Source organism: Arthrobacter sp. 9MFCol3.1 (assembly GCF_000620385.1).
Taxonomy (GTDB): Bacteria; Actinomycetota; Actinomycetes; order Actinomycetales; family Micrococcaceae; genus Arthrobacter.
In genome coordinates this window covers 113,186-225,558 of record NZ_JIBJ01000004.1, presented here as the reverse complement: position 1 = coordinate 225,558, position 112,373 = coordinate 113,186, and the positions used below count along the sequence as shown (strand labels likewise).

108 protein-coding genes, 2 tRNA genes and 2 riboswitches (2 of these 112 running past the window's edge) are annotated in these 112,373 nt (G+C 66.9%); of the genes, 42 read left to right on the top strand and 68 right to left on the bottom strand.

Going from position 1 to position 112,373, the window contains the following annotated elements:
- Positions 1 to 1,292, top strand: partial view of an efflux RND transporter permease subunit gene (locus tag C560_RS0103840; RefSeq protein ID WP_026537194.1) — the 3' portion only. It extends 1,849 nt beyond the left edge of the window; only the last 1,292 of its 3,141 coding nucleotides appear in the window; its start codon lies off the left edge, out of view; the stop codon is at positions 1,290 to 1,292.
- Between the two features lie 12 nt (positions 1,293 to 1,304).
- On the opposite strand, the gene C560_RS0103835 is transcribed toward C560_RS0103840, so the two are convergent.
- The gene (locus tag C560_RS0103835; RefSeq protein WP_231494255.1) at positions 1,305 to 2,408 is read right to left on the bottom strand and encodes a serine hydrolase; all 1,104 of its coding nucleotides are present in this window, start codon (positions 2,406 to 2,408) and stop codon (positions 1,305 to 1,307) included.
- Between the two features lie 153 nt (positions 2,409 to 2,561).
- Here C560_RS0103835 and C560_RS0103830 point away from each other — a divergent pair, with 153 nt between their 5' ends.
- The 5 genes from C560_RS0103830 (at position 2,562) to C560_RS0103810 (ending at position 6,479) form a co-directional block, all read left to right on the top strand.
- Positions 2,562 to 3,119 carry a dihydrofolate reductase family protein gene (locus C560_RS0103830; protein ID WP_026537192.1) on the top strand — a complete coding sequence of 186 codons (558 nt, stop codon included), beginning with the start codon at positions 2,562 to 2,564 and terminating at the stop codon, positions 3,117 to 3,119.
- A 121-nt stretch (positions 3,120 to 3,240) separates the two neighbouring features.
- Positions 3,241 to 4,050, top strand: coding sequence for a phosphatase PAP2 family protein (locus C560_RS0103825; protein WP_231494254.1), 810 nt, complete (start codon positions 3,241 to 3,243; stop codon positions 4,048 to 4,050).
- A gap of 2 nt (positions 4,051 to 4,052) precedes the next feature.
- Positions 4,053 to 4,796 carry a DedA family protein gene (locus C560_RS0103820; protein ID WP_026537190.1) on the top strand — a complete coding sequence of 248 codons (744 nt, stop codon included), beginning with the start codon at positions 4,053 to 4,055 and terminating at the stop codon, positions 4,794 to 4,796.
- Between the two features lie 5 nt (positions 4,797 to 4,801).
- Entirely contained in the window at positions 4,802 to 5,479 is a 678-nt protein-coding gene (locus C560_RS0103815; RefSeq protein WP_026537189.1) for a response regulator transcription factor, read from the top strand.
- Positions 5,472 to 6,479 (top strand): sensor histidine kinase, encoded by a 1,008-nt coding sequence (locus C560_RS0103810; RefSeq protein WP_026537188.1) that lies wholly within the window; start codon positions 5,472 to 5,474, stop codon positions 6,477 to 6,479. The genes C560_RS0103815 and C560_RS0103810 overlap by 8 nt, the downstream gene beginning before the upstream one ends.
- A gap of 146 nt (positions 6,480 to 6,625) precedes the next feature.
- Here C560_RS0103810 and C560_RS0103805 read toward each other — a convergent pair whose 3' ends face one another.
- Complete coding sequence (locus C560_RS0103805; RefSeq protein ID WP_026537187.1) at positions 6,626 to 7,315, bottom strand: hypothetical protein; 690 nt, start codon at positions 7,313 to 7,315, stop codon at positions 6,626 to 6,628.
- Between the two features lie 4 nt (positions 7,316 to 7,319).
- A riboswitch (cyclic di-AMP (ydaO/yuaA leader) is annotated at positions 7,320 to 7,522 on the bottom strand.
- Between the two features lie 201 nt (positions 7,523 to 7,723).
- Here C560_RS0103805 and C560_RS0103800 point away from each other — a divergent pair.
- The gene (locus C560_RS0103800; RefSeq protein ID WP_231386249.1) at positions 7,724 to 7,972 is read left to right on the top strand and encodes a hypothetical protein; all 249 of its coding nucleotides are present in this window, start codon (positions 7,724 to 7,726) and stop codon (positions 7,970 to 7,972) included.
- Positions 7,969 to 9,174, top strand: a complete 1,206-nt coding sequence (locus C560_RS0103795; RefSeq protein ID WP_026537186.1) for a cation:proton antiporter — start codon at positions 7,969 to 7,971, stop codon at positions 9,172 to 9,174. The genes C560_RS0103800 and C560_RS0103795 overlap by 4 nt, the downstream gene beginning before the upstream one ends.
- Before the next feature lie 97 nt (positions 9,175 to 9,271).
- On the opposite strand, the gene C560_RS0103790 is transcribed toward C560_RS0103795, so the two are convergent.
- Positions 9,272 to 9,991 carry a DNA alkylation repair protein gene (locus C560_RS0103790; protein ID WP_026537185.1) on the bottom strand — a complete coding sequence of 240 codons (720 nt, stop codon included), beginning with the start codon at positions 9,989 to 9,991 and terminating at the stop codon, positions 9,272 to 9,274.
- 345 nt (positions 9,992 to 10,336) lie between these two features.
- Between C560_RS0103790 and C560_RS21190 the strand changes: the two genes are divergently transcribed.
- The gene (locus C560_RS21190; protein WP_231494252.1) at positions 10,337 to 11,485 is read left to right on the top strand and encodes a glycoside hydrolase family 16 protein; all 1,149 of its coding nucleotides are present in this window, start codon (positions 10,337 to 10,339) and stop codon (positions 11,483 to 11,485) included.
- An 86-nt stretch (positions 11,486 to 11,571) separates the two neighbouring features.
- On the opposite strand, the gene C560_RS0103780 is transcribed toward C560_RS21190, so the two are convergent.
- On the bottom strand, positions 11,572 to 12,225 hold the full coding sequence (locus C560_RS0103780; RefSeq protein WP_026537184.1) for an aspartate/glutamate racemase family protein: 654 nt from the start codon (positions 12,223 to 12,225) through the stop codon (positions 11,572 to 11,574).
- A gap of 322 nt (positions 12,226 to 12,547) precedes the next feature.
- On the opposite strand from C560_RS0103780, the gene C560_RS21185 reads away from it, so the two are divergent.
- On the top strand, positions 12,548 to 12,868 hold the full coding sequence (locus C560_RS21185; RefSeq protein ID WP_043422474.1) for a hypothetical protein: 321 nt from the start codon (positions 12,548 to 12,550) through the stop codon (positions 12,866 to 12,868).
- 9 nt (positions 12,869 to 12,877) lie between these two features.
- Here the strand turns inward: C560_RS21185 and C560_RS0103770 are convergent, their stop codons facing one another.
- The 3 genes from C560_RS0103770 to C560_RS21175 form a co-directional block, all read right to left on the bottom strand.
- Positions 12,878 to 13,651 (bottom strand): glycoside hydrolase family 16 protein, encoded by a 774-nt coding sequence (locus C560_RS0103770; protein WP_231494251.1) that lies wholly within the window; start codon positions 13,649 to 13,651, stop codon positions 12,878 to 12,880.
- Positions 13,652 to 13,693: 42 nt separating this feature from the next.
- Positions 13,694 to 14,665, bottom strand: a complete 972-nt coding sequence (locus C560_RS0103765) for a dienelactone hydrolase family protein (protein ID WP_018773247.1) — start codon at positions 14,663 to 14,665, stop codon at positions 13,694 to 13,696.
- A gap of 121 nt (positions 14,666 to 14,786) precedes the next feature.
- Positions 14,787 to 18,350 carry a choice-of-anchor D domain-containing protein gene (locus C560_RS21175; protein ID WP_051532991.1) on the bottom strand — a complete coding sequence of 1,188 codons (3,564 nt, stop codon included), beginning with the start codon at positions 18,348 to 18,350 and terminating at the stop codon, positions 14,787 to 14,789.
- Positions 18,351 to 18,663: 313 nt separating this feature from the next.
- Here C560_RS21175 and C560_RS0103750 point away from each other — a divergent pair, with 313 nt between their 5' ends.
- The 3 genes from C560_RS0103750 to C560_RS23775 are packed head-to-tail and all read left to right on the top strand — an operon-like array spanning position 18,664 to position 19,762.
- Positions 18,664 to 19,359 (top strand): maleylpyruvate isomerase family mycothiol-dependent enzyme, encoded by a 696-nt coding sequence (locus tag C560_RS0103750; RefSeq protein ID WP_026537182.1) that lies wholly within the window; start codon positions 18,664 to 18,666, stop codon positions 19,357 to 19,359.
- The gene (locus C560_RS23780; protein WP_231494250.1) at positions 19,356 to 19,553 is read left to right on the top strand and encodes a Gfo/Idh/MocA family oxidoreductase; all 198 of its coding nucleotides are present in this window, start codon (positions 19,356 to 19,358) and stop codon (positions 19,551 to 19,553) included. The genes C560_RS0103750 and C560_RS23780 overlap by 4 nt, the downstream gene beginning before the upstream one ends.
- Complete coding sequence (locus C560_RS23775) at positions 19,550 to 19,762, top strand: hypothetical protein (RefSeq protein WP_026537181.1); 213 nt, start codon at positions 19,550 to 19,552, stop codon at positions 19,760 to 19,762. Before C560_RS23780 ends, C560_RS23775 begins: the two co-directional genes overlap by 4 nt.
- 52 nt (positions 19,763 to 19,814) lie before the next feature.
- Here the strand turns inward: C560_RS23775 and C560_RS23770 are convergent, their stop codons facing one another.
- The 3 genes from C560_RS23770 to C560_RS0103735 form a co-directional block, all read right to left on the bottom strand.
- Complete coding sequence (locus tag C560_RS23770; protein ID WP_231494249.1) at positions 19,815 to 20,183, bottom strand: hypothetical protein; 369 nt, start codon at positions 20,181 to 20,183, stop codon at positions 19,815 to 19,817.
- Between the two features lie 70 nt (positions 20,184 to 20,253).
- Positions 20,254 to 20,934 (bottom strand): aminotransferase class V-fold PLP-dependent enzyme, encoded by a 681-nt coding sequence (locus C560_RS23765; protein ID WP_231494248.1) that lies wholly within the window; start codon positions 20,932 to 20,934, stop codon positions 20,254 to 20,256.
- Between the two features lie 13 nt (positions 20,935 to 20,947).
- Positions 20,948 to 21,463, bottom strand: a complete 516-nt coding sequence (locus C560_RS0103735) for a mycothiol transferase (RefSeq protein ID WP_026537180.1) — start codon at positions 21,461 to 21,463, stop codon at positions 20,948 to 20,950.
- Between the two features lie 223 nt (positions 21,464 to 21,686).
- On the opposite strand from C560_RS0103735, the gene C560_RS0103730 reads away from it, so the two are divergent.
- Entirely contained in the window at positions 21,687 to 22,796 is a 1,110-nt protein-coding gene (locus tag C560_RS0103730) for a HoxN/HupN/NixA family nickel/cobalt transporter (RefSeq protein WP_051532990.1), read from the top strand.
- Positions 22,797 to 22,818: 22 nt separating this feature from the next.
- On the opposite strand, the gene C560_RS0103725 is transcribed toward C560_RS0103730, so the two are convergent.
- Complete coding sequence (locus C560_RS0103725; RefSeq protein WP_026537178.1) at positions 22,819 to 24,141, bottom strand: hypothetical protein; 1,323 nt, start codon at positions 24,139 to 24,141, stop codon at positions 22,819 to 22,821.
- 238 nt (positions 24,142 to 24,379) lie between these two features.
- Between C560_RS0103725 and C560_RS0103720 the strand changes: the two genes are divergently transcribed.
- The 5 genes from C560_RS0103720 to C560_RS0103700 all read left to right on the top strand — a co-directional run bounded on the left by C560_RS0103720 (position 24,380) and on the right by C560_RS0103700 (position 29,931).
- A complete protein-coding gene (locus C560_RS0103720) occupies positions 24,380 to 24,886 on the top strand; it encodes an LURP-one-related/scramblase family protein (protein ID WP_026537177.1) in 507 nt (168 codons plus the stop codon).
- Positions 24,887 to 24,900: 14 nt separating this feature from the next.
- Entirely contained in the window at positions 24,901 to 27,123 is a 2,223-nt protein-coding gene (locus tag C560_RS0103715) for a transglycosylase domain-containing protein (RefSeq protein ID WP_051532989.1), read from the top strand.
- 130 nt (positions 27,124 to 27,253) lie between these two features.
- Positions 27,254 to 27,811 (top strand): hypothetical protein, encoded by a 558-nt coding sequence (locus C560_RS0103710; protein ID WP_026537175.1) that lies wholly within the window; start codon positions 27,254 to 27,256, stop codon positions 27,809 to 27,811.
- Between the two features lie 2 nt (positions 27,812 to 27,813).
- The gene (locus tag C560_RS0103705) at positions 27,814 to 28,362 is read left to right on the top strand and encodes a hypothetical protein (protein ID WP_026537174.1); all 549 of its coding nucleotides are present in this window, start codon (positions 27,814 to 27,816) and stop codon (positions 28,360 to 28,362) included.
- Positions 28,363 to 28,605: 243 nt separating this feature from the next.
- Positions 28,606 to 29,931, top strand: coding sequence for a wax ester/triacylglycerol synthase domain-containing protein (locus C560_RS0103700; protein ID WP_026537173.1), 1,326 nt, complete (start codon positions 28,606 to 28,608; stop codon positions 29,929 to 29,931).
- A gap of 85 nt (positions 29,932 to 30,016) precedes the next feature.
- On the opposite strand, the gene C560_RS0103695 is transcribed toward C560_RS0103700, so the two are convergent.
- From C560_RS0103695 to C560_RS0103680, 4 genes are all read right to left on the bottom strand, one after another.
- Positions 30,017 to 30,541 carry a hypothetical protein gene (locus C560_RS0103695; RefSeq protein WP_026537172.1) on the bottom strand — a complete coding sequence of 175 codons (525 nt, stop codon included), beginning with the start codon at positions 30,539 to 30,541 and terminating at the stop codon, positions 30,017 to 30,019.
- Positions 30,542 to 30,614: 73 nt separating this feature from the next.
- Positions 30,615 to 31,202, bottom strand: a complete 588-nt coding sequence (locus C560_RS0103690; protein WP_026537171.1) for an AAA family ATPase — start codon at positions 31,200 to 31,202, stop codon at positions 30,615 to 30,617.
- Between the two features lie 87 nt (positions 31,203 to 31,289).
- On the bottom strand, positions 31,290 to 32,585 hold the full coding sequence (locus tag C560_RS0103685) for an MFS transporter (protein WP_026537170.1): 1,296 nt from the start codon (positions 32,583 to 32,585) through the stop codon (positions 31,290 to 31,292).
- A gap of 61 nt (positions 32,586 to 32,646) precedes the next feature.
- The gene (locus tag C560_RS0103680) at positions 32,647 to 33,294 is read right to left on the bottom strand and encodes a bifunctional 4-hydroxy-2-oxoglutarate aldolase/2-dehydro-3-deoxy-phosphogluconate aldolase (RefSeq protein ID WP_026537169.1); all 648 of its coding nucleotides are present in this window, start codon (positions 33,292 to 33,294) and stop codon (positions 32,647 to 32,649) included.
- A 94-nt stretch (positions 33,295 to 33,388) separates the two neighbouring features.
- Here C560_RS0103680 and C560_RS0103675 point away from each other — a divergent pair, with 94 nt between their 5' ends.
- Positions 33,389 to 34,201 carry a DeoR/GlpR family DNA-binding transcription regulator gene (locus C560_RS0103675; protein ID WP_026537168.1) on the top strand — a complete coding sequence of 271 codons (813 nt, stop codon included), beginning with the start codon at positions 33,389 to 33,391 and terminating at the stop codon, positions 34,199 to 34,201.
- An 83-nt stretch (positions 34,202 to 34,284) separates the two neighbouring features.
- Here C560_RS0103675 and C560_RS0103670 read toward each other — a convergent pair whose 3' ends face one another.
- The 4 genes from C560_RS0103670 to C560_RS0103655 form a co-directional block, all read right to left on the bottom strand.
- Entirely contained in the window at positions 34,285 to 34,605 is a 321-nt protein-coding gene (locus tag C560_RS0103670; protein WP_026537167.1) for a carboxymuconolactone decarboxylase family protein, read from the bottom strand.
- Between the two features lie 54 nt (positions 34,606 to 34,659).
- Positions 34,660 to 35,388: a flavodoxin gene (locus C560_RS21165; RefSeq protein ID WP_026537166.1), complete on the bottom strand. Its 729-nt coding sequence runs from the start codon at positions 35,386 to 35,388 to the stop codon at positions 34,660 to 34,662.
- Positions 35,389 to 35,495: 107 nt separating this feature from the next.
- The gene (locus C560_RS0103660) at positions 35,496 to 36,353 is read right to left on the bottom strand and encodes an aldo/keto reductase (protein ID WP_026537165.1); all 858 of its coding nucleotides are present in this window, start codon (positions 36,351 to 36,353) and stop codon (positions 35,496 to 35,498) included.
- Between the two features lie 65 nt (positions 36,354 to 36,418).
- Positions 36,419 to 37,798: an MFS transporter gene (locus tag C560_RS0103655; RefSeq protein ID WP_026537164.1), complete on the bottom strand. Its 1,380-nt coding sequence runs from the start codon at positions 37,796 to 37,798 to the stop codon at positions 36,419 to 36,421.
- Positions 37,799 to 37,929: 131 nt separating this feature from the next.
- Here C560_RS0103655 and C560_RS0103650 point away from each other — a divergent pair, with 131 nt between their 5' ends.
- Positions 37,930 to 38,844 (top strand): helix-turn-helix transcriptional regulator, encoded by a 915-nt coding sequence (locus C560_RS0103650; RefSeq protein ID WP_026537163.1) that lies wholly within the window; start codon positions 37,930 to 37,932, stop codon positions 38,842 to 38,844.
- A 271-nt stretch (positions 38,845 to 39,115) separates the two neighbouring features.
- Here C560_RS0103650 and C560_RS23295 read toward each other — a convergent pair whose 3' ends face one another.
- Entirely contained in the window at positions 39,116 to 39,304 is a 189-nt protein-coding gene (locus tag C560_RS23295; RefSeq protein ID WP_018773281.1) for a hypothetical protein, read from the bottom strand.
- 75 nt (positions 39,305 to 39,379) lie between these two features.
- Positions 39,380 to 39,850, bottom strand: coding sequence for a MarR family winged helix-turn-helix transcriptional regulator (locus C560_RS21160; protein WP_043422470.1), 471 nt, complete (start codon positions 39,848 to 39,850; stop codon positions 39,380 to 39,382).
- An 81-nt stretch (positions 39,851 to 39,931) separates the two neighbouring features.
- Here C560_RS21160 and C560_RS0103635 point away from each other — a divergent pair, with 81 nt between their 5' ends.
- Complete coding sequence (locus C560_RS0103635; RefSeq protein ID WP_026537162.1) at positions 39,932 to 40,642, top strand: hypothetical protein; 711 nt, start codon at positions 39,932 to 39,934, stop codon at positions 40,640 to 40,642.
- A 24-nt stretch (positions 40,643 to 40,666) separates the two neighbouring features.
- On the opposite strand, the gene C560_RS0103630 is transcribed toward C560_RS0103635, so the two are convergent.
- Entirely contained in the window at positions 40,667 to 41,131 is a 465-nt protein-coding gene (locus C560_RS0103630; RefSeq protein WP_026537161.1) for a hypothetical protein, read from the bottom strand.
- 178 nt (positions 41,132 to 41,309) lie between these two features.
- Complete coding sequence (locus tag C560_RS21155; protein WP_051532987.1) at positions 41,310 to 41,690, bottom strand: DUF7793 family protein; 381 nt, start codon at positions 41,688 to 41,690, stop codon at positions 41,310 to 41,312.
- 164 nt (positions 41,691 to 41,854) lie between these two features.
- Between C560_RS21155 and C560_RS0103620 the strand changes: the two genes are divergently transcribed.
- The gene (locus C560_RS0103620; RefSeq protein ID WP_018773286.1) at positions 41,855 to 42,157 is read left to right on the top strand and encodes a DUF4193 domain-containing protein; all 303 of its coding nucleotides are present in this window, start codon (positions 41,855 to 41,857) and stop codon (positions 42,155 to 42,157) included.
- 185 nt (positions 42,158 to 42,342) lie between these two features.
- Positions 42,343 to 43,893: a M1 family metallopeptidase gene (locus C560_RS0103615; RefSeq protein ID WP_026537160.1), complete on the top strand. Its 1,551-nt coding sequence runs from the start codon at positions 42,343 to 42,345 to the stop codon at positions 43,891 to 43,893.
- 75 nt (positions 43,894 to 43,968) lie between these two features.
- On the opposite strand, the gene C560_RS0103610 is transcribed toward C560_RS0103615, so the two are convergent.
- Positions 43,969 to 44,703 carry an NUDIX hydrolase gene (locus C560_RS0103610; RefSeq protein WP_026537159.1) on the bottom strand — a complete coding sequence of 245 codons (735 nt, stop codon included), beginning with the start codon at positions 44,701 to 44,703 and terminating at the stop codon, positions 43,969 to 43,971.
- 107 nt (positions 44,704 to 44,810) lie between these two features.
- Between C560_RS0103610 and C560_RS0103605 the strand changes: the two genes are divergently transcribed.
- A complete protein-coding gene (locus C560_RS0103605) occupies positions 44,811 to 45,872 on the top strand; it encodes an SPFH domain-containing protein (RefSeq protein WP_026537158.1) in 1,062 nt (353 codons plus the stop codon).
- Between the two features lie 9 nt (positions 45,873 to 45,881).
- Entirely contained in the window at positions 45,882 to 46,781 is a 900-nt protein-coding gene (locus C560_RS0103600; RefSeq protein ID WP_026537157.1) for an inorganic polyphosphate kinase, read from the top strand.
- 45 nt (positions 46,782 to 46,826) lie between these two features.
- Here the strand turns inward: C560_RS0103600 and ggt are convergent, their stop codons facing one another.
- A complete protein-coding gene (ggt, locus tag C560_RS0103595) occupies positions 46,827 to 48,653 on the bottom strand; it encodes a gamma-glutamyltransferase (RefSeq protein ID WP_026537156.1) in 1,827 nt (608 codons plus the stop codon).
- A gap of 344 nt (positions 48,654 to 48,997) precedes the next feature.
- On the opposite strand from ggt, the gene C560_RS0103590 reads away from it, so the two are divergent.
- The gene (locus C560_RS0103590; protein WP_231494247.1) at positions 48,998 to 50,782 is read left to right on the top strand and encodes a DUF222 domain-containing protein; all 1,785 of its coding nucleotides are present in this window, start codon (positions 48,998 to 49,000) and stop codon (positions 50,780 to 50,782) included.
- Positions 50,783 to 50,925: 143 nt separating this feature from the next.
- Positions 50,926 to 51,450, top strand: a complete 525-nt coding sequence (locus C560_RS0103585; protein ID WP_026537154.1) for a DUF2087 domain-containing protein — start codon at positions 50,926 to 50,928, stop codon at positions 51,448 to 51,450.
- A gap of 227 nt (positions 51,451 to 51,677) precedes the next feature.
- Here the strand turns inward: C560_RS0103585 and C560_RS0103580 are convergent, their stop codons facing one another.
- Positions 51,678 to 52,820, bottom strand: a complete 1,143-nt coding sequence (locus C560_RS0103580) for a phosphotransferase (protein WP_231494246.1) — start codon at positions 52,818 to 52,820, stop codon at positions 51,678 to 51,680.
- Between the two features lie 156 nt (positions 52,821 to 52,976).
- On the opposite strand from C560_RS0103580, the gene C560_RS23290 reads away from it, so the two are divergent.
- A complete protein-coding gene (locus C560_RS23290; RefSeq protein ID WP_155855737.1) occupies positions 52,977 to 53,138 on the top strand; it encodes a hypothetical protein in 162 nt (53 codons plus the stop codon).
- A 23-nt stretch (positions 53,139 to 53,161) separates the two neighbouring features.
- Here C560_RS23290 and C560_RS0103570 read toward each other — a convergent pair whose 3' ends face one another.
- A complete protein-coding gene (locus tag C560_RS0103570) occupies positions 53,162 to 53,467 on the bottom strand; it encodes a hypothetical protein (RefSeq protein WP_026537151.1) in 306 nt (101 codons plus the stop codon).
- Between the two features lie 168 nt (positions 53,468 to 53,635).
- Between C560_RS0103570 and C560_RS0103565 the strand changes: the two genes are divergently transcribed.
- On the top strand, positions 53,636 to 55,249 hold the full coding sequence (locus C560_RS0103565; RefSeq protein WP_026537150.1) for a phospholipase D family protein: 1,614 nt from the start codon (positions 53,636 to 53,638) through the stop codon (positions 55,247 to 55,249).
- Between the two features lie 179 nt (positions 55,250 to 55,428).
- Positions 55,429 to 55,884, top strand: coding sequence for a hypothetical protein (locus C560_RS0103560; RefSeq protein WP_155855736.1), 456 nt, complete (start codon positions 55,429 to 55,431; stop codon positions 55,882 to 55,884).
- Between the two features lie 175 nt (positions 55,885 to 56,059).
- Here C560_RS0103560 and nrdF read toward each other — a convergent pair whose 3' ends face one another.
- The 7 genes from nrdF to C560_RS0103525 all read right to left on the bottom strand — a co-directional run bounded on the left by nrdF (position 56,060) and on the right by C560_RS0103525 (position 64,115).
- Positions 56,060 to 57,034 carry a class 1b ribonucleoside-diphosphate reductase subunit beta gene (gene nrdF, locus C560_RS0103555; protein WP_018773326.1) on the bottom strand — a complete coding sequence of 325 codons (975 nt, stop codon included), beginning with the start codon at positions 57,032 to 57,034 and terminating at the stop codon, positions 56,060 to 56,062.
- A 90-nt stretch (positions 57,035 to 57,124) separates the two neighbouring features.
- Positions 57,125 to 59,245: a class 1b ribonucleoside-diphosphate reductase subunit alpha gene (nrdE, locus tag C560_RS0103550; RefSeq protein WP_026537148.1), complete on the bottom strand. Its 2,121-nt coding sequence runs from the start codon at positions 59,243 to 59,245 to the stop codon at positions 57,125 to 57,127.
- Between the two features lie 74 nt (positions 59,246 to 59,319).
- Complete coding sequence (nrdI, locus tag C560_RS0103545; protein ID WP_231494270.1) at positions 59,320 to 59,724, bottom strand: class Ib ribonucleoside-diphosphate reductase assembly flavoprotein NrdI; 405 nt, start codon at positions 59,722 to 59,724, stop codon at positions 59,320 to 59,322.
- Positions 59,725 to 59,891: 167 nt separating this feature from the next.
- Entirely contained in the window at positions 59,892 to 60,137 is a 246-nt protein-coding gene (gene nrdH, locus C560_RS0103540; protein WP_018773329.1) for a glutaredoxin-like protein NrdH, read from the bottom strand.
- Between the two features lie 395 nt (positions 60,138 to 60,532).
- The gene (locus tag C560_RS0103535; protein ID WP_442853141.1) at positions 60,533 to 61,942 is read right to left on the bottom strand and encodes a class I SAM-dependent methyltransferase; all 1,410 of its coding nucleotides are present in this window, start codon (positions 61,940 to 61,942) and stop codon (positions 60,533 to 60,535) included.
- Positions 61,939 to 62,700 (bottom strand): DUF1365 domain-containing protein, encoded by a 762-nt coding sequence (locus C560_RS0103530; protein WP_043422468.1) that lies wholly within the window; start codon positions 62,698 to 62,700, stop codon positions 61,939 to 61,941. Before C560_RS0103530 ends, C560_RS0103535 begins: the two co-directional genes overlap by 4 nt.
- On the bottom strand, positions 62,697 to 64,115 hold the full coding sequence (locus C560_RS0103525; protein WP_026537144.1) for an NAD(P)/FAD-dependent oxidoreductase: 1,419 nt from the start codon (positions 64,113 to 64,115) through the stop codon (positions 62,697 to 62,699). Before C560_RS0103525 ends, C560_RS0103530 begins: the two co-directional genes overlap by 4 nt.
- A 329-nt stretch (positions 64,116 to 64,444) precedes the next feature.
- Between C560_RS0103525 and C560_RS0103520 the strand changes: the two genes are divergently transcribed.
- A complete protein-coding gene (locus tag C560_RS0103520; RefSeq protein ID WP_018773333.1) occupies positions 64,445 to 65,365 on the top strand; it encodes a LysR family transcriptional regulator in 921 nt (306 codons plus the stop codon).
- 124 nt (positions 65,366 to 65,489) lie between these two features.
- Here the strand turns inward: C560_RS0103520 and C560_RS0103515 are convergent, their stop codons facing one another.
- A complete protein-coding gene (locus C560_RS0103515) occupies positions 65,490 to 66,887 on the bottom strand; it encodes an aldehyde dehydrogenase family protein (RefSeq protein ID WP_026537143.1) in 1,398 nt (465 codons plus the stop codon).
- Positions 66,888 to 66,985: 98 nt separating this feature from the next.
- On the opposite strand from C560_RS0103515, the gene C560_RS0103510 reads away from it, so the two are divergent.
- Complete coding sequence (locus C560_RS0103510; RefSeq protein WP_026537142.1) at positions 66,986 to 67,492, top strand: DUF2004 domain-containing protein; 507 nt, start codon at positions 66,986 to 66,988, stop codon at positions 67,490 to 67,492.
- A gap of 164 nt (positions 67,493 to 67,656) precedes the next feature.
- Here C560_RS0103510 and metE read toward each other — a convergent pair whose 3' ends face one another.
- Both metE and C560_RS0103500 read right to left on the bottom strand, forming a co-directional pair.
- Entirely contained in the window at positions 67,657 to 69,990 is a 2,334-nt protein-coding gene (metE, locus tag C560_RS0103505; RefSeq protein WP_026537141.1) for a 5-methyltetrahydropteroyltriglutamate--homocysteine S-methyltransferase, read from the bottom strand.
- A 48-nt stretch (positions 69,991 to 70,038) separates the two neighbouring features.
- On the bottom strand, positions 70,039 to 71,040 hold the full coding sequence (locus C560_RS0103500) for a methylenetetrahydrofolate reductase (RefSeq protein WP_026537140.1): 1,002 nt from the start codon (positions 71,038 to 71,040) through the stop codon (positions 70,039 to 70,041).
- A gap of 431 nt (positions 71,041 to 71,471) precedes the next feature.
- Here C560_RS0103500 and C560_RS0103495 point away from each other — a divergent pair, with 431 nt between their 5' ends.
- A complete protein-coding gene (locus tag C560_RS0103495; RefSeq protein ID WP_018773338.1) occupies positions 71,472 to 71,669 on the top strand; it encodes a hypothetical protein in 198 nt (65 codons plus the stop codon).
- Positions 71,670 to 71,687: 18 nt separating this feature from the next.
- On the opposite strand, the gene C560_RS0103490 is transcribed toward C560_RS0103495, so the two are convergent.
- The 20 genes from C560_RS0103490 to C560_RS0103395 form a co-directional block, all read right to left on the bottom strand.
- Positions 71,688 to 72,890, bottom strand: coding sequence for an ROK family transcriptional regulator (locus C560_RS0103490; protein ID WP_043422466.1), 1,203 nt, complete (start codon positions 72,888 to 72,890; stop codon positions 71,688 to 71,690).
- Between the two features lie 155 nt (positions 72,891 to 73,045).
- A complete protein-coding gene (locus tag C560_RS0103485; protein WP_026537138.1) occupies positions 73,046 to 74,191 on the bottom strand; it encodes a class I SAM-dependent methyltransferase in 1,146 nt (381 codons plus the stop codon).
- Between the two features lie 135 nt (positions 74,192 to 74,326).
- Positions 74,327 to 75,487: an NAD(P)-binding domain-containing protein gene (locus C560_RS0103480; protein WP_026537137.1), complete on the bottom strand. Its 1,161-nt coding sequence runs from the start codon at positions 75,485 to 75,487 to the stop codon at positions 74,327 to 74,329.
- 14 nt (positions 75,488 to 75,501) lie between these two features.
- Positions 75,502 to 75,861, bottom strand: a complete 360-nt coding sequence (locus tag C560_RS0103475) for a zinc ribbon domain-containing protein YjdM (RefSeq protein WP_026537136.1) — start codon at positions 75,859 to 75,861, stop codon at positions 75,502 to 75,504.
- Positions 75,862 to 75,930: 69 nt separating this feature from the next.
- A complete protein-coding gene (locus C560_RS0103470) occupies positions 75,931 to 76,728 on the bottom strand; it encodes an amino acid ABC transporter ATP-binding protein (RefSeq protein WP_018773343.1) in 798 nt (265 codons plus the stop codon).
- Positions 76,715 to 77,380, bottom strand: a complete 666-nt coding sequence (locus C560_RS0103465) for an amino acid ABC transporter permease (protein WP_018773344.1) — start codon at positions 77,378 to 77,380, stop codon at positions 76,715 to 76,717. The genes C560_RS0103470 and C560_RS0103465 overlap by 14 nt, the downstream gene beginning before the upstream one ends.
- Before the next feature lie 36 nt (positions 77,381 to 77,416).
- On the bottom strand, positions 77,417 to 78,238 hold the full coding sequence (locus tag C560_RS0103460; RefSeq protein ID WP_026537135.1) for an amino acid ABC transporter substrate-binding protein: 822 nt from the start codon (positions 78,236 to 78,238) through the stop codon (positions 77,417 to 77,419).
- A gap of 217 nt (positions 78,239 to 78,455) precedes the next feature.
- A tRNA-Ala gene (locus C560_RS0103455) sits at positions 78,456 to 78,531 on the bottom strand.
- 177 nt (positions 78,532 to 78,708) lie between these two features.
- Positions 78,709 to 78,781, bottom strand: a tRNA-Ala gene (locus tag C560_RS0103450).
- 157 nt (positions 78,782 to 78,938) lie between these two features.
- Positions 78,939 to 79,340: a ribosome silencing factor gene (gene rsfS, locus C560_RS0103445; RefSeq protein WP_018773346.1), complete on the bottom strand. Its 402-nt coding sequence runs from the start codon at positions 79,338 to 79,340 to the stop codon at positions 78,939 to 78,941.
- A gap of 65 nt (positions 79,341 to 79,405) precedes the next feature.
- Positions 79,406 to 80,689 carry a hypothetical protein gene (locus C560_RS0103440; RefSeq protein WP_026537134.1) on the bottom strand — a complete coding sequence of 428 codons (1,284 nt, stop codon included), beginning with the start codon at positions 80,687 to 80,689 and terminating at the stop codon, positions 79,406 to 79,408.
- Positions 80,690 to 80,696: 7 nt separating this feature from the next.
- Entirely contained in the window at positions 80,697 to 81,380 is a 684-nt protein-coding gene (gene nadD / locus C560_RS21150) for a nicotinate-nucleotide adenylyltransferase (protein ID WP_231386255.1), read from the bottom strand.
- Between the two features lie 55 nt (positions 81,381 to 81,435).
- Positions 81,436 to 81,675: a hypothetical protein gene (locus C560_RS0103430; RefSeq protein ID WP_026537133.1), complete on the bottom strand. Its 240-nt coding sequence runs from the start codon at positions 81,673 to 81,675 to the stop codon at positions 81,436 to 81,438.
- 80 nt (positions 81,676 to 81,755) lie between these two features.
- On the bottom strand, positions 81,756 to 83,141 hold the full coding sequence (locus tag C560_RS0103425; RefSeq protein WP_026537132.1) for a glutamate-5-semialdehyde dehydrogenase: 1,386 nt from the start codon (positions 83,139 to 83,141) through the stop codon (positions 81,756 to 81,758).
- Positions 83,142 to 83,167: 26 nt separating this feature from the next.
- Positions 83,168 to 84,340 (bottom strand): glutamate 5-kinase, encoded by a 1,173-nt coding sequence (proB, locus tag C560_RS0103420; RefSeq protein ID WP_026537131.1) that lies wholly within the window; start codon positions 84,338 to 84,340, stop codon positions 83,168 to 83,170.
- A complete protein-coding gene (gene obgE / locus C560_RS0103415) occupies positions 84,330 to 85,919 on the bottom strand; it encodes a GTPase ObgE (protein WP_026537130.1) in 1,590 nt (529 codons plus the stop codon). The genes proB and obgE overlap by 11 nt, the downstream gene beginning before the upstream one ends.
- 117 nt (positions 85,920 to 86,036) lie before the next feature.
- Positions 86,037 to 86,300, bottom strand: coding sequence for a 50S ribosomal protein L27 (gene rpmA / locus C560_RS0103410; protein WP_009372867.1), 264 nt, complete (start codon positions 86,298 to 86,300; stop codon positions 86,037 to 86,039).
- 61 nt (positions 86,301 to 86,361) lie between these two features.
- Entirely contained in the window at positions 86,362 to 86,670 is a 309-nt protein-coding gene (gene rplU / locus C560_RS0103405) for a 50S ribosomal protein L21 (RefSeq protein WP_018773353.1), read from the bottom strand.
- Between the two features lie 400 nt (positions 86,671 to 87,070).
- Complete coding sequence (locus tag C560_RS0103400) at positions 87,071 to 88,744, bottom strand: bifunctional hydroxymethylpyrimidine kinase/phosphomethylpyrimidine kinase (protein ID WP_051532986.1); 1,674 nt, start codon at positions 88,742 to 88,744, stop codon at positions 87,071 to 87,073.
- Positions 88,727 to 88,824, bottom strand: a riboswitch (TPP riboswitch). (Overlaps the previous gene by 18 nt.)
- 148 nt (positions 88,825 to 88,972) lie before the next feature.
- On the bottom strand, positions 88,973 to 92,200 hold the full coding sequence (locus C560_RS0103395) for an Rne/Rng family ribonuclease (protein WP_026537128.1): 3,228 nt from the start codon (positions 92,198 to 92,200) through the stop codon (positions 88,973 to 88,975).
- Between the two features lie 482 nt (positions 92,201 to 92,682).
- Between C560_RS0103395 and C560_RS0103390 the strand changes: the two genes are divergently transcribed.
- The 4 genes from C560_RS0103390 to C560_RS21145 all read left to right on the top strand — a co-directional run bounded on the left by C560_RS0103390 (position 92,683) and on the right by C560_RS21145 (position 95,518).
- On the top strand, positions 92,683 to 93,354 hold the full coding sequence (locus tag C560_RS0103390; protein WP_026537127.1) for a vitamin K epoxide reductase family protein: 672 nt from the start codon (positions 92,683 to 92,685) through the stop codon (positions 93,352 to 93,354).
- A 166-nt stretch (positions 93,355 to 93,520) separates the two neighbouring features.
- Positions 93,521 to 94,066 (top strand): flavodoxin domain-containing protein, encoded by a 546-nt coding sequence (locus C560_RS0103385; RefSeq protein ID WP_043422464.1) that lies wholly within the window; start codon positions 93,521 to 93,523, stop codon positions 94,064 to 94,066.
- A 64-nt stretch (positions 94,067 to 94,130) separates the two neighbouring features.
- Positions 94,131 to 94,856, top strand: coding sequence for a dienelactone hydrolase family protein (locus C560_RS0103380; protein ID WP_043422462.1), 726 nt, complete (start codon positions 94,131 to 94,133; stop codon positions 94,854 to 94,856).
- A 173-nt stretch (positions 94,857 to 95,029) separates the two neighbouring features.
- Positions 95,030 to 95,518 (top strand): hypothetical protein, encoded by a 489-nt coding sequence (locus tag C560_RS21145; protein WP_081801626.1) that lies wholly within the window; start codon positions 95,030 to 95,032, stop codon positions 95,516 to 95,518.
- Between the two features lie 148 nt (positions 95,519 to 95,666).
- On the opposite strand, the gene ndk is transcribed toward C560_RS21145, so the two are convergent.
- The 4 genes from ndk to ileS all read right to left on the bottom strand — a co-directional run bounded on the left by ndk (position 95,667) and on the right by ileS (position 101,325).
- Positions 95,667 to 96,080 (bottom strand): nucleoside-diphosphate kinase, encoded by a 414-nt coding sequence (ndk, locus tag C560_RS0103370; RefSeq protein ID WP_018773361.1) that lies wholly within the window; start codon positions 96,078 to 96,080, stop codon positions 95,667 to 95,669.
- 73 nt (positions 96,081 to 96,153) lie between these two features.
- Entirely contained in the window at positions 96,154 to 96,609 is a 456-nt protein-coding gene (locus tag C560_RS0103365) for a DUF4233 domain-containing protein (RefSeq protein ID WP_026537124.1), read from the bottom strand.
- 3 nt (positions 96,610 to 96,612) lie between these two features.
- Positions 96,613 to 97,971 carry a bifunctional folylpolyglutamate synthase/dihydrofolate synthase gene (locus C560_RS0103360; RefSeq protein ID WP_026537123.1) on the bottom strand — a complete coding sequence of 453 codons (1,359 nt, stop codon included), beginning with the start codon at positions 97,969 to 97,971 and terminating at the stop codon, positions 96,613 to 96,615.
- A gap of 3 nt (positions 97,972 to 97,974) precedes the next feature.
- Positions 97,975 to 101,325, bottom strand: coding sequence for an isoleucine--tRNA ligase (gene ileS / locus C560_RS0103355; RefSeq protein WP_026537122.1), 3,351 nt, complete (start codon positions 101,323 to 101,325; stop codon positions 97,975 to 97,977).
- Positions 101,326 to 101,806: 481 nt separating this feature from the next.
- Here ileS and C560_RS0103350 point away from each other — a divergent pair, with 481 nt between their 5' ends.
- Positions 101,807 to 102,829: an endonuclease/exonuclease/phosphatase family protein gene (locus C560_RS0103350; protein ID WP_026537121.1), complete on the top strand. Its 1,023-nt coding sequence runs from the start codon at positions 101,807 to 101,809 to the stop codon at positions 102,827 to 102,829.
- Here the strand turns inward: C560_RS0103350 and C560_RS0103345 are convergent.
- The 3 genes from C560_RS0103345 to C560_RS0103335 form a co-directional block, all read right to left on the bottom strand.
- The gene (locus C560_RS0103345; protein WP_155855733.1) at positions 102,826 to 103,911 is read right to left on the bottom strand and encodes a glycerophosphodiester phosphodiesterase; all 1,086 of its coding nucleotides are present in this window, start codon (positions 103,909 to 103,911) and stop codon (positions 102,826 to 102,828) included. The two genes, C560_RS0103350 and C560_RS0103345, sit on opposite strands and share 4 nt — an antisense overlap.
- A 133-nt stretch (positions 103,912 to 104,044) precedes the next feature.
- Complete coding sequence (locus C560_RS0103340; RefSeq protein ID WP_231494245.1) at positions 104,045 to 104,851, bottom strand: SDR family oxidoreductase; 807 nt, start codon at positions 104,849 to 104,851, stop codon at positions 104,045 to 104,047.
- Positions 104,852 to 104,878: 27 nt separating this feature from the next.
- The gene (locus C560_RS0103335) at positions 104,879 to 105,268 is read right to left on the bottom strand and encodes a DUF488 domain-containing protein (protein ID WP_051532984.1); all 390 of its coding nucleotides are present in this window, start codon (positions 105,266 to 105,268) and stop codon (positions 104,879 to 104,881) included.
- A 106-nt stretch (positions 105,269 to 105,374) separates the two neighbouring features.
- Between C560_RS0103335 and valS the strand changes: the two genes are divergently transcribed.
- From valS to C560_RS23285, 3 genes are all read left to right on the top strand, one after another.
- Positions 105,375 to 107,993: a valine--tRNA ligase gene (gene valS, locus C560_RS0103330; RefSeq protein ID WP_026537117.1), complete on the top strand. Its 2,619-nt coding sequence runs from the start codon at positions 105,375 to 105,377 to the stop codon at positions 107,991 to 107,993.
- A 334-nt stretch (positions 107,994 to 108,327) separates the two neighbouring features.
- Complete coding sequence (locus tag C560_RS0103325) at positions 108,328 to 108,807, top strand: DUF6325 family protein (protein ID WP_026537116.1); 480 nt, start codon at positions 108,328 to 108,330, stop codon at positions 108,805 to 108,807.
- A 1-nt stretch (position 108,808) separates the two neighbouring features.
- Positions 108,809 to 108,955: a hypothetical protein gene (locus tag C560_RS23285; protein ID WP_155855732.1), complete on the top strand. Its 147-nt coding sequence runs from the start codon at positions 108,809 to 108,811 to the stop codon at positions 108,953 to 108,955.
- Between the two features lie 438 nt (positions 108,956 to 109,393).
- On the opposite strand, the gene C560_RS0103315 is transcribed toward C560_RS23285, so the two are convergent.
- The 4 genes from C560_RS0103315 to C560_RS0103300 form a co-directional block, all read right to left on the bottom strand.
- Positions 109,394 to 109,999 (bottom strand): mycothiol-dependent nitroreductase Rv2466c family protein, encoded by a 606-nt coding sequence (locus tag C560_RS0103315; RefSeq protein WP_051533012.1) that lies wholly within the window; start codon positions 109,997 to 109,999, stop codon positions 109,394 to 109,396.
- Positions 110,000 to 110,112: 113 nt separating this feature from the next.
- Positions 110,113 to 111,396, bottom strand: coding sequence for an ATP-dependent Clp protease ATP-binding subunit ClpX (gene clpX, locus C560_RS0103310; RefSeq protein ID WP_018773373.1), 1,284 nt, complete (start codon positions 111,394 to 111,396; stop codon positions 110,113 to 110,115).
- A 131-nt stretch (positions 111,397 to 111,527) separates the two neighbouring features.
- Positions 111,528 to 112,187, bottom strand: a complete 660-nt coding sequence (locus tag C560_RS0103305; protein WP_026266422.1) for an ATP-dependent Clp protease proteolytic subunit — start codon at positions 112,185 to 112,187, stop codon at positions 111,528 to 111,530.
- Positions 112,188 to 112,225: 38 nt separating this feature from the next.
- Positions 112,226 to 112,373, bottom strand: partial view of an ATP-dependent Clp protease proteolytic subunit gene (locus C560_RS0103300; RefSeq protein WP_018773375.1) — the 3' portion only. The gene runs 491 nt beyond the window's last position; only the last 148 of its 639 coding nucleotides appear in the window; its start codon lies off the right edge, out of view; the stop codon is at positions 112,226 to 112,228.

The following is a 112,373-nucleotide window of genomic DNA, read 5'->3' as shown; positions in this document are numbered from 1 at the left end:
CGGACGAGATCGTCGGTGTCAATGCCGGCGAACACTGGATCAGCATCGACCGCCACGCTGACTACGACAAGACGGTGGCCGCTGTGGAGGAAGTGGTCAACGGCTACCCGGGGCTGCACCGTGACGTCCAGACCTATCTGAAGGAGCGGATTGAAGAGGTCATCACCGGCGCCAGCGAACCCATCCTCGTCCGCGTCTACGGTGACGACCTCAACGTGCTCCGGGAACAGGCGCAACGGGTCAAGACCCTCATGGACTCGATCGAGGGCACCGAGGACCCGCATGTCTCCCTGGAGGTGGAAGTCCCCCAGATCGCCGTCACGGTTAACCTGGCCGCGGCGCAGAAGTACGGCCTCAAACCGGGCGACGTCCGGCGCGCGGCCGCGACACTCGTGGCAGGCGAGGAAGTCGGCGACGTCTTCCGGGACGGCCGGGCCTACGACGTCCAGGTCTGGAGTACGCCGGCCACCCGTTCCTCCGTCACCAGCATCGAGGATCTGCCCATCGACACGCCCAGCGGAACGCGGGTTCGCCTCGCCGACGTCGCGGACGTGAGCCTACAGGCGACGCCGAACCAGATCGACCGCACCAACGGTTCCCGCCGTGTCGAGGTGGGATCCTTCCTGGCCAACGGAGCGGACCTGGGAACCGTGGTCGGTGAGTTGAAATCGCGGCTGGAGAGCCTGGAGCTCCCCACCGGCTACAGCGTGCAGCTGCTCGGCGAATACACCGAACGCGAGGCGGCAACGAACCGTCTGATGATCTACTCCGCGGCGGCACTTGTGCTGATTCTCCTGCTGCTGCAGGCGTCCTTCCGCAGCTGGCGGCTGGCAGTCCTGTCGCTGCTGACGCTGCCCGTAGCCCTGGTGGGCGGGGTCATAGCCGCCTACATGACCGGCGGCGTCCTGTCCCTCGGGTCCCTCGTCGGCTTCCTCACGGTGATGGGGATCGCTGCGCGCAACGGCATCCTGCTGATCAACCACTGCCAGCATCTGGAAACCTATGAAGGCCAAACCTTCGGCCGCGCCCTGGTGATGCGCGGGGCGGCGGAGCGGCTCTCGCCCATCCTCATGACTACCCTGGCCACCGGGCTGGCCCTGGTGCCCCTAGTGGTCATGGGCAACATCCCGGGCCATGAAATTGAACACCCCATGGCCGTCGTCATCCTGGGCGGGCTGGTCACCTCCACCCTGCTCAATCTGTTCATCGTGCCCTCCCTCTATCTCCGGTTCGCCAAGTCCAGGAAGACCATCGAGAGGGAACGCGCTGCCGCCGGGCCGGCGACCGTCTGACGGCAGCCAGACTCAGAACAACGCGGCGGTCACAGTCCGGGTGAGCTGCTGAATGATCTGGGTGCGGGGGCCCATATCGGAGTAATTCTTGCCCCGGGTGTACACGACGAACACGAAGGCCCGGCCGTCCTTGTCCAGGACGGCCGCGTCATGCAGGTTTCCGAACAGCAGTCCGTACTTATGGTGAACCCCTACCCCGGGCGGAACCGCAGGCGGGATCAGTGTCTCAAAGTTGGTGTTCTGCATATAGGACAGGAGCTGGGCGGTGTTACGGGCATTGAGCAGCTGTCCCGTGTAGAGCAGCTGGAGGGTCCTGGCCATTTCTGCGGGCGTCAGCAAGTTGACCGTGCGGTCGTAGGTGATCCCGATCGACGCGGCGTATTCCGTGATGCCCCGCTGGCCGACCGCCCGCAGGATCAGCGCCCACGAATCGTTGTTGCTCTGCTGGACCATCTGGCGGATCTGGGCGCCGGCCGTCGAGGCGCCCATCCGGGCGGTCAGCGAGGCGCGGCCGGTTTCCACGAGGTGGTAATACGCCGACGCGGCCAGGATCTTCGCCGTGCTGGCGGCCACAAACTTGCCCTGGGCCCCATAGCCGTGGACCACGCCGTCGGAGACATCGATCAAGGACACCCCCAGCGCATAGGCGCTGTTGGCCGCGATGATCCCGTTGATCTGGCTGTCCAGTTCAGGGTCAATGGCCGGGACCGCGACGGCAGGCACGGCGGGGACCTCAGCCGGTTTCCCGGCGGCCGCCGAGACGGTGCCCGCCACGGGCGAAGCAGTTGCGGGCAGGTCAGATGCCGGCGGAACGTTCCGGCCGGCATCGGCGACCGGCGCCGTCGCCGCAGCGGCCGGCGGGTCAGAAGGCAGCCCTGCCTGAACGCCCGCATAGACGCCGCCGGCGGCTACAAGGGCAAGTGCGACGGCGGCCGCCATCAGATACTGCCGCCGGCTCCTCCCCTGCTGCCGGATCCTCACCTCACGCCGGGCAAGGGACCGCGGGCCGGGCTGGGACCCGTCGCTTGCCCGGTGCCCGCCGGAGCGGTAGTGGCGCGGCGTCGGCTCAGGCATCCGGACCGGCCCCGTGCTGTTGTTCGAATCGTTCGCAGGCATCGTACTTCCCCGAAGGTGACTGACCGCGGTGGGGCCATAGACTTCCAGCATTCTTCCCGCTTGCGGCATCCCGCGCAAGGGCACGTATCCGGGAACAAGCGGTTCTGCCATCCAAAGCCGCGGCGTACTGTGGAGAAAACGTGAGGAGCGGAGATGCGAAAAATCGTCCTGGCCATGCAGGTGTCCCTCGACGGATTCTTCGAGGGCCCGGACCGCGACATCAGCTGGCACATGGTCGACGACGAGCTGCACCGCCACTTCAACCAACAGTTGAGCACCATGGGCGCCTTCCTTGACGGCCGCGTCACGTACGAGCTGATGGAAGGGTTCTGGCCCACCGCGGACAAGGACCCAGCCGCCGGCCCAGTGATCGCCGAGTTCGCCCGGATCTGGCGGGACATGCCCAAGATCGTCTACTCCCGGACGCTGACATCAGCCGACTGGAACACCACCGTAGTCCGGGATGTGGTGGCGGAAGAAGTGCTGGCCCTGAAGGCGCAGCCGGGCGGGGACCTGGCCCTCGGCGGGGCAGAACTGGCCGATACCTTCCGGCGGCTCAGGCTGATCGACGAATACTGGCTATACGTCCATCCGGTACTGATTGGCCGGGGCAGGCCACTGTTCAAGGCTGCGGACAGCAGAGCCCAGCTCCGGCTGCTGGAGACACGGGCTTTCAGCAACGGAGTGGCGCTGCTGCGCTATGCCGCGTAGCCGGCGCGGCGGCCCCCTGCGGCCATCTCTGCTCCACTTTCTTAAGCATTTCTTAAACGGCTGACGGAAGAGTGGAAGTTGTCGCCTGTCCGGGCGCCCTTGTCCCGAGCCGGAGGATCCCATGACTGGACCTGCCCCTGTTAAGCGCGATACGCCGCCGGGCGGTGATGGAGCACTGAGCCGCAGTGGAGTACTGCGCCGTCCCGACGCCTTGCCTCCCACCGCGGGGCCCCGGCTGTGGGCCCTCCCCCAGATCCGCCACTGGCTGGTGCTGGGCATTCTGCTGTCCGCCGCCGTCGTGGCGCTGGGCGTGGCGGCGCAGCTGACCCCCGGCTTTAGCGCCGCCGAGCTCGGGATCGATCAGGACCTAAGCCATCACCACGCCGCCGCCCTGACCGCCGTCGCGATGGCCCTGAACGTTGTGTTTGGCCCGGTGGCGGGCCTCGCGCTGATCGGCGCCACGGCGCTGTCCATCTGGCTGTTCCGCGGCGGCCTGCCCAAGGCGGTTGCTTTCGGCCTCGTGGCATCATCCGGCTGGGTGGCGAGTGAAATCTTCAAGCTCATCGTGGCCCGCCAGCGGCCCAACCCTGCCCTGCTGTTCGATCCCCTGGCGCCGGAAACGGGTTCCAACAGCTTCCCAAGCGGCCACGTGTCCTTTGCGGTGGCACTGGGATTCGCAGTGTACTTCCTGGCCCGCGGAACCCGCTGGGCCAAGGTCACGGCCGCCGGGGCGGCGGCGGTGGCCCTGATCGTAGCCTGGTCACGGCTGTATATCGGCGTCCATTACCCCACCGACGTCGCGGCGTCATTCCTGGCTGCGAGCGCAGCCGTGGTCTTGCTCGCGGGACTGTGGAACCGTGGTGCGCCGCGGATGGCGGATTGGCGTCGGGTGACGTCCGGCGGCCGGCCGCTGGGCGCTGAGGGGAAATGATAATGCCCGCCCTCAACGTTCTTGCCGTCCTTCCGGCCGCCCCCGCCGCCGGAACACCGTCCCTGCTGGACCCGGCAAGCCTGCTCGCCGGGTTGGGCCCAGCCGCCTTGGGTGTGATCGCCCTCATGGTCTTCATCGAATCGGGCGTGCTCTTTCCCTTCCTGCCCGGCGACTCCCTGCTGTTCACCGCAGGCCTTCTGCACCAGCAGCTGCAACTGACGTTGCCCGTGCTGATCGGCGTCGTCACCGCGGCCGCGGTCGCCGGGGACCAGGTCGGCTACATGCTCGGACGGAAATTTGGCCGGCGCTGGTTCAAGGACGACGCCCGGATCCTGAAGACAGCGCACCTGACCACCACGGAGGACTTCTTCCGCCGCCACGGCGGGGCCGCCGTCGTGCTGGCCCGCTTCGTCCCCATGGTCCGGACGTTTGCTCCCCTGACCGCCGGGATCGCGCGCTATGACTACAAATCCTTCACCCTGTGGAATATCACCGGCGCCGCGGCATGGGCGGCCTCCGTGACGATGCTTGGCACCTGGCTGGGGCACTTTGACATCATCGCCAGGAACATCGACGCCATCGCCGTGGCCATGGTGCTCGTCTCCGTCGTGCCGGGGGTGGTGCAGCTCCTCAAACGCCGCCGCAACTCCCGCGGCGCATCCGCATCCGCAGCCAACGCCGCCGGCGACACGGCGGAGGAACCCGGGGGCGGACGGCGGACTGAGGAAATGGCCGCGGAAGAATAGCTGACATGACTTCCGCTGAGCTTCCCTCCCTGCTGCTCGTCGAGGACGACGCCGTCCTGGGACCGCTCATCGCCGAGCTCCTGGACCCCGACTACCGGGTCCAGTTGGTCACCAACGGCCGCGATGGCCTCCACCAGGGGCTGACCGGGAGCTGGGACGTCATGGTCGTCGACCGCGGGTTGCCCGCCATGGACGGCATCGCCCTCATCACGGCTTTGCGGTCGAAAGGCATTGCCACGCCCATCCTGATCCTGACCGCACTGGGCGATCCCGACGAAAAGGTCAGGGGACTGGACGCCGGCGCCAACGATTACGTGACCAAGCCGTTCGACGCCGGCGAGCTGGCAGCACGCCTGCGCGCACTGACGCGCTCCTTCCCTCCCCCGGCCCCGGCACCGGTGGCGATCGGGGACTGGGAACTGGACCCGACGCAGCGCTCCGTCCGTTCCATCTACGGGCAAACGGTGCCGCTGACCGCGAAGGAAGGCCAACTGCTGGCAGCCCTTGCCGCGGAACCGGACCGCGTCTTCACCCGGGACGAGCTCCTCGCGGCGTGCTTCCACGCCTCGGAGCAGCCCGGCGTGATCGATACCTATGTCCATCACCTGCGCCGGAAGATCTCCAAAGCCGTGGTCCGCACGGTGCACGGCCTCGGATACCAGATCGGCGATGCTCATGAGTGACGGCCGGCCGGCCGGCGGAAATCCGGACCACTCCGTCCTGCGCAAGGCCTCCCTCAAGGTCGCGCTGCGGATCAGCGCCGCGTGCGCGGTCATGGTTCTCGGGCTGCTCGCCGCCACTGCGCTGTACCTCACGAACCAACTGGCCCATCCTGAAGTGCCGCGTTCGGCGGCGGCCGGGGCGGCCTACACATACCTGGATTCCAAGGATGTCCTCGAAGCCATGATCATCGCCGGAGTGGCGGGAATCCTGCTGGCCGGCATCGTCGGGTGGCTCAGCGCGCGCAGCGCCATCCGACCCCTTAGTGAGGCCCTGGCCAGGGAGCGGCGTTTCGTCCAGGACGCGAGCCACGAATTGCGCACCCCGTTGACCATCTTGGACACCAGGATCCAGCTGGCCCAGCGCAACACTGTGCCCGGCTCCAAGCAAAGCCAGGACCTGGCCCGGATCCGGGAGGACGCCGCGACGCTGACCGGGATTGTCAACGAACTGCTCCTCGCGGCTACCGCGGAGGCCCCGGCCCACTCCGCACCCCCTGCCGACCTGGCCGATGCTGCCGCCGGCGTCGCCGTCAGTCTCCAGCCGGTGGCAGAGCAGCGGAAGGTGCGCCTGGAATTCTCTGCCGATGCCCGGCCGCTGGCCCGGATCGAGAAGAACGCGCTGCGCCGTGCCGTGCTGGCCCTGGCGGACAACGCCCTGGCCCACACGCCTCCGGGCGGCCGCGTGTCCATCATGACCTCAATCGAGCAGAAGCGCGCCGTGATCACCGTGGCGGACTCGGGGACCGGAATTACCGGCGTCGATCAGGCCCGGATCTTTGACCGGTTCGTGCGGACGGCCGGCACCGGCACCTCACAGGGACAGCGGAGCTTTGGCATCGGGCTGGCCTTGGTCCGGGAGATTGCCGTCGCTGCCGGGGGCACTGTCGAGGTGGCCGCGACCGGGGACGAGGGAACGGTCATGAAGTTGACGCTTCCGCTCAGTGCGAGCGGGAATCCCTGAGGATCCTGTGCCGGAGAAAGGCGGTGCCGCCGGGAGCCCGGACCCCCAACATGCAGAGACAGGAAAGACCGGCGATCGATTTGCCCCCAAGGGAAATCGACCGCCGGTCTTTCCGGACTGTCTGGCCCCGGTCGGGGCCATACGGCTTAGGCGCGGACGAAGGTCACGCCGCCGGTCGCGGTGAGCCACGACAGCGGGTGCACCATGGTCTGGTTCTTGCCGTTCATGCCGCCGCTGACCACCTGGCCGTTGCCGGCGTAGATGCCGACGTGGCCGGACTGGACCACCATGTCACCGGGCTGAGGCGTGGCCACTACGGCTCCAAGGCCAAGGAACGCGCGGGGGCCGATGTCGCCAACGGGCTTGCCCGCGGCGCCAAGGGCCTTCTCCACCATGGCGGTGCAGTCCTGGGTGATGCCCACCTGGCTGTAGGCGGCCGAGAGCATGATGGCGTTGCGTCCGCCGGCAGCGGGCGCCGCGGCCGGCGCTGCTGCCGGAGCGGCCTGCACCTGGACGGTCGCCTTGGGCGCTGCCACCGGGGCTGCAGCGGGCGCTGCCGCCGGGGCTGCAGCGGGAGCCGGAGCCGGAGCAACGGGCTTCTCGATGACCGGCGCGGCAACAGAATCCACTGCGGGGCGCTCGAAGCTGATCTTGACGCTTGAATCGGCGCTGACGGGGGCGCTGACCTGTCCGGTGACGTCGATGTTCGACGCCGGAGCGGAGTCACGCTGCACGGGGGCGGTGGCGGCGTTGGCGGCCATTCCGCTGGTCAGGACCAGGCCGGATGCGGCGGCGAGGACGGCGGCATGGCGCGCAAAAGTATTGACTGAAGTCATGATTGTAGCCTCTCCCAATGCCTGCGAGGTGAGCTGTCGGATTCGGATGGGAGGCACCCGGCCGCACTCCCGGGCCCGTCGTGGCGGGCACTGTGCGGCTTCACCCCAAGACCTGCATATCAGCAGGTCAAAAGTGGTTTCCCCGTCTCTGCCGGACGTTGATGCGAGTTACCCCCGGGCCGCGGCAGAGTTAGGCAATCGGCTGGGGAGCGCCCGTATCGGAGACAACAGGCACTCATCAACCGTAGCGCGAACCGCACCCGAAAGTCACATTCAGGTAACGGAGGCGGTGATGCCGAGCCGCAATTTGCCCATAGGGCGGCGCCGTTTCCGAACATAGGATGATGCCATCAGCACCACCGGAAGCGGAGGCCCGAAATGAACAGCCATTGTGTCGCCATCTGCCAGTTGAGCACTCAGCCCCAAGAGGATTTCGACGTCAACACCGAGCTGCTGATCCTGGACGGCGGGGACGTCCATGTGAGCACATGGGACGCGGAACCGCGCGACGGGGGCTTCGACGAGCACGTCCTGAATGACCGGGTGGACGCGCTCGGGTACATGGTTGTCAACGACTGGGCCTTCCTGGACGGGAAGGCCTACGCAGTAGTGGAACGGCGGTCGGGAACGGTGCCGGCGGGCCGCGGCGAACCGTGACCTTCCTGTCCCTGGCGCTGATCGCCGTCATCGCCCTGGCTGGCCCCCTGCTGGCCCTGCCCGTGCGCTGGCACTTGCCTGTCATGCTGGGTGAGCTGCTGGCCGGCATCGCGATCGGGCGCTCAGGCCTGGCCCTTGTGGACCCCGCGGATCCGACATTCACCCTGCTGGCCAATATCGGCTTTGCGCTGATGATGTTCGTGGCAGGCACGCACGTTCCCGTGCGGGATCCGCACATCCGTGGCGCCCTCGGGAAGGGCTCGCGCCGGGCGATTGTGGCCGCAGCGGCAGCGGTGGTGGTCGGAACCGGCATCGGGCTGCTGTTCGGGACTGGACATGCTCCCCTCTATGTCGTGCTGCTGGCGTCTTCGTCGGCCGCCCTGGTGCTTCCAATCGTCGATTCCCTGCGCCTCGGCGGGCCAGATGTCGTGGACATGACAGCGCAGGTGGCAATAGCCGACACAGCCTGCATTGTGGCGTTGCCGCTCCTGGTGGATCCGCCCCACGCAGTCCAGGCGGCGCTGGGCGTCCTCGTAGTGACCGGGTGCGCGGTGGGGCTCTTTGTCGGCCTGAGCTGGCTGGAGCGCCGGGGAATCCGCCGGCGCGTGCACCGGCTCTCGGAAAGCCGCAAGTTTGCCCTGGAGCTGCGGATCCAGCTGGCCGTACTGTTCACCCTGGCCGGTGTCGCAACGTGGAGCAATGTTTCTGTGATGATGGCAGGCTTTTCCTTCGGCCTGGTGATGGCTGCCGTCGGCGAACCGCGGCGGCTGGCCCGGCAACTGTTCGCGCTCAGCGACGGCTTCCTGGGTCCGCTCTTCTTCGTCTGGCTGGGTGCCTCGCTGACGCTCAGGGACCTGGCCGGCCACCCTGACATGATTGCCCTCGGCCTGGCACTGGGGGGCGGGGCCGTGCTGGCGCACGCCGGCCTGGCTTTCCTGGGACTCCCGCTGCCTCTCGGGGTGTTGTCGGCGGCCCAGCTTGGCGTACCGGTGGCCGCGGCGAGCATCGGCACGCAGCTTCAGGTCCTGCTCCCGGGCGAGGCCGCGGCCCTGCTGGTGGGAGCGCTGGTCACCATAGCCGCGGGCGCCGTCGCCGGGTCACGGGCGGCGAGGACGTTCGCGCTGCCGGCAGGTGCCGGCGGCAAGTCCGGGGATCCCGGCAGCACCGTCGGGCAGGGCGATCCTGGAGATCCGAAGGCCTGACAGTCCGGATGTCTGCATGTCCGACGTGCCTGAGTGCCTAAGTGCCTGAGTGCCTGAGTGCCTGAACCAGCCGATCCGGCGGCGAAGGTCCGGTTCGTCATGCCCCGACGGACGTGAATTGCAGTTCCGGCCTCCGCTTTGCCATCTCCGCCAGGACCCGGGAGACCGCGTCCCGGACAGCCAGTCCGTCGGCGTCGAACTTCCCGCCAGGCTCGCCGAGCACCGCGTTGGCGTGCCGGACAAACCTGTCCCAGTCCCCCGCGCCCGCGCGCAGCGCCAGCAACGGCGAGAGCAGCGCGGCCCGGCGCAGCCAGACATCCGGCTCGCGCACCCATCGGTCCAGCACGCTGTCGGCCCGTACCCTGGCCAGAACATTGAGTCCGTCCACCAGGGGCCCGACGACGTCGACGGCGAGCGGATCCACAAGGTCCGGCACCCGCGCCTGCCGGATGAACCCCTCCAGCCGGGTGAGGTCGGCGTTGGTCAGCAGCTTCACGTTGTTCTGCAGCAGGACCACGGCGGCCAGCCGGCGCTCGAAAACCGGCGCTGCCCGCAGTTCCGAGCCGTCCAGGTCGGAGCCCTCCAGTTCCGGGCCCCACAGTTCGGAACTCAGCGCAGCGACCTCATCACGGGAGAGTCCGGGATAGCGGCGGCCGGCATCGCGGACCGTGCCGCGCACGGCACCCACGGAGGTGCCGTAGAACCGAAGGCCACTGCCCGCTGGCTCCGTTTCCAGCCGCGCCTGCAGCTGCTCAGCGCGGCGCCAGGATGCTTCCCGCTGCAGGGAGCGGTCGATGAATTCGCCGGGTTCACTCACGGGTCCATTCTTTCCCCTCCCAGCTCACAGCCGAAACGCGGTGCCAAGCCGTCCTGAACGGCGGGCGTGGACCGTCCAGATCCCCCGCCGGCCCTGCCTGGCAGGTCACCACTATCTGCGCGGGAGGTTTGCGGGCTGAGGTAACGGTCCGGTAACGTTGGCCGCTGGCCGTGAGGCCCGGCCCGAATGCAGGGCCCCGGACCGCCCCTTCGCAGGGCCCCGTTGCGCCGTTCGGCGTCTGCTCGCCCGTGCCTTGCGGCCGGGGCCGGATGAAACTTTCCGCACTATCCGCCGCCCTGGCAGCGTCGGTTGTGTGTGCCAGCCACGAAAGCCCGGAGGGGTCCGTTGTTCAAGAAACCGCTGTTCAATAAATCAAGGCTCAATAAGTCAACGCTCAATACATCAACGTTCAAAGATGCACGGCCGAAGGCACGCCTGTCGGCACCACAGCTGAACAAGGTAGCGATTGCGCTGAGCCTGGGAGCGCTGTCCCTGACCGGCTGCAGCGCTGGCCCCACGTCCGGCGCCGCAGCCGTTTCCCCGGCCACCGAGGCCGCTCATTCTGCTGCGGACTCCACGTCCTCGGCGGCAACCCAGGCCTCGCATCCTGCCGTGAAAGCCACGGCCTCGGCGGCCGCAACGCCGAAGCCGGCGGCCCCCTCGGCCCCCAAACCTGTTTCCGGCACGGCCGCTGCACCTGTGGCCCCCGGAGCCGGTGCGGCACCTGCACCGGCCGCCACGGCAGTCGCCCCGGCAACTGACGCACAGGCGGCAGCCGCTCCGGCACCGGTAACGGCGGCCGCCGCGCCCGTCGCGGCCCAGGCCGCCGTCGCCGCGACGGGCGACGGGTCCCAGGCCGCCACGGCCCGGGGCTGGGGTGCGGTTGTTGCGGGTGACGAGTTCTCCAAGGCGGGCGCCCCCGACTCCACCAAGTGGAGCGTCTTCAAGGGGTCCGGACATGCCGGCAAGGGTGTCAGGAGCCCGCAGGCGTGGTCAGTCGCCAATGGCGTGGCAACCGTCAGCGGTGACTCGGCCGGCACCACGGGCGGCATGTCGGCCAAATTTGCGCAGCAGAAATACGGCAAATGGGAGACGCGCATGCGGACCAACGCCCGCGACCCCGAGTACCACCCCGTGCTGATCCTGTGGCCCAACAACAACACCTCGCCCAACTGCGCCGAGATTGACTACGCCGAGGGCAGCACCAACACCACGCAGATCAAGTTCTTCCTTCACTACGCCTGCGGCGGCTCGAACTTCCAGACCACGGCGGCCAAGACGATCGACACCACCCAGTGGCACAACTACGCAGTGGAGTGGACTCCTGCCGGCATCACCGGCTACATCGACGGCGTGAAGACCTTCTCCGACACGAACCCCGCGCACCTGCCCTCCGTGGGCATGCATCAGACGTTGCAGCTGGACTGGTTCCCCGACGGATCGGCCACGAAGCCTTCACAGATGCAGGTTGACTGGGTCCGCGTCTACAAATAGGACCGACACCAGGCAGCCCCGCGCCCTGTTGCGGCGCGGGGCTGCCCTGGCGTTGGCCGCTGGTACGCCGCCACAGATGGCAGGACTCAAACTTCCTGAAGTTCCCTGGCGAGAACCGCTGAGACGAGCATCGAACCGGCCGCCGTCACGGCGTCGATCACCGGAACCCCGAGCCGGCGGCGGAGCACGTCCGCCATGCCGATGCTGCTCAGGCCCGTGCTGGCCTGGACGATCACGTCGGCACCGGCGTCGACCAGCATGTGGGCCGCAGCGAGGGCGTCGAAGATCCCGGCAGGCATGAGGAACGCGTCGGGTGTTTCGACCCGCCCCTGCCCGTCAATGAGCAGCATGCGGTCGCCCAGCGCATCCGAGATCGGGCCCGGTACGTGTGCGCCGAGTCCCAAAACTCCAATCCGGCCGCCGAAGGTCAGAGCCGCGGCCGCCGCCGCGGAGCCCGCCCCGATGACCGGGATATCCACGGCTGCCCGTGCGGCGGCCAGCCCGGGGTCGGACGCACAGCTGATAATCAGGGCGTCGGCGTCCCCCGCCATGTCCCGCGCCAACTGGGCAACCTTGGGTGCCGCAGACTCGAGCGACGCCTGGTCGTAGACGCCGGACGGCTGGTCCGGAATACAGCGCGAGGTGACGGTAAATCCGAATGCTTCCCGGAGGAGTTTCCCGTGGGCGTGAAGCAGGCGTCGGTCCGACGTCGTCATCACCCGGATCAGTCCAACACGCATGGCGTACTACCTTTCGAACGGAATGCTTGGTGCGAAGCTACCCGGCGAGTATTTCCGCGTCTTTTCGGGCAGATGACCAACACAAGCGCTGCAGCGGATACGCCCCGTGGCGCCAGCGGCCGTTAGCATTCCGCGGGCAGCGGCGACGTGACGTGTGCATGAAACTTGGCGAAAACTTCGCTCCCGTGTGGTGTTGGTGGCCCGGCGTCGTTGTAGGTTTGTCACGGTGGCCCGTCTTAGGACCCGGGTGCAGTACCCGGGATTGGGGGAAGGCGGCAGGCCGGTTCCGGACTCAGCCGGAACGTTGACCAAAGGAATAGCCATGTCGGTGGAGCCGTCGTCCACTCCAGGACGCCTCGAAGAACAGAATCCCGAGAACCTGGTATCCGGTGCGGAACATGCCGCATCTGCCGCCGGAATCCGACATCAGGCCGCCAGGATCATTGACGCCGTCCTGGACGACACTGCCCCGGAACAAACCCGCGCACGGGAACTGCTGCGCCAGCAGTTGGCTGCGCATCCCGGACATCCGGAACGGGCCCTGTTGGAGCACCTTGCGGCGTTGAAGGCTTTTGACGGGCCCCGCGAAGGGACGTCGGAGGCTGGCGGCCCGTTCCGGCCGGAATTTGCCTCCGGCGAGTAAGCGCAACGCTCACTTGTAAACGCGGATCCAGTCGACCTGCATCTGGCTGGGTTTGGTGGGCGTGCCGTTGGGAAACCAGTCCAGTTGCACTGTTTGGTGCATACCCACCGTGGGCTGATGCGCCGGGTTCGTGTCCGCAAACCACAATGACCCATCGAGGTATCCGGTAATTCCGGCGGGGGTCCACTCGACTGCATAGTTGTGCCATTGCGTCGTGTCGAGCGTCCGGGCTGCCCGGGTCTGGAAGCCCGGTCCGCTGCAGGCGTGGTGCAGGTTGAACCTGATCAGAGTGGTGTTCGCAGTGCCTTCCGCATAGTCGACCTCGGCACACGTGGGTGAACTGTTGTTGTTCGGCCACAGGATCAGGACCGGATGGTATTGCAAATCCCGCGCACTCGTTTTCATCCTGGCCTCCCAGCGGCCGTACCGCTGATTGGCAAACTTGGCGGACATTCCTCCCGTGGTGCCTGCCCCGTCGCCGCTGAGGGTCACGACGCCGCCGCCCACTGCAAGGGCATTCGGACTTCGGATCCCCTTGCCCGCGTGCCCCGGGCCCTTGTAGACCTTCCATTTCGCCGGGTCAGGCGGCCCTGCATAACTAAACTCATCCCCGGCCACCACCGGTCCCCAGCCGCGGACGACGGCGGCCTGGGTCCCGTCGGAGGCGAGCGTCACGGCCGTGGCGACTTCGGCGGGCCGGTCCATGCCCGGCGCGGCGCCGTAGCAGCCGAGAGTCAACGCGCCCGCCGCGGCCAGGGCCGCCGTCGTTCGTCCTACGGTCATCGTGCCTCTATCCGGTCGGGAGGCATCTCCGGGCCCTGTCGCTCATACGTACTTGCCGAACCAGGCGAGCGTGTCGTTCCATGCGGCCGTGGCCTGCTCCTGGTTGTAGCGCGGCCCGGTGTCATTGTGGAAGGCGTGGTCCACGCCGGGATAGATCTTGAGCTCGTTCCGGACGTCGGTTTTGGCCAAGGCATCCCGGAGCGCCGGCATGGCGCCGGTGATCCGCTGGTCCAGTTCGGCGTAGACGCCGAAGACAGCCGCCTTGATGGCGGTGACCTTGTCCAGGTCAGGCGCGGGTCCATAGAATGCTGAGGTCGCTTTCAGTCCCGGGATCGCGGTCGCCGACTGCCACGTGATGCCGCCACCGAAGCAGAAGCCGTTCATGGCGATCCGGCCCTGATCAACGAAGTCCTGGGCGTTCAGGTAGTCAAAGCCGGCTGTGAAGTCGGAAACGTGACGCTGCGCCCCGGCCTGGGTCAGCGCGCCCGGGACAGCGTCCGGGTCCATACCCGCGGTTCCGCCCTCCCGGCTGAGCAGGTCCAGGGCCAGTGCGGCGTATCCGGCTTTGGCGAAGCGGCGTGCCACATCCTGGATATGGGGTGTCAGCCCGCGGTTCTCGTGGCAGATCAGCACGGCCGGCCCGGCGGCCCCCTGTGCAGGCCGTGCGAGATAGCCACTGATATCGGTGCCGCCCGAGGCGAATTGCACGGTCGCCGTTGTTAGTCCGGCCGCTCCCTCCGGGACCGACAGCGGGCTCTTGGCCCCCGGCACCGCACCCGCGGACGCGGCACCGGACCCCGGAGCGGACAGTGTCGGCGTCGGCATGGGATCGGTACTGCGGGGAACCTCGTCGGGCGTGCAGCCCACCAGGAGCATCGCCGCCGAGGCCGCTGCCATGCTGCCCATGATGAACGCCACACGGCGCGTGAACGTGTGCTGGCTCATGGCGCCGGCGCGGTAGTCGTCGAAGAATTCCTCGATCAGATACTTCTCAAACTTGCCGAGCTGGGTCATGACGGGCCTCCTCCAGTGTGCCGATCATCCTCCTCCGAAGTCAGAATTCCGGCAAGGGTCCTGGACGGGGGCCGCCCCACGAGGCCGACGCGCCAAGCGTCGGGGTTGGTCCGCGCGCTGCCTATCCGGTGACCTTCTTCAGTGATGCGTTCCATGTCAGCCGGCCATATTGGAAATCCGTCGCCCGACCGACGGATACCGTATACGAGTCGCTCGTGGGATATCCCAGCCGGCTCGTCTCCCAGCCCAGTGACGCCCACTTAGACCGGATCGCACCGGTCACCGGGTGCGCCAGGGTCCTCGGCGTCCAGTAGATCGACGCCGAACCGGAGAAGTGATTGTAGCGCCCCACTTTATCCGGGGTGCCTTTCTCGTCCGTGATCGGGTAACGCAGCGGGCCGGTCTCCCAGCCAAGTGCCGCCCATTTGGACCGGATGGCGCCTAAGACAAAGTGCGCCCCAGTCGTCGGCGACCAGAAGATCGAGTTTCCACTTCCACCTGAGAAGTGGTTGTACCGTCCCACCCCGTCCGCCGACGCCGTAGTGTCGGACGTCGGATAGCCAAGTCCGGTCTCCCAGCCCAGCGACGCCCACTTGGCGCGGACGGCCCCTGTCACCGAGTGGGCCTTGGTTGTCGGTGTCCAGTAGATCGACGCCCCACCCGCACCGGAGAAGTGGTTGTACCGTCCCACCCCGTCCGGGGTCCGTTTCTCGTCGGTGATTGGATAGCCCAGCGGTCCTGTCTCCGCGCCGAGTGCCCTCCATTTGGACCGGATCGCACCGGTCACTGAGTGTGCTCCGGTGGCCAGTGAATAGTAGATCGAGGTCCCGCCCGCACCAGAGAAGTCGCTGTACCGCCCCACCGTGTCTGGCGACACCTGCTCGTCCGAGGTGGGGAAGCCGAAGCGGCCTCCGGCGCCGCCTTCGGCCTTGTAGCGCTTGTAGATTTCATTGAGGACTGCATGGGCCCCGGTCTTGGGCGACCAGCAGATCACCCCTCTGGTGTAGTCCTGGCATTTGCCCACGCCCACGGCGTACTCCGCGGTCAGTGACCGGCCGAGGCTCGACCCGGGGCGGCCGGCATTAATCTTCCATGCGTAGGCAGCGATGGGGTCATCGGTACCGTTCCCGGTGAGCATGACCTTCTGGGCAGCCTGGCCGTCGTCCGCCGTGATCAGGTAGTAAGTTTCGGAAGTTCCGGCCTGCCCGACGGCCGTGGGTGCGAAGGTTACGGTCTGGTACGCGGTTTCACCGGCGGGAATTTTCAAACCCTCGGAGATGGGATTCGTAGTGGAGAAGACGCCCTGCGGCGCCTTCGCCTTCGTGATGGTCATTGGGATGTTTCCGGTGTTCTTGATCTCGAAAGCCCGCGTAACCGACGTCCCGGCGGGGACGTCACCGAAGTCCAAAGAGCGCGGCAACTCCAGGTGCGCTGCGCCTGAAACTGCGGTCGCGGCCACCTTGACGGTCACCTTCCCACGGTCACTGGCGACCACGAGCGTATCGGTCACCGGACTCGCCAAGGTGGGACTGAACGTCATGGACACCGCCACCGACGCGAGGGGCTGGATGCTCTGCCCGACGGCCGGCACCGTGGCGGCGTCAACGCGGAGCTCTGCGTTGACCGGTAGAGTGACGCCGGTGATCTTGGCGACGGTGGTGCCCGTGTTGATGATGTTGACGGTCTGCCGGCTGACAGTGTTTGTCGGGACGTCGGTGAACTGGACCGTGGCCGGAGTCGCGCCCAGACCCTCCTTCGTGCCGACGCCGTGGACGCCGAGGAGGACGGTCTCGCCGTCGGCTGTCTTGACCCTCAGGGTGCCATCCGCCTGACCCGGAACGGCCGGCGAGAAGGCCACAGGTACCGTCATGCTTCCGCCCTTGGCCAAGGTCCGGGGCAGGGTGAGCGTGGTTCCGATCCTGAACGGGGTGCTTGTTGTGATGGAGCTCACCGTTACCGCCCGCGACGCAGTGATCGTCACGTTGCCGGTCACCGTCTTCCCCACCGCGACGGTACCGAGGTCGGTGTTCTTTGCCCCTACCGCTGATGTTGTCGGGGCGCCGAAACCCAGGACGTGCCCGTCCCGGGTGCCCACGTAGACCCGGCCTTTGTCCGTGGCCACCGAGGAGAACTTGGCCCCTATACCCAGTGGTGCGCTAAACACTTCCTTGAGGTTCCCGGTACTGTCCGGAATTGCACGGTAGGCGCGCAGTTCGGCCCCGGCCCCGGTGCCTCCGCTGACATAGACCACCCAGACCAGGGCGGAGGACCCGTCCGTGCCGGAGGACGTCACCACCGGCGAACCGGAGCTGAACCCGAACGTGCCCGCAGAGGTCCCGACGGCGGCGAGGCTGACCCCGCCATTGGCGCCAGGCACGAGCTTGAAGGCGCGAAGGTACCCGTTGCTTTCGACGACGTACAGGTAACCACCGTTGCTGGTCCCGAGAAACGCGGGCTTTCCCCACACTCCGCTGTACGGACCGGCCTTGTCCAGGACGGCGTCGGTGCCGCCGGCCCCCTGCGCCATGCCCCCCAGGTTGTCCCGGTCCAGGAGGTACATGGTGCCGTCTTTACCGATTTGGGCCAACAGGTGGGGGTGTGCAGCAGTGCCATAGCCGTCCGGGATCGCGACGGGAGCGCCGGAGCCCAGATCGGCGTCGTTCCGGTTAAGTTTTGCGTTGTCGGCCGGGCTGAAGAAGTCGGTGGCTTTCAGATTGCCGTCACTGCCGACCCGGAGCCGGACCACCGCCTCCGCCAGTGTGGTTGGGGGATTCGATCCCGGGCCGGGCTTCGGGGAAATGCCGTTCCCTGTGGTGAGCAGGATGTTGGCGGGACCGTCGGACACCAGTCCTCCGCCGGATTGCCAGATTCCGCCCTCCGCGTTGGCGTTGCCTGATTCGGTGGCCCACATCGTCGTCTGCCGGCCGGCGGTGGACACGCCGACGACGTAGCCGACGAAGGGGGTGTAGTCGCAGTGGCTGGCAAATCCTGCATATACGACCCCGTTCAGGAGCAGCAGCCCTGGGCGCTGCATCGCCGTCATCGGGTTGAACGGGCGGGCCGGGTCATTGGTCGGGGCGCCTTGGATCTTGACGGGGAACCCGGGTTTCTCCGCGCCGGTCGCCACATCCAGGGCGTGCATGTACCAGTGCGGGAACAGCTTACTTGCCCCGTCATTCGTCTTGGCCAGCAGGTAGACGCTTTTCGTCGCCGGGTCGTAGACCGGAGTGGACGTGATTCCGATGTTGGGAGTGAGGTCACCGCAGCTCACCGTCGACGCCGGCCACGCCGGCCCGAGTTTGCGCGTCCACTTTGCCGCGCCCGTGGCGCTGTCCAGCCCGTAGACGGCATTGTTTTCCGTCGCGGCAATCACGGTGGTGCCGACTACGAGCGGCTGGGCGTAGACCTGCCCGTCCACGGTTGCGGAGAACAGTTTGCCGAAGTTTGATGATGCGACCGCCGACGGCGAGAGCCCGGGCTCGTCGCGGTCCCATCCGGTCCGCAGGGAATCGTGGGCGATGGTCCCCACGTCGGCGACGGCGGTCCCACCGACCGACAGTCCGGCCAGGGCGAGCGTGGCCGACAGCAGCGACGCCCACGCGCCTCGGGACCACCCGCGGTATCGGGGCGACGTTGCGTGGATTGCGGCCGTCCGGTGCTTCCGGAGATGCGGTGGCCCACCCATCCGTTTACTGCGCGGACGGCCCTGAAAATGGCGGGACGACACCCGCGATTCTGTTTGATCATGCATGGCTGAGACCCGATCCTGACCATTACATTGACTTTATTAACCCAGTACTTTGGAGCCTAGAAGCGGGGGTTGGTGAGCGCGCGAGTGGAGGGTACCCGACTTTTCGCTTGCGATTCCCGTATTCGTCCGGCTGCTACTGGCCTTGTACTTGGGCGGACACGATTGCCTACTTGTCGGGCGCGCGGAAACGCCTCAGTGCTCCGCGCCCGGGCCGCGGACTGCCCCGGCGTCGCGTTAGGCTCCTCTCATGTCGCCCGATCGATTCCTGGCCGAGCTGGCCAGCTCCCTGGACCACCTCGGCACGCTCGCCCGGCAGCCGCGGGACACGCTTGCCCGCGCAGTTCCCGCGTGCCCCGGCTGGACGCTCGAGCAATTCTTCGGGCATCTCGGCTCAATCGAGCGGTGGGCAGCAGCTGTGGTTCGGACGGGCACCTTTGTCCAGGAACCTGCACCGCCGGCCGAGGGCGCCGCGGCCTGGTTCCTGGCGGGCACCGCACCCTTCCTCGAGACAATGACGGGCCTTGATCCCGAGAAAGAATGCTGGAACTTTGGCCCGCGGCCGCGCACCGCCCGGTTCTGGCTTCGGCGACAGGCCCACGAACACGCCATCCACCTCGTCGACGCCTGCCAGGCACTCGGCCTGGAGATCCCCGCTCTGGCGGATGACTTCATGCTCGACGGTGTCGACGAGGTCCTGGCAATGTTCACGCCGCGGCAGCTGCGCCTGGACCGGATGCCGCACCCGGACAAAGCCGTGGCCTTCCAGGTGCCGGGGGCCACCAGCTGGACGCTGGGCCCTGGTCCCGCCGTGGCATCGATTTCCGCCCCGTTGCCGATGATGTATCTGGGTCTTTGGGGTCGATCCAACCTGGCACACAGCGCCCGCATTGAAGGTGACGCCGCCGCGGCCCTGCGCGTGCTTCGGGGTCCGCTCACACCGTGAGTCCCGGTTTTCGGGCTGAGGATACGAACACGTCCCGGGAAGCCGAGTTCGCCGCCCGGTTTCAGATCCCCACGTCCCATGGAAGCCACGAGGACCTCGTGGCCGACCCGGACGTCGATGTTGTCTACGTTTCGACGCCGCACCCGTTCCACCACGAGAATGCGCTGTTGGTCCCGGACGGCAGACCGCGATGATCTCCGAATACGGTGACGGGCAGCAGGCCGTGCTGCAATGCGCGCTGGACACGGCAGGACCAAACCAGGCCGCGATCATCGGAACCGGAGGCCGGATCGAGATCCCGTCAGTCTGGTACACGCCGTCGGCCTTCACCAGGTACGACGCCGACGGAAACGTCGGCGAGCGCTTCGATGAACCAGTCGCCGGCCGCGGCGGGCGCGCCTAGTTCCGGTGCTCCGGCAGCCCCGGTGTCCAGGAGAGGCACGGCCCGCCGCCGCTCAGCCGCGCCCGATCAGCCCGGCCACGCGATCGAGTTCTTCTTCCAGATTGTAGAAATGTACCGCCAGCCGGATCCTGCCCTCGCGGACGGACGCCACGACGTTGGCCTGGCGGAACCGCGCCAGGACCGCCTCGGCGTCTGTCGCGGGCACGGAGAAGATCGTGGAACGGTGCTGCCCGGCGAACGGCCGGAACGCGGAGCCCTGCGCCACCAGCGCCTCCTCCAGGCGAAGGGCGAGCCGGGCGTTGCGATCGAGCAGGGCCGTGATGCCGAACCGGCGGAAGATGCCAAGCGCCGCCTGCTCGGCCAGGGCGGGAAACCACGCCAGGGAGGCATCGAGCTTCGAGGCCGTGGGTGAGAGGTCCATAGCCGGTCCGTAGAAGCTCTCGGCCGGGTGGCGAGCGGCCTTCCAGCCGGGACCGACGGGCTGGATCCGGTCAAGCAACCCGCTGCGGACATAGAGGTAGCCCATGCCCCTGGAGCCGAGCAGGAACTTGTGGCTCGCGGCGGGCCAGGAAATCCACGCCGTCGCGCACCACATCCAGCGGCACCGCGCCCGCGGCCTGGCAGGCGTCGACGAAGAACCAGGCGCCGGAGCGGGCCGCGACCCGGCTGAGCGCGGCCAGGTCGGCCCGGTAGCCGTTGGCCGAATGAACCGCGCTCACGGCGATCAGGCGGGTGCCGCCGTCGGCCGCCTGGCCAAAGGCCTCGGCCGTCACGCCGTCGCCGCCCGGTGCCACGGCCCGGACCTCGTAACCGCGGTTCCGGAGCAGGAGCCAGGAGTAATAGTTCGAGGCGAATTCGTTCCCGGCGACCACGACGTTCTCCCCGCGCTTCGCGGGCGGCAGGTTGGCGGCCACTATACCGGCGGCGGAGCTCACGGCCGGGACGATCGCGATCTCCCCCGCCGTCGCCCCGACGATCTCCGCGAACATGCTGCGGGCCTCCTCCCCTGCCCGCTCGGCATCCATCCAGTCGAACGTGCCGGCGGACCAGCGCTCGACGGCCAGCTCGTAGGCCTCGCGGGCGGGGGCGCAGCCGACGTTCATGGAGGCGGTGTTGAGGTAGATGGTGTCCTGAAGCCCCGGGAAGAGCCCGCGAATTTCGGCCGCCAGCATGGCCGGGACCGCCCTAGCCGTGCCCGTGCACGGAGTTCAGGCCCTTGGCGTAGGCCGCCTGCCCCACATGCTGGAGGCAATCGGCAATCGTGCTCACCAGCCGCACCCCGAGGGTGACGGGCGGGTCCCAGCGGGTATCGACGATGCGGTCGAAGTCGTCGTCGCCGAGGTTCGCCAGGAAATTCGCGGTCTGCCGGTGGACGGCGTCGTAGTATTCGAGCAACAGTTCCGGCGGTGCCTGCACCGCGTCCACCTGGGCGCTCGTATGGCCGTAGCCGGTGTCCCGCTTGGAGAGCGGCAGGCCGAAGCGGGCGGCAAACCCCTCCGAGGTCCAGACCTGGTCCAGGCCCGCGGCGGAGGCGACTTGGGCGTCCTCGACCCTGCTGAGGTGCCAGATGAGCCAGGCCATTGAGTTCCCGTTGCCTCCGGGGCGTCGGAGCAGGGCGGCCTCATCGACCCCGGCCAGGGCCGCGGCCACCGTCTCACGGATCCGGCCGAAGGCATCCAGCAGCAGTTCATTGGATTTCATCGAGTCCCCTCGCTGTGCATGATCGAAGTGCTGTGCGTGATCGAAGTGCTGTGCATGATCGGTGATCCCCATGCTTGCATGGAGGCCGCACCGGCGGATAGGGCCGCGCGTCTCCGTGCCAAGGGCGCAAGCGAGACCCTCCCGGCGTCAACACTGCCGCACGCAGTTCCGCAGTCCGCGAGGTCTTGGCAGCGGCGACCCCCCGCGCCTACCCTTACGGATTATGAGCAACTTGTTGCCTGTAGCGCAGCCGGTGCGGGCGACGTCCAGTCGCTGGGAACGCCGGGACAAGTTCCATCTCGCCGGCATCACCGGCTTCGTCCTCCTGCTCAACGTCGTCGGCTGGAGTGTGTTGACCCTGGCCGTGGCTCCACAGAACTTCGCGCTGGGCCGCTCCGGTGTGTACGGGGTAGGGCTGGGCGTCACCGCCTTTCTGCTGGGAGTGCGGCACGCGTTCGACGCCGACCACATCGCCGTCATCGACAACACCACCCGCAAGCTGGTCGGCGAGGGAAAGGCCGCGCTGGGGGTGGGCTTCTGGTTCTCGCTGGGCCACTCGACCGTGGTGTTCGGCGCGGCGCTGCTCCTGGCCCTCGGCGCGAGGGCCATGGCCGGCACCGTGCAGGACGGGGACTCGGCCCTGATGCAGACGCTGGGACTGGTGGGAAGCGTCGTGGCTGGAACGTTCCTGATCCTGATAGGTCTGATGAACCTCGCCTCGGTGATCGGCATCGCCCGGGTGTTCCGCGGGATGCGGACCGGGGAACTGGACGAGGCCGAGCTTGAGCACCAGCTCAACAACCGGGGCTTCCTGGCGCGGCTCCTCGGCGGAACCATCCGGCGGGTCACCAAGCCATGGCACATCTATCCCGTCGGCCTGCTGATGGGCCTGGGATTCGACACCGCGTCCCAGGTGGCCCTGCTCGTGCTCGCGGCCGGTTCCGCGGCCTTCTCCCTGCCCTGGTACGCCATCCTGGTCCTGCCGGTGCTGTTCGCCGCCGGAATGAGCATTTTCGACACCGCCGACGGCGTGTTCATGTCCCGGGCTTACGGGTGGGCGTTCCTGAAGCCGGTCCGCAAGGTCTTTTACAACCTCACAGTCACGGTGCTCTCGGTGATTGTGGCCCTGGTGGTCGGGGTTACCGTGCTGCTCGGGGTCGTGGCGGACAAGCTGGGACTCGAATCCGGGCCGGCTGCCGCCATCGGTTCGCTGGACCTCGGAAACGTCGGGTACATCATTGTCGGACTGTTCGTCATCATCTGGCTGATCGCGCTCGCCGTCTGGAAAATTGGCCGGATCGAGCAACGCTGGAGCCAAGCCGGCACCAGCTGAGCCGCTTCCGGCGCAAAATGGGTCAGCAGTTGGGCGAGTCGAACTCGTAGGCCCCCGAATCGGCAGCGGCCGTTCCGTTGCAATCCCCGTCCTGGGGCACCGCACTTCCGGCAAGGTCGACGGCGGACAGGCTCGTTCCAGCGCGGTCGATGGCCGGGCTGGTGCCGGTGAGGTGGAGATCGGCCGGTGCGTTCACGAAGCGGGCAGACGCGGTGGTGGACGTGCTGTTCGGGACAAAGTTGACCGGGCCGTTGAGGACGTTCTGCTTCTCGGTCCAGCCCGAGCCGTTGATCCACAAGGAATTCTTGACACCCGTCAGGATGTTGCCACGGATCACGGTCGATGCCGGGCAGCCCGCATGGCAGACGACGGCCTGGGATTGCGGCCCGTTCAGATACACGGTGTTGAACTCGAACACGGTGCCGTTCGTCGGCCCGAAGGACGTCCCTGCACCGCGGGCGATCAAGCCCTTGGCCTGGGCACAGTTGGCACCACAGGTCGACCGGACCAGGTTGTAGCGGTAGATGTTCCCGTCCGCAGTTCCGGAGGACCGGCCGATCTCCGAGAAGTTGTTGTTGTCCAGGGACACGTTGTGATGGATGTAGTTCCGGCTGCCGTTGTAGATTTCGAAAGAACCGCCGTCGCGCGTGTAATCGTAGGAAAACGCGGTGGAGCCGCTGACCGTGTTGCCGGAGAGTTCGTTGTCATTGCCGTTGACCAGCACACCGGAAGCGCCAGAATCGTCACTGCAGTTCACCGCCTGGGGTGTCCCGCAATTCGTGCCCTGTGTCAGGACGTTCATGATGTTGTTGTTGGTCAGCACATTGCCGGTGTATTTCCCGAAGTCAGACCCGCTCCCTGCTTTGATGCCAACGGCATTGTTGGAGGCACTGGCATTGCGGACCGTATTGCGGTCGCCGGTGACGCTGATGCCCGCGTAGCCGCAGGAGACGCCCCGAAGCCCGTCAACGGTGGTGAAGTTGCCGTTAATCCTGATGCAGTTTCCTGACTTGCCGCCGGTAATGGTCGGAGCGTTGCCGGTCCCGTAGCCGATCAAGGTGATGGGCGCTGCCTCGGTCCCGCTCTGGGTGGTCACGACACCTCCGGTCCAGGTGTCGCCCCTGCGGAAACTGACGGTGTCGCCGGGCTTGAGGACGATCGAGTTGACCTTCGACAGTGACTTCCAAGGTGCAGCGCTTGACGTTCCCGAATTCGTATCGCTCCCGGCCGCACTGACGAAGTACGTGGTGCCCGCGGCCTGGGCCGGCGCCGGGAGGCCCGCCGTCAACCAGCCGGCCGTCAGGAGTAGGGTGGTCAAGGCTGTGAAGGCGGAATTGATTCTCATGGCCATCCTCGCGGGTTTGTGGGTGAACGGAGGAGAGCTCCGCGACCCTGAGTGTGTCCGCTCCGGCGCTTCGACCATAAGTCGAGACAGGTCATCCGCCGAACCTAGTGGGCCGGGGTTGTAAAAAGCTGGGGACGGGTCCGGGCACAGCCTCATTCCAGGCAGTTCTTCCGAGTGGCCCGCGGACCATCCGGTTCGGGTGAGGCGGCGGCCGGAGGAGCGGTCCTATGGTCAGGGAATGGGACTACTGCGGCACCGGCCTGACGAACCCGTGGGCGAGCGGTTTCAGATGCGCGAGAAGCTGCTGTCGATCGGGGATGACTTCTGGATCGAAGACAGCCAGGGCAGACGCGCCTACAAGGTCAATGGCAAGGCGTTGCGGATGCGGGACACTTTTGTTCTGGAGGACGACTCCGGCAACGAGGTGGCGCGCATCCAGGAGCGCAAGCTCTCGATCCGGGACAAGGTCGCCGTCGAGCGCGGCGAAGACACCGCCGCAACGGTCCACAAGGCGCTGATAGGGCTCCGTGACCGCTTCTCGATCGACGTAAAAGGCGGCCCCGATATGACGGCACACGGCAACATCGTCGACCACGAGTACGAGATCGAACGCGACGGCCATACGGTCGCCACGATCTCCAAGAAATGGTTCCGCGTACGCGAGTCCTACGGCGTCGAAATCGCGGCGGGCGAGGACGTTCCGCTCCTCCTGGCGATCACCGTCGCCATCGACTCGTTGACCTAGCCTGGCCAGGCACCATGGCGCCCAGGAAACGCACCCGATCCCGGCTAGCCGTGACCCTGTGGGGGCTTTTCGGCTTCTTCACAGCGAGCGCGGTCTGCGGCGTCCTGGCCGCCAGCCTCCTGGTCCCGACCGTGGCCGCCGCCGGCGTCGCCGTCAAAGAATCGATCGTCCTGTTCAACAGCCTTCCCTCGGAACTGACCGTTGATCCGCCGTCGGAGTCGACCAGGGTGCTCAGCGCCGACGGGAAACCGATCGCCACCTTCTACGCGGAAAACCGCGTGAAGGTCCGCCTCGACCAGATGTCCCGGTACATCAAGGACGCGATCGTCGCGATCGAGGACCGCCGCTTTTACGAACATGCCGGCATCGACCCCCAGGGGATTCTCCGGGCCCTGGTGTCCAACCTGACCAGCGGCGGCAGGCAGGGCGCCTCCACCCTGACCCAGCAGTACGTCACCAACGTGCTCAACGAATCCCTCGTGTCGGCGGACCGGGGCGATCAAATTGTCCTCAACGGGCAAAAGAGCATGGCCGACAAGATTCGCGAGATGAGGCTCGCCGTCGAACTGGAGAAGAAGTACACCAAGGACCAAATCCTCGAGGGGTACCTGAACATCGTGTTCTTCGCCCGGGACGCCTACGGCATCGAAGCCGCGTCCCGCTATTTCTTCAACACCACGGCCAAGGACCTCACCCTGCCGCAAGCTGCCCTGCTGGCCGGCCTCGTGAACAGCCCCAGCTTCTACAATCCTGACGTCCATCCGGAGAACGCCGTCCAGCGCCGCAACCAGGTTCTCGCCAGGATGCTCAGCTACGGCGCCATCACGCAAGTGCAACACGATGCGGCCGTCGCCGCCCCGGTGGATCTCAAGATCACCCCCGGCAGGCAGGGGTGCGCGGGCGCGGAAATGGCACCGTACTTCTGCGACTACGTGTCCCACCTCATCCTCAACAATCCGGCCTTTGGCGCGGATATGGCCGAGCGGGAGCGGAAGCTGTTCCGCGGCGGCCTGACTATCACCACCACCCTGGACAGCCGGCTCCAACTGGCCGCCCAGGCGCAGGTCGATGCCACGGCCGGGGCCAACCCGGACAAATGGGGCGCGGCGATGGTCTCCATCGCACCAGGTACCGGCAAGATCCTGGCGATGGCGCAAAACACCGTCTTCCTCCCGGCGCCCGGGAAATTCGATACGCAACTGAACTTCAACGTCGATTCCAAGGATGCCAACGGCAACGACCTCAACGGCGCCGGCGGGTTCCAGCCCGGCTCCACCATGAAGCCGTTCACGTTCGCGGAATGGCTCAACGAGGGCAAGTCCCTGGCCGCAATAGTCGACGCGTCCCGGCGCTCCTATCCGCTCGGATTCCGCTGGAGATCAAGCTGCGGCAGGGTGCTCGGGGCCTACAGCACCAGCCAGAAGAGCCTCGGCGCGGCGGACGACCTCCAGAACAACGACGCCGGGTACTACCGCCGCATGCGCGTGGACTACGGGCTGTATAACTCCATCAACACCGCCACCTTCGCCGAGGCCGCGCAACTCGACTTCTGCGGCATCCAGAAGATGGTCGATGCCGCCGGGCTCCACAGCGGCGTGGACAACGCCCAAATCAACATGCACCAGCTGGGCAATCTGCTGGGCGCCATCGGGGTGGCGCCGCTCCATCTGGCCAACGCGTTTGCCACGTTCGCCAACGACGGCAAGTACTGCGCACCGATCGCCATAGTGTCCGTCACTGATGCGGGGGGACGTAAGCTTCCGGCCGAGACCAGCGCCTGCCGTGATGCGTTCAAGCCCGAGGTCGCCCGGGGCGTGAACGCCGTGCTGCAGGACGTGTTGAAACGCGGGTCCGGCGTTTACATCAAGCCCAAGGTCCAGGAGCGGTTCCCGGTTGCGGCCAAGACCGGCACGTCCAATACCAACGGCGCCACTTGGGTGGTGGGCTACACGAGCGGCCTCGCGACGGCTTCCTTCTTCGGCGACGCCCTGGAGGGCCAGAAGCGGCCAGGACAAAACATCACCGTCAACGGCAAGTTCTATAAGGCCATTGACGGGTACATGCTCGCCGGCCCGCAGTGGGCGAACTACATGCTTCAGGTCGCCCGGTACTACCCCACCGCCCCCTTCCCGGCGCCGCCTGAGTCCATGACCCGGTCGCCCTTCGCGAGCCGGACTCCCCCTACGACCCGAACGCCGTGCTTCCCCGGTGTTAATGGTGCGTTGTTGTGTCGCTGACACGGGCCCGAAATCCTCTGGATCCAAAAGAGCACTCTATGCCTTCGGGCTTGGAGCCTCTATCCTCTTGCCATGGGAGACGGGATCAATTTCCGGCGAGGGGAATCGCGCCACCGCGCGCGAGTGGCTCGTGAATCCCGATAGCGCCCAGCCCCACGACAATTACGACGCCTTCCTGTCGAGGCTGGACGCCGCCACAACCAGCCTGAGCACCCGGGCCGCGTCGCTGGACAAAGCACTGGCAGCTGTTTCCCTCCTCTTGGGACCATCTGAGTCCGCCGTCCGGAAATGGGAACGACGGCGCCATTACGTCAGTGAGCAGCTCGCCGTGCACTCCGGGTCCCCGCAGTCCTACACCGCGCTGTGCGAGCTCCACGTCGTGGCAGGAAAAATGGAATCGATGCTCCGCGGCCGTGTCCAGCGTGTCACCGAGAAGCTGGCAGTCATGCACGGGCGTCGAGAGGCCATCGACAAGTCACTGCTGGAGCTTGAGCTGAGCAGAATTAAGCTGACTTCGTCCCGGATGCTGTCACAAGACCGCGAAAAGTTGAGCAGCATCTTTTCCGAAATCGCCGGCTCCACCGTGGCCACAGGAGCCATTCCCGATATGGGGTTGCTGAGCGATCTCAAGGAAGCACGCGAGGCAATCATCCTGGCCGAAGCGCTCATGGAAGTGAAGGGGTACTAATCATGGATATTTCACGGCGCGATCAGCCCCGAAAGGACATCGTCGCCCTTGTTCGCTGGTCAAAGAAACCGGGCGAAAACCCCGTTTTCAAGTTCATCATGTCGAGTATTTTGGGATTGATCCTCTGCCTGTTCCTGATGATCTTTCTGCCCTTCCTCAGAAGCTTCGGTGCCCTGGTGCTGTTCACCCTCTTCTTCGCCGCGCTTCTGACGGTGCGCACCGTCATGGCCCAGCAGCGCTTCATGCGGGGGCTGACCAAGAGGATCAATGACACCCTCGCCGAGGTCACGAGCAGCCCGGGCGACCAACTGTCGGTCAGGCAATTCCGGCACATGACCAAGACCGGCGAGCAGCTTCCGCTCCTTGTCAGCGGCGTACCGGGGCTGAACCTGCACGTGGCCCGGGCGTCAACGCTGGAGAGGCATGCCCCCGAGAAGTGGGTTGCGGTCTTCACAGTTGTGCCTCCGGAGAACGGGACCGCCAGCTTCGACCGCCTGGTGGCGGCGGCCATCAACGCCGGCCCCGGTCCCACCAGCGCGAAGGCCTCCTAGCGGCGGGAGCTGGCCGCCGTCGTCACTCCACATTTTTCAGCGCCGCTGGCGGCTGGCTCCTCGGCTATGCAGAGCGGGCAAGTGGGACGTTCTGCCCTAGCGTCTAAACCATATAGGCCCAACAGTGAGGACATGACGACCAAGTCGGGTCGCAGGCTGTCTCTGCTCCGCAACTTGTGGGTTGCTGTTTTCTTCCCTCCAAGGAGTACAGAGAATTCAGAGATCTGGTTCCGGGGACCGAAAATGACGCCAAGACAACATGTTGACCGGGTGAGTGCCGAGGACATGATGTCCCTGGACGCCGATATCGGCTCAGCACCAATGCAAGTCGGGGCCATCCTCATGCTCAGCGAGGAAGGCGGCGAAGGTCCGGCACCCCTCCTGGATGCACTGGCGCATCGGCTCGGCGCTGTCCCCCGGCTGCGTCAACGGCTGGTCTCTGTCCCCTTCGGCTGCGGGCGGTCCATTTGGGCGGAAGATTCCGGCTTTGATCCGGCACAGCACCTGGGCGTGATCGCCTGTCCGGCCGGCGGCGAGGAAGCCGTGCTCAACATTGCAGCCGAAATGCTCGCCACGCCGCTGTCCCACGACCGTCCTCTCTGGTCAGCCAAGCTCATTACCGGCGTGAGCCAGGACCTGTCAGCGCTTGTCGTCGTTTTTCATCATGTCCTCACGGATGGAATTGGAGGTCTTGCCGTCCTGGAGGCCCTGGCCGCCGCGGAAGAGGGATGGGATGGCCGCCGGGAGTCCGAAATTCCATACTCGGCGCTGCAGCTGGCCATTGATGCTGCGAGGAGCCGATTCAACGCGCTGGCCCGGCTGCCGGCCGCACTGCGGACCGCAGCCGCCGGAGCCTCCGAGTTGCGACAGACGGGCAAGCCCCGGGCTGCCCGCACCTCACTCAACCGCCCGACGGGTCCGCAACGGACGCTTACTGTCCTCCGCTGCGACGTGGAGGCCGTCAGAACCGCCGCACACGTGCACGGAGCGACGATCAACGATCTCATCCTCACCGCCGTCGCGACGGCCTTGCACCGCGTGCTGCTGGCGCGGGGCGAATATGTCGAAGAGTTCGTCATCTCCGTGCTGTTTTCGGCACGCCGCCACACAACAGTCACCTACTTGGGGAACCGGAGCGGCATCATCCCGGTGACCGTTCCCGCGGTCGGTCCGACCAACAGACGGCTGGCAAAAGTGGCCGCAACAATGATGAGTGTCAAGCAGCGGCCTCCCGGGGCCTCCACTGCAATCATCGGCCCCGTATCCCGGATCGCAGCGCACCTTGGCGCCTACCGCTTCGTCATAGACCACCAACACCTTGTCCATACATTCGTCACGAACCTGCGGGGGCCCGAACGTGCCCTGGAGATCGCGGGCAGGCCGGTAACCGGGATCATTCCGCTCGGAGCGATCAGCGGTAACGTAACGGTTGCATTTGCTGTCCTCTCCTACGCCGGCACGCTGACCATCACCGCAATCGCCGATCCCGAGACATGCCCGGACCTGACCCGACTGCGTGACGAACTTTCCAGCGCACTCGAAGCTCTGATGGAGACTGGGCCCGCATAAGCTTCGACCCGGGAATGTCCGGTCATGGAGAGCAGACGGCCGGGCGCATTATGCGCGGGTGGGAACCTAGCTGACCTGGCGCTGGCTAACGCCGTTTATCCAAGCGCTTACGGACCTTTGTCCAGAAGCCCGGACCGGCGCCGTCGTGTTTCATCTGCTCGGTCCAGTGGCTCTTCGAGGTGTCCCTCCGGTAGACATGACTGTGAACGGTTGGGTCCGTACTTAGCAGCCAGTCCACGACGCCCCAGAATTGGGCCAGCAAGTCCTGCTGGAGCGCTTCCTCGCGTGAGAGTTTGTGGCCCCAAACGGGTGAGTCAGGATATGGCTGGGCTGCGTCCACCACAGTCGCCGCCGGTTCTGCGGCTCCCTCTACGGGACCGACTCTGCAGCCGAAGCTCACTCGCCCGCCGGTGGAGTCGTCCCCGAATGGACCGAATATGACATCGATCCACGCCTCATGTTCGTCGCCATGGTGATGAAGTGCTGACTTCGCAATGGCATGGGTGCGGCCATCCATCAGGATGAAGTGATCCACAACGACAAAGGTCGCCCCGCAACAGGAGCATTCATGCTCACGAATGTCCGGCGCGCCGTCCAAGCTCAAGGTCATGCCCCGACCCTAAGCGATGGACGGGGTATCCTGCCGGCAACCGGGGCATAGTCTGTGGACGCCAGGGCAAAGTTTAGGTCTGGGTGGAACAGAGTTCAGCTTCAAAAGCGGTCATGTCAGCAGGCGCTGCGCTGTTGTCAAAATCGATGTGCATCGCGCCGTGCCAGCGGCAGGAGTTTGCTTGGGCTCCCGCCCAGAAGGTTTCCCAGTTGGACAGTTTCCATTCATCACGCGGGTAGCCGCGGGTGATGAGGCGTTGCCGGAGGGCCTCTCCGGCAAGTTTGACGTGGACCACTACGAGTTCCGCGTCTGGCCACTGGTGGTGGGCACGGATCTTGGTCAGGTATTCGCTGTCGGAAAAGAACTTTCCGAAGGGTGCGTCCAGGACCACGGAGTTGCCTGCCATGAGGTTGTCCCTGGTGAGGTCCAGGATGGACGCATATTCCAGGGGCATGATTGTCGTTTGGTAGAACTCGTTGTTGTCTCGTTCGTTGGGATCCGAGTTGTTCAGCTTGAGCAGCAGCTCGGTGAAGCGGATGGTGGCGGTGTCCTTGTCGATGTAGGCGGCGCCGAACCGCGCGGCGATCAGCCGGCTGACGCTGGACTTTCCAGAGCCGGCAGGGCCGATCACAAAAAAGACTTTGGGAGTGGTGGTAGTCAACTGCCTGTTCTTCCTTGAACCTGTGTTGTGCTGTGGCGGGTGCTAATCCGCGCCCGCCACAGCACGCCTAGTGCGTGGGGATATTCCTTAGACCTTGATGGCCGCTCGGCGGTCCTTGACGAAGACGCCGTAGGACAGGGCGCCGACGATCAGCAGCATGCCACCGATCAGGAACACCAGTGTGTAATTGCCGCCGGTTTCATTCAGGATGTAGCCGGTGACGATCGGGGCCACCGCGGCGCCGAGGAACCCGCCGAAGTTCTGGATTGCACCCAGGGATGCCACCTGGTTGGAGTCAGCGATGTCCGAGGCCAGGGTCCACAGCACGCCGATCGGCACCTGGGCCGCAAAGTAGCCGACGGAGAGCAGCACGATCGCCAGGGCCGTGTTCTCGACGTAGGCGACCGGCAGTACAGCGGCGGCGGCGAGCAGGGCGCCGCCCACGATCGGGATCTTGCGGGCCGTGATGGTGGGGACGCCGCGTTTGATCAGCTTGCCGGAGAGGATGCCGCCGGCGAGGACTCCAACGATGCCGCAAAGGAACGGCAGCCCGGCAAGCCAGCCGATCTGGCTCAGGCTGAAGCCGCGGGCCGTCTGCAGGTAGCTCGGAAGCCAGGTCAGGTACACCCAGACGGTGTAGAAGATGCCGAACGCGCCGAGGACCATGAACCAGGTGTTCTTCTTCTTGAGCAGTTCGCCCCAGCCGGCCTGCTTCTCCTTGGGCTGCTGCTGTTCCTCGAACTCCGCGCCCTTGATGATGAACTGTTCCTTCATCGTGGGGTCCCGGTAGATCCGGAGCCAGACGAGGGCGATCACAATGCCCAGGGCGCCGATCACGATGAACATGCCCCGCCAGCTCATGGTGAGCATCAGGAACGTCAGCAGCGGCGGGGCGATAGCGTTGGCAAGCTGTGAGCCGGTGTTAATAATTGATACGGGAAGTGCCCGCTCGGACTTGTTGAACCACTTGTCGGCCACTTTCAGCCCCGAGGTGAAGAACGGGGACTCGGCGATGCCGAGGGCCACGCGGGCGGCGTAGAGGAAGCCGAAGGAGTTGGCGAACGCCGAGAGCATCGAGATGATGGACCACAGCCCCGCGGCCCAGGCGAACATGCGCTTGGGGCCGAATTTGTCCACGAGGTAGCCGGCAGGCAGGTTCGCGATGGCATACGGCCAGGAGAATGCGGACAGGAGCACGCCCATCTGCAGGGTGTTGAGGCCGAACTCTTTGGCGATCGTGGTGTTCGCGATGCTCAGGTTGTTGCGGTCCAGGTAGTTGATGATGCCGCCGATCACGAGCAGCGCGATCAGGTACCACCTGATCCGCACGCCCTTCGCGGGCTTCACCTCGGATGTTGCGATTTCTGCGGAAGCTTGGCTCATGCAGCTCACTCCTTTGTGTTCTGTCGACATTTTCTGTCGGATGTCGTTGTGGTGCCAGACCCTACGGCCGGGCGTTGTCTATCGCTTCGAGGAACGTCCGGGCAGCGCGGGCAACCAGCCCGTAGTCGCCGTCGTTCTGGGCGGCCTTGGTGACGAAGCTGCCGACGCCGACTGCGGTCACGCCAGCGGCGAACCACGCACCGACGTTCTCCGGCGTCACTCCCCCGGACGGCATGATCGGTGCCTGCGGCAGCGGCGCCAGGATCGTCTTGACGTAGGCGGGGCCGCCGAGTTCAGCCGGGAAGAGCTTCACTATGTCGGCACCGGCTTCCAGCGTGTTGAGGACCTCGGTGGGGGTGAAGGCGCCGCTGGCAGTGACCGCCTGGTAGCGGTTGGCCGCGGCGATCATGTTCGGGTTGAGCTGCGGGCTGACGAGCAGCCGCGCCCCGGCCGCCACCGAGGCGTAGGCGGCTTCGGCGTCTAGCACGGTGCCCGCTCCCACGACGATCCCCTGATCGCCGTATTTGTCGGCCAGCCGCTCGATGACACCGAGAGCGCCAGGAACGGTCAACGGGACCTCGACGGCCCGGATGCCTCCGTCGATGGCTGCCTCGGCAACCCGGTAGGCCTCGTCTGCCGAACCCAGCCGTGCGATAAGCAGGGCACCGGTGCGGACAATGGTTTCGAGTACTTCAAACTTGGTTAACATGATTTAAGAGATTAGCCCAAATTTTCACACATGGGAACATGTGCGTGAAAGTTTGTTAAAGTAGTGATGTGTCCGCGTACCGAAGGAGTTTTACGTGAATCCGACAGTGAGACCGCTCATTCCTGAGCAGCGCCACCAGGAGATCTTGCGCCTGCTGCGGCGCGAAGGAGTGCTGAGCATCCGCAGCCTCACGGACTACATGAGTGTGTCCCACATGACCGTCCGGCGGGATATCACAGCGCTGGAGGATCTAGGTCAGGTCGTCTCAGTGCAGGGCGGGGTCCGCCTGGCGGAATGGACCGGTCAGGCCCCGCCGCGGGAGCGGGAATTCCGGGCCCAGCTCGAGCTGCCACGCAAGCAGGCCATCGCGGAACTCGCGGCCCGGTTCGTGGAAGATGACATGGTGGTGTTCCTGGACGCGGGGACCACCTGTCAGTCCGTGGTGCCCTACCTGAGCGAGCGTAAGAACCTCACGGTCGTCACCAACGACTTCTACGTGGTGACCAGCCTTTTCGCTCACCCCCACATCGAGGCCATCCACACCGGCGGCGCCGTGGACCCCTCCAGCGCATCCAGCTCGGGGCGGATTGCGGCGGAAGCCATCAAGGGCATCAACATCGACCTCTTCTTCCTCAGCACCGGCACCTGGAACATGTCGCGCGGTGTCACGACCCCGTCGATGGACAAGGTGGAGATGAAGCTCGCCGCCCTCGAGGCCTCGACCTCGTGCTTCCTCTTGGCGGACAGCACCAAGTTCGGAACCGTCTCAAGGTTCCGTGTTGCCCCGATCGACAAACTGGATGCGGTCATCACCGATGAGCAGCTGCCCCAGGAAATGCAGGAGAGCATCCGCGAGCTGGGCGTCACAGTTCATGTCGCAGGACTTCGGAAGCCGGGCCTGACGTAGCCGCCTCCGGAGCCCTGCTTCAGATCCGTGCTGAAATGGTCGGAGTGCGATCGACCCGTTAAATGCCGGGTTCGTGGACACCCTCAGGCGGTGAAGATTTCCCTGGTGACCGTGATGGCGGACATCGCTTTGGGCCAGCCGGCGTAGAAGGCCAGGTGGATGATGGCTTCCTTGAGTTCGGTCTCGGTCAGGCCGTTGGCCTTTGCGCGTACGAGGTGTCCGCGGAGCTGGTCGGTGCTGCCGCTGGTGACGAGGCTGGCGACCGTGATGAGGCTGCGGTCCCGTGGGGAGAGTTCGCTCCGTTCCCAGACGTCGCCGAAGAGCACGTTGTCGGTGAGGTCGACGAGCTTGGGGGCGAAGTCGCCGATGAGTTGCTGGGCCCGGGTCTGGTGTGAATTGCTCATGCTGGAGTCCTGTCGGGAAGTGTGTGCAGTGGATGGGGATTGGGTGAGGGCAGCTCACCCCGCCGGGCTTGAACGGTCCTGGAGCAGTCCGGTGCGGCGTAGCCAGGCCTCGGCAGCCGGCCCGGCGTCCCGGACGTCCTCGCCCCGCACCGCGAGCCCTTCGCCGATGGTCGCCCCCGGGCAGGAGCGGGCGTAGTCCTGCTCGGTGGTGCCGAGACCGCTCATGGCGTGGGTGGTGACGGCGTGGATGGTTTTGCCGGTGAAGTCGTAGCTTTCGGCGAATGTCGTCATGATCATCGGCGCCCGGACGTTCCAGATCCCGCTGGCCAGCAGCACGGTGTCGTACTCCTCGATCGAGGCAAGCGGCGAGGCCATGGCCGGGCGTGCGTTGCCGTCCTGCTCGCGGACGTTGCGCGCGACGGTCGCGTCGTAGCCGTCCGGGTAGGGGTCCGCGGCCTCGATGCGGTGGACGTCGCAGGCGATGAGATTGCCGATCGTGCCGGCCAGTACTTCGGTGTTGCCGACGTCGAGGTTGGTGCGCCCGCCGTAGTAGTAGTTTTCCCCGGCGCGGGAGAAGTAGGCGAGCAGGACCCGGCGGCGTTCCCGCGCTCCCGGGGTGATTTGTGCGGAGGGCGGCGTGGCTGGTTCTTGTGGGGGCATGGGGGCGTCCTGTTCTCCCGGGCCGCAACCCGAGATTCCGGCCGTGATCATGGCGGCGCCCAGACCGCTGACGGCCGAACGCAGGACTGCGCGCCGGGCAATGGGCTCCAGGCTGGTGTTCATCACGGGTCTCTCTGGTCGTGTTTGCCGGCCCGGGCCCGGCGGTGGCCCGCGGCAATGGGGTCCGTCCGGGTGCCGGGTCGGGTCACCCGGACGGAAGGCGGGCGTGATCAGCCGATCCGGCGTCCGCCGAGCCAGCTGACCATGGCGGGGTCGCGGTGGTCGAAGAAGAGGCTCGCACCGGTGTCCAGGGTGGCGATCCGGCTCATCTGTTCGTCGGTGAGCTCGAAGTCGAAAACATCGAGGTTCTGGGCCATCCGCTCGGGCCGGACTGATTTGGGGATGACGACCACTTCGCGCTGGATGAGCCAGCGGAGGACGACCTGGGCCACGGACTTGCCGTGCGCCTCGGCGATGGCGCTGAGGAGCGGATCGGTGAACAGGTTGTTCTTTCCCTCGGCGAAGGGTCCCCAGGACTCAATCTGGACGCCGCGTTCGCGCATCAGTTCCTGGTCGGTGGCGCGCTGGTGGAAGGGGTGGGTCTCGATCTGGTTGACGGCCGGGACGATCTCGTTGTGGTCGATGAGGTCGACCAGGCGGTCGGGGTGGAAGTTGGATACGCCGATGGCGCGGGCCAGGCCTTCCTTGTTGATTTCCTGCATGGCCCGCCACTCGCTGTAATAGTCCCCGAGCGGCTGGTGGATCAGGTACAGGTCAATGTAGTCCAGTCCGAGCCGGTCCAGGGATTTTCCGAAGGCGCGCCTGGTGTCGTCCTGGACGTTGCCGGCGGGTGCGTGCTGGATCCAGAGCTTGGTGGTGATGAAGAGTTCGTCGCGGGCGATTCCGCTGGCTTTGATCGCGGCGCCGACGGCCGCTTCGTTGCCGTAGGAGGCGGCCGTGTCCAGGTGGCGGTAACCGGCCGCGAGAGCGGCTTCGACGGCGGCCTGGGTTTCGTCGTCGGGGATCTGGAAGACGCCGAAGCCGAGGATCGGCATCTGGACGCCGTTGTTGAGGGTCACGTTATTCATGGGATTTCCTTTGTGCGGGGTATCGGTTGGTTGCGGACGGGGCCGTGGCGGGGCCTGTGGCTCTGTCACGTTTGGGGCCGGGGTGCTTCCGCATGCCGTAGTCGCAGCGACGCGGCGATGAGGATGAGGAGGACGACGGCGGTGGTGCCGAGGCCCAGGCGGAGGCCGTCCATGAAGTCGTGCCCGGCGAGCAGGGCGCCATAGATGGCGACGCCGAGGGAGCCGCCAACCTGCCGGGCGGTGTTGATGACTCCGCTGGCGGTCCCGGCGTTCTGTGCCGGCACGTGGTCCATGACGAGGGCGATGATCGGGGGAACAGTGAAGGATCCGCCGACGCCGACGGGGACCATGACGAGCGCCACGAGCAGGGCCGGCGCGTCGGCGGGGAGCATCCACAGCCCGGCCAGGCCCAGCGCCATGAGCAGTTGGCCGGCGGCGATCATGGCCACGTTGCCGAACCGGACCATCAGCCGGGCCGCGAGGGGGTTGAGGACGGCGACGAGGCCGGTCATGGGCAGGAACAGCAGTCCGGTCTCCAGCGCGGTGGCGCCGCGTTGCTGTTGGAAGTACAGGCTCTGGAGGAAGACGACGCCGTAGAACGCCGCCATCGTGACGACGGCTATGGCCAGGGCAGTGGAGACTGTGCGTGACCGGAACAGGTCCAGCGGGACCATGGGATGCCGTCCCCGGGCCTGCGCCAGCACGAATGCGGCCGCAGACGCCGCGCACACAGCGAACAGGGTGAGGATTTCGGGGCTCCCATAGCCAACCTCCGCGCCTTCGATGATTCCGTAGGTGAGGCTGGCCAGGGCCAGCACGGCCGTGATCTGCCCGAGCCAGTCATAGGGCGCCGGCCGCCGTGGCGACGGGGCGACACGGGAGAGCACCACGAGTGCTGCCGCACCGACCGGCAGGTTGACGAAGAAGATCAGCCGCCAGTCGATCTCGGTGAGGACGCCGCCGAGCACCGGACCTGCCGCCGCGGCGACGGAGCCGCCCAGACCCCAGTACACGATGGCCCGGCCGCGACTGGCTGCGTCCTGGTAGGCCTCCCGGATGAGCGCCAGGGAGCTGGGGGTGATCATCGCCGCGCCGATGCCCTGCAGGATGCGACCGGCAATGAGGACCGGCAGGCTCGGGCTGAACCCGCACGCCAGGGACGCAACGGTGAACACGATCATGCCGAGGCCATAGGCGCGGCGGGCCCCTGCCCGGTCGGAGAAGGTCCCCGAGAATAGCTGCAGGGCGGAAAACATCAGGGTGTAGCCGGTGACGATCCACTGCAGTCCGGACAGGCCGCCTCCGAGGTCGTTGCGGATCTCTGGCAGGGCAACGTTGACGATCTGGGCATCCAGGGCAACGACGAAGAACCCGAGCATGGCTACCGCCAGCGATGCGCGCGGCCGGGCCACCGTTCTCGAGGGGCTGAGCGTGGATAAAGACATGGTGTCCTTGCAGGATGGGGAGACTGGACTCATTCAAGAAAACCAGTCGTTTCCTGCGCGCGGGAGTACCTGCCGTGCGGTGTACTGCCAGTTCCTGTTAGGCCGGACCGGGAGGTCGTAGCGTAGGGGCCATGGAGAACAGTCAAGACGTCCGCGAGTTCCTCATGAGCCGGCGCTCGCGCATCACTCCCGCCCAGGCCGGGCTGCCCGCCTACGGCGGGACGAGGCGGGTGGCCGGCCTCAAACGCGAGGAGGTGGCCATGCTGACCGGCGTCAGCACCGAATACTATGCCCGGCTCGAGCGTGGAAACCTGCGGGGAGTATCCGAGAGCGTCCTCGAATCCCTCGCCGCGGCCCTCCAGCTCGACGAGGCCGAACGGGCACATCTGCTCGACCTGGCCAGGGCCGCCGCGCCATCGCGGGAACCGGGGAAGCGACGGGTCCGGGCCGAAGTCCGGCCCAGCATAGAGCGGATACTGGCCGGAATGACCGGCACGCCCGCCTATGTCCGCACTACCCGCATGGACATCGTGGCTGCCAACAGCCTCTGCTTCGCCCTCTACGGCGGCATCCTCAGCCCCGAGACCCTGCCGCTGAACCTCGCACGGTTCATGTTCTTGGACCCGCGTTCCCGGGACTTCTTTCTCGAATGGAACACCCTGGCAGATGACCTCGCCGCCGCGCTCCGCACCGAAGCAGGCCGCAGCCCCCACGACAGAGCCTTGAACAACCTCATTGGTGACCTTGCCACCGGAAGCACGGAATTCTCGACACGCTGGGCACGGCACAACGTGCGCTTCCACCGCTCGGCCCGCAAGACACTGCACAACCCGCTCATCGGAGACATCGAACTCACCGGCGATTCACTCGAAATCCCCGGAGAGGGCCTGACCCTCATCGCCTACACCGCCGAACCCGGAAGCCATGCCCAGGAACAACTCGACTTCCTCACCAGCTGGAGTGCCGCCGGAAAACGACCGGCCGAACCGACTGCAGCCACCGCAGCGACCATGCCACCCGAAAGCGACTCGCAGGACCGACCTTGAGCATCAAATAGCGCCGCGAAAAACTGACCCTACCCGGACAGCAGCACGTTCGAGACCTAGGGGATTCCCGGAGCCCAACCCTCAGGACTTTCAGAATGCGGCCGTGGCTACGCTTCCGCGCTCAAGAGAACGGGCCGGACCCGCACAGGGGGACCCGCTACGGCTGCGCCCGAGGAGTCGTCGCCGTTAGCAGTGGCCGCCAAATAGACGGACGCAGAAAGGAAAGGCAGGCACTAGAAGGGCGCCTGCCTTTCCGTCGCCCACGCCGCGCTCAGTGGCTCTTGCGTGCGTCCTGCAGGTGCCGGTCGAGCTTTTCTTCGGCTTCGCGGCGCCGCTGACCGATGATGCGCAGCTGCTGCGTGATCGGATTTCCGTAGCCATCAACGTCGCGGTGATGCGTGCCCTTCAGGCGCTCGGGGCCGGAGGGCAGGGTCAACCGCGGTTCAGTATTTTCGCCCATACCGGGATGATCCCACACCGCCCGCCGGCTGAAAAGGGACTGTTTTAGCCTCGAAAATTGGCCGGCACGCCTGGTTCACTCCCGGCTCGTGTCCCGATGCAGGTCCGTGTCGAGGGCATGGCCGCTGGCCAGCCTGGCCAGCAGGAGCCCCAGCTGCGCAGACTGTTCGTTGGTGAGCGGGGCCAGGAGTTCGGCCTCGTGCCGTTCGGCGATTCCGCGCAGTGCTCCGAGCACCTTCGTGCCCTCGGCTGTCAGCCGGAGCTCGTAGTTCCGCCGGTCGGCGCTGCTGCGCACGCGCGCCACGAGGCCCCGCGTTTCCAGCGAGTCGATGAGGGGAACAATGCGGCTCGGCACCGCTCCCAGGCGGTCGGCCAGGGACCGCTGGCTCAGCCCGGGGGTGCGGCCGAGCAGGCGGAGGACGCCCGCGTCGCTTGGGGTCAGGCCGAGCTCGCGGGTGCGTTCGGCGAAGCGTGCCGATGCCAGCGCCCCGAGCTGGGACAGCAGGAAAGCGGTTCGCTTCGGCCGCGGAGGATCCGGTGAGTCCATGCTCCAATATTACGCCATTGACAGAATCATTCAACAGATGAATCATTTTAGTTGTGACGTAATTATCGGAAAGAAGCGATCATGACCGACCTGTCCTCCCACCACACCGTTCCCTCGACGCGGTCCGGCGGTCCCAACCCGGGCATCCTGGCGGCCGTGAGTCTGGGACTCACAATCGGAGCCCTGCTCAGCAGCACGATGCTCACCAACGGGCAGACCTACGTCTCGCCCTTCTCCCCCGCCGGCCAAGTCGCGGCATATTTCCATGGAAACCCCGACGCCGTGCGGCTCGCCAGCCTGTTCCAATTCGGTTCAGCGGTACCGCTCGGCATCTTTGCGGCCACCGTTTACGCCCGGCAGCTACGGCTTGGCGTGCGCGTTCCCGGGCCCGCAATCGGCTTCTTTGGCGGCATCACCGCCTCGGTGTTCCTCATGGCCTCGGCCGCCGTGGGGTGGGTCCTGAGCCGCCCGGAAATCACCACCGACGTGACGCTGACCCACGCACTGTCGTTTCTCGCGTTCATCACCGGCGGCGTCGCCTATGTCGTCGGCCTGGGTCTCCTCGTCGCCGGAATCGCCGTCCCCGCCCTCATCCTGCGCTTCGTGCCGCGCTGGCTGGCCTGGGCTGGTCTGGTGATCGCCGCCCTGTCCGAGCTGAGCTTCCTCTCCATGGTGATCGAGCCGCTCCAGTTCCTGCTGCCCGTCGGGCGGTTCGGCGGACTCCTCTGGCTCATTGCGGTCGGATTCCTGTTGCCGCGGAGCCGGGCTGCCGCGAATCGACGGGAACCCTGAGCCGTCCGAACTGGCTTGCCCGGCCTAGGCACCCTCCCCGGAGACGCCGCCGAGCACGCCTCCGTCCGTGCGGCCATAGCGCACGCGCTCAGTGGGACGATGATGCAGGAGGGGTTGGCGGGCGGCCGAACGGCGACCTGGCGACCGTCCGGCGCCTGGCCTCGATGGCTGCGCGGGCGTTTCCGCCGCCGCTTCATCCGTGACGAGTGTCAGGTCGGTTCGCCGGCCCTGGGCAGCTTCTTCCCGGAGCGCGATCAGGTGTTCCGCCAGCGCAACTTCAGGCCGGCCCGGGTAGGCCTGCAACAAACGGCACAGCTGATCCCGGGCACGGGCCTGCCCCGGCGACGAATCAGACAGCACTTCGGCGATGATCCCGGCGGCCTGCAGGCGTATCCCCCGCGCCCGGCTGTCCTCCGACTCGTTGACCAACGCGTCCGTGGGTGTGTGTCCGTGTGAGGGTTCCGCACGGGACGACAACTCAGTGGACATTGGCATTCCTTTGTTCCCGTTCCGGCAGAGCCCGGAACCGGCCACGATCCCGAGAGCCCTGCGTACATTCCTGGAGCCGGCGGGGCGGAAGACCGTGAAGACACATTACAACGGGAAAGACCGGTCTGTCTCGGGTCGGGGGCGGATTTGATGCCGGCGCCGTGCCCTGTGGCAGTGCTTAATCGCGGTCCTGGATGACTTCCCGCAGCCATGCGATTGCGTCGGTCCTGGAGGTAAAGAACTCGTGCGGGTACTTGGTCTCCCGGCTCGTGGCGGAAGCGATGACCCTGTCGACTGTGCTGGACCCGAGGACGGCGATGGCCACCACGCCCCTGCTCTGTGCGAACTGGTATCTGGCCGCCGCGCTGAACACCACGTCGGTCATCTCGGAGAGCATTGGCATCGGCGTCCCGCCACTGATCCGGTCCACGGCAAGCATGGCGTCCCGGGCGTCGGCGGCGTCCACAAAGGAACCCGGGCGCCAGAGGCTCCTGAGTATTCCTGCATCGACGCTGAGCGAGTTCTTCCCGTCAGCGGCGTCGATTGGTCCCTGCATCATTCCGTTGATCCTAGGCCCGAACTGCGGCGGCGCCCCGCACCGCGCCCATGGGATGGCCGGCGAACGCCGCACGGCGTGGATTCTGCCCCCGACTGTGGAACAACCGCGGGGTGCCGTACGTTGCACTTAGCCTAGTTAAGACTCGAGAAATGAGAACAGGCCAAGTGGCAACCGATTACGACGAAGTCCGCTCGGACGTCAAGGAAACCCAGGAAAACTCCCTGGAAGCACTGCAGTCCGCCAACGCGCCGGACGCCCGCAGCGTCGTCCAGGAACTCGACGAGGCCGACGGGCTGGATGGGGCCGGAGTCCCCGGCGGCGAGTTCATCGCAGAAGAGCTGATTGTCCAGGTCATCCCGCAGGCTAACGACGAGTTCACCTGCAGTTCCTGCTTCCTGGTCCGGCACCGTTCCCAGATCGCCCGGCAGTCTGGCAACGATATCTACTGCACGGACTGCGAGGGATAAAAGCAGGCTGCCCTGGCCGAGGCCGCCGGCGCGGGAGCGTGGTCCCCGCCTGACGCGTTGTTCCGGACAGACCATCCGCAGGCTTTGGCCGGCCTCCTGCCATTCCCCCGGACAGGTACCAAGGTTTTCCAAAGTTGCTGTGGGGATCATGGGCGACATTCCACAACGGCATTGGGGGCGCGGTCATGGGGCAGCACTTCAGAAGGCTCCTGCGTCGTGCTGCGGTCACCGTCGTGCTGGCCGTGGCCAGCGTCGGCGCAATCAGCGGGACTGCGCAGGCCGCCCCCAGCCACGACAGCCCCCATTACACTGCGGGCGCTCCCGGCAGCGGCGACGAGTACTTCCCGTTCGCCGGCAACGGCGGCTACGACGTCCTGAACTACGACCTCGCCCTCCGCTATGCGCCTCCGGCCAATCCCGCGGTGCTCGCGGGCCGCCTCAGCGGGGTCGCGACTGTCACCGTCCGTGCGAAGCAGAACCTGGAGTCGCTCAACTTCGACCTGCGCGGCCTCGGCGTCACCTCGGTCCACGTCGATGGCAAGGCCGCCAAGTGGTCCCAAGTGCAAGACGACGCGAACCGGATCTGGGAACTCACCATCGGGCTGCGGCCGAAGCTGAAGGCCGGACAGACGACGTCGATCGTGATCGAGTACGGCGGAATCACCGGCCGGCCGCTCGACACCACCGGGGCGCTCTACGGTTGGGTCACCACCGCTGACGGCGCCATGGTGGTCAACGAGCCCGAGGGTGCGGCGACCTGGTACCCCGTGAATGACGACCCTGAAGACAAGGCGACCTACACGTTCCGCATCACGGTGCCGGCGGGGAAGACGGCCGTGGCCAACGGCCTGCCCGTCGGCAGGCCGGCGACGAAGGCCGGATGGACCACATGGACGTGGAAGGCCTCGGACCCGATGGCCAGCTACCTGTCGACGGCGAACGTCGGCGACTTTGCCCTGTCCTACGACGTCGGTCCGCACGGGCTGCCCATCATCAACGCGATCGACGCGGACGTGACGGGCGCGGCACTGGCCGAGACGAAGGCGTCGCTTGCGTTGCAGCCCAAGATGATCGCATTCCTTGAAGGCCAGTTCGGTCGGTACCCGTTCGAGGCCTTCGGCGCGATCGTCGACGACGACACGGTCGACTATGCGCTGGAGACGCAGACGCGGCCGGTCTACTCGGAGGTCGCGGACGAATACACGGTGGTGCACGAACTCGGGCACCAGTGGTTCGGAAACGCGGTGAGCCCGTCCGACTGGCAGGACATCTGGCTGAACGAGGGCTGGGCGACGTACATCGAGTGGCTGTGGGCCGAGCACCAAGGCACGGCCACGATGCCGGAACAGTTCGGGGACGCGGTGACATACCTCGACGCGAACAACCGCTGGGCGCTCAACATCGCAGACCCGGGCCGCGACAACTTGTTCGCGGGCCAGGTCTACCTCCGCGGGGCGGCTGCCCTCTACGCGCTGCGCGCTGAGATCGGCGACGCGGCATTCCTCCGCGGCACCCGGATGTGGTTGAGCCGCTACAACGACTCGACGGCGACGACGGAAGACTTCGAAGCCGTGATGGAAAAGGCCTCGGGCCAGCAGCTCGACGCGTTCTTTGACGACTGGCTGCGCCAAGGCGACCGCCCGGCGATGCCACAGCAAGCGGTAGCGAAAACTCGCGTGATTCCAGGACCGGCCCCGACGCATTCCCACAACACGCCAAGGAGCACACTCCGGTAGCGGAGGGCTCCTGGACGGCCGTGGACACCAGGTGTACCAACCTGAACCCTCGACACCTTGCTGGCTGGTGGGGCGTCAGGCACGCGGGCGCATGAGCGGTGGGTTGAGCACGGCCCGTGCTGGCTGGCCTGCTGCCTGGCGGGCTGCTTCAGCGAGCCGGAAGAGCGCGGCAGGGCGGCCGGCGTCCCCTGTCGTCATCCGCCCGGTGTCTTCCAGGAAACCAGGCGTTCCCGTGGCCTTCCGGTGGAAGTTCCGGGGGTCCAGCCGCGTGCCCCAGACGGCCTCGTACACGGCCCGGAGCTGGGCAATGGTGAACTCGTCGCCGCAGAAGGCCGCCCCCAACGGCGAATATTCGAGCTTTGATTTCGCCCGCTCCAAGGCGTCGACGAGGATCCGCTCGTGGTCGAACGCGAGCTGTAATTCGCCGTCCAGCACCTGGCTGACCGGGTACCAGGCAGCGTGCTCGGCGTCGCTCCCGGCGGACAGGACGGGGAAGTTGGGCGCGAGCAGCAGGTGCGCCACTGTGAGCACATCCCCCCGCGGGTCTCGCCCCTTCGGGCCGTAGCTCCCCAGTTGCTCCAGATGGCCAGGAACCCCCACGACGCCGGTTTCCTCGGTCAGCTCACGTCCCGCCGCCGTCGCCAGGTCCTCCCCCGCCAGCACGAAACCGCCGGGCAGGGCGAGCCTGCCGCGGAAGGGCTCAATGAGGCGGGTGATGAGCAGGACCTTCAGGACGTCGTCGGTCACGGTGAGGGCGACGACGTCGACCGTCACCGGGAAGCGCGCGGGCGCCGGGTGGGATTCAGGCATGAACCCATCGTAGATATTTATCGTCATATTGACAATAAATCGGGCAAGGCCCTACAGTTTAGTTATCGTCAAATTGACGACAACACTGAACGGTTTAGGAGAATCCCATGGCCAGCATCAAGCGCTACCCCTGGATCAGCCACTTCCTGGGCAGCCCCACCGGCTATGTCGTCCACCTGCAGAAGGGCGAGGTCAAGCACCAGGGAGTCGGCCAGGCCTTCTGGTTCCGGCCGGCGAGCTCAGTGCTCAGCGAGGTTCCCGTGGACGATCAGGAACTGCCCACCCTCTTCCACGCCATCACCCGAGACCACCAGGACGTCAGCGTCCAGGCCAACGTGACCTACCGCTTCATCGACCCGGTGGCCGTCTCCAACCGGCTGGACTTCGGCCTCCAGCCGGCCGGCGCGGCGCCGTCGACCGGGAAGGAGCAGGTGGCCACGATTATTGGCCAGCTGTGCCAGAGCCACGCCATCGACCAGATCGCCACCACGACGCTGGCCGAGGCGCTGGAACGCGGAGTCAGCCAGCTCCGCAACGTCCTCACCGAGGCCCTGCGCGCTGACACCCGGCTCCTGTCCACCGGCATCGAGATCCTTGGGGTGCAGGTCCTGGCGGTCCGGCCGGAGTCCGACGTCGAACGGGCCCTGCAGACGCCGGTCCGCGAACAGCTTCAGGCCGAAGCAGACCGCGCCGTCTACGAACGCCGGGCAGTCGCCGTCGAGCGTGAACGGACCATCTCCGAGAACGAGATGGCGAGCCAGATCGAGCTGGCCACCAGGCGCGAACAGCTGGTTGCCCAGGAAGGCGCCAACGCTCGGCGCCAGGCGGAGGAAAAGGCCGCAGCGGGACTCATCGAGGCGGAGGCTTCGGCCGAACGCAAAGGCATCGGCGCCTCCGCCGAAGCGAACCAGATCCGGCTCGTAGGCCAGGCGGCAGCGGCGCGTGAGGCCGCCACCATGGAGGTCTACAGCGGCATGGAACAGGCCACTCTGCTGGCACTGGCCCTGCGCGACGCAGCCGGATCACTGCCCAACATCGGCAACCTCACCATCACGCCAGACCTGCTCAGCGGGGCACTTGCCGGACTGTTCAGGGAGCCCGCGGGCGGCGCGGTTCCGGCTGCTGCCGCCGGCGTGGTGGCAAGCACCACCGGCAGCTTCGAGAACTAGGATCCTGACATGGCAAACCCCCGCCTCGTCATCGTCCACCGGCGGACCGAACTCCAGGAACTCCTGGACCGGCACGCCACCCGCGGCCAGGCCGATTTCTTCCTCCGCACCCGCGGCCGCACCCTCCAAGACGTGCAGGAGCGCCACGACCGGCTCAACGCAGCACTGGCGAGCGTCCGCGCCGCAGTTCCGGCCGAATGGCGGCACGCCGAAGTGGAACGCGCAGACCTCAGCAGGTTCCTGCTCACACCGGAGGACGTCATCGCCGTTGTCGGTCAGGACGGGCTTGTGGCCAACACGGCGAAGTACCTCACCTCCCAGCCCGTCATCGGGGTCGACCCGGAACCGGAAGCAAACCCAGGCGTCCTGGTTCGACACACACCCAAGGCGGCAGCCAGGCTCCTGCAAGAGGCCGCTGCGGCCGGGACCGTGCAGCGGCTGCAGTGCCAGGAACTCGCAACTGTGACGGCACGGCTCGACGACGGGCAGGAACTCTCGGGGCTCAACGAGGTTTTCATCGGGCACGCCTCCCACCAGTCGGCCCGATACCGGCTCACGACCCCGGCGGGCCGGGCCGAGCGCCATTCTTCTTCGGGACTGATCGTCTCGACCGGCACCGGCGCCACGGGCTGGTGCGCATCCATCGCCCTCGACCGCGGCGGACGCCCCCTGCCGTCGCCAACAGACCCCCGACTGGCATGGTTCGTCCGGGAGGCATGGCCCTCCCCCATCACCGGAACCTCCTTGACCGAGGGGGTCCTGGAGGCAGGCGAAACACTCCGCATCACTGTTGCATCCGACCAGCTCGTGGTGTTCGGTGACGGGATGGAAGATGACCGCCTCACCGCATCCTGGGGACAGGAAATCACGGTCCAGCTAGGCGCACGGCCGCTCCGGCTGGTGGGGTAAGAACCCCGCTGACGCCCCTTCCCCGACTTCCCCAAGCTGCGCGGCCTACCTCCGCGACGCCTTGAGGGCCATCGCGGATCCGCCGCCGCGCCGCACGGGCTCGGCGGCTGCGACCATGCCGCCATCTGGCAGGAACTCGATGGCGGTCGCGGCGCCGATCTCCGCTGCCGAGGTGAACGCATCCCCCGACGGCGTGAACTGATGGCCAAAGGGTGCCAACTGACTGCCGTACTTGGCGATGAACTCCGGCTCGGCCGTGACCTTGGCCGCGTTGCGTTGCGAGGCCCGCGGTGCCGCGATCGCCTCGGAGGTGGTCATGCCCAGGTCCACCCGATTCAGGATGGTCTGCAGGACGGTGGTGATGATGGTCGATCCGCCGGGCGAGCCGAGGGCGAGGAACGGTTTGCCCTCCTTGAGGATGATGGTCGGCGACATGGACGAGCGCGGGCGCTTTCCCGGCTCGATCCGGTTCGGGTCGGCCGGGTCGTAGACGGTCGAGAAGTCGGTCAGCTCGTTGTTGAGCAGGAAGCCGCGGCCGGGGACCACCATGCCGGACCCGCCGGTCTGCTCGATCGTGAGCGTGTAGTCCACCACGTTCCCCCACTTGTCCGCGACCGTCAGGTTGGTCGTCGAGATGTTCTCCGTGTCCAATTCGACCGCAGGCGCGACGGCGGCGGCCGGGCACGCGCCGTCGTACGCGGACACGTCCCCCGGCGCAACAGGCTTCGCTGCCGCGTGCAGCGGGTCGATCCGGCAGGTGCGCTCCTTGCCGAACAGAGGGTCAGTGAGCGCGGCGGTGGGGACGCCGACAAACGCGGGGTCCCCCACGTACTTGCCACGGTCCGCGAAGGCAAGCGCGCTGGCCTCGAGGTAGTGGTGCAGGGCGCCCGGCGTGGACATCCCGGACAGGTTGGAGGGGTCCAGGATGTTCAGCGCCTCGCCTACCGTGGTGCCGCCGCTGCTGGAGGGCGCCATGCCGTAGACGTCCAGGTCGCGGTAGTCCACGTGCGTGGGCGCCTGGTCCAGGGCGCGGTATGCGGCGAGATCCGCCGTCGTCAGGTGGCCTGCCGGAACGGGCAGCTGGGTTTTGGACGTCTTAGGCGGAGCCTGCACCGTGGCCGCGATCTCGGCGGCGAGCGGTCCGCCGTAGAAGCCGTTCGTGCCCTTTTTCGCGATGAGCCGGTATGTCTCGGCGAGGTCGTGGTTTTGGAAGACGCTGCCGACGGCGGGGGCGTCTCCGCCCGGGAGGTAGAGGCTGCTGGTCGAGGTGAAGGCCTCGAACCGGGCCTTGTTGTCGAGGGTCTGCTGGCGGAACGTCTTGTCGACCACGAACCCGCGGGTCGCCACGTTGATGGCGGGTTTCAGGGCATCGCCGAGGCTCAACGTGCCCCACCGGTCCAGGGCACGCGCCCAGGTGGCCGGGGTGCCCGGGACGCCGACAGAGACGCCGCTTGTGACGAGCTCGGGAGTGAAGTTGTACGGCTTGCCGGTCGCCGGGTCGATGAACGCGTCGTGCGGCATGCCTGCCGGTGCGGTCTCGCGGCCGTCGATCGTGCCCACCTTTCCGGTCTTCGCGTCGTAGAACACGAAGTAGCCCCCGCCGCCGATTCCGGCACTGTAGGGCTCAGTCACGCCAAGGGTCGCGGCTGCGGCGACGGCGGCGTCCGCCGCGTTGCCGCCCTTGCGGAGGACCTCGATCGCCGCCGCGGATGCCTCCGGGTCCACGGTGCTCACCGCACCGCCGTACCCAGTGGCGGTTGACGTCTTTGCGATTTCCCGCGGATCGGCCTGCGCAGGGGCGAGCACGCCGCCCGTCACGCTCAATGCCAGGGCCGCCGTGACAGCCACCAGCCCACGTGTCATATGTGCCATGATCGCTCCCGAGTCCGTGTTACGCGTATTGACAGTTCTTGTCACGCTACTACGCAGGCGTGCGACACTCAACACTCGCACCGGTGGCGTTGGCTGCCCTCTCGCCGGCCGTCAGAAGGGGCTGCCGGCTGCTCGGTGGCGTCGGCGGGGTCCGGGGCGCGGGCGCGGCCCGGGGGCGCGGCGTGGCGTCCCCGGCATTTAAAGCCGCTCCCGGCACTCCGCCCGCGTTGATCGTTGGCGGCTTGCCGCAACTGAAATCCGCGGACGTAAGTCAGTGCCTTAGTCATGTGGCTACAAGACCGGTCTCATCAAATATTGTCGGTGCCTCCTGAGATGATCTGAGTGTGGAGAGCAAGACCGTGTTGGGTGCGGAGAGCGGGGCGGCCGTGGAGGCCGTCGCCGAGTCCGTTGCCGGGCTGGCTGCCTTGGCCGGATCGGGCGCTGGCCACGCCGATCCGCCGGTCGTCGATTCTTTGCCGGACTCGGATCCGTTGCGGGGACTGGCGGAAGGTTGCCTGGACGGGCTCGCCGAGGTGGCTCGGCTGGAGGCCCGGACCGCGGCGCTGAAGGTTCAGCTGGCCGCCGACTACGCGCAGGCGGCCAGGTTCCTGGCCCCGCCGGCGGCGTCCGCGCGGGACCGTGCCGTTCAGGAGATGGCCCTGGTGGCCGAGGTCGCGTGTGTCCTGACGGTCAGCGAACGCAGCGCCGGCGCCCTGCTGGCCGAGTCCCGGGCCCTGACGGCGGCGCTGCCGCTGACCCTGGCCGCGCTGCGGGCCGGGACGATCTCCTGGGCCCATGCCCGGATCCTCGTGGAGGAAACCGCCGGCCTGGACCGGGCCGGCGCGGCCGGGCTCGAAGCGCACTTCCTGGACCCCGCCGCACCGAACGCGGCCCGCGGCTGCCCGGCCGGGGACCTCGTCCCTGCCCGGTTCCGGGCCAAGGCACGCACCTGGCGCGAGCGCCACCACCCGGCCAGCATCGAGACACGCCACGCCACGAGCGCCGCGGACCGGCGGGTCGAGTTCGTCCCGGACCGGGACGGCATGGCCTGGCTCTCCGCGCACCTTCCGGCCGACACCGCCGCGGGGATCTGGGAACGGACCACCGCCGCGGCCCGCGCCCTGCAGGGCCCGGACGAGCCCCGGACCCTGGCCCAGCTCCGCGCCGACATCACCGCCACCTGGCTCCTCACCACCGGCGGCACGGGTACGGGTGCTGGTGTGGGGACGGGTGCGGGCTTGGCAGGGGGTGGGGTTCCGTCGCCGCGGGCGCAGGTCCTGGTCACCGTCCCGGTCCTGTCCCTGCTGGGCGCCACGGACGAACCGGCCGTGCTGGACGGGTACGGGCCGATCCCGCCGTCGATGGCCCGCCGCCTGATCGCCGACGGCGCCGGCTCCTTCCACCGGGTCCTGACCGACCCCCGGGACGGGGCACCGCTGGAAATCGGCCGGACCAGCTACCGCCTCACGACGGCCCAGCGCCACTGGCTCCGGCTCCGCGACGGCAGGTGCCCCTTCCCGGGCTGCGGCAACCACTCCCTGGACAACGAGGCAGACCATATTCTGGCCTGGGCCGACGGCGGCAGCACCGGAATCTCCAACCTGGGCCAGCCCTGCCCGAGACACCACCGGCTCAAACACGCCTCCGCCTGGACACCGGCCGGGGCCAGCAAGGACCACCCGCCGGGCTGGACCTCCCCGGCCGGGCGGCACTATCCCAGCGAACACCAGGACTGGGAGCCACCCCGCTGGCCCGAGGACTGGCTGCCCGACATCCCGGCCACGGACACACGCCCGGAACCCGGCCACGACCCGGACCTGCCCGAGGATCCGTACCCGGCCCCGCCCGAGGATCCGTACCCGGCCCCGCCCGAGGATCCGGACCCGGACCTGCCCCCGGACCCGGAACCAGGCCTGCCCGAGGATCCGGACCCAGGACTGCCGGAGGACCCGGAGCCAGGCCTGCCCGAGGATGCGGACCCGGGCCTGCTCGAGGATGCGGGCCCGGGCCTGCCGGAGTGTCCGGACCCAGATCTGCCGGTGGACCCCTTCCCCGACTGGCACCAATTCACCGCCTGGCACCCATTGCCCGATCCAGTACCGGAATACCGCCTGCTCCAATCCATCTGAACGGCCACCCGTCAATGTCCGGGCCATCAGCACGCCGTCTGCAGGCACTGTCCGCCACTCCCGCGCAGGACTACGATTTTGGCTGTTGACCAAGTACCCGTGACCAGCACAGGCGGGGGCAAGTGCAGAGTGAGGAAAGCGCTGTGACCGGAACGACGATGATGAGTGGACCGCACTGGCGGCGAGTAGTGGCAGCCCTCGCCAACAACGACGCGCGGACCGCCTACGCGCAAATAGTGCTCGGCGCCAAGCTCCACGACGTGCTTGCTGACCTGAATGACCACCGACGAAACCGGGCCACCGCTGCCCTCCTTGAGTCGGGACTCGTGGAACGCAATGCTGCCAACGAACTGGTGGCGCCCGAGGCGATCTTCCGCGACCTTCTCACGCAGCAACCCCGGCGACAGCCGCAAACCGGATTGGCCCGCTTTATGCGCTTGGGGAGGATCGAGAGGTATCCAGCCAACATGACGGAACGGCGGGAGCTCCTGGCTTGGATCGTCAGCGAAGCCATCGAGCCGGGCGAACACCTAACGGAAAAGCAGGTAAATGAACGGCTCCTCAGCTACACCGATGACGTCGTGATGCTGCGGCGCTACATGATCGACTTCGGACTACTGGACCGGACGCCCTCCGGCTCCTCCTACTCCCGGCACGACGAAGCCTAGGCCTGGAACCTGGCATTCTGACAGCCTCAAAACCTGTCCGAGCGCCAACTCAGCGCAGACGGGACGCAGTGACACACGTCGACCGTCGGCGAAGGCGGCGTGCGGATCGGCGGCAAAGCTAGTACGGAAATAGTCGGCGGTCCCGAACGGATCGGGGATACCGAGGAACGTCCCGAACACCGCCCTGCAGATCCCCGCGCAGCCCCGGACCCTTGAGCTGACGGAAGCTACGCCTCAGTGGTCTGATAATGCTTTGCCTTTTCGTCGAGAACGGCGGTGGCCATGGCTAGTCGCCCGGGGAGCGGAACCAATGCCTCCCGGAGCCAGATGGTGTCCGAGTAGGCATGGAACCGGTCCGGATTTACATGCAGTTCCTGGGCTACGGCCAACACTTGATTGTGAGCCGTAAGGTAGCGTGCCGACGACAAGTCGTTGCGGCGCCGGTGCAGCTCCAAGCGCACATCCATCTTGGCCAGATCGCGGGCCGCCTCTGCTTGGGCTCCTTCGTCAAAATCCAGCAATCCGAGCGGGGACCGATCGTCGACTACGATGATCTGCTTGCTGTGCAGGTCTCCGTGGGACCACACCAGCGGATCCGGGGCCGTCCGTAGCAAATTCTTCGTCACATCCTCCGCTGCGGCCCGCAAGGCACTGACTTGAGGCGACATTTCCGGCACGTTTTCGAAGTGACGAAGCCAGCGGTTCACGCATCGCCGCAGATACTCCGCTTCCACCTCTGCTGAGCGGAGCGGCAGGCTGTTCAGAACGCTGCGTGCGGCGTTGCCGGGCGGGACGCTCAGCTGAGCGACCCACGAGCGCGCCCATTTCTCCCATGCCCGTGCGAACGATTCATCGCTGGTCGTGTAGTCATCCTCACTCAGCTCGTGCAGGGTCGGTCCCGGGACGGTGCTGAAAGCGATGACGTCCTCGGAGCGGCGGAGGATCCTGGGGGTCGTGAAGGTGCCGCCGGCGTCCAGGAGAATGTCCACGCGAGCGCAGCGTTCGGCGGACGCGATGGCCTGCCCTGGCCGGAAGATCTTTATGTAATGGCCCTCCGCCCGGACCACCGCACGCCTGTGGGGCCGATATGTAATGAGTTCGCCTTCCTGGGCTTCCGCCCGCAAGGCGGGCAGTTCGGGATCGTCCAGCGGCACGAGTTCAAAGCGCCCCTGACGCAGATAGGCTCCACGGAGAGCGCGGGTCCGGCCCTGGCTCACGACCTCCAGCACGTAGTTTCCTGGCTTCTTGTCGAACCAGGCCCGGCTGACGCGCCAAGTTGTGCCAGTAGCTTCGTCGGCATATTGCGGGACGGGTAGGTACCAGCTCATCGGATCAGCTCCAAGTGCCGCATCAGATTGTGTGACCAGCATGAACGAGGAGCATGAGGTCCAGATGAAGTGCGCATTAAGGAACCCTCATGAATGGACCGCCGTCGGATCGCTCTAGCTGAGGTGGACGGGCTGCAGAAGATCTCGACGGCGGGATGCAGCGCAGAGTCCGCTACGGAAATCAGTGAGGAGATCCGCTTGGCAATCGCCCTAATCAACCCAATTCGGGAAATGATGCAGAGCCTGGCCGGCGGTACTTTTGACGTTGCCCAGCACGGCTACGGCCTCGCGTCCATGATCTGCCAGGGCGCCGACCGGGAGGCCCAACTCCTCAAGGAGCAGGCCTGTATCGGCCTCTAGCCGGCGCACCTCGCCAACAGCCGTCAGCCCGCGCCCTGGCCTTCGCGGGCCACCTCTTCCAGAATCCTGGCTGTCGGCGCTGCCGTCATCAGCTGCCCTATCACCTCTGGCTTGTCCCACACCTGGCTGCGCAACTTTTCCAGAAAGCCGGTCGCGGCGTCCTTGGTGTCGAAGTCCAGGAGCACGGCCACGCTGTTCTGGTCCTCGGCATCCCGGAACAAGCGGACAGACCGGGCGCCCGAGGCGGCGCGGCCCGCGGGATCGCTGTCGAAGACGTTCTTGAAAGCCTCGTAGTCCCGGACCGGATAGCTAATCTGCAGGGTGAACATCGTCGTTCCTTTCCCTCGGGCTGTGTCAGGAACACGATAGGCCGACCAGCGCAATCCCGGTAGGGCCGGAGAGCAGCTTTGACCCGGTCGGTGACATTAGGCAGCACAGTCGCTACTTTGAAGACCGGACACTAGTGGCCTGGCCTCGGGCGCCGAAAGAAGGACTGAGTGGACAGTGATGCTGGTGCGTGGTTTCTGAGCCGCGCTGAGCGGGGGAATTTGGCCACGGACGTGCACGCGGGCGGCGCCGGATCGCCGCCGTGGTCGGAGGGCAATCTCGTGCTGCCCCTGATCCATGGAGCGACCTACTTCGCCCGGCTGCACGAGGAGTTGACGGCTCTGAAGGCGGGAGACCGCGTATGGTTCACCGACTGGCGTGGCGACGCCGACGAGCGGCTGCTGGCGGACGGACCGTCGATCGGCGACGTGCTCGCGGGGTTGGCCGGCGCGGGTGTGGAAGTGCGGGGCCTTGTTTGGAGATCCCACGGAGAGCGCGTGTCGGCCCCGATCAGCGGCCGATCCAATGAGCTCCTGAGTCGTCAGGTCAACGACGCCGGCGGAGAGGTGCTTCTGGATCAGCGTGTACGCCTGTTTGGCTCCCATCACCAAAAAATCTTCGTCATCCGCCGTCGTGACAATCCGTCGCGGGACGTCGCGTTCGTTGGCGGGATCGACCTTTCCCACAGCCGTCGGGACAATGCCGACCACGACGGCGACCCGCAAGCTGTGAGCATGGATTCCCGGTACGGGAAACGACCGCCGTGGCACGATGCCGCCCTCGAACTGCGTGGCCCCGTGGTGGCAGATGTGCTGGCAGTGTTCGCTGAACGGTGGAACGACCCCCATCCCTTGGACCGACGCACCCCCTACCGGATGCTGCTGCAACGACTGGCCCGTATGCCCCGGCACCCCGAACCGCTCCCGGCCTCTGCTCCTCCGCCACCACCGGCGGGCCCCCACGCGGTGCAGCTGCTGCGCACCTACGGCGTTAGGCGTCCCCCGTTTCCGTTCGCGCCTGGTGGGGAGCGCAGCATTGCCCGCGCCTACACGAAAGCCTTCGCCCGTGCCCGCTCGCTGATCTACGTCGAGGATCAGTACCTGTGGTCGAAAGAGGTTGCAGCCGGAATCGCGGAGGCCCTCGACCGGAATCCCGACCTGAACGTGATCGCCGTCGTCCCCCGTTACCCCGACGCTGATGGGCCGCTCGCAGGGCCGGCGGCCCGGATCGGGCAACTGCGTGCCATCAGCATGCTGCGTCGGGTCGCGCCCGACAGGGTCGGCGTGTTCGACCTGGAGAACCGCGCGGGAACTCCGATCTATGTCCACGCCAAGATTTGCATCATCGACGACACTTGGTTCACCTGCGGCTCAGACAACTTCAACCGCCGGTCCTGGACCAACGACAGCGAACTCACCTGCGCCGTATTCGACACGACTGTCGAAAACCGGGACGCGCCCGGCACTGACAACAGACACGACACTTTCCGGCCTTTGGCTCACGGGCTCCGGCTCCAACTCTGGGCCGAACACCTGGGCCTGGACCAGAACGATCCCCGGCTCGTCGACCCGGAGGCCGGGCTCAAACTTTGGAATACCACCGCAGACGCTCTCGACCGCTGGCATGAAGCGGGCCGGGGCGCCCCCCGACCCGCCGGACACGTGCGCCACCACACGCCAGAGCCGGTGTCGCCGCGCCAACGCCTCTGGGCAGATCCGATGAGCCGCCTCCTCATGGACCCAGACGGCCGCCCCCGCCGGCTGCGCGGCACCACCCAGTTCTAAGCACAAAGCGCTTCACGACAGTGACGGCGGGTCCTCGTCTTGTTGACTGCTTGGAAAAAGTGAATACGGAACAACTCCTTTGTTGACAGTGACCTTAGGCACCAGGAAGTTCCCTAGGCTGCTACGTTGTTCCCAGCTGGGGGCATTGGGGACTCCCTGCACTCTCGAGGGGAACTCACATGAGCACTGAATATCCACACCCGGGCTACTCAGCCATTGCAGCGGAGACTGAAGACGCCAAGCGTTCCCGTAAGGGACGGACCGGCATCGGAATCGGGCTCCTTGTAGTGGGTGCGCTCGCAGCGTTTGGCATGGTCTGGTTGTACACGCTGTACGGGCCCCTCATCGGCACCCTCAGCGAGAGCGAGAGGGCCGAAGTCGTCATATTCGACGCCCTTAATGTCCTTTTCATTCTCGCCCTGCTCGTTGGCGGGATTTGGAACATCGCAGCACGACGCAGCAAATCCCTGGCTCCCCCTATTGCGGCGCTGGCCCTGTCCGGCATCGGCCTTGCACTTGCAATCACCAACCTCCTGGACACCTTGAATACGGCGGGAATGAGGCCAAACTTTGTCGCGTTATTTCTGTACTTAGGCATCCTCGTGCAGACAATCAGGCTCGTACGGGGCCGTTGATCAGCTTCAGCCGATCTTCAGGTCCTTGGCCGGGGTTTTGCCTGGGGCCGGCTCGGCAGGTGTGGTTGGCCAACCATTGTGAGCCGTGGCCATTTGGATTGGGAAATGGAACAGAACGGCCCCACACGCGTCTGCGTGCGGGGCCGTTTCAGGACTGCTCTGAACAAGAAAGGAACTAGAAGTCCCAGTCGTCATCCTCAGTGTTGACAGCCTTGCCGATCACATACGACGAACCCGAGCCCGAGAAGAAGTCGTGGTTCTCGTCAGCGTTCGGCGACAGGGCGGAGAGGATGGCCGGGTTCACGTCGGTGACGGAGGCCGGGAACATGGCCTCGTAGCCCAGATTCATCAGTGCCTTGTTGGCGTTGTAGTGCAGGAACTTCTTGACGTCCTCGGCCAGGCCGACGGAGTCGTAGAGGTCGTGGGTGTACTGGACCTCGTTCTCGTACAGCTCGAAGAGCAGCTCGAACGTGTAGTCCTTGATCTCCTGCTTGCGCTCCTCGGACAGGCCCTCGAGGCCCTTCTGGAACTTGTAGCCGATGTAGTAGCCGTGGACGGCCTCGTCGCGGATGATCAGGCGGATCAGGTCAGCCGTGTTCGTCAGCTTGGCCCGTGAGGACCAGTACATCGGCAGGTAGAAGCCGGAGTAGAACAGGAAGCTCTCCAGCAGCGTGGAGGCCACCTTGCGCTTCAGGGGGTCGTCGCCCTGGTAGTAGTCCATGACGATCTGGGCCTTCTTCTGAAGGTTCTCGTTCTCGGTGGACCAGCGGAACGCCTCGTCGATCTCCTTGGTGGAGGCCAGCGTGGAGAAGATGGAGGAGTAGCTCTTGGCGTGCACGGACTCCATGAACGCGATGTTCGTGTAGACGGCCTCTTCGTGCGGGGTGAGGGCGTCCGGAATCAGCGAGACGGCGCCGACGGTGCCCTGGATGGTGTCCAGCAGGGTCAGGCCCGTGAACACGCGCATGGTGAGCTGCTGCTCGTCCGGGGTCAGCGTCGCCCACGACTGCACGTCGTTGGACAGCGGCACCTTCTCCGGCAGCCAGAAGTTGTTGACCAGGCGGTTCCAGACATCCACGTCCTTGTCGTCCTGGATGCGGTTCCAGTTGATCGCCTCGACGTGGCTAAGCAGCTTGACCTTTTCGGTCATGTCATCCCCTAAATGTTGGGTTTAGTTCTTAGTTAAAGCGTACGACGGCGGGCGGGCGCCCGCCGTCGTACTGTAACGATTTAGTTGAAGCTACAGCATGCAGCTGACGCAGCCCTCTACCTCGGTCCCTTCCAGCGCGAGCTGGCGCAGACGGATGTAGTAGATGGTCTTGATGCCCTTCTTCCAGGCATAGATCTGGGCCTTGTTGATGTCGCGCGTGGTGGCGGTGTCCTTGAAGAACAGCGTCAGGGACAGGCCCTGGTCCACGTGCTGCGTGGCGGCGGCGTAGGTGTCGATGACCTTCTCGTAGCCGATCTCGTACGCGTCCTGGTAGTACTCCAGGTTGTCGTTCGTCAGGTACGGCGCCGGGTAGTACACGCGGCCCAGCTTGCCTTCCTTGCGGATCTCAATCTTGGACGCCACCGGGTGGATCGAGGAGGTGGAGTTGTTGATGTAGGAGATCGAGCCGGTCGGCGGCACAGCCTGCAGGTTCTGGTTGTAGATGCCGTGCTCCATGACGGAGGCCTTCAGCTCGCGCCAGTCATCCTGCGTGGGGATGTGGATGTTCTTGAACAGCTCCGCGACCTTCTCGGTCTGCGGGACCCATTCCTGCTCGGTGTACTTGTCGAAGAACTCGCCCGAGGCGTACTTGGACTTCTCGAAGCCGCCGAAGGTCTGGCCGGTCTGGATGGCCAGCAGGTTGGAGGCGCGGACCGCGTGGAACACCACCGAGTAGAAGTAGATGTTGGTGAAGTCCAGGCCCTCTTCGGAGCCGTAGTGGACCCGTTCGCGGGCCAGGTAGCCGTGCAGGTTCATCTGGCCGAGGCCGATCGCGTGGCTCTGGTCGTTACCGCGGGCAATCGAGGGCACCGAGGTGATGTTGGACATGTCCGAGACGGCCGAGAGCGACCGGATGGCCGTTTCGATGGTCAGGCCGAAGTCCGGCGAGTCCATGGTCTTGGCGATGTTCAGCGAGCCCAGGTTGCAGGAGATGTCCTTGCCGGTCTGGTCGTAGGACAGGTCATCGTGGTACGTCGTGGGCTGGGAGACCTGGAGGATCTCCGAGCACAGGTTGGACATGATGATCTTGCCGTCGATCGGGTTTTCCCGGTTCACGGTGTCCTCGAACATGATGTACGGGTAGCCGGATTCGAACTGGATCTCGGCGAGGGTCTGGAAGAACTCGCGCGCCTTGATCTTGGTCTTCTTGATCCGGGAATCGTCCACCATCTCGTAGTACTTCTCGGTGACCGAGACGTCGGAGAACGGCATGCCGTAGACCTTTTCGACGTCGTACGGGGAGAACAGGTACATGTCCTCGTCCCGCTTGGCCAGCTCGAAGGTGATGTCCGGGATGACGACGCCGAGCGAGAGGGTCTTGATGCGGATCTTCTCGTCCGCGTTCTCGCGCTTGGTGTCCAGGAAGCGGTAGATGTCCGGGTGGTGCGCGTGCAGGTACACCGCGCCGGCACCCTGGCGGGCGCCGAGCTGGTTGGCGTAGGAGAAGCTGTCCTCGAGGAGCTTCATCACGGGGATGACGCCGGAGGACTGGTTCTCGATCTGCTTGATCGGCGCGCCGACCTCGCGGATGTTGGTCAGCGCGAAGGCGACGCCGCCGCCGCGCTTGGAGAGCTGCAGCGCGGAGTTGATGGACCGGCCGATCGACTCCATGTTGTCTTCGATGCGGAGCAGGAAGCAGGAGACCAGCTCGCCGCGCTGGCGCTTGCCGGCGTTCAGGAACGTCGGGGTGGCCGGCTGGAAGCGGCCCTCGATGATCTCGTCCACCATCTGGGTGGCGAGCTTCTCGTCGCCGCGGGCCAGGTGCAGGGCCACCATGCAGACGCGGTCCTCGTAGCGCTCCAGGAAGCGCTTTCCGTCGAACGTCTTCAGCGTGTAGGAGGTGTAGAACTTGAACGCGCCGAGGAAGGTCTCGAAGCGGAACTTCTTCTTGTACGCGCGGTTGTAGAGCTCGCGGATGAAGTTCATCGTGTACTGGTCGAGGGTTTCGCGCTCGTAGTACTCGTTCTTAACGAGATAGTCGAGCTTTTCCTCGAGGTCGTGGAAGAACACGGTGTTGTTGTTCACGTGCTGCAGGAAGTACTGGTGCGCGGCCTCGCGGTCGGCCTCGAACTGGATCTCCCCGTTGGGGCCGTAAAGGTTCAGCATGGCGTTCAGCTCGTGGTAGCCCAGGCCCTTGTAGGCGGCCGGCATCTCGTGCTTCTTCTGCTGTTCCTGCTTCTCAACAGCGGCGGCGCCGGTGCCGGCGTGCAGGCCTGCGCCCTCAGTTACTGCTTTGTCTGCGACAGTCGTGTCCAAAACTCTTCCAATCCTTGTTGTACGCGGTTGACGTCTTCCGGCGTCCCCATGAGTTCGAAGCGATATAGGTGCGGGACCTTGCATTTGGTGGCGATGATGTCGCCTGCCATGCAGTAGTTGTCCCCGAAATTGGTGTTTCCTGCGCCGATCACTCCGCGGATCAGCTTCCGGTTGCCCGGATCGTTCAAAAACCTGATGACCTGCTTTGGAACAGATCCCTCTCCCCCGGTGCCGCCGTAGGTCGGGAGCAACAAAACGTAGGGCTCCCGGGCCACCAGCGGAGCGTCCCTCGGGTAGAGGGGGATCCTGGCGGCGTCGACGCCCAGCTTCGCTACGAAGCGTGCGGTGTTCTCGGAGGTGGAGGAAAAGTAGATGAGCCGGCAGTGCGTTGTGGTGGCCGGTGCTGCCGTGCTGACCGCTTCCCCGCTGTCAGCCGTGGCAGCCACCCGATCTTCAGTTTTTACAGCCACGGTGGTCACCTCATCTACCGTGAATTCTTGCCTGGTAGCGGCGTCCTGGGCTTTTCAGGCGACAGGGCGTTTCAGGCTACAGCGACGGCGGCAGCCTGTGCCAGTTCTTCGATCTTGTCCGGGCGGAAACCTGACCAGTGGTCCTGGTCGGTGACGACAACGGGGGCCTGCATGTAGCCCAGGGACTTCAGGCGCTCAAGGGCTTCCGCGTCCTGGGAAATGTCGACGCTCTGGTAGGCGATGCCCTTCTTGTCCAGCGCGCGGTAGGTCGCGTTGCACTGAACGCAGGCCGGCTTTGTGTAAACCGTAACGGTCATGGTCCTGTCCCCTTTGTTGAAGTCTTCTGTGGAGCGCAATCCCGGCTCCGGATGTCCCGCGCTGATGCTCTGCTGGAACTGTATGTCGATACTACATGTAGTGCAAGAGCCTCATGTGGACCCCAAGATGATGTATTACAAGTATGTCATTTAACCCACCTTTAATCCACAGGAGGGTGCCCTCCAAATGTCCGGATTTCCGCCATTTTCGCGGACGAAATCCACACCCTGTGGAGTAGTTAGCCACATTAATCACCCCCGCGTGTCGCACCGCAGACGGCGTGTCGCGCGCCGCCGCGGGGACCCGGATCGGTGGCGCCGACCACTACATCTGGTGTCCGGGCACACGAAAGAGGCGGGCACCGTGGTGCCCGCCTCTTTGGTTCGTGATTGTTCTAACAGCCGTCGAGCACGATCTGCTGCACGTCGAGGTAGCCCGTTTCAAACCCGGCCCGGGAGTAGCAGAGGTAGAACAGCCACATCCGCTGGAAGACCGCGTCGAAGCCCATGGCCCCCACCTCGTCTTCGCGGGCCATGAACCGCTCCTCCCAGAGCCGCAGCGTCTGGGCGTAATGCTCACCCATGGCGAGGCGTTCGCGCACGCGCAGTCCGGTCTGCTTCGCCGTGATGTCCTCAATGGCGCGGACGGACGGAATAACCCCGCCCGGGAAGATGTACTTGTGCACCCAGGTGTAGCTGGTGCGGGTGGCCATGAGCCGGTCGTGGGCGATCGTGATGGCCTGGATGGCCACCTTGCCGCCCGGGGCCAGGACCCGCTCGATGGTCTGGAAGTACGTGGCCCAGTATTCGAAGCCGACGGCCTCGATCATTTCGACCGAGACGACGGCGTCGTACTCGCCTTCCACGGCGCGGTAGTCCTTGAGCTCGATCGTGACGGCGTCGGCGTAGCCGGCCTCGGCCACGCGCTGGCGGGCCAGTTCCTGCTGCTCGCTGGAGAGCGTGACGGAGTAGACGCTGGCGCCGCGGGCGGCGGCTCGCAGGGCGAGCTCTCCCCAGCCGGTGCCGATTTCCAGGACCCGGGTGCCTTCCTTCACGCCGGCCTTGTCCAGCAGCCGGTCAATCTTGGCCTGCTGCGCGGCGGCCAGCCCGTCCCAGGCCACGTTCCGCAGGGCGTCGCCGCTTTCCGGGAAGAGGGCGCTGGAGTACGTCATGGTGCTGTCCAGGAAGGAGGCGAAGAGCTCGTTGGAGAGGTCGTAGTGCCGCGAGATGTTGGAACGGGTGTTCTTCTCCGTGTTCCGTTCCCTGCGCGGCTGGCGCGGCAGGTACAGGCCGCGCAGCTTCTGCAGCGGCTCGGGAACGAGCGTGCCGACGCGGGAGGCAAAGACCTCCATGACGGCGGTGAGGTCATCGGCGTCCCAGTCGCCGGCCATGAAGGACTCGCCCAGGCCGATCAGACCGCCGTCGCCGAGGCGGGTGGCGAAGGCGTCGGGCCGGTTGATGGTCATGACGGGATAGGCGGGCGCCTCGTCCGTGGGAGCTTTGCCCAATACTGTGCCGTCCGGGTACCGGACTTCCAGCGGCAGCCTGCGCACGGCCGCCTTGAAGATGGCGTCCGCGGCGCGTCCGGCCACGCGGGCCTTGAGGCTCGATGGCACCGTGGCGATGCTGGGCCAGATGGCGGCGTCGATGGTGGCGGGAGGCTGGGGAACGGTGTACGGCACCCTGCTGTTGACGAGCCCGCTGTTCACGGCGCTGCCGGTAACTGCGCTGCCGTTTATGGCGCTGCTGCGCGTGGTGCCCTGTGCCCGTCCCGTACCGGATCCGGTCGCTTCGGTCATTGTCACTGAACTGCCTCCTGTGAAGGGTGGTGTGGTTTCTTGATGATGGGCAGGCGGCGCGCCCACAGCTTGATGCCCTGCCATCGGATCTGTGCCGCGACACGCAGCGGGGCCGCGGGGACTGCGAGCGCCGCGGACACGATGTTCCGCACGCTCGCTTCGTGCCGGACGCCGTCCATGGTGGCAATGAAGGGCTGCTGGCCCTCCCGTTCCAGGACGATCGATACGGCGAGCCGTTCGCCGGGTTCGGGGAGCTTCATGTGGTATTCGCCGTCGACGTCGTTGAACGGCGAGACGTAGAACGCCTTCGGCACGCTCGCCCTGCCCGTGGCGTCGGTTTCGAGGAGGTAGCAGTGCCGCTCCCCGTACGTGTTGTGGACCTCGGCGACGACGCAGCGCAGCTCGCCGGAGGCGCTGTGGCACCAGAACACGCTCAGCGGGTTGAACACGTGCCCGAACACCCGGGCGCTGGCAAGCATGGTGATGCGTCCGCCGTCGAGCGTGATGCCCTGGGTGGCGAGGTAGCTTTCCATGTTGCCGCGCAGGGTGCCGGACGGATCGCCGAGGTGGTCCTCCACCCGGAAGCCGGCCAGCGGCCGGAGCAGGCGCGGCAGCTGCGGGAGGTGGTCGACGTCGACGTACCAGCTGTAGCTGCGGTAGGTGAACGCGTTGCGCAGCGGGGTGCGCCGCACATGGGCGATGGCGGTGCGGTAGATGGCCGCGCCGTGGAGGTCGGCCGGGTGGATGGTGGCCGGCGCGCTCATGGCACGTCCACCGTGGCCGGCTCAGCTGAAGCCGGCTGAACTGCGGGCGCGAAGTCCGGGTCCACAGCCACCGTGCCGATGCTAACTGGGAGCTGGTCCCAGTCGCGGCCGAGCCGGGCGGCGGCTTTGAGGCCGGACAGGGCGCCGTCCTCGTGAAATCCCCAGCCGTGGTACGCGCCGGCGAAGGCCAGCCGCCCGTCGCCGAGTGCGAGGATCCGCTGCTGCGCCGCGAGCGACTCCGGCGTGTACTGCGGGTGCTCGTAGACCATCCGGTCCAGGACCGTGGCGTCGTCGATCAGCTCGGATTCGCCGAGGCTGACGATGTACCGGCCGCCGTCGACGGGTTCCAGCCGCTGCAGCCGGGTCATGTCGTAGCTGACCAGGACCTTGTCCGGCCGGGCGTCGCAGGACGGCAGCCGGTAGTTCCAGGAGGCCTGGGCGTTGGGGCTGGCCGGCAGCACGGCCTCGTCACGGTGGAAGAGCGTCTGGTTCACCGAGTACGGCATGCCGCCAAGGGCGGCCCGCTCGGCGGCCGAGGCGTCGGTGAGCATGCGCAGGGCCTGCGCCGGGTGGGTGGCGATGACGACGGCGTCAAAGGTCTCGCGCACGGTCCCGGCGCCGAGAGCGGACGTGACGTCGACGCCGTCGGCGTGCCGGTGCACCGCGGTGACCGGGCTGGCGAGCCGGATGTCCGGCAGGGTCGCGGCGAGCTTGTCGACGTAGCTGCGCGAGCCGCCGGTGACGGTCCGCCATTGCGGCGAGCCTTTGATCCCGAGCAGGCCGTGGTGGCCCAGGAAGGTGAACAGGTAGCGGGCCGGGTAGGCCAGCGCAGTGGTGGGGTCGCAGGACCACACGGCGCTGACCACCGGGGTCATGAAGTGCGAGATGAAGTAGCTGCTGAACTTCTCCCGCGCCAGGAACTCCCCCAGGGTGAGCTCGTGACCGTCGGCTGCCGTGTCGGTGGCGGGTTCGGCCAACAGGGCACGTGCCCGGCGGTGGAACCGGGTGACTTCCAGCAGCATCCTCAGGTAGCGGCCGCGCAGCAGGGTGGATGGCCGGGGAATGATCCCGCTCCCCTTCGCCCGTGCGCCGGCGTATTCCAGGCCGCAGCCGTCGCAGCGGACGGACATGCTCATTTCGGAGTCCTGGGTTTCGACGCCGAGCTCGGCGAACAGGCGCAGGAGCGTGGGATACGTCCGCTCGTTGTGGACGATGAAGCCGGTGTCCACGCCCAGGGTGGGCCCGTTCTGCTGCGGCACATCGTGGGTGTGGGCGTGGCCGCCGAGCCGGGAGTCGGCCTCGAAGAGCGTTACCCGGTCCTGCCCGTTCAGCACGTACGCGGCGGTCAGCCCCGCCACTCCGCTGCCGATGACGGCTACCCGCCGGCCTGCCGGAATCCCTGCTGCTTGCGACACTGATCTGCTCCTGTTGTCTGGCCCGAAGTCTCTTATGGGCAATTCGTGGCCGCTGGGCGGCCGGATGAGTATGAATCTGGGATTTTTTAGTTCTGCTGTCAGACCGTCGCCAGTGACGCCATCGTCCGTCCCTTGGGTTGGGTTCCTCGGATTCTCCTGCATCGGCCCGGCCGCGCAGCGCAGACATTCCGTGTAGTCCCTCCGGCAGACATATCGGCAGATTTACCGGCAGACATCTCGGCACGGCGGCCGGAGGGCCGGATATGCCACAATGAAGCGGGAAATCCGGTCCCGTCTCCGTGGACCCGCAACCAGGCGAAGGGCAGCCCTTGATCAACCCCGTCCATCTCCGGACCCTTGTGGAAGTGATCCGGCTTGGATCGTTTGCGGCCGCCGCCACCCGCCTTGGCTACACGGCCTCGGCCGTCTCCCAGCAAATGTCGGCCCTGGAACGCGACACCGGCGTCACCTTGTTCCAGCGCGCGGCCCGCAGCATCCAGCCGACCGAAGCCGCCGTCGTGATGACCCGGCACGCCGCCAAGGTGTTGACGGACATCGAGACGCTGATGGCCGCCGCCTCCCGGGCGCAGGAAAGCCCCAGCCAGGAACTGCGGCTGGGCATCTTCCCGAGCCTCGCCACCTATGTGCTGCCGCCGATCCTGCAGAACCCGGCCTGGAAGAAGCTCGGCATCGACCTGCGGGTCTCGGTCGCCGAACCGGCCCAGACCATCCAGGGGCTGCGGACCGGCGGCGAACTCGACGTCGCCCTGGTGTACCAGGTGGGACAGTCCGGCCTCGCCTGGCCGCACACCGTGGACCGGCAGTGGATCGGCGACGACGACTTCCGCGTGGTCCTGCCGGCGGCCTGGGGCATCGGCACGGATTCCAAGGTGGCCGCACCGCACCTCTCGGACATGCCCTGGATCATGCACCACCCGGGCACGTCCGATGCCACGGTGATCGAACGGCTCTTCGCGAGCTGCAACCTGCACCCCCGCGTGGTGGCGTACAGCGATGACTTCCACGCCAGCCTGGAGATGGCCGCCGCCGGGCTCGGAGCCGCGCTGGTCCCAGAGCTCGCCTTGCGGCACCGGCCGGCCGGCGTGGTGGTCCTCGATGTGCCGGAGATCCGGCTGGCACGGAATGTTTTCGCCCTGCTGATCAACGAGAAGCGGACGGCCCAGGTCCAGCTGTTCGTGGAGCTGCTGGCCGAGACGATGCACCGGCTCGGGACCGCACGCAAGGACTGAGTTGAAGGGCCTGGGCTCAAGGGGCCGAAGCGAAAGGCCTGGGCTGAATGGCCGGCAGCGGTGGGCCGACGTCGGCTGGGAGGACGAAGGGGACGGCGTGGAGGCCGGTCAGCCCGGCGGGCGTTCAGCGCTTCCTGGCCCGCTTCCCGACCGGCGCCACCAGCGCGTCGATGATCCGGTGCTTGGTCCGGGTGTACGGCGGGTAGATCGCTTCCAGCGTGTCCGGCCACAGCGGCTTGTCCAGGGTGGGGCGCTCATGCGAGAACGTCCGCACCGAATGTTCCCCGTGGTAGGCCCCCATGCCGCTGCCGCCGACCCCGCCGAACGGAAGCCCGGGGACGGACAGGTGGGCCGCCGGAACGTCGAAGCACAGCGCCCCGGACGAGGTCCGCCCGGCGAAGGCGCGGCGCGTCTGTGGATCCTTGCTGAAGACGTAAAGTGCCAGCGGCTTGGCGCGCCCGTTGACCTCCTCGATGGCCGCGTCGAGCCCGTCCACAGGCACCAGTGGCAGCAGCGGTCCGAAGATTTCTTCCGCCATGACGGCGTCGCCGGGCGCCGGCCGCAGCAGGGTCGGCGCAAAGTAGCGGCTGGCGGCGTCGCGCTGTCCTCCGTGCACCACCGTGCTGGCGTCCGCCAGGGCAGCGAGCCGTGCGAAGTGGCGGTCATCGACAATCCGGCCGTACGACGGGCTCGCCGCCGGGTCCGGTCCGAAGAGCGCCGTAACGGCCTTGATCAGCTCGGCCTGCAGCGGCTCCAGGACCTCCTCCCGGGCCAGGACGTAGTCGGGTGCGACGCACGTCTGCCCGGCGTTCATGAACCGGCCCCAGGCGATGCGTTTGGCCGCCGTGGCCAGGTCCGTGGACGCGTCGACGTAGGCCGGGGATTTGCCGCCGAGTTCCAGGGTCACCGGGGTCAGGTGCTCGGCCGCCGCGCGCAGCACCACCTTGGCCGCGGTTTCTCCCCCGGTGAAGAAGATGTGGTCGAAGCGTTCGGCCAGGAGCGCCGTGGTCTCCGGGATGCCGCCCTCAACCACCTCGGCGGCGCCGGCCAGGTATTCGGGAATCCAGCGGGCCAGCGCCGCCGAGGTGGCCGGGGCGTGTTCGCTCGGCTTGAGCACCACGGTGTTTCCCGCGGCCAGGGCGCCGGCGAGCGGGGCGAGCAGCAGTTGCAGCGGGTAGTTCCACGGCCCGATCACCAGCACCACGCCCAGCGGGGTGAGTTCGGTCCAGGCCCGGGCCGGGCGCACTGCCAAAGGCACCGGCACACGGCGGGGCCGCAGCCAGCCTTCGAGGTGCCGCTCCAGGTGCGCCACCTCGGCGTCTACGAACCCGATCTCCGCCAGCTGCGCCTCGGTGTGGTGCTTGCCCAGATCGCGGGCGAGGGCTCCGGCGAAGTCCGCGTGCCGCTCCGCGAGCATGCGCCGCAGCCGGCGCAACTGATCCAGCCGCCAGGTGAGCGGACGGGTGGTCCCGGCGTCGAACGCGGCCCGGGCACGGATGACGGGTGAGATTACATGCTGCATCCGATCAATGTACAGTCATGCGGCCGTCCGCTGGTCAGGCACCGGATAAAACCCTCCCAACGCTGGAATGGTCCGGTTTTCAGGACTATGTTGAAGATATGAACAAGGTAGCGAGCAAGCACTTCGGCGAGGTCGAGCTCAACCACGGACGGGAGCATAATCTCACCGCCACGCATGAGCTGGCGGGCCAGACCGTGGAGCTTGACCTGAATGTCAACGCGCATGACCATTTTGATGAAGCCGCCATGCATAAAGTTGACTACCGCCTGCGCTTCCTGCCCGAACTCGTGGACCAGGTCCGCGAAATGATCGCCGAGGAATTGGACCAGGAAGGCACCAGCCCGCAGGAGTACCGCCACTTCCATTGCAACGCGATCAAGGACGAACACCTCAAAAAGGTCTTCGGCGTCGAGGACAAGAGCCAGCTGACTGACGAGGTCTTCCTCAAGGCGCTCAAGCTCGGCCACGTGGGCATCTACCCCGGCCAGCCGGAACGCTACTTCGTCCTCGATTTCACGCTGGGCCAGCACTTCACCGACGAGGTCCTCGTCGCTTCCGCGGATGAGGACGGCGTCGTCGACGACGAAATCCTCTGGGAGTCCTGACTCGGGAATCCCGGGTCGCTGCGAATCCTGCGTCGGTTGCTCCATAGATGCCCTTCTGGGCGCTCAAAACGGCGGCTGCTCAGCAATCGATGATCAAGAACGTACGACGCCGGCCGGCCACCTTGCGAGGGTGGCCGGCCGGCGTCGTTTGTGCGTGGAGCGGACTACTTGGCGGCTGAGAGCAGCTCGGCGCGGACCGTCCTGGTGGCGGTGACCAGGTTGCGCAGGGACTCTTCCGTCTCGGCGTAGCCGCGCGTCTTCAGGCCGCAGTCCGGGTTGACCCAGAGCTGGCGGGACGGGACGTGCTTGACGGCGGTGCTGAGCAGTTCGGTGACTTCCTGCTCGCCCGGGACGCGGGGCGAGTGGATGTCGTAGACGCCCGGGCCCACGCCGCGGCCGAAGCCGTGGGACTCGAGGTCGTGGACGACCTCCATGCGGGAGCGGGCGGCCTCGATCGAGGTGACGTCGGCGTCGAGGCCGTCGATCGCGTCGATGATGGCGCCGAACTCGGAGTAGCACAGGTGCGTGTGGACCTGGGTGGCGTCCGCGGCGCCGGCGGTGGCGAGCCGGAAGGACTTCACCGACCAGTCCAGGTACGCGGCCTGGTCGGCCTTGCGCAGCGGCAGGAGCTCGCGGAGTGCCGGCTCGTCCACCTGGATGACCTTGATGCCGGCCGCCTCGAGGTCGGCGATCTCGTCGCGGAGGGCCAGTGCCACCTGGTTGGCGGTCTCGCCCAGCGGCTGGTCGTCGCGGACAAAGGACCAGGCGAGGATGGTGACCGGGCCGGTGAGCATGCCCTTCATCGGCTTGCTGGTCAGGGACTGCGCGTACTCGGCCCACTTCACCGTGATCGGGGCGCTGCGCGTGACATCGCCCCACAGGATGGACGGGCGGGTGCAGCGCGAGCCGTAGGACTGGACCCAGCCGTGGACGGTGACGTCGAAGCCTTCGAGGTTCTCGGCGAAGTACTGGACCATGTCGTTGCGCTCGGGCTCGCCGTGGACCAGGACGTCGAAGCCGAGCTCTTCCTGCAGCTGAACGACGCGCTTGATCTCGTCCTTCATGAGCTGCTCGTACTGCTCCGTGGTGAGGTCGCCGCGGTTGGCGCGGGCGCGGGCGGTGCGGATTTCCGAGGTCTGCGGGAAGGAGCCGATGGTGGTGGTGGGCAGCGGCGGCAGGTGCAGCGCCTTCTCCTGGGCCGCCTCGCGGACGGCGTAGGCGGAGCGGTCGAAGTCGGCGCCGGTCAGGGCGGCGGTGCGGGCCCGGACGTCGCCGCGGCGGACGCCCTCGGCCTCGGCGCGGGAGGCGATGACGCGGGTGGCCTCGTCGATGGCGGGCTGGACGGCTGCTTCGTCGGTCAGCAGGCCGGCGAGGGTGACGACTTCAACGGCCTTCTGGTCGGCGAAGGCCAGCCAGCTGCGCAGCTGCGCGGAGAGCTGGACTTCCTCGTCGACGTCGTGCGGGACGTGCTGGGTGGAGGTGGAGGTGCTGATGGCCAGCTTGGCCACCGACGTCTTCAGTTCGGCGATCTTCTTCGCGGAGGCGGCGAGGTCGTTGCGCCAGATGTTGTGGCCGTCCACGACGCCGGCGACGAGGGTCTTGTTGCCCAGCGCGGCCAGGGCCGCGGCGGACGGGACCTCGCCCTTGAAGACGTCCAGGTGCAGGGCGTCGATGCCGGTGGCGGCAAGGGTGCCGAGCTGGCCGTTGAGTGCGCCGTACGGGGTGGAGACGAAGAGCTGCGGGCGCTGGGCCGCGGCGGCCAGGGCCTCGTAGGAGCGGGCGACGGCGGCCTGGATTTCCACGGCCGGGGTGTCCTGGTCCACCACGAGGGCGGGCTCGTCGAGCTGGACCCAGCTGGCGCCGCCGGCGGCGAGCTTCTGAAGCAGCGCCGTGTAGACCGGGAGGACGTCCTCCAGGCGGGACAGCGGGCTGAAGCCGGCCGGGGCGTCGTCGGAGGCCTTGCTCAGCAGCAGGAACGTGACCGGGCCGACGATGTACGGGCGGGTCTCGACGCCGTTGGCGAGGGCGTACTCGAATTCCTCGACGATCCGGTTGGAGGTCAGCGCAAAGTTGGTCTCCGGACCGATTTCCGGCACGAGGTAGTGGTAGTTGGTGTCGAACCACTTGGTCATTTCCAGCGGCTGCTGGTCCTTGTTGCCGCGGGCCAGGGTGAAGTAGCCGTCGATGTCGAGCTGGCCCTGCGCGTTGAGGAGGTTCCCGAAGCGGGCCGGCACGGCGCCGAGGTGGGCGGCGGCGTCGAGCACCTGGTCATAGTAGGAGAAGGTGCCGGGGACGGCTGCGGCTTCGGTCAGGCCCAGGCCCTGGAGGCGCTTGGCGGTGCCGAGCTGGATTTCCTTGGCGGCAGCGTCCAGTGCTGCGGCGTCGATTTTGCCGGCCCAGTAGGCCTCGACGGCCTTCTTGAGTTCGCGGCGGCGGCCGATGCGCGGGTAGCCGAGGATCGAGGCGGACGGGAAGGGGGTGATGGGAAGTTCAGTCATGGGAAGTCCTTGGTGTTGGTGGTTCTGTACGGAGGGAAGTTGTTGTGCCTAGCTGGCGAGCTGGCCGCTGGCGGCGCCCCGGGATGCGCTGATGCGGCCGGCGCCGTGCCGGTTGCCGCTGTTCTTGTTGCCGCTACGCGGACGGGGCAGTGCGAGCTTGTCCAGCACGTCCAGGGCCGCGGCGTGCTCATTGAACGTGTAGAGGTGGATGCCGGGGGCTCCGGCGTCCAGGGCTGCGTTGGCGAGATCAACGGTGGCGCTGACCCCGATCCGGGTCCGCTCGGCGTCGGTATCGGCAGCCGCGAGGCGTTCGATGAGTTCCGGGGCCGGTTCCACGCCGGTCAGTTCGCCGAGCCGGGCGAGCCGCCGGAGGCTGGTCAGCGGCATGACCCCGGGAATGATCGGGATGGTCACCCCGGCCCGGCGGGCCCGCGCCAGGAGGTCGGCGTACTGTTCGGTGTGGAAGAAGACCTGGGTGATGGCGAAGTCGGCGCCGGAGCGCTGCTTGGCCAGCAGGACCTCGACGTCGTGCGCCTCACTCGGGGATTCCGGGTGCCGGGTCGGGTAGGCGGCGACGCCGACCGCGACCCTGCCGGCGCACAGCAGTGCCGAGCGGCGCTGCTCCACGCGGCGGATGAGCTCGATCAGGTCCTGGGCGTACCGGAGCGATCCCGGCGGCGGGGTTTCTCCGTCTTTGGGCCGGTCGCCGCGGAGGGCGAGGATGCCGCGGACGCCGACGTCGAGCAGTTCGCCGATGATCTCCGCCAGCTCCTGCGGGGAATTCCCCACGCAGGTCAGGTGGGCCAGGGGCCGCAGCGTCGTTTCCTGCACGAGCCGGTTGACGAGATCGACGGCGGTGCTGCGGTTGGAGCCGTTGGACCCGTAGGTCACGGACACGTAGTCCGGGTCCGTGGCTTCCAGTTCGCCGATGGTGGTCCAGAGGGATTCGGCGGCTGCGGGCGACCGCGGCGGGAACAGCTCGTAGGACAGCGCAACAGGGGCCGCGCCGGCAAGATTGGGATGGGTATCGATAAGGCTTGGAGGTGACATTTGCGTCCTTGGCTTTGAACACTGCCGCCGGGAGATCCGGAATCCCGGAGGACCGGAACCAGAAACGGAAACTCCGTCGTCAGTGAATTGAGTTTGGGGAACACGGAGGGAACTTCAGCAGGGCGCAGCCGCGACTGTTACGCCTGATACGAAGTTGTCCGTGAGCAAATGTCAGGCCCACATGGGGGCACCCACACCCTCCTGGGCCGCCCGGGGGGCAGCTTTCAGCGGAGGATCGCTGACACGTTACTGAGGTAACTTGTATAGAACTCTAAGACCCGGCCGGGGGGCCCTTCAAGTCGGCGCCCGAATTAAGACGCACCTTTACGGCCGTTTGCGGTGCCGGGCAGAATAATGTTCGCCCAAGGCGCCATTTTCGCCCCGCGCGGCCCGCCCTCCCCATCGGACCCGGGCAGGACTATCCTGTTGCCATGATTCAGCTTCCAGCCAGCTACCAGCAGTACCTCGCCGGCAAGAGCGAGAGCTTCATCAACACCGTCCGGCCAGTCCTCATGCAGTCGGCCGCAGAGAGGTTGCACGGGGTCCGGATTCTCGTGCTTCCGCATGGCCACCAGGCGCATCTGGATGACACCATCCCGTATGGGACGGTGGTTGAGGACATCGACTGACGTCCGGTCAGCCCCTGTTTAGTCCCCCAGGAGCAGCCGCTGGGAGCGCGGGGCCAGCGTGTGTTCGAGCACCAGGCAGGCCGCACCGACGGCGCCGACGTCCTCGCCTACCCCTGTGCCCACGACTTCGATCCCATGGATCCTCCGGGTGGCACTGTTCGCCTCGACGAGCCCGGGGACCAGCTCAAGGTAGGCCGCTGAGAGGCATGTCCAGAACGGGCCGCCGAACACTACCCGGTCCACGTCCAAGGCGTTGGTGACGACCGACACCGCACGGGCCACGAACACTGCGGATCCTCGAATGATTTCCTTGGCCTCGTCGTTGCCGGCGTCGGCGATCGCGCACAACTCGGCGAACCGTTCCTGAACTGCCGGTGCGCTCCTGTCCTGGAGTGAACCATCCAATATCCCGGCCGCCTCGGCCTGCGCCACGAGGACCTGCGGGATGGCGGAGGACTTCACGCAGCCGTGCTGCCCGCAGTCACAGAGGGCGCCGCCCGGGTCGACGACGATGTGTCCGATTTCCCCGGCGTTGCCCGAGGTCCCGCGGACGACTTCGTCATTGAGGACGATCCCGCAGCCGATCCCGGTCCCCATATACATGAAGACAAAGCTGCCCTCGCCGCTGGGGCCGCCGGCCCAGGTTTCGGCCACGGCTGCGCTGGTGACGTCCTTGTCCATGAGTGTGGACAGGCCCGTGGCTTCCGCGAGGGCATCCCGCAGCCCCACGTGGTCCCAGCCCGGCAGCAGCGGCGGGTCCACGACGGCGCCCTCGTTGAGGTCGATGGGGCCCGGCGACGCAACTCCGAGCCCGGCGATCCGGTCCGGATCCACCCCGGAGTCCAGGATGAGCCTCTTGATTTCGCCCGCGATGGTGTCGATGACAGCCCTGGGGTCGGTGCCGGGCGGGGTGGTGATCCGTGAGTGCCGGACGACGGCGCCGAGCAGGTCCAGCACGACGAACGTGAGGACGGCCGGGTCCAGGTGGACGCCCACGGCATACATCCCCGCGGGATTCAGCCGGAGCATGGTCCTGGGCTTGCCCGGCCCGGTGCCTTCCTTGCCTGCCTCGACGATCAGGTGCTGGTCCAGCAGGCGGCGGGAAATGTTGGAGATGGTCTGCGGCGAGAGTCCGACAATCTGGGCGAGTTCCACCCGGCTGAGCCCGCCCGGCGTGCGGCGGATGGCGTCCAAGATGACCGTGAGGTTGAAGTCGCCCATCTTCGGTAGGTTGGTCCCTCGCCTCGGCGAGGGTTGCCGGAACTCGGTCACTGATACCTCTAAACGTTTTGGCCACGCACAGCAGTTGTCAGAATCGTACGTTACGTGCAGGCGTGCGCCCACACTTGCGCTTTGCTGACGCAAAGTTTCTTTCGTCAAGGCCGCCTGGTGCTGGCCGTGACGGTGAATTTTGGATTCCTGCCGGCCTCGCGTGTGGGCCCGATCAGCCGTTCCAGGGCCGGCCGGTAGTTCAGGTGGCTGTTGAACACGGTCCAGAGCTCCCCGCCCGGGGCGAGCACCCTGCCGGCCGCTTCGATCAGCTTGATCCCCGCGCCGGAGTGGACCGCCGCTTCCAGGTGGAAGGGCGGGTTGAGCAGGACCAGGTCCGCGCTGGCGTCCGGGAGGGAGCTCATGGCGTCGTCCTGGAGCACGTCGATCCGTCCGTCCAGGCCGTTCGCCCGGGAGGTGGCCAGGGCTGAGTCGACGGCGGCGGCGGACCGGTCGGTGGCGGTGACGCGGGCACCGGGGTTGGCGCGGGCGTACATCGCCGCGAGGATTCCGGTGCCGCAGCCAAGGTCAACGGCATGGGTGGCGTGCGGCATCCGGGGCAGGAAGGCCAGCAGGAACCTGGTCCCGATATCCAGCCCGGTGCCGGCGAAGACGGCGCCCCGGGCGCAGACCGTGAGCCCCAGTCCGTCGTTGACCTCAGTGACCGGGAAGGGCAGCGCTGCCGGGACCGGCTTGGGGCTCCGCGCCAGCAGGAGCCGTGATTTCTGCCGCGCCAACTGGGGCTGGACGTCGCCGAAGTAGCGGCCCAGGACGGCGTTCATGCCCAGGCTCATGTGTTTGACGCGTCCGCCCGCGACCAGCACCACCTCGGGCGCCGCGTAGCGGGCCACGGCGTCGGCGATCTCCTCAAGTTCCGCCAGGGACCGCGGCAACTGCAGCAAGACCAGGGAGGCTCCCTCCAGCAGTTCGGCGCCCAACGGGAGGTGCTCGAAGCCGCCGTCGATGCCCAGGGCCTCGGCGTTCGCGCGCAGCGCCCGTTCACCGGTGATGAGGTCCTGCTGGACCCGCACGGCCTCCGCCCCGAGCGTCAGGGCCCCGAGGGTCAGGGCACCGTAGCGGTCCCCCACCACCGCGAGCCGTCCGCCGGGCGGCAGCAGGCCGGCCTCGCGCATCTCAAGTACAGAGTTCAGCAGGAGCCTGTCCGTGGCGTCCCAGGCCTGCAGGTTGTCGGCCTCCACATCCGGGAATCTACGCAGCCCGGCAAAGAGGGATTCGAAGCTGTTGTCCGCCACGCGCGTTGTGCCGCCGTTTCTTCTCAGGGTGGGAATTTAGCCGGGTGTTTGGAACTTCGGCACTGCACTTCAACGCGGGGTCACTTACGGTCCGTCCTGCACTCCGGGATGGGCCGTAAGTGACCCCGCGTTGCTTTAAGTTATACCGGACCGGGCCAGCAGGGTGACGATTCCGGCGACGGCGGCCCGGCCGGCCCGGTTGGCGCCGATTGTAGACGAGGAGGGCCCGTAGCCGACGAGGTGGACCCGGGGCTCGGCGGCGACCTGGGTGCCTTCCAACGCGATGCCGCCGCCGGGCCCGCGCAGGTGCAGCGGGGCGAGGTGTTCGAGTTCGGCCCGGAATCCCGTGGCCCACAGGATGACTCCGGCGGCGAGGAAGCTGCCGTCGGCCAGCCGGACGCCGTCGGGTTCGATCGCGGTGAACATGGGGTGCCGGTCCAGGACGCCGCGCGCGGCGGCGGCGCGCAGGGCCGGGGTCCAGATCAGGCCCGTCACGGAGACGACGCTCTGCGGCGGCAGGCCCTGGCGCACCCGCTCCTCGACGAGGGCGACGGCGTCGTGGCCGGCCTGCCGGTCGAAGGCGGCCTCGCGCCAGACCGGTTCCCGGCGGGTGAACCAGGTGGTGGTGGTGACCTTGGAGATCTCATCGAGCAGCCCGACGGCCGAGATCCCGCCGCCGACCACGATGACATGCTGCCCGCGGAATTCGTTGGCGGACACGTAGTCGGCGACGTGCAGCTGCCGGCCACCGAAGCTGGCCCTGCCCGGATAGATGGGCCAGAACGGCCGGGTCCAGGTGCCGGTTGCGTTGATGAGGGCGCGGGCCGAGAACCGTCCGCGTGAGGTTGCGATGCTCAGCCGCCCGGCCGGATCATCGTCCTCCCGGCTCACCGACTGCACCTTCACCGGCCGCTCGATCGCGAGGCCGAGGTCGTGTTCGTACCCGCCGAAATAGCGGGTGAGGAAACTGGAGCTGGCCTCGGCGGGGTCCACGTCGGGCTGCGGGATTCCCGGGAGGTCACTGATGCCGTTCACGGTGGCCATGAGCAGGCTCTTCCACCGGTGCCGCCAGGCGCCGCCGGGCCCGTCCTCGGCGTCGAGCACGATGTAGGTCCCGGCGGGGGCCGGGCCAGCCGGGGCCGGGCCGGCCGGGTCAGGGCCGGCCGGGTCAGGGCCGGCAGCGTCAGCGGCGGCCGGGACGAAGCCGCGGCGCTGCAGGTGGTAGGCCGCCGAGAGTCCCGCCTGGCCGGCGCCGACCACGACGACGTCGGCCGCCCGCACCGTCTCAACGGTCACGGTCGCGTTCCCGGTCAGATCTTCTTGACGACGCTGGACTTGAGCTGCATGGGGCCCACGCCGTCCACCTTGCAGTCGATGTCGTGGTCGCCGACACCGTTGACCAGGCGGATGCCGCGGACCTTGGTGCCGACCTTGATGACGGTGGAGCTTCCCTTGATTTTCAGGTCCTTGACCACGGTGACGGTGTCGCCGTCGGCGAGGACGTTGCCTACCGCGTCCTTGATGACGGCGGTCGCTGGGGCGTCGGCTTCTGCGTCAGTCTCCGCGGATGCGGACCATTCGTGCGCGCACTCCGGGCAGACCAGGAGCGCCCCCATTTCGTAGGTGTATTCGCTGGAGCATTTGGGGCACGGGGGCAGGGAGTCGTTCACCCGACCAAGTTTAGTCGCCGCTTGTGCCCGCCCGTGCTGGCGGCCTTTTTCTCGCCGCGGCCGGTCGCCTTAGAACGGGTTCAGCAGGCGGTCCACGAACTGCCGCGTGCGTTCCTCCCGCGGGTCCCGCAGCACGGTGTCCGGGTGGCCGCGTTCAACCACCACGCCGCCGTCCATGAAGATGACCTCGTCGGCCACCTGACGGGCGAACGCGAGCTCGTGGGTGACCACCACCATGGTCCAGCCTTCGTCGGCGAGTTCCTTGATGACGGCCAGGACCTCGCCCACGAGCTCGGGGTCCAGCGCAGAGGTGGGCTCGTCGAAGAGCAGTAGTTGCGGGCGCAGGGCGAGGGCACGCACAATGCCGACGCGCTGCTGCTGGCCGCCGGAGAGCTCGAAGGGGTAGCTGTTCTCCTTGCCGGTCAGGCCGACCCGGGCCAACAGGTCCCTGGCCTCCTGGATTGCCTCCGCCTTGGGCCGCTTCTGTACCTGGACCGGGCCCTCGATCACGTTCTCCAGGACGGTCTTGTGCGGGAAGAGGTTGTAGTGCTGGAACACCATGGCGCTGCGGTCCCGCAGGGCGAGCACCTGCTTCTTCGCCACCGGTGTGGCAAAGTCCACGGTCAGTTGCCCCGCGAATTCGGCGACGCCGGCGTCGGGCACTTCGAGGCCGTTCAGGCAGCGCAGGACTGTCGTTTTTCCTGATCCCGACGGCCCGATCAACGTGACCACTTCGCCGCGGCGGACTTCAAGATCGATGGATTTGAGCACTTCGTGCTGGCCGAACGCCTTGCGCAGGCCCGTGACGGTCAGGAGCGGCTCGTCTGGGACAGGAACATCGGAGGGTTGCGGTTCAGTGGGCGACATAGCGGTCCAATCTCTTCTCCAGGGCGGACTGTCCGCTGGCGAGAACGAGGCAGATGATCCAGTAGATCACGGCTGCTTCCAGATACAGCAGCATGAATTCCTGGCTGAAAGCTGCCACCTGCTGCGCCACGCGGAACAGTTCGGTGACGAGGATCAGCGACGCCAGCGAGGTGTCCTTGACCAGGCTGATGAAGGTGTTGGACAGTGGCGGAACCGAAACCCGGGCGGCCTGCGGCAGGATGATCCGCACGAGCGTCTGCCGGCGCGACATTCCGATGGTGTGGCCAGCCTCCCACTGGCCCTTGGGAACGGACAAGATGGCCGCCCGGATGACCTCTGCGGCATAGCCGCCGACGTTCAGGGAGAACGCGATGATGGCGCTGGGCCAGGGGCTGATGGTGATTCCCACGGAAGGCAGCCCGTAGAAAATCACGAACAGCTGGACCAGGAGCGGGGTTCCACGGATGACGGAGATGTAGGTCCGCGCCACCGCGGAAACCAGGCGGTTGCGGCTCAGCCGCATGAGGGCCACCACCAGCGCCAGCAGGAGGCCCAGGCTGAAGGATGCCAGCGCCAGGGGGATGGTGCCGAAGATCGCACCCGTCAGGAGGGGGCCCAGCGATGACCACACGAGTTCCCAGTTGATGCTCATGCCCGGACGCGGCGTTTCTCTGCGGCGTGCACAGGGCTACTTCGAGACGTCGGCGTCGAAGTACTTCTGGGAGATCTTCGTCAGGGTGCCGTCGGCCGCCAGCTCGCCGAGGGCCTTGTTGATGGCGTCGGTCAGGCTGGTCGATCCCTTGCGCAGGGCGAACGCGCTCAGCGACTTGTCGGTGGTCTCGGCCGCAATCTTGATGCCGGTGTCGTGGTCGGTCTTCTGGTAGTCCAGGTACGTCAGCTTGTCGTTGATGGTGGCATCGACACGGCCCTGCTTGAGCAGTGTGATCGCCTGCGCCCAGCCCTCGACGGCCTCGACGTTCGCGCCGCTCTGCTGCGCCAGCTTGTACCAGTTGCTCGTCAGGGACTGCGCCGTGGTCTTGCCATTGAGGTCCTCAAAGGAGTGGATGCTGTCGTTGTCCGACTTGGTGACGACGACGCCGGTGCTCACTGTGTAGGGGGTGGAGAAGTCGTACTTCGCCTTGCGCTCATCGGTGATGGAAACCTGGTTTGCGACGACGTCGAACCGCTTGGCGTCGAGGCCGGCGAAGATGGCGTCGAACTGCGTCTCCTGGAAGGCCGGCTTGACGCCCAGCTTCCCGGCAACGGCGTTGATGATCTCGACGTCGTAGCCCGTCAGCTCACCGCTGCCGTTGGCGTGGAACGTGAAGGGCTTGTAGGTGCCTTCCGTGCCGACCTTGAGCACGCCTGCGCTTTTCACGTCGCTGAGGGAGGTGTCCGCACCCGCTGCCGGCGCTGAGCTGGCCGGGGTGGTGGACGCCGACCCGCAGCCTGCCAGGGCGAGTCCTGCGGCAGCAATGAGGCCGATAACGGAAAGTCGTGTGCGCTTCATGATGTTCCTTAGTCGTGGAGCCGGAAATGGCCTTCCAGCTAAGCCGCATGGCGGCCGTCTCCTAGCGACGATAGCAAGGTCCCGCTCAGGGTGGAGAGCCTAAATGACAGTTTATGACGTCGGGTCATGAGACGGTCTTGACGGATGCAACCTCTGAAGGCAAACGCCAGTGCGGGGCACGAAAAAGGGAACCACCGCCTCGCGGTGATTCCCTTTCTGGTGGAGCTGAGGGGACTCGAACCCCTGACCCCCTGCATGCCATGCAGGTGCGCTACCAGCTGCGCCACAGCCCCTCATTTGCCCGGAAGTTTTCGTCCTCCCTGAAGCAACCTGAATAGCCTAAACCACAAATCGCGTTCGCGCTAATCGGCGCGATGACTCATGGGAAAGGTTCGTCACTTCCAGGTTCTGGCCCGGATTCTGGCACAAAAAAATCCGCCGGAATCTTTCGATTCCGGCGGATTATCCGGTGGAGCTGAGGGGACTCGAACCCCTGACCCCCTGCATGCCATGCAGGTGCGCTACCAGCTGCGCCACAGCCCCGAATTTTCGCTGCTCCGAGCATGTCTGCTGACGTGCAAAGCTCCGGTTTTTTGTCCGGATCTCTCCGAAGCAACTCAAATATCTTAGACCAGCCCTTCGGAAAATTCCAAATCGGGCATATTCGGCTCTTTTTAGCGTCCGGACGTGGCCGGGGTGGCTACTCCGTGTCGGTGCCGGCGGTGGCCTTGGCGGAGGCGTCGTCGCCGAGCTGCAGATCGACGACGGGGCAGTCCTTCCACAGGCGCTCGAGGGCGTAGAACACGCGGTCTTCCTCGTGCTGGACGTGGATGACGACGTTGGAGTAGTCCAGCAGCACCCAGCGACCGCCGGAGCGGCCCTCGCGGCGGACGGGCTTCTGGTCAAACTTGGAGAGTTCGTCCTCGATGCCGTCCACGATTGCGTTGACCTGTCGTTCGCTCGGGGCCGAGGCAATCAGGAAGACGTCGGCCAGGGCCAGCCGTTCGCTGACGTCCAGGGCCACGATGTCCTCGGCAAGCTTCTCCGAGGCAGCGCGGGCTGCGTGGCGGGCGGTAGTGATGGATGAATCGGTTGCAGTCACGGGACTCCTTGTAGTGATGAAAAACTATGGTGATGAAAGTGTGGGCGCCGGTGGCGGCCTGGGACCTAGTGGGCCAGCCCGGTGACGATCAGCGTGATGCCGGCGATGAGGGCAACAATCCCCACGGCCAGGACGCCGAGCTGGAGCATGCGCAGGCGGCGCGCCCGGCCCAGCCCGGCGGTGGCGGCATCCAGGGGTTCCAGCCCGTAGGCGGCATTGGCGGCAACGGGTTCCCCGCCCACGAATCGTTCGTCGGACTCCCCCGCGGAATTTGCCGCGCTTGCCGGCCGGGCTGTTCCGGCTTTGGCGGCTGCTTCCGCCCGGGCCAGGACGCCGGCTCTGCCAGCGGCAGAACCCGTAGCAGGACCTGCGGCCTTCTGGCGGGAAATGCCCGGCCGCCGCAGGCCGGGCTTCCGTGGCGAGTCCACGCGCGGACCCGGGTTGGTGACAACCGGGACATACGACGTGGCAGGGCGCTTCATGACGGGCCGCTCCACGCCGGGGATCTTCTCAAATTCCAGCGGTGTGACCATGGCCAGATTGTTGGCCGTGGTCGGATCGTTGCGAGGCGCCGCCGGCTGGCTGTTTTGTTCGGCAAGCTTCTGCTTGGCGGCGGCGCGGCGGTTCAGGATCGCGGCGCGCTCGGCGAGGGCGATCTGCTCGGCCAGGACGGCCGGATCAACGGCATCCGGATCCGTGGCCGCAATGTGTTCCATCTTGGCCACTTGGTTCTTGGCCTGCTCCGCGAGGAGCTCGCGGGCGGCCAGCGCCTGCTCCACGGTCATGCCCTCGGGCGTCGTGCCGCCCGGTCCGGCGCCGTCGGCCGCGGGGGCTTTGGGCGCAGCGGGCGCTTTGAGCGTCGGGGCAGCTGACACAGCCGGGGACGCGCCCTTCGGAGCAGCGCCCTTCGAGGCGGCGTCCGTGGGTGCGGTGTCCTTCCCGGCTGCGTCCTTCCCTGCTGGGGAGACCACCGGGTTGGCTCGGGTCCGCGGCGACACCGGGACAATGGTGTTGGCCTGGGTGGCCGGGGCGGTTTCGGTCGCCAGCTCCAAAAGCCTCAGCTGGCGTCGCGTGGGCGGCCCGCCGCCGGCCAGCTGGCCTTCCTTTTCTGCGAGTTCCTTGATGGTGCGCAGTGCGGCGCGGTCCCTTGCCCGGACCTGGGAGGACCGCTCCGTGCCGGCAGGCACAGAGTCAGCGCGCACAGAGTCCACCGGGGCGTCGGCAACGCGACGGCTCCGGCCAGTGATTTCGGCCTCCGTCGGCTCGCCCGGGCCCGGAGTGTCCAGGCGTTCATCTCTGGCCTGCCGCAATTCGCGGCGGCTGCGGATGGGAGGCTGTTCCTGACTCATGGCAAACTCATTCAGTGCTGGCTGGTTGGGTTATCTCAAGGGCTGGATCGTGCTGTGCGGGGTCAGTTTCTGCCGCGCCGTTTCCGGCGTTGGCGGTCCCGGCGTGTCCGGCTTCAAGGCGGTCGGCGTCGGGGCTGGCGTGGTACAGGCCGTACTTGGCGATGTACTGGACCACCCCGTCCGGCACGAGGTACCAGACCGGGTTTCCTTCGGCCACCCTCGTGCGGCAATCCGTGGAGGAAATGGCCATGGCCGGGACCTCCAGGAGGCTGACGTCCTTGCGGCCCATGCCGTCCAGGACGTGGCCTGGCCGGGTGACGCCCACGAAGTGCGCGAGGGACCAGAGTTCATCGATGTCTTTCCAGGACAAAATCTGGGCCAGGGCGTCCGCGCCGGTGATGAAGAACAGATCGGCGTCCGGACGCAGGGTCCGCAGGTCACGCAGGGTGTCGATCGTGTAGGTCGGTCCCGGACGGTCCACGTCCACCCTGCTCACGGTGAAGCGGGGGTTCGAGGCCGTGGCGATGACAGTCATGAGATACCGGTGCTCGGCTTCGCTGACCTTCTTGGCCATCTTCTGCCAGGGCTGGCCGGTGGGCACGAACACGACTTCGTCGAGGTCGAATTTGGCCGCGACCTCACTGGCCGCGACAAGGTGTCCGTGGTGGATGGGGTCGAACGTGCCGCCCATCACACCCAGACGCAGGCGGCGCTGGGCGCCGCGCTGCTTCGTGGGGGCGGAAATATTAGTGACCCTGGCCGTGATCGTGCTTGTTCGGGTGCTGGCGGTGCGGGTCCGCGTGCTCCTCGACGGCCACGTGGCGCCGGCCCAGGTTGGAGTAGGACAGCGTGATCAGCAGCAGGACCACCAGGATCGCGAACATGGTGCCGCCAATGACAAACGGCGGTGCAATGAGCGGTGCGAGTTCCTCGTGGCCCGATTCGCCGGCGGCGGCGACGAAAGTGGCGATCTGCTGCGACAGCATGTTCTCCCCTAGTGAGTTCAAAATTTGACGACGGCGGAGGTGTCCACCGTTCCGGTCTTCCGTTCCATGTTACAGCGTTGCTAGCCCCGGATCTGGCCCTCGCCCTGCACGATCCACTTGGTCGTGGTCAGCTCGGTCAGTCCCATGGGGCCGCGGGCATGGAGTTTTTGGGTGGAAATCCCCACTTCGGCGCCGAGGCCGAGCTCGCCGCCGTCGGTGAAGCGGGTGGAGGCGTTCACGATCACGGCGGCCGAATCGACATCGGCGATGAAGCGCTCGGCGTTGGCGAGGTCGTTGGTCAGGATCGCTTCCGTGTGGCCGGTGGACCACTTGCGGATGTGCCTGACGGCCTCGTCCAGGCTGTCCACCATGGCCACCGCCAGGTCCAGGTTCATGTATTCGGTGGCCCAGTCATCCTCCGTGGCCGGCACGGTCTGGACCGAGGCCGGCAGGGCGGCGCGGATGCGCTGGTCCACGTGCAGGGTGACCCCGGCAGCCCGCAACGCGGCGGCGACCGCGGGAAGAACGGTGGACTTGGAGTGCACCAGGAGCGTTTCGACGGTGTTGCAGACGCTGGGCCGCTGGGTCTTGGCGTTGAGGAGGATATCCACGGCCATTTCCTCGCTGGCGGAAGCGTCCAGGAAGATATGGACGTTGCCTTCACCGGTCTCGATGACCGGCACAGAGGAGTTCGTCACAACGGACTGAATGAGCTCGCGGCCGCCGCGGGGAATGAGCACGTCCACCCGGCCGCGCGCCCGCATGAGCGCGGTGGCGCCGTCGCGGCCGTACTGGTCGACGGTCTGGACGGCGTCGGCGGGCAGGCCCACCGATTCCAGCGCATCCCGGAGGATGGTGATCAGGGCGGCGTTGGTGGCAGCGGCGGCGGATCCGCCGCGCAGGATGACGGCGTTGCCGCTCTTGAGGGCAAGCCCGGCGATGTCGACCGTGACGTTCGGGCGGGCCTCATAGATCGCGGCCACCACGCCCATGGGTACGTTGATCTGGCGCAGGCGCAGCCCGTTGGGGAGGGTTTGGCCCCGCACGACGTTTCCTACGGGATCGGGCAGGGTGGCGAGGTTTTCGAGTGCGGCGGCGAGGGCCGTGATGCGTGAGTCGGTCAGCGTCAGGCGGTCCAGCAGGGCGGCGCTGGTGCCGGCGGACCGGCCGGCCGCGACGTCCTTGGCGTTGGCGGCCAGGATCTGGTGCTTGTGTTCCACCAGCGCCTTGCCGACGGCGCGCAGGCCCCGGTCCTTCCAGGCCCGGTTGGCGTGCGCCATCTTGCGGGCAGCGTTGCGCGAGCGGTCGGCGATCGCGTGGACGGCCGCTTCGGTCCCTGTTGCTGTGCCAGGGGCGGGTGCCGGATCCGGGGCCGCGGCGAACCCTTGGGCAGGCGCGGCGTTACCGGCGGGAACGGTGCCGGCAGGCACATCAGTCACGGCAGCGGAAGTCAGGGCCTCAGTCATGCTTCCAGTTTAGGCGTCGGGGGAACCTAGACCAGCACCAGGTCGTCAACATGAACAACTTCGCGGTCATATCCGCGGCCCAGTGCCTTGCCGAGCTCATGGGTGGACCGGCCCAGCATTTGGGGCAGCTCGGCGGCCGAATAGTTGACCAGCCCGCGGGCAATCACGGTGTTGTCCACGGACACCATCTCCACGGCGTCACCGGCCTCGAAGTCGCCCTTGACCGCTGCGATTCCGGCCGGCAGGAGCGAGGTGCGGCGGTCGCGGACGGCCTTGACCGCGCCGTCGTCGAGCACCAGGGTGCCGCGCACGGATGCCAGGTGGGCCAGCCACAGGAGCCGGATCGGCTTGCGCGCGCCGTTGACGGAGAACCACGTGCCCACGTCCTCGCCGGCCAGCGCGGCGCCCGCATTGGCCGTGGATGTTACGAGGGCGTGGATGCCCGACCCCGCGGCGATGCTCGCGGCTTCGACCTTGGTGACCATGCCGCCCGTGCCCACGCCGGCCTTGCCGGTGCTGCCGATCGAGACGCCCTCGAGGTCGTGGGGGCCGGAGACGTGCGGAATCCGCTTGGCGCCGTGCGACGGCGGGCCGTCGTACAGGGAGTCGACGTCGGAGAGCAGCACGAGCGCGTCGGCGCGGACCAGGTGTGCCACCAGGGCCGCGAGGCGGTCGTTGTCGCCAAAGCGGATCTCGTGCGTGGCTACGGTGTCGTTTTCGTTGACCACCGGGACAACGCCGAGGTTCAGCAGCCGGTCCAGCGCGCGGAACGCGTTGGTGTGCTGGCTGCGGCGCATGAAGTCGTCCGCGGTCAGCAGCACCTGGCTGACGGTGACCCCGTGCGCGCCGAAGGCGTGCGTGTAGCGGGCCATCAGCAGGCCCTGGCCTACGCTGGCCGCGGCCTGCTGGGTGGCGAGGTCTCGGGGACGCTTCTCGAGGCCGAGCGGGGCGAGGCCGGCGGCGATCGCGCCGGAGGACACCAGGATGATCTCCGCGCCCGCGTTGCGCTTGTGCGCCAGGGCGTCGGCGAGCCCGGTCAGGGCCTCTTCGGAGATCCCGCCCTTGATGGAGGTCAGCGAGGACGAGCCGACCTTGACGACAATCCGGCGCGCCCCGGAGAGCACAGTGCGGTCCGGGGCGTCGATGGTCTGGGCCTTGAGCGGCTGGGACCGGTGCTCGACGACGGTCTTACTCGTCATCGGCTTCGCCCAGTCCACTCTCCTTGAGCGGCTGCCGCGCGCGGCGGCCGCTGACGGATTCGGTCCAGATGCCGGCCTTGCGTTCGGCTTCGAGCTCGGCGCGGGCGGCGGCCTTGGCGTCGCGGCGTTCCTGCTGTTCGTCGCGCTTCTGGCCACGCGTCGGGCGGTCGCCGATGTCGGCGAAGCGCACGTCGGTGCCGCGGGGCGAGGCGAGCAGCTCGGCACCGGCCATCATGGTCGGTTCCCAGTCGAAGACGACGCCGTCGTCCTCGCCGATGACCACCATGTCGCCCGGCTTGGCGCCCTGCTTGAACAGTTCATTTTCAACGCCGAGCTTGGCCAGGCGGTCGGCGAGGTAGCCGATCGCTTCCTCGTTAGTGAAGTCGGTCTGCTTGACCCAGCGGACGGGCTTGTCGCCCAGGACGCGGAAGAGCGGCTCGAGGTTCTTTTCCTCGCGGCGGATCGTGAAGCCGGTCTCGTTGACGGCGCGGGGGCGCAGCACCGGGGCGTGCACCTTCGGCGGGGTCGCGGCGACGGCGTCGCGGGCAGCCTTGACGATTTCGGCCATAGCGAAGCCGAGCTGGCGGAGGCCTTCGTGGCTCGTCGCCGAGATTTCGAAGACCCTGTAGCCCCGGGATTCAAGTTCCGGGCGGACGAACTCGGCCATGTCCTTGCCGTCCGGCAGGTCGACCTTGTTAAGGGCCACGAGGCGGGGGCGGTGGTTCAGCGGAACGACTTCGCCGTCGGACCCGCTGTAGCTCATGTCCACGGCGTACTTCTCCAGCTCGGCCTCGATGATGGCGAGGTCGGAGAGCGGATCGCGGTCCGATTCGAGCGTGCCGCAGTCCAGCACGTGCACCAGTGCGGCGCACCGCTCGACGTGGCGCAGGAAGTGGTGGCCGAGGCCCTTGCCCTCGCTGGCGCCCTCGATCAGGCCGGGTACGTCGGCAATGGTGAAGCGGACCTCGCCGGCCTGGACGACGCCCAGGTTGGGGATGAGGGTGGTGAAGGGATAGTCCGCGATCTTGGGCCGGGCGGCGGACATGGCGGCGATCAGGCTGGACTTGCCGGCGGAGGGGAAGCCGACGAGGGCGATGTCGGCGATGGACTTCAGTTCCAGGACAACGTCGCTGGATTCGCCTTCGATGCCGAGCAGCGCGAAGCCGGGCGCGCGGCGCTTCTGGGAGGACAACGAGGCGTTGCCGAGGCCGCCAATGCCGCCGGCGGCGGCGATGTATTCGTCACCTTCGGCCACGAGGTCGGCGATGACTTCGCCGGACTTGGACTTCACGACGGTGCCCACCGGGACCGGAAGGATCAGGGTTTCGCCGTTCTTGCCGCCGCGCCAGTCGCCCATGCCGGGGCCGCCGTTGGTGGCGTGCCGGTGGGGCGCGTGGTGGTAGTCGAGCAGGGTGGTGGTCTGGGGGTCCACGCGCAGGATGACGTCGCCGCCGTTGCCGCCGTTGCCGCCGTCGGGACCGCCGAGGGGCTTGAACTTCTCGCGGTGGACGGAGACACAGCCGTGGCCGCCGGTACCGCCGGATACGTGCAGTACTACCCGGTCTACAAAGCTCGCCACGTGGATCTCCTCAGTGCTGTTCCCCGGACCCCCAAAGAGGCCCAAGATGATTGTAATGCGGTTAAAACACCGGTGGAGCGGACCTAATGGCCCGCCCCACCGATTTAGAACTTATTGTTACTCTGCAGCTGCAGCAGCCACGATGTTCACAACGCGGCGACCACGGCGGGTGCCGAACTCGACAGCACCGGGGGTCAGGGCGAACAGGGTGTCGTCCCCGCCGCGGCCTACGCCGGCGCCCGGGTGGAAGTGGGTGCCGCGCTGGCGGACGATGATCTCGCCTGCGGAAACTACCTGGCCACCGAAGCGCTTGACGCCGAGGTACTGGGCGTTGGAGTCACGACCGTTGCGAGTGGAACTCGCGCCTTTTTTATGTGCCATTTGGAATGCCTGCCTTCAAAAATTCTGGGGAATCTGCTGGAACCTGAACAGTAACGAAGAGTTACTTGATACCGGTGATCTTGACCTTGGTCAGTTCCTGACGGTGGCCCTGACGCTTCTTGTAACCGGTCTTGTTCTTGAACTTCTGGATGACGATCTTCGGACCACGGAGGTCTTCGAGGATCTCAGCCGTAACCGTTACCTTGGCCAGGTCCGCAGCAGCAGACGTGACTTTGTCACCGTCCACCAGGAGCAGTGCGGGCAACTCAAAGGTGCTGCCGGCTCCACCGGGGACGCGGTTCAGGGTAACGAAGTCTCCAACGGAAACCTTCTCTTGGCGGCCGCCTGCGCGGACAATCGCGTACACCACTGGGGAACTCACTTCTCTCGACGTTTATTACTAGATTTGCGTGCGGAACCAGGGGCCAAATTGTTTGGACCGGCTCACGCTGTGCCTCAACGCCGGTGGATTCCCCGGGGGAACCCATGAGCTATCCCCGGAACAAATCCATTTGGAATTCCAAGCGGACTGTTCTCAGGGTCATAACCCAAGTGTTGGCGTAAGCACCGAAGATCTAGAATACGCTAATTTTGCCTTCGGCCGCAAATGAGGCTGGTTCCGGCGGGTAGTCCGTGATAGGCGCCACAACCTCCTGATGCAAGACCCTGTCAATGTTCTTGACCGGATCTTGACCATCCTGAGCTGTGTTGCCGCAACGACTTCCGGAACCGTGCCCCACCATCGTACCGGTAGTCCGGGCCAGCTCGTGTCAGGCGTACAGCCGCGGCGCGTCGAAGAAGTCCACTTCGTAGCGCGATGACTGCCGGAAAGCCAGGGCCATGGCCTCCCGTTCGCTCTCCGATGCCCGCCTGGCCGCCGTGTCCGTGTACGCGATGGCCTGCCGGGTCGCGGCGGCGAAGTCCTCATCGGCGTAGGTCTTCAGCCAGTCGGCGTAGGGGTGCTCCCCGGCCGCGCCGCCGGCCAGGAATTCCCGGTGCAGCGTGGAACCGACCTCGGCGTAGAGCCAGAAGCACGGCAGTGCCGCCGCCACGAGGACCCCGTAGCTGCCGGACACCGAGGCGGCCAGCAGGTGGTCCACATACGATTTCGTGACCGGACCCAGGGTGGAGTCCGTGGGGCGGGTGCTGAGCCAGGAACGGTGCAGCTCGGATTCGACTTCCAAGCAGGTCTGCGCCGAGCGGGCCCAGAACAGCTGCTCGGCCTCGGTGGGGGCAATCGCGGCGGCCCGGGCCAGGACCCGGGAGTAGCCGTTGAGGTACATGGCGTCCTGGGCGAGGTAGTACGCGAACTCGTGCTCGGGCAAGGACCCGTCGGCCAGTCCGCGGACGAAGTCCAGGGCGTAGATGGCTTCAAGATCGCCCGTGGCTCCTGCGCGCAGGGCTGCGGCGAACTCCCCCGCTGCCGGACCGTGTCCGGCCGGGCGGCACTGTCCGTCGGTGAGGTGCTGCCCGTCCTGGAGTTGCTGCAGGTGGTGGAAGTGGTGGACCGGTCCGTTGCCGGTGCCGACGTCCAGGACCGAGGCTTCGCGGAGCGCGCCCAGCAGCCACGGCTTGACTTCCCGCAGCGCCGCTTCCCAGTCCCCCACCCGGGCCTGCACGGTGGCCATGGCCGAGGACAGCGAGCAGCCGGTGCCGTGGCTGTTGCGCGTGGCGATCCGCTCCCCCGGTACGACCACTGTTTCCTGGCCGAGCAGGCCACCGGTGTTGACCAGTGCATCCGGGCAGCCGGCGCCGGCGGCGTTGCCTGCGGCGGCGTTGGCGGCGTCGGCGTCTCCGGGCTGTCCGCCCTGGAGGTGTCCGCCCTTAACCAGGACGGTGGTGCCGGTCAGGGCGGCCAGCCGCTTGCCCTGCGCCAGGGCCTCGGCCCAGTCGGCCGCTACGGGCTCCTTGAGCAGGATGGCGAGTTCGGCGAGGTTGGGCGTGATGAGGTCCGCCAGCGGCAGGAGGGCCTGCAGGGCGGCCTCGGCCGATTCCTGCAGAAGCCGGTCCCCGCTGGTGGCGACCATCACCGGGTCCAGGACGACGACGGCGGGGCGCACCTTTTCCAACCAGCCGCGGACGGCGTCGATCACGGCGGCGTCACCGAGCATGCCGATCTTGACCGCGTCGATGCCGATGTCGTCACTGATGGCGTCCAGCTGCGCCGTGAGGAACGCTGCCGGGGGGACGTGGACGGCGCGCACGCCCTGGGTGTTCTGCGCCGTCAGGGCGGTGACGGCGGCCATGCCGTAGCCGCCGTTCGCCGCGATGCTCTTCAGGTCGGCCTGGATTCCGGCCCCGCCGGAGGGATCGGAGCCGGCGATGGCCAGCACGCGGGGAATGCGCGGCGGCGCCGGCAGAGACTCGCTGTGCAGAAAATTGGCCGGCAGAAACTCGCTGGGCAGGAACTCGGACGGATTCGATCTCGCGGACAAGGCAGACATCCCTTCGCCGGTGCTAACCGGACAGGTTCAACGGGTCTGGATCTCAGCCGGCCCGATGCCCGGCACCCCGTGTCAGTGTTCCAGCCTAGCCGCTGCCACCCTGTGGCCCCGTTAACGCACGGGCGGGCCCGGGCCTGGGCGGACGTATGTTACGTCTGCCCTGACCCGGACCCGCAGCCCGAGCAGTCGAATTAGTGACCGGTCGGGGATGTGGTCAGTCGCGGAGGACTACAGCTCCGACGCCGGCACGCCGACGCCGAGGATGATCGGCTCGTTGCCGGCCGGGACGGACGCAGGCCTGGCCGCGGCGGGAGCCTTGGCCTCGTGAACCGATCCGGCCGCGGCCGGCCGGGTTGCCTCGCGGTGTTCCACGGAGGTTTCGTTGGCTGCGCCCTGGGCCCGGCTTGCACTCCGGTTGCGGCGCCCGCGGCGGCCGCGCGTGGTGTCGGCTGTGCGTGACGCCGGCGCTTCCGCAGCGCGGACGGACGACGGCGCCTCGGGCACCGTGGCTTCCGGGGCGGCAACAGCCGCTGCCTGGCCGGCGGCCTGGTCCTGCTTGCCGGCCTCGGCCTCGCCCAGGTTGGCGAAGGCCTCGGTCAGCAGGTCCAGGGTCAGGGCAGGTGACGGCGCGTCCTCGGCGTGCTCGACGAAGGGCAGGGCCACCTGCTCGCCGCCAAACGTCAGCACCGTTGCGGGACGCCCGGCTGCCTCGTCGGCGGCTGCGAGCTGCGTGACGGCGTCGACGGCGGCCTGGCGGGCCCCGGCGTCGCTGGCTGCGGCTGCCTCCCCGTCGTGCAGGTGCGCGGCGTGCGCCGCTGCAGCGATGTTGGCCAGCGCGGCACGGGTGGCTTCGGCCTTGGCGTGGCGTTCGGCCTCGGTGGGCTCGGCGTGGACGGGTGCGGGTGCGGCCGGCGCGGTCTCCGCGCCCTGGCCTCCCCTGCCGCGGCGACGGCTCTTGCGTTCCGTGCGGGCAGCAGGCTGCGCCTCGGTGCGCGGCACGTAGTGCTCCGCGGCGACCGTGTTGGCGCGGCGGTGTTCCACCGGCTCGTCGTGGGTGACGATGCCGCGGCCCGCACACGTTTCGCACTGCTCGCCGAAGACTTCCAGCAGCCCGGTGCCCATCCGCTTGCGGGTCATCTGCACGAGGCCCAGCGAGGTCACCTCGGCCACCTGGTGCTTGGTCCGGTCCCGGCCCAGGCACTCCACCATGCGGCGCAGCACGAGGTCGCGGTTGGATTCGAGCACCATGTCGATGAAGTCGATCACGATGATGCCGCCGATATCGCGCAGGCGCAGCTGCCGGACGACTTCTTCGGCCGCTTCCAGGTTGTTTTTGGTGACGGTTTCCTCGAGGTTGCCGCCGGAGCCGGTGAACTTGCCGGTGTTGACGTCCACCACGGTCATGGCTTCGGTGCGGTCGATCACGAGCGAACCGCCCGAGGGCAGGAAGACCTTCCGGTCCAGGGCCTTGTGGATCTGCTCATCGATGCGCCAGGCCGCGAAGATGTCCGTGTCCTTGGTCCACTTCTCGAGCCGGCCCACGAGGTCCGGTGCGACGTACGTGACGTAGGCCTCGATGGTGTCCCAGGCTTCCTCGCCGGAGACGATCAGCTTGGAGAAGTCCTCGTTGAAGACGTCCCGGACCACCTTGATGGTCAGGTCAGGTTCGCCGTAGAGCAGCTCGGGGGCGAGGATCTTGGTGGACGTCGACTGGCTCTCGATGCCTTCCCACTGCGCGCGGAGGCGGTTGATGTCGTGGGTCAGCTCTTCCTCGGACGCACCCTCGGCCGCGGTGCGGACAATGACGCCCGCGTCCTCGGGCAGGCGGTCCTTGAGGATCCGCTTGAGGCGGTTGCGTTCGACGTCGGGCAGCTTGCGGGAGATGCCGGTCATGGAACCGCCGGGCACGTACACGAGGTACCGGCCGGGCAGCGAAATCTGGCTGGTGAGGCGGGCGCCCTTGTGGCCGACCGGGTCCTTGGTGACCTGGACGAGCACGGAGTCGCCGGACTTCAGCGCGTTCTCGATCCGGCGCTGCTTGCCCTCGAGGTTGACGGACTCCCAGTTCACTTCACCGGCGTAGAGCACGGCGTTGCGGCCGCGGCCGATGTCCACGAAAGCGGCTTCCATGGAGGGCAGCACGTTCTGGACCTTGCCCAGGTACACGTTGCCGATCAGGGAATCCTGCTGGGTCTTGGACACGAAGTGCTCGGCGAGGACGCCGTCTTCGAGGACACCGATCTGGATTCTGTCGTCGCGCTGGCGGACGATCATCTGGCGGTCCACGGATTCGCGGCGGGCCAGGAACTCGGCCTCGGTGATGACAGTGCGGCGGCGGCCGGTGTCGCGGGATTCGCGGCGGCGCTGCTTCTTGGCTTCCAAGCGGGTGGAGCCCTTGACGGACGTGACGCGGTTGTTGACCGGCGCCTCGGCCATCGCCCGCGGCGCACGGACGCGGGTCACCGTGTTGGGCGGATCGTCGCCCTCCCCGCCGGTCAGCTCCAGGTCCTGGTCACCGCGACGGCGACGGCGGCGGCGGCGGGAGGTCACACCGTCTTCGAGGATCACCTCGGAGCCTTCATCGCCTTCTTCTTCGGTGCCTTCACTCTCGGTGTCGGACTCGGCAGACGTGCGGGTGCGGCCGCGCCGGCCGCGGCTGCGGCGCCGACGGCGGTTGCCGGCGTCTTCGTCCTCGTCGCCTTCTTCGTCCTCGGGCTCAGCTGCTGCCGCGGCAACGGGGGCCTGACGCACCACGGTGCTCAGGTCCGGGGCCTGGAAGATCACGGAAGTGAGGGCACCCGGTTCCATGAACAGCGACGCGGCCGGGCTCTCCTCGGGACGGGCTTCCGGCTCTTCGGGCTGGGCTGCGGCGGGCTGGGCTGCGGTGGCTTCGGCAGCGGGTGCTTCCGTAGCGGGGGCTTCTTCAGCCGGGAGTACTGCCGCGGGTGCTTCTTCGGCCTTCGGGGCGGCCTTGGCACGGCTGGCGCGGCGCCGGACCGGCTTCTCTGCAACCGTTTCTGCGGCAGCTGTGTCAGTGCCAGCTGCTGCGGGGGCCTCAGCCGCGGCAGGTGCGCCGGCTTCGGCGTCGCCGGCGAAGGCAGGCAACGGTTCCGGGGCGGCCACAGCTTTCCGGGTCCGGGTGCGCCGCGCGGGCGCCTTGGCCGCAGTGTCAGGTGCGGCAGTTTCAGATGCGGCAGCTTCGGGTGCGGCGGCTTCGACGCTGGCTGCCTTGCGGCGGCCCCGGACGGGCTCATCTGAGCCGGCCGCGTCGGCCAGGGCGGCGGCTTCGGCCACAGCCTCCGCAGCCTCCTCGGCGTTGACCTTGGCGACGGGCGCCTTCCGGCGGGTCCGGACGGCCCTCTTCGGGGCTACCGGAGCCTCTGCTTCCGCAGTTCCCTGTGCTTCCCCGGCGACTGCTACTTCTTCGTTTCCGGCTACAACCTGGTCATTATCCATATGTGGCGACACTCCTGCCCCTGATGCGCCGCCACATTCGGCGCCCCCTGGGGCAAATATGCGTCAACACCCGCAGGCATTGACAGAAGTCAATTGGATACCCTCAGGTTCGCACCGGCAGTGGGGTGCGGCAGCCCTGGAGGGCCGGCGAGATTGTTTTGGAACCCGTTGACCTACACGCCACAACCAGGTGCCGTCCAATGGCATTGCGGGACAGCTGGAATCAGAGGATCCGCAGCTCCCTGCTCATCATTGGCGGTCTTGAAACAAAATCGCCGGACCGGAATCCGGATGTGGATCGGGTTCCAGCCACGATCATTGTCTCACAGGAGCCGTCAAAGCAGGCGTAGGCGGGGCCGGGAGCGCATCAGGTGCGGCCGGGCACGGCGGACGGGGCCATTCTCCGGCGCTGTTCAGCCTGCGGCGTTACAATCGGGGCAAGAAGCACCCGGTCAAGACGACTAAAAAAGGACTCAATTTCCATGCCCAGCATCTCCAGCACTGCCGGCGACGCGACCGTGCACCAACCGGGTTCCGGCCCGGCCCCCGCGGAGCGGTCCCTTCCCTCGATGACCCGCGACCGCCCGTTCGCCTGGCTCCTGCTGATCACCGGCGTCGTCGGCTGGCTCGCATCCGGGGCCCTGGTGCTGGAGAAGCTGGAGGTCCTGAAGGACCCGAACCACGTCACGGTCTGCGACGTGAACCCATGGATCTCCTGCGGGCAGGTCATGCAGACACCGCAGAGTTCCGTGTTTGGCTTCCCCAACATGTTCATCGGGATCGTCGCCTTCGCCGTGATCATCACCACGGCCATGGGTATCCTCGCCGGCGCCCGGTTCGCCCGGTGGTACTGGCTGGGGCTGCAGGCGGGCGTGACGCTGGGCTTCGCGTTCGTGGTCTGGCTCTGGTCCCAGGCCTTGTATTCGATCCACATCCTGTGCCCGTTCTGCATGATCGTCTGGGCCGTGATGATCCCGCTGTTCGTCTGGGTGAGCGTCCGGAACGTCTCCCACGGCGTGATTGCGTTGCCTGCCGGCCCCACCAAGGTGATCGGCGACTCGGGCTGGATCATTACGGCGCTGCTGTACGTCGCCGTCATCGCGACGATCTTCTTCGCCTTCATCCAGGTCTTCATCGGGACCTCCGGCTACTAAGGGCGCCCAACCGCACCGAGGTGACAGTCAAGGCCAATGCTCGCGCTGAGCATTGGCCTTTGCTGTCATCCCGGTGACATGGTCCGGGCCCATGTCGGGACTTATGGCACGACCCCGCGCGCACAGGTTGGACAAGGCTGGAGAAAGGAAGACAGGAGGCTTCATCGTGACTGTTCTTGTTGCCTATGCAACCGCCTTGGGGTCCACCCGGGAGATAGCCCAACATATGGCGTCCCGGATGGCGGGTGCACTGGGCGAGGTAGAGTGCCGGTCCGTGGAGGAAGTCGAGGCTGTCTCCCGCTATGAGGCTGTCGTCGTCGGCAGCGCCATCCACAACCAGGCCTGGCTGCCCCCGGCTTTGCTGTTCTTCGAACACCATGCCCGCGAGCTGGCCAATCGACCCGTCTGGGCCTTCAGCGTGGGCATGGCGGATGCGCTGCCCAAGCCGTTTCGCCGTCGCGGCGCGGCCCTGCAACAGAAACGTCTGGCCGAAGTCCTGGACAAGGAAGTTCCGCTTCGGGACCACAAAATCTTCTCCGGCGTCTACCAGGCCGGCCAGATGCCGGCACCGCTCCGGACGGTGTTCCGGCTAGTCGGCGGCCGTTTTGGGGATTTGCGGGACTGGGCGGCTGTCGACGACTGGACGGATCAAATTACGGACCAACTCGCTAAACCTGCTTCGTCCACATCTTCAGGCAGCATCACAGGATAATGCCATCGAGACTGCACAGTCCGGCCCGGCCGCCTGGCGGGGTGGAGCGTGCCCGGGAGGCCCCATGACGGTTGTGAGCATTCGCACCGAACGAGGGGACATGCCTGCCTACGCGGCGACGCCGGCCGGTGCCGGTCCGTGGCCCGGGGTCGTCGTCATCCATGACGCACTCGGCCTGAGCCGTGACACCAAGGACCAGGCCGACTGGCTGGCCAGCGAGGGGTTCCTCGCCGTGGCGCCCGACTTGTTTTACTGGGGCAGCAGGGCGACTTGCCTGTGGTCCCTCATCCGCGGCTGGCGGCCCCTCGGCGACCTGGACGCCGCCCGCGCCTGGCTGGCGGGACAGGACGGCTGCACCGGCCGGATCGGCGTGATCGGCTTCTGCATGGGCGGCGGGTTCGCCCTCATGCTGGCCCCGGACCATGACTTCGCCGCGGCAAGCGTCAACTACGGCGGACTCGATGACCAAACCGCCCGCGCAATGCCCCGTGCCTGCCCCATCGTTGGCAGCTACGGCGGCAGGGACCGCTGGCCCGGAGTGCGCAAGGTCCCGGCCCGTCTGGGGCCGCTGCTCGCCGAGGCCGGAATAGACCATGACATCAAGGTCTATCCCGACGCCGGTCACGGCTTCCTCAACAGGCATGGCCCGTCGGACCTCACGTTCGGGGACAAGTTGCTCGCGAAGCTGGTCGCTGCCGGTTACCACGAGCCCTCCGCCGAGGACGCGCGCCTGCGCATCCTCGGGTTCTTCCGGGAACACCTGACCACCCCTGAGGGGGAAGCTAGATAATGCACCCTGCACCGAGGGGATCCCTGCTGGCAGCCGGTGCCGTGGCCGTTTTCACCACCGGCTACCTGGCCGTTGTGCGGCCACGCCTGCTTCGCTGGGGTGCGACCGTTGACGAAGCGCGGGGACCCTACCCGGGCGCCGGGTTGATTCCGGACAGCACCCGAAGCGCGACCATGGCAGTCACCATCGATGCGCCCCCTTCCCGCGTGTGGCCCTGGCTGGTGCAGATGGGAACGGATCGCGCCGGCTGGTACAGCTGGGACCGTCTCGATAATTTCGGGCGCCGCAGCGCAGAGAGCATCCATCCGGAGTGGCAGGACATCGCCATCGGTGACCGTCTGGCGGCGAAGCCCGACGGCAGCGAGTGGTGGTCGGTCGCGGCGCTTGAACCCGAGAGGTTCCTGGGCCTGCGGATGTCGGTCGATCTCCGGGGGCGTCCATTCGACCCGGCACGAACCGGGCCGCGCTATTACACCGACTCGCTCTGGGGATTCGAGTTGCGGGAGGCCCCGGGTGAGCGCACCCGGCTGGTAGTCAGCGGGTACTGGTCGCTACGGCCACAATGGCTGCAACCCATCATGAGCATTGCCATGCTGGAGCCCGCGCACTGGGTCATGCAGACCCGTCAGTTCTCGAATCTGGTGCGCCTCGCCAGCCGTTGAGAAGGCACCGGGGCCGGAAGGCCCGGAGCACGCAGCGAACCCTCCGCCGCGAGGTGCCAGATCGCGAGGGGACAGCTAAGGCCAATGAACGCGTGCGAACATTGGCCTTAACTGTCCCCTCGGTGCTGAGGGTGTCCCGAAACTTGGGCTAGAACCAGATCTTGATCTCGCGCTCGGCGGATTCCGCCGAATCCGAGCCGTGGACCAGGTTCTGCTGTACCTTCAGGCCCCAGTCGCGGCCGAAGTCGCCGCGGATGGTGCCGGGTGCCGCCGTCGTCGGGTCCGTGGTGCCGGCGAGGGTGCGGAAGCCCTCGATCACGCGGTGGCCCTCGAAGATCGCGGCGACCACGGGGCCGCTGAGCATGAATTCAACCAGCGGCTCGTAGAACGGCTTGCCGACGTGCTCCTCGTAGTGCTGCTCCAGCAGTTCGCGGCTCGCGTCGACTTTCTTGAGCTCGGCCAGGGTGTAGCCCTTGGCTTCGATCCGGCTCAGGATGGCGCCGGACAGGTTGCGGGCGACGCCGTCGGGCTTGATCAGGACGAGGGTGCGCTCAATGCTCACAGCTGCTCCAATGTGTTGGGGTGGGATTCGGGTCAAGTCTACGGGGTTCGGGCCAGGTGCCCGGGATGGACGTTCAGGCGTTGTTTCCGGGCGCGGGTCCCTGGGGGTGGGCGGCATCCCAGTCAGCCTGCTCGCGCTCCCGCTGGGCGGCTTCGCGGTCAATCCGGATGCCGGTCCGGATCCCGTACCACCACGCCACGGCGAAGAGCGCGCCGACGAGGTACATGGCCGGTTCCACGATGCCGCCCAGGATCAGCACGAGCTGCAGGATCCAGCCCAGGGCCACTCCCCACGGCTTCGAGAGGACCGCGCAGGTGAAGACGAAGACCAGGCACAGGCCGATCCCGACCGAGAAGACCAGGGCCGCGGGGTATTCGTTCCGGTGCAGTCCAAAAACGGCCAGTGTCCCGAAGAGCACCACGAACGCTTCCAGCAACAGGACCGTGGAGGCGAACATGACCTTCGTGGAACGTCGTTTCTTGGGCATTCCCGGGCGCCATTCGCGCTGGGCTTTGGTGAGTTTCGCCATCGCTTACGCGTCCGCCTTTCCGAGCAGGATCCGGGCGTCCGCGACGAGCGTGATCGAGCCCGTCACGAGGACCCCGCCGGCGAGCTCGTCGTCGGCTTCGGCACGTTCCACGGCCCATTCGAGGGCGTCGTCGAGCTTCTCGGCGACGTGGATGTTCTCCTCGCCGAAGCCCAGGTCAACCGCGATCTCGGCCAGGTCCTCGGCCGGGACAGCCCGGGGCGAGTTGGACTGGGTGAAGCAGTATTCGGTGGCGAGCCCGCCCAGGGATTCCTTGAGCTGGCGCAGGATTTCCTCGGCGTCCTTTTCCCGCAGCACACCGACCACCACCACCAGCTTGGTGAAGTTGAAGGCCTCGTGGATGGCCTCGGCGGAGACCCGGATGCCCTCCGGGTTGTGGGCGGCGTCCACGATGATGGTCGGCGCGGTGCGGACCACCTCGAGCCGGCCCGGGGAGGTGACGGAGGCGAAGGCCTCCTGCAGGATCTCGGCGTCGATCGCCTTTTCCCCGCCGAAGAACGCTTCCAGCGCGGCAATGGCGACGGCGGCGTTCTCGGCCTGGTGCGCGCCGTGCAGCGGTACCAGCAGGTCCTCGTAGCGGCCCGCGATGCCCTGGATGGTCACCATCTGGCCGCCCACCGCGACGGTGCGGGATTCAACGCCGAACTCCACGCCCTCGAAGCGGAACGGCACGTTGACCTCCTTGGCCTTCTCCAGCAGGACCTGGGCCGCGTCGACCGGCTGCGCCGCGCTGATGAGGAAGCCGCCGGGCTTGATGATGCCGGCTTTCTCATAGGCGATGTCCCCGGTGGTGTCGCCCAGCAAATCGGTGTGGTCCAGGGAGATCGGGGTGATCACGGCCACTTGGCCGTCGCCGACGTTCGTGGCGTCGGTGATGCCGCCCAGGCCCACTTCCATGACCGCGACGTTGACCGGCTGGTCCGCGAAGACCGCGAAGCCCAGGATGGTCAGGCACTCGAAGTAGGTCAGCCGGGGCTGGCCTGCCGCCTCGAGTTCGCCGTCCACGATCTGCAGGTAGGGCCGGATCTCGTCCCAGATCCGGACGAACGTCTCATCCGGCACCGGGGCGCCGTCGATGCTGATCCGCTCGGTGACCTTGGACAGGTGTGGGCTCGTGTAGCGGCCGGTGCTCAGGCCGTGGGCGCGCAGCCCGGCCTCGATCATCCGGGCCGTGGAGGTCTTGCCGTTGGTGCCGGTGACGTGGATGATCGGGAACGCCTTGTTCGGCTCCCCCAGGATTTCCATGGCCCGGTGCAGCGGGGCGAGCCGCGGCTCCATTTTGTTTTCCGGCGCGCGGCCCAGGAGCTCGGCGTAGACGCTTTCTACGGAGAATTCGTCGGTCATGGCTTAGGCTCCAACTTTCTTGGCGACGCTGACCTGCGGGTCTTTGACGTCGGCCGCCAGGGTTTCCAGCTCGACGGTCAGGGTTTCGGTCTTGACCAGCTCCGCGTTGGCCAGCAGGGCCTCGACGACGTCCTGCTTCGCCGTGACGGACGTGCTGATCCGGTCGCTGACATTGAGTCCGGCGTCCTTGCGGGCCTGCTGGATGGCGCGGACCATGTCACGTGCCATACCTTCAGCCTCCAGCTCCGGGGTGACCTCGGTGTTGAGGACCACGAAACCTCCGCCGGGAAGCACGGCGGCCGCGCGGGATCCTGCTCCCTCCGCGGCTTCGGCCACGACGGTTTCCAGGGTGTATTCCTGCGGCTCGAGGTCGAGGCCGCCGGCGGTGACCACTCCGGCGTCGCTGACCGACCAGTCGCCGGACTTGGAGCCCTTGATGGCCTGCTGGACGTTCTTGCCCAGCCGCGGGCCGGCGGCCCGGGCGTTGACCACGAGCTTCTGTTCGATGCCGAACTCCTCCGGGGAGGCGGCCTCGGCGTCGAGCAGGCGGACCGAGCGCAGGTTCAGTTCATCGGCGACGACGGCGGCGAAGCCGCCCAGCGCGTCCGCGCCCGGTGCCACGACCGTGAGTTCCTGCAGCGGCAGGCGCACGCGCAGGTTGGCGGCCTTGCGCAGCGAGGAGCCGGTGGAGCAGATCTGCTGCACACGGTCCATCGCCTCGACCAGGCCCGGGTTGGCCGGGAACAGTCCGGCATCCGGCCAGTCCGCCAGGTGCACGGAGCGCCCGCCGGTGAGGCCGCGCCAGATTTCCTCGGAGATCAGCGGCAGCAGGGACGCGGCCACGCGGGTGACGGTTTCCAGCGCGGTGTAGAGCGCGTCGAAGGCGTCCACGCTCTCGTCGAAGAAGCGCTGGCGGCTGCGGCGGACGTACCAGTTGGTGAGCATGTCCAGGTAGCTGCGCAGCTCATCGCAGGCGCCGGAGATGTCGTAGCTGTCCAGCTGGGCGGTCATGTTCCGGACCAGGTCACCGGTGTTGGCCATGAGGTACTGGTCCAGGGTGTCGGCGTAACCGTCGTAGCGGAGCTTCGCGTCGTAGCCGTTCCCGCCAGCCGAAGCGTTCGTGTAGAGCGTGAAGAAGCTGTACACGTTCCACAGCGGCAGGATGACCTGGCGGACGCCGTCGCGGATGCCCTGCTCGGTGACCACGAGGTTGCCGCCGCGCAGGATGGGGCTGGACATCAGGAACCAGCGCATGGCGTCGGAGCCGTCGCGGTCCAGGACTTCGGAGACGTCCGGGTAGTTGCGCAGGCTCTTGGACATCTTTTGCCCGTCGGAGCCCAGGACGATGCCGTGGCTGATGACGTTGCGGAAGGCCGGCCGGTCGAACAGCGCGGTGGAGAGGATGTGGAGCATGTAGAACCAGCCGCGGGTCTGGCCGATGTACTCGACGATGAAGTCCGCCGGGTTGTGGGTGTCGAACCATTCCTCGTTCTGGAACGGGTAGTGGACCTGGCCGTAGGGCATGGAGCCGGAGTCGAACCAGACGTCCAGGACGTCCTCGACGCGGCGCATGACGGACTGGCCTTCTTCCGGGGTGCGGGGGTCGTCCGGGTTCGGGCGGGTGAGCTCGTCGATGAACGGCCGGTGCAGGTCCACCTGGCCGTCGTTGTTCAGCGGCAGGCGGCCGAAGTCGGCCTCGATCTCGGCCAGGGAGCCGTAGACGTCGGTGCGCGGGTAGTCCGGGTCGGTGGACTGCCAGACGGGGATGGGGCTGCCCCAGTAGCGGTTGCGGCTGATGGACCAGTCGCGGGCGTTGGCGAGCCACTTGCCGAACTGGCCGTCCTTGACGTTGCCCGGGATCCAGTTGATGTCCTGGTTGAGCTCGGACATGCGGTCCTTGAACTTGGTGACCTCGACGTACCAGGAGGACACGGCGCGGTAGATCAGCGGGTTGCGGCAGCGCCAGCAGTGCGGGTAGCTGTGCTCGTAGCTGGCCTGGCGGACCAGGCGGCCCTGGGCGCGGAGCACCTGGGTGATGGGCTTGTTGGCCTCGAAGACCTGGAGCCCGGCGATTTCGGCGAGGTCGCCGTGGCCGAAGAGCGGCAGGAACTTTGCGCCCTCGTCGACCGAGAGGACCACCGGGATGCCGGCCTCTTCACAGATTTTCTGGTCGTCTTCGCCGTAGGCGGGGGCCTGGTGGACGATGCCGGTTCCGTCGGTGGTGGTGACGTAGTCGGCCTCCAGGAAGCGCCAGGCGTTCTCGGTGCCGTATTTTTCGGCGTCGTGGAAATAGTCCCAGAGCGGCTCGTAGCTCAGGCCGTCCAGCTCGGCGCCGGTGTGGCGGGAGGTGATGGCGGCTTCCGCGGCGGCGACGCCCTCGGCCCCGTCGCCGTAGCCGAGGTCCTTGGCGTAGGCGGCCAGGAGGTCAGCGGCGAGCAGGAAGCTGCCCGTGACGGGAGCTTCGGCTGCCGCGGCCTTGATCCCGTGCGGGCCGGCCGGCAGGACCACGTAGGTGATGTCGGGACCGACGGCGAGCGCCAGGTTGGTGGGCAGCGTCCAGGGCGTGGTGGTCCAGGCGAGTGCCTGCACCCCGGCGAGCTGCCGGGACAGCTCCGACTCCCCCGCCGTGATGGGGAACGTGACCGTGACGGTCTGGTCCTGGCGGTTTTTGTATACGTCGTCGTCCATGCGCAGCTCATGGTTGGACAGCGGCGTCTCGTCCTTCCAGCAGTACGGCAGGACGCGGTAGCCGTTGTAGGTCAGGCCCTTTTCGTGCAGCTGCTTGAAGGCCCAGAGCACGGACTCCATGTATTCGACGTTGAGGGTCTTGTAGTCGTTCTCGAAGTCCACCCAGCGCGCCTGGCGGGTGACGTAGCTCTTCCATTCGTCGGCGTACTTCATGACGGAGGCGCGGCAGGCGTCGTTGAACTTGTCGATGCCCATGGCCTCGATCTGGGTCTTGTCCGTCATGCCGAGCTGCTTCATGGCTTCCAGCTCGGCGGGCAGCCCGTGGGTGTCCCAGCCGAAGCGGCGCTCCACCCGGCGGCCGCGCTGGGTCTGGTAGCGGCCCACGAGGTCTTTGGCGTAGCCGGTCAGGAGGTGGCCGTAGTGCGGCAGGCCGTTGGCGAAGGGCGGGCCGTCGTAGAAGACGAATTCGTTGCTTCCGTCTTGGCCGGCATCCCGCTGGTCGATGCTCGCCTGGAAGGTGCCGTCCTGGTCCCAGTATTTGAGGATGCGCTCTTCGATCTCCGGGAACTTCACGGAGGCGGATACGCCCGCGGCGTTGGAAGCCGCGTTTGACGCAGAGGTGGTGGAGCCGGCGCCTGCGGCGGAGGCCTTGGGGTAATAAGTCATCTCGACATCCTGGGTTGAGCTGGTGAACACATGTATTCAGGATGCGAGGACGGCCCTGTTGTCTTCCGACACCACGGACCGCGGTACCACCTCACTTACCGCCACCGGTCCGCTCCCCTTCGCGAGAAGGGCGCTGCACCGGCGTCGGCCGCTCATTACTGCTGTGACGGGCTTACCCGTCCGGTTCTACTGGCCCGCGCGCACACTGTGGTGACTGAGTCTCCACCGCCCGCGAGGGTGTTCTTCCGGAAGCTCACCGGTGATGGCCGGGTCAAAGCTGCTACGTCGATGGTACTGCAAATCACTGTCCCAAACGCAGTGACAGACAGTGACAGGCAGTGCCACTGCGATTCATAACGCCGCAAACTCCGCTGGAAAAGGGCGACGCCGGCGGTCCGACTGCATAGACTCTTGCCATGACCGTCCCCCGGCCGCCCCGGGCCCACCCGTGAAGCGCCGCAGCGCCAGCCGGCGGTGGCACGTGTCCTCTGCCCTCTGCGCCGCGCCCGTTGCGGTGGTATCGATCTTCCGGGCGGTCCCGGCGCCGTGGCCGGCCCCTGTGGTCCAGCTCGTGGCCTTCACTCCCTGGTTCGTGCTCCCCGCCGGCGCAGCCCTCCTGCTCGCGCTGCCGGGGCGGCGTCCCTGGGCGGTCCTCCCCGCCGGCGCCCTCCTGGCCCTCCAGCTGCTGTGGCTGTTCCCGCCGGACCGGGTGGCGGACAGGTTTTTGGCCCGGGAGGCGGATCCGCGGCCTGGCGGGCAACAGAGCACAGGCCAGGCACAGGCCGCAGCCCCGGCGGCGGAACTGACGGTCATGAGCCTTAACGCCTGGAAAGGCCAGGCGGACGCCGCGGAAGTGGTCCGGCTGGTGCGTGAAAACAACGTCGGGTTCCTTGCCGTCCAGGAACTCTCGCCGGCCCTGGAAAAACGGCTGGACGCGGAGGGGCTGGGCGCGCTGCTTCCGCACCGGATCAGCCGTTCGAGGGACGGTGCGGGCGGCGGTGCCGTGTACTCCACCCGCCCGATGATTCCGGTGGACTCCGTGGACGGTTCAGCCTTCCACATGCCCACGGTGCAGTTGGAACTCGACGCCGGCGGCCGCCCGGCTCCCCTCACCGTGACCAACGTGCACACCAAGGCGCCGGTGTGGGGCCGGGCCGGGCAGTGGCGTAGCGAATTGGCTTCCCTGGGCCGCCTTGCCGCCCGTCCCGGCAACATGCTGCTGCTGGGCGACTTCAACGCCACCCTCGACCACGCGGAGTTCCGCCAGCTCCTTCAGGGCCAGGACGGTACGGGGCCCGATGGCACCCGCGTCGACGCCGGCGCCGCCGCCCTGGCGCGGCTGGTGCCGACCTGGCCCATGGCGGGGCCCCCACTGCCTGGCGTGGTGATCGACCACATCGTGACCGGCCCGCGGGTGCGCAGCAGCGGCTATGCCGTGCTGCCGGTGGCCGGGACGGACCACGCGGCGGTCCTGGCCACGTTGTCCGTCCCGGCGGCGGACTAGCTGCGCGGCAGTTTCATGCCGGACTCGGCCATCACGTCCCGGAGCCTGTCCGGGTAATCCGTGATCAGCCCGTCCACGCCGGCACCGATGAGCGCCCGCATGGTGGGCTTGTCATCAACGGTCCACGGAATGACCTGCATGCCGGCCGCGTGGGCACGGCGGACCATGTCGGCGGTGACGTACGGAACATAGCCCGGATCCGTCACGGCGCCGTTCTGCGGCGTGCCGTGCACCGGTGAGATGGCATCGAAGCCCAGGGAGGAGGCTGCGGCGACGAGGTCGCCGCCGAAGTCATCGGCGTCGATGCCGCCCAGCCACGGCGACTTGCCCGGCTGGCCTGCCTGGAGGAAGTCCTTGTTGGTCAGGGCCACGGTGCGGATCTGGGGATCCTGCTGCTGCACCAGGCGCAGCGAACCCCAGTCGAAGCTCTGGATTGAGACACGGCTCTGCATGTGGGCGGCCTTGATTTCGCGGAGCGCGACGTCGACGAACTGCTCACGCGGCGCGGTTTCCTGCGGCGCACCTGCCTCCACCTTGGTTTCGATATTGAACTTCACCCGGCTGGCGCGGCGGGAGTCCGCCAACGCGAAGACCTCGGCCAGCGTGGGCATCTTGGCGCCCGGCGAGGCCGCCTGGCCCGGGAACTGGGGCAGCGTGAGGCTCCCGCAGTCCAGGCTCCGGACCTGCGCGAACGTCAGGTCCTTGACGTATTTGCCCACGTAAGGGAACTGGGGGTCGTTCGGCGTGACAGGAGCCGTGTCCAGGCACTTCTGGCCGCTGATCTTGCGGTCGTGGGTGATGACCTCGTGGCCGTCCCTGGTGATCTGGAGGTCAAGCTCAAGGGTGGAGACGCCGGTCTCGATCCCCTTCGCGAACGACGCCAGGGTTGACTCGACGCTCAGGCCGATGCCGCCTCGATGGGCCTCGAGGTCAAAGTGGTTGTCCTGGCCGTTGGGGTTTGTGTCGGCAGCGTTTGCCTGGGCGGCGGCGGTGAGGAGCAGGGCTGCGCTGAGTACGGCAGCGCCGAGCTTCGTCGGGGTTCGCATGGGAAAGATCTCCACTCTGGTGGTGTGCAGTTGCATGCGCCACCTTGCCCAACCCCGGCCAACTCCGGACCAGCAACGCCTGACCTCCGCCCCACACGGCGGTGAACGTCCGGTGTCGCCGCCGGACGTCCCGTCCCCCGCACCCGGCCCCTGCCCCCGGCCCGCCGCCCTACTGGTTCTTGCGGATCAGCTTGTAGTTGGCCGCCTGCGCTACCGGGCGGATCACGATCTGGTCCAGGTTGATGTGGTGCGGCGCGACGACGGCGTAGCGGACCACATCGGCCACGTCCTCGGCGGTCAGCGGCTTCTCGACTCCCTGGTACACCTTGGCTGCCGCGTCCTGGTCGCCGAGGCGGTTGAGGGCGAACTCCTCGGTCTGCACCAGCCCGGGGGCTACCTCGATCACGCGGAGGTTGTGCTCGGCCTCTTCGAGCCGCAGGGCGCCGGTCAGGGCGTGCTGGGCGAACTTGGCCGCGTTGTAGCCGCCGCCGCCCTCGTAGGCCGCGAGCCCGGCGGTGGAGGTCAGGTTCAGCACGGTGCCCTCGCCGCAGGCACGCAGCATGGGCAGGAAGGAGCGGATCAGCTTCATGCTGCCCAGCACGTTCACCTGGAACATCCATTCCCAGTCCTCGGTCTTGGCCCCGGCAACCTTGTCGGCGCCGCGGGCACCGCCCGCGATGTTGATCAGCGTGTCGATGCCGCCGGCGCGGGTCACTTCATCGAGCAGCCGGGCCACATCGGCGTCGTCGGTCACATCGGCGGGAAGGGCGACGGCGCCGGTTTCGGCGGCGAGCGCTTCGAGCCGGTCGGCACGGCGGGCGACGGCGAACACGGTCCAGCCTTCCTTGCGGAGCGCACGCACCGTGGCCTCGCCGATTCCGGTGCTGGCGCCGGTGACCACTGCCGCTTTGGCCACTGCTGCCTTGAATTCCTGTGTCGTGAATTCTTGTGTGTTGTTGTCGATTCCCTCAGTCATGGCACCACCCTAACGGCAATGCCGGGCTCATTTCCTGCTGTTGCGGCCTCGCTCCAGGAACTCCTGAAGCACCCGGGCATGGTTGGTCTCCGGGTCCCGGGCGCCGAAGAGCAGGGTCACTTTCCCGTGCTCCGCCGCGAGTCCGTACAGCGTCTGCACCGCGGGGTTGGTTTTCAGCTCCGCTTCATAGGCCGCCCGGAACTGCGCGAACCGCTCCTGCATGTGCGCGAATTCCTTGCGCAGCGGCGGTGACGGCGCCACGTCCTTGAGCCAGAGCTCCAGTTGGGCCCGTTCCTTGCTGACTCCCCGCGGCCAGAGCCGGTCCACCAGGACCCGGCAGCCGTCGTCGTCGGAAGGATCCTCATAGACGCGCTTGATCGCGAAGGTTCCGGCAGAATTTCCCTCAGAATTGCCCATCTGCGCATGCTACTTCACGTTACTTCGGCGGCTCCCGCACCCGGAGAACCCGCCGCCGGTGCGTTCCGGTACATAAGGGGATGGCAGTTAGTGGAAGAATTGGCCCATGGCTGAAGACAATCAGGGTACAGACACGCCCACCACCGCCCCCATCAACGTTCCGGACAAGCCCGCCCTGGAGGGGCTGGAAGAGGCGCTCACGCGGCGCTGGCTTGAGGAAGGGACCTACAAGTTCACCCAGGACACCACCCGGGAACAGGTCTACTCGATCGACACTCCCCCACCCACCGCGTCGGGATCCCTCCACGTCGGACACATGTTCTCCTACACCCAGACCGACGTCCTGGCGCGCTACCAGCGCATGACCGGCAAGAACGTCTTCTACCCCATGGGCTGGGACGACAACGGCCTGCCCACCGAGCGCCGCGTGCAGAACTACTACGGCGTGCGCTGCGATCCGGCGATCGCCTACGACGCCGGCTACCGTCCCCCGGCCGAGCCCGCCAAGAACCAGCGCGACTTCGACGTCATCTCCCGCAAGAACTTCATCGAGCTGTGCGAAGAGCTCGCGGTCGAGGACGAGAAGGTCTTCGAGCACCTCTTCCAGACCCTGGGCCTGTCCGTGGACTGGGACCTGACCTACCGGACCATCGATGACAAGTCCCGCGCCATCTCGCAGCGGGCCTTCCTGGCCAACCTGGCCGCCGGCGACGCGTACATGGCCGAGGCCCCCACCCTGTGGGATGTCACGTTCCGCACCGCGGTGGCCCAGGCCGAGCTTGAGGACCGCGAGGTCGCTGGCGCCTACTACCGCTACCCGTTCTTCACCGAAGACGGCGAGAAGATCTTCATCGAGACCACCCGCCCCGAGCTGCTGGCCGCCTGCGCCGCGCTCGTGGCCAACCCCGACGACGAGCGCTACAAGCCGCTGTTCGGTAAGAAGGTCACCTCACCGCTGTTCGGCGTCGAGGTGGAGGTCAAGGCCCACCCGCTGGCCAAGGCGGACAAGGGCTCCGGCGTCGCCATGGTCTGCACCTTCGGCGACCTCACCGATGTCACCTGGTGGCGCGAGCTGCAGCTGCCCACCCGCGCGATCGTGGGCCGCGACGGCCGCATCATCGGCGAGACCCCGGAGTGGATCACCACCGAAGAAGGCCGCGCCAACTTCGCGGCCATCGCCGGCAAGACGGTGTTCAGTGCCAAGGAGTCCGTGGTGGAGCTCCTGGCCGCCGCGGACCTGCTCGACGGCGAGCCCAAGAAGATCATGCACCCGGTGAACTTCTTCGAGAAGGGTGACAAGCCTCTCGAGGTCGTGACCTCGCGCCAGTGGTACATCCGCAACGGCGGCCGCGACGAGGACCGCCGCGAACGGCTGATTGGCCGCGGCAACGAGATCGAGTTCCACCCGGCGTTCATGCGCTCCCGCTACGAGAACTGGATTTCGGGGCTCAACGGCGACTGGCTCGTGTCCCGCCAGCGCTTCTTCGGTGTGCCGGTACCGGTCTGGTATCCGCTGGATGCCGACGGCAACCCCGAGTACGACGCGCCGATCGTCCCGTCCGACGCGCAGCTGCCCGTGGATCCCGCGGCGGATGCGGCCCCCGGCTACGAGGAAGCCCAGCGCGACGTGCCGGGCGGCTTCACCGGCGACGCGGACGTCCTCGATACCTGGGCCACGTCCTCGCTGACCCCGCAGATTGTGGGCGGCTGGAGCACCGACGAGGCGCTCTTCGCCAAGGTCTTCCCCTTCGACGTGCGCCCGCAGGGCCATGACATCATCCGGACCTGGCTGTTCTCCTCCGCCGTCCGCGCCGACGCGCTGCAGAAGACTGCACCGTGGAAGCACGCTGCCATTTCCGGCTGGATCCTGGACCCGGACCGGAAGAAGATGTCCAAATCCAAGGGCAACGTCATTGTGCCCACGGATGTGCTGGACGAGTACGGTTCCGACGCCGTGCGCTACTGGGCGGCCTCGGCCAAGCTCGGCGCGGACACCGCCTACGAGATCGCGCAGATGAAGATCGGCCGCCGTCTGGCGATCAAGCTGCTCAACGCCTCCAAGTTCGTCCTGAACCTGGGTGCCACCGAGGACTCGGTCGTCTCCGGTGACCTGTCCGTGCTGAGCAACCCGCTGGACCGGGCCGTCCTGGCCCAGCTCGCCGACGTCGTTCAGCAGGCCACCAAGGCGTTCGAGGGCTACGACTACGCCCGGGCGCTGCAGATCACCGAGAGCTTCTTCTGGAACTTCACCGACGACTACGTGGAGCTCATCAAGGACCGTGCCTACGGTGCGGCCGGCGAGGAGCAGCAGGCGTCCGTGCTGGCCGCCCTCGCGACGAGCCTGGACACCCTCCTGCGGCTCTTCGCGCCGTTCCTGCCGTTCGCCACGGAGGAAGTCTGGAGCTGGTGGCGCACCGGTTCCGTGCACCGCGCCCAGTGGCCCTCCGCCATCGCGGTCGACGGCGACACAACCCTCCTGGCCACGGTGGGCACCGCGCTCAGCGGCATCCGCAAGGCCAAGTCCGAGGCCAAGGTCAAGCAGCGCACCGAGGTGCTGTCCGCGACGATCACGGCCTCGGAGTCCCTCACAACCCAGCTCAAGGCCGGCCTCGCCGACCTCAAGGCTGCGGCCAACGCCCGTGAACTGGCGCTGGTCGCCGGCGAGGGCGAACTGGCCGTCAGCGACGTCGTGCTGGCACCTGCCGAGCCGGCCGTCCAGGCGTAGCGGAGCGCCCGGGGGGCAGAAGTTTGGGTCTGGCCTCCGGAGACTGACGAGGGCGCCGTGCCGGGGAAACCCGGCGCGGCGCCCTCGCTCGTCCTCAGGGTCAGCAGCGATTCACGCCGAGGCCTGCCTCCGCTGGGCCGCCGGGCAGTCCCACTGCGCGGGCAACCTTCCCCGTCACCACCGCCGAACAGACGGAACAGGACCGCGGGCCCTGCCCCGGGTGCATGAGGTCACCCGGTGCGGGTGAGGCGCCGCACCTCACCGGGGGCACAGAATGAGATGCAGCGGTCCGTCGGACCGCCTTGAACCCCAAGAAGAAGCGGAGGTCATACGCATGACTGAGACACTCGATGAACTGGGGCCGGTCGACTGGATCGTCGTTGAATTCCCCGGACCCGACTTCGGCAAGGGCCAGATCGCCCCGTTCCTGGAGGACCTGGTCCAGCGTGACCTCGTCAGGGTGCTCGACATGGTGTTCCTGAGGAAGACGGAGGACGGCACACTCGAGACAGCGGAGATCTCCGACCTCGACCCGAGCGAGCTCGGCGAGGTGCGCACGGCCGAGGCCGACCTGGCCATGGTGCTCTCTGAGCAGGACGTCATGGACCTGGCCGAGACGATCGCGCCCGGCCACTCCGCCGCGGTGCTCGTCTGGGAGAACCTGTGGGCGGCCCCGTTCGGCACGGCAGTCCGCAAGGCCGGCGGCCAACTCGTGGCCAGCGGCCGGATCCCGACCCAGGCCGTCATCGCCGCCTTCCAGGCCGACGCCGAGGCCGAAACCCAGTCCTCTGAAGACGCGATAGAAGGAGCCTGACATGCCACTGGCAGCACGACGCAGACGCAGGACCGCCGCCGCCGTCGGCGGGGCCGTTGTGGTCGCCCACGGGATCAACCGTCGCGGCGACCGCCGGGAAGACCGCCGTGACGACCGCGGTGACCGCCGGGAAGACCGCCGCGACTAACACCGGCGGCCGACACCCGTGGCTGCCCCCACGGAGCCTGTCCCTGGCACCCTCAGGTGCGCATGACCCGCATCGGGTCGTGCGCACCTGCCCAGGTCACCCTGTTTTTGGGCAAAGGGGAAGCCCCATCAGCGTTAGCCGTTGGTGGGGCTTCGACTTTTCGATTGTCACGTGACGTCTTAGACAATCTGGCGGGATCCTTAGACTTTCAGGTCTTCCTACCTCGTCACTGGTAGCCATCATCTGACTTTGCCGAAGGCTGCGTCGGATGAGTGTCACTGAATCTTTGGTTCCTGCGTCCCTCTTCTTTCGAAGTGGGTAAGTTCTATTGTTGTCCCCCGGCCTGCCGTGCACAAGAGCCCCGGCAGAACTACATCGGAGTAGTTCTGCCGGGGCTCCTGGCAGGCCGGGCAGGGGCGCGGCCCGGCGTGTTCAGGCCTAGTTGAAGACGGGGCTTTCGGTGCGGCTGCGCTTGATTTCGAAGAAGTACGGGAAGGATGCCAGGGTCACCGTGGCGTCCCAAATCCGGCCGGCTTCCTCGCCGCGCGGGATGCGCGTCAGGACCGGGCCGAAGAAGGCCGTGCCGTTGAAGGCGACGACGGGTGTCCCCACGTCCTGTCCAACCAGCGAGATGCCTGCCTCGTGGCTCGCGCGCAGCTGCGCGTCGAATTCGTCGCCCTGGCCCGCGGCCGCAAGCTCGGCCGGCAGTCCCGCCTCCGCCAGCGACTTGGCGATGACCTCGTCGATATCCGTGATGCCTTCGTTGTGGATCTTGGTGCCCATGGAGTCATAGAGCGCCTTGATGTATTCCGCACCATGCTGTTCAGCGGCGGCGGTGATGACGCGGACCGGAGCCCACGCCTTCTTCATGAACTCGCGGTACTGCTCGGGCAGTTCCTCGCGGCCCTCATTGAGCACGGCGAGGCTCATCACATGCCACTCGGTCTTGATGTCGCGGACTTCTTCGACTTCGCCGATCCAGCGGGAGGTGACCCAGGCGAAGGGGCACATCGGGTCGAACCAGAAGTCGGCTTTGTTGGTCATGGTTTCAGACACAGGTGTTCTCCTTAAAAAGTCTGCTTGGGACAGCGCCGGGGCAGGTCACACACACGGCGCGCAAAAGAGTACAGCGACCTTGGCCGCGTTTATATTCCGGATCAGGCCGACTTGCGGCGCTTGACCTCGTCGTGGGCGATCATCGTGGGCGCGGCCTTCTTGGTCACGACCTCTTCCGTGATCACGACGCTGGCGACGTCGTCGCGGCTGGGGAGGTCGAACATGACCGGGAGCAGGACTTCCTCCATGATGGCGCGGAGTCCCCGGGCTCCGGTGCCGCGCTCCAGCGCCTGGTCGGCAATGGTGTTGAGGGCCTCGTCCTCGAAGATGAGCTCGACGCCGTCGAGCTGGAACATCTTCTGGTATTGCTTGACGAGGGCATTCTTCGGCGTGGACAGGATCTGGATGAGGGCGGCGCGGTCCAGGTTCGAGACGGTCGTGATGACGGGCAGCCGGCCGATGAATTCCGGGATCAGCCCGAACTTGAGCAGGTCTTCCGGCATGACCTCGCCGTAGGAATCCGTGGTGTTCTTGACCTCGTTGAGCGGGGCGCCGAAGCCGATGCCCTTGCGCCCGGACCGCGAACCGATGATGTCCTCGAGCCCGGCGAACGCGCCGGCCACGATGAACAGCACGTTGGTGGTGTCGATCTGGATGAATTCCTGGTGCGGGTGCTTGCGTCCGCCCTGCGGCGGGACCGAGGCCACCGTGCCCTCGAGGATTTTCAGCAGTGCCTGCTGAACGCCCTCCCCCGAGACGTCCCGGGTGATGGACGGATTTTCGCTCTTGCGTGAAATCTTGTCGATCTCATCGATGTAGATGATGCCTTGCTCGGCCTTTTTGACGTCGTAGTCGGCAGCCTGGATGAGCTTGAGGAGGATGTTCTCCACGTCCTCCCCAACGTAGCCGGCCTCGGTCAGGGCAGTGGCGTCGGCGACGGCGAACGGGACGTTGAGGCGGCGGGCGAGGGTTTGGGCCAGGTAGGTCTTGCCGCAGCCGGTGGGGCCGATCAGCAGGATGTTGGACTTGGCGATCTCGACGTCGTCGTGGTGCACGCCGTCGGCGAGGTTGCCGCTCTTCGGCGCGTGGCCGGCCTGGATCCGTTTGTAGTGGTTGTACACCGCGACGGCGAGCGATCGCTTGGCGGGTTCCTGGCCAATCACATATTCCTGCAGGAAATCAAAGATTTCGCGGGGCTTGGGCAACTCGAAACTGCCCAGGTCAGCTACTTCCGCGAGTTCCTCTTCGATGATCTCGTTGCAGAGTTCGATGCACTCGTCGCAGATGTAGACGCCGGGCCCGGCAATGAGCTTGCGGACCTGCTTCTGGCTCTTTCCGCAGAAAGAACACTTCAGCAAATCTGTGCTCTCGCCAATCCGAGCCATGTGTGAACCCCTTTAGTAGCTTGCTGCTGGCTGTGACATGTTCCACTCTAGGTCACTTTGGGCCCGTTGGGTGGAAAGCGAACGCCGGTGCGGCCAAGTAAAAATGCCGCACCGGCGCCGCGGATTGCTGATTAGCGCGCGATTGCCTGGGGCTTGATCTTGCGGGAATCCAGGACCTGGTCAATGAGGCCGTACTGCATGGCCTCGGCGGCCGTGAGGATCTTGTCCCGCTCGATGTCGTTGTTGACCTGCTCCGGCGTCCGGCCGGAGTGCTTGGCCAGCGTGTCCTCGAGCCAGGAGCGCATGCGCATGACCTCGGCGGCCTGGATCTCCAGATCCGAGGCCTGCCCGCCCTGTCCGCCGGACAGTGAGGGCTGGTGGATCAGTACGCGGGCGTTCGGCAGCGCGAGGCGTTTGCCCGGCGTGCCGGCCGCGAGCAGCACGGCGGCGGCGCTGGCCGCCTGGCCGAGGCAGACGGTCTGGATCTCAGGCCGGATGTACGTCATGGTGTCGTAGATCGCGGTCATGGCGGTGAAGGAGCCGCCCGGGGAGTTGATGTAGAGCGTGATGTCGCGGTCCGGGTCGGTGGACTCGAGCACCAGCAGCTGGGCCATGACGTCGTCGGCCGAGGCGTCGTCGACCTGCACGCCGAGGAAGATGATGCGGTCCTCGAACAGCTTGGTGTACGGGTCCTGGCGCTTGAAGCCGTAGGGGGTGCGCTCTTCGAACTGGGGCAGCACGTAGCGGCTGCTCGGCAGGTTGCCGGCAGTCGAACCGAAGTTGTAGTTCATGTTCATTGCTCCTGAATTCATTGCTGTCTACCTGCCGGTCAGTTCTCGGTGGCTGTCGCAGCGCCGCCGCTGTTGCCGGAGCCGTTGGCGTTTGTTCCGCCGCCGCCGGCCACGGATCCGGCGTGCGCGGCGATCTTGTCGAAGAAGCCGTATTCGAGGGCTTCCGGGGCCGTGAACCACTTGTCG

Coding starts and splice junctions, on each gene's coding strand:
- C560_RS0103835 (WP_231494255.1), bottom strand. CDS start 2,408: ATGCCTGCGAACGATTCGAACAACAGCACGGGGCCGGTCCGGATGCCT.
- C560_RS0103510 (WP_026537142.1), top strand. CDS start 66,986: ATGAACAAGGTAGCGAGCAAGCACTTCGGCGAGGTCGAGCTCAACCAC.
- ggt (WP_026537156.1), bottom strand. CDS start 48,653: ATGGCACATATGACACGTGGGCTGGTGGCTGTCACGGCGGCCCTGGCA.
- C560_RS0103655 (WP_026537164.1), bottom strand. CDS start 37,798: ATGTCTTTATCCACGCTCAGCCCCTCGAGAACGGTGGCCCGGCCGCGC.
- rpmA (WP_009372867.1), bottom strand. CDS start 86,300: ATGGCACATAAAAAAGGCGCGAGTTCCACTCGCAACGGTCGTGACTCC.
- C560_RS0103780 (WP_026537184.1), bottom strand. CDS start 12,225: ATGCGTGTTGGACTGATCCGGGTGATGACGACGTCGGACCGACGCCTG.
- C560_RS0103650 (WP_026537163.1), top strand. CDS start 37,930: ATGGAGAACAGTCAAGACGTCCGCGAGTTCCTCATGAGCCGGCGCTCG.
- C560_RS0103615 (WP_026537160.1), top strand. CDS start 42,343: ATGGGGCAGCACTTCAGAAGGCTCCTGCGTCGTGCTGCGGTCACCGTC.
- C560_RS0103685 (WP_026537170.1), bottom strand. CDS start 32,585: ATGAGCCAAGCTTCCGCAGAAATCGCAACATCCGAGGTGAAGCCCGCG.
- C560_RS0103325 (WP_026537116.1), top strand. CDS start 108,328: ATGACTGAGACACTCGATGAACTGGGGCCGGTCGACTGGATCGTCGTT.
- C560_RS0103725 (WP_026537178.1), bottom strand. CDS start 24,141: ATGAGAATCAATTCCGCCTTCACAGCCTTGACCACCCTACTCCTGACG.
- C560_RS0103750 (WP_026537182.1), top strand. CDS start 18,664: ATGTCGCCCGATCGATTCCTGGCCGAGCTGGCCAGCTCCCTGGACCAC.
- C560_RS21185 (WP_043422474.1), top strand. CDS start 12,548: ATGTCGGTGGAGCCGTCGTCCACTCCAGGACGCCTCGAAGAACAGAAT.
- C560_RS0103730 (WP_051532990.1), top strand. CDS start 21,687: ATGAGCAACTTGTTGCCTGTAGCGCAGCCGGTGCGGGCGACGTCCAGT.
- C560_RS0103425 (WP_026537132.1), bottom strand. CDS start 83,141: ATGACTGAGGCCCTGACTTCCGCTGCCGTGACTGATGTGCCTGCCGGC.
- ileS (WP_026537122.1), bottom strand. CDS start 101,325: ATGACTTATTACCCCAAGGCCTCCGCCGCAGGCGCCGGCTCCACCACC.
- C560_RS0103495 (WP_018773338.1), top strand. CDS start 71,472: ATGATTCAGCTTCCAGCCAGCTACCAGCAGTACCTCGCCGGCAAGAGC.
- clpX (WP_018773373.1), bottom strand. CDS start 111,396: ATGGCTCGGATTGGCGAGAGCACAGATTTGCTGAAGTGTTCTTTCTGC.
- C560_RS0103345 (WP_155855733.1), bottom strand. CDS start 103,911: ATGCAACTGCACACCACCAGAGTGGAGATCTTTCCCATGCGAACCCCG.
- C560_RS0103680 (WP_026537169.1), bottom strand. CDS start 33,294: ATGTTAACCAAGTTTGAAGTACTCGAAACCATTGTCCGCACCGGTGCC.
- C560_RS0103660 (WP_026537165.1), bottom strand. CDS start 36,353: ATGAATAACGTGACCCTCAACAACGGCGTCCAGATGCCGATCCTCGGC.
- C560_RS0103805 (WP_026537187.1), bottom strand. CDS start 7,315: ATGACTTCAGTCAATACTTTTGCGCGCCATGCCGCCGTCCTCGCCGCC.
- C560_RS0103770 (WP_231494251.1), bottom strand. CDS start 13,651: ATGACCGTAGGACGAACGACGGCGGCCCTGGCCGCGGCGGGCGCGTTG.
- C560_RS0103315 (WP_051533012.1), bottom strand. CDS start 109,999: ATGACCAACAAAGCCGACTTCTGGTTCGACCCGATGTGCCCCTTCGCC.
- C560_RS0103610 (WP_026537159.1), bottom strand. CDS start 44,703: ATGCCTGAATCCCACCCGGCGCCCGCGCGCTTCCCGGTGACGGTCGAC.
- C560_RS0103430 (WP_026537133.1), bottom strand. CDS start 81,675: ATGCTGTCGCAGCAGATCGCCACTTTCGTCGCCGCCGCCGGCGAATCG.
- C560_RS0103700 (WP_026537173.1), top strand. CDS start 28,606: ATGACGCCAAGACAACATGTTGACCGGGTGAGTGCCGAGGACATGATG.
- C560_RS0103720 (WP_026537177.1), top strand. CDS start 24,380: ATGGGACTACTGCGGCACCGGCCTGACGAACCCGTGGGCGAGCGGTTT.
- C560_RS0103570 (WP_026537151.1), bottom strand. CDS start 53,467: ATGTTCACCCTGCAGATTAGCTATCCGGTCCGGGACTACGAGGCTTTC.
- C560_RS23775 (WP_026537181.1), top strand. CDS start 19,550: ATGATCTCCGAATACGGTGACGGGCAGCAGGCCGTGCTGCAATGCGCG.
- C560_RS0103500 (WP_026537140.1), bottom strand. CDS start 71,040: ATGTCACCTCCAAGCCTTATCGATACCCATCCCAATCTTGCCGGCGCG.
- C560_RS0103705 (WP_026537174.1), top strand. CDS start 27,814: ATGGATATTTCACGGCGCGATCAGCCCCGAAAGGACATCGTCGCCCTT.
- C560_RS0103440 (WP_026537134.1), bottom strand. CDS start 80,689: ATGAGTCAGGAACAGCCTCCCATCCGCAGCCGCCGCGAATTGCGGCAG.
- C560_RS0103335 (WP_051532984.1), bottom strand. CDS start 105,268: ATGGGCAATTCTGAGGGAAATTCTGCCGGAACCTTCGCGATCAAGCGC.
- nadD (WP_231386255.1), bottom strand. CDS start 81,380: ATGGGCGGCACGTTCGACCCCATCCACCACGGACACCTTGTCGCGGCC.
- C560_RS0103460 (WP_026537135.1), bottom strand. CDS start 78,238: ATGAAGCGCACACGACTTTCCGTTATCGGCCTCATTGCTGCCGCAGGA.
- C560_RS0103630 (WP_026537161.1), bottom strand. CDS start 41,131: ATGTCCACTGAGTTGTCGTCCCGTGCGGAACCCTCACACGGACACACA.
- C560_RS21155 (WP_051532987.1), bottom strand. CDS start 41,690: ATGATGCAGGGACCAATCGACGCCGCTGACGGGAAGAACTCGCTCAGC.
- C560_RS0103395 (WP_026537128.1), bottom strand. CDS start 92,200: ATGGATAATGACCAGGTTGTAGCCGGAAACGAAGAAGTAGCAGTCGCC.
- valS (WP_026537117.1), top strand. CDS start 105,375: ATGGCTGAAGACAATCAGGGTACAGACACGCCCACCACCGCCCCCATC.
- C560_RS23765 (WP_231494248.1), bottom strand. CDS start 20,934: ATGCTGGCGGCCGAAATTCGCGGGCTCTTCCCGGGGCTTCAGGACACC.
- C560_RS0103695 (WP_026537172.1), bottom strand. CDS start 30,541: ATGACCTTGAGCTTGGACGGCGCGCCGGACATTCGTGAGCATGAATGC.
- C560_RS0103530 (WP_043422468.1), bottom strand. CDS start 62,700: ATGAGCGCGCCGGCCACCATCCACCCGGCCGACCTCCACGGCGCGGCC.
- C560_RS21160 (WP_043422470.1), bottom strand. CDS start 39,850: ATGGACTCACCGGATCCTCCGCGGCCGAAGCGAACCGCTTTCCTGCTG.
- C560_RS0103305 (WP_026266422.1), bottom strand. CDS start 112,187: ATGAACTACAACTTCGGTTCGACTGCCGGCAACCTGCCGAGCAGCCGC.
- nrdE (WP_026537148.1), bottom strand. CDS start 59,245: ATGCCGGCCGCCTACAAGGGCCTGGGCTACCACGAGCTGAACGCCATG.
- C560_RS0103400 (WP_051532986.1), bottom strand. CDS start 88,744: ATGTCTGCCTTGTCCGCGAGATCGAATCCGTCCGAGTTCCTGCCCAGC.
- C560_RS0103815 (WP_026537189.1), top strand. CDS start 4,802: ATGACTTCCGCTGAGCTTCCCTCCCTGCTGCTCGTCGAGGACGACGCC.
- C560_RS21145 (WP_081801626.1), top strand. CDS start 95,030: ATGGCAGTCACCATCGATGCGCCCCCTTCCCGCGTGTGGCCCTGGCTG.
- C560_RS0103360 (WP_026537123.1), bottom strand. CDS start 97,971: ATGACCGACGAATTCTCCGTAGAAAGCGTCTACGCCGAGCTCCTGGGC.
- C560_RS0103390 (WP_026537127.1), top strand. CDS start 92,683: ATGCCCAGCATCTCCAGCACTGCCGGCGACGCGACCGTGCACCAACCG.
- C560_RS0103600 (WP_026537157.1), top strand. CDS start 45,882: ATGGCAAACCCCCGCCTCGTCATCGTCCACCGGCGGACCGAACTCCAG.
- C560_RS23770 (WP_231494249.1), bottom strand. CDS start 20,183: ATGGACCTCTCACCCACGGCCTCGAAGCTCGATGCCTCCCTGGCGTGG.
- C560_RS0103605 (WP_026537158.1), top strand. CDS start 44,811: ATGGCCAGCATCAAGCGCTACCCCTGGATCAGCCACTTCCTGGGCAGC.
- C560_RS0103465 (WP_018773344.1), bottom strand. CDS start 77,380: ATGAGCATCAACTGGGAACTCGTGTGGTCATCGCTGGGCCCCCTCCTG.
- C560_RS0103340 (WP_231494245.1), bottom strand. CDS start 104,851: ATGACTGAGGGAATCGACAACAACACACAAGAATTCACGACACAGGAA.
- C560_RS0103380 (WP_043422462.1), top strand. CDS start 94,131: ATGACGGTTGTGAGCATTCGCACCGAACGAGGGGACATGCCTGCCTAC.
- C560_RS0103635 (WP_026537162.1), top strand. CDS start 39,932: ATGACCGACCTGTCCTCCCACCACACCGTTCCCTCGACGCGGTCCGGC.
- C560_RS23295 (WP_018773281.1), bottom strand. CDS start 39,304: ATGGGCGAAAATACTGAACCGCGGTTGACCCTGCCCTCCGGCCCCGAG.
- C560_RS0103515 (WP_026537143.1), bottom strand. CDS start 66,887: ATGCAGCATGTAATCTCACCCGTCATCCGTGCCCGGGCCGCGTTCGAC.
- proB (WP_026537131.1), bottom strand. CDS start 84,340: ATGACGAGTAAGACCGTCGTCGAGCACCGGTCCCAGCCGCTCAAGGCC.
- C560_RS0103470 (WP_018773343.1), bottom strand. CDS start 76,728: ATGTCGCCCACTGAACCGCAACCCTCCGATGTTCCTGTCCCAGACGAG.
- C560_RS0103715 (WP_051532989.1), top strand. CDS start 24,901: ATGGCGCCCAGGAAACGCACCCGATCCCGGCTAGCCGTGACCCTGTGG.
- C560_RS21175 (WP_051532991.1), bottom strand. CDS start 18,350: ATGGGTGGGCCACCGCATCTCCGGAAGCACCGGACGGCCGCAATCCAC.
- C560_RS0103365 (WP_026537124.1), bottom strand. CDS start 96,609: ATGGCGAAACTCACCAAAGCCCAGCGCGAATGGCGCCCGGGAATGCCC.
- C560_RS0103560 (WP_155855736.1), top strand. CDS start 55,429: ATGAGCACTGAATATCCACACCCGGGCTACTCAGCCATTGCAGCGGAG.
- metE (WP_026537141.1), bottom strand. CDS start 69,990: ATGACTGAACTTCCCATCACCCCCTTCCCGTCCGCCTCGATCCTCGGC.
- C560_RS0103580 (WP_231494246.1), bottom strand. CDS start 52,820: ATGCTGGTCACACAATCTGATGCGGCACTTGGAGCTGATCCGATGAGC.
- C560_RS0103810 (WP_026537188.1), top strand. CDS start 5,472: ATGAGTGACGGCCGGCCGGCCGGCGGAAATCCGGACCACTCCGTCCTG.
- C560_RS0103670 (WP_026537167.1), bottom strand. CDS start 34,605: ATGAGCAATTCACACCAGACCCGGGCCCAGCAACTCATCGGCGACTTC.
- C560_RS0103825 (WP_231494254.1), top strand. CDS start 3,241: ATGACTGGACCTGCCCCTGTTAAGCGCGATACGCCGCCGGGCGGTGAT.
- C560_RS0103820 (WP_026537190.1), top strand. CDS start 4,053: ATGCCCGCCCTCAACGTTCTTGCCGTCCTTCCGGCCGCCCCCGCCGCC.
- nrdH (WP_018773329.1), bottom strand. CDS start 60,137: ATGACCGTTACGGTTTACACAAAGCCGGCCTGCGTTCAGTGCAACGCG.
- C560_RS0103765 (WP_018773247.1), bottom strand. CDS start 14,665: ATGACCCAGCTCGGCAAGTTTGAGAAGTATCTGATCGAGGAATTCTTC.
- nrdF (WP_018773326.1), bottom strand. CDS start 57,034: ATGACCGAAAAGGTCAAGCTGCTTAGCCACGTCGAGGCGATCAACTGG.
- C560_RS0103830 (WP_026537192.1), top strand. CDS start 2,562: ATGCGAAAAATCGTCCTGGCCATGCAGGTGTCCCTCGACGGATTCTTC.
- C560_RS21165 (WP_026537166.1), bottom strand. CDS start 35,388: ATGAACACCAGCCTGGAGCCCATTGCCCGGCGCGCAGTCCTGCGTTCG.
- C560_RS23285 (WP_155855732.1), top strand. CDS start 108,809: ATGCCACTGGCAGCACGACGCAGACGCAGGACCGCCGCCGCCGTCGGC.
- C560_RS0103735 (WP_026537180.1), bottom strand. CDS start 21,463: ATGAAATCCAATGAACTGCTGCTGGATGCCTTCGGCCGGATCCGTGAG.
- C560_RS0103490 (WP_043422466.1), bottom strand. CDS start 72,890: ATGGGCGACTTCAACCTCACGGTCATCTTGGACGCCATCCGCCGCACG.